The sequence below is a fragment of the Pedobacter sp. MC2016-15 genome (assembly GCF_026239695.1).
Classification (GTDB): domain Bacteria; phylum Bacteroidota; class Bacteroidia; order Sphingobacteriales; family Sphingobacteriaceae; genus Pedobacter.
This window is the reverse complement of record NZ_JAPIVS010000008.1, coordinates 57,672-173,014: the sequence shown is the minus strand read 5'-3', so window position 1 is coordinate 173,014 and position 115,343 is coordinate 57,672. Positions and strand designations below refer to the sequence as shown.

Here is a 115,343-nt window from a genome sequence, read left to right as displayed (position 1 = left end):
TTCCATCGCAAAAGCAAGAATATGGTCCTTTGCATCCTGATCGGTATACACCAACTTGGTTAAGCCGGAAAGGAGATAATAATTGTAGGGAACATATTCATCTGTCTCTACCATGAGTTCCTTCTTTTTGAAACTCTTTTTGATAAAGTGAGCATTCACAAACTCAAACTCCTCTTCGCTGAGCGGAATAATCTTTTCTATATGTTCACGCAATTGATGGCTCATAGCTGATGTAAAGATATAAATTGCGGCGAGCTCATCAGTTACTGGCTTCAGCGAATTTCAGTTCTTCCTGCTCAAAATACTCCAGGATCTCAGTCCATGAGAAAAACCGGGCATGACCTGCTTCATTCTGATTATGGTGTGCATCAAACATAATGGCCTTTCCCTTACAGAAATTCAGGTTTTTGCAGTGATCATCGATCATATAATCCGTATCAATGATACTTTTATCACCACACAGAACGATATTATGCCAGGTGATAAATGGGAAATGCTCTTTCAGCCATTCCACTTTTTCAAAAAGAGACAGCGGAAACTCTGTAGCTGCAGAAACGATATAGAGTTCATACTTATCTTTTAATATAGTGAGGGCTTCTACTGCTCCCGGTATCACCTCCAGGTTCCTGAAAAATCCCGGTGTGTAGATCATTGTTCTTGTAGCTGCATCCAGCGGGAAAGCATCTGCACCGGATAAACCTTTGATCGCTTCTTTAGTCGTTTTTACGCCATAGACTTGTTCATAATATTTGATAAGCTGAGCTTCAACATCAGCAATTACTCCATCCATATCAATGGCAATACTTTTCTTTCCTTGCGTTTTCATGCAACAAACAAACGAATTATTGCTGTAATTTGCAACATTAAAATAAATATTGCTTAATATTGCAACATGATAAGAGAGGAACGACTGGAGATAATTCTGGATTATTTATCAAAAGATAACAAGGTATTACTGACAGACCTGAGCGAGAAGTTGAATGTCTCTGAAGATACGGTACGCCGGGATATCAAAGTTCTGGCCGACCAGAAACTGCTGAAAGCTGTCAGAGGTGGTGCCGTACCGCATTCCAGCGTGCCTCATCATTACCGGGAACGGGAAAAAGAAGGGATTGCCTCAAAAAAGATCATTGCAGCAAAAGCGATTGAGTTTCTCAGTGATGGGCTCGTGGTATTTATGGATGGCGGGACGAGTACCCTGGCGGTTGCTCAAAGTCTTCCGCACGATCTGAAAATCACGGTGGTGACCAATAGTTTTCCGATTGCCAATGCGCTGGAGGACCATCCAGCAGCTGAGGTTATATTTGCCGGGGGCCGCCTGCATAAATTATCTTTCACCACGATTGGCCAGAATGCAATTGATACTTTCAAGAACATTCGTGCCGACGTATACATGCTGGGGATCTGCAGCATTCACCCTTTATTGGGTATCACAACCAAAGATTATGAAGAAGCCGAACTGAAGAAAGTGATGATCAATGTATCACAGCAGACGATTGCGCTCTCTACACTCGAAAAAATCGGGACGGCTGATCCTTATTTTATCGGACCGGTTACTGACCTGGATGTGATCATCACTGATGCTCCGCCCAATGACAACAGCCTCAGCGGATATGCTGAGGCCGGAGTTGCGGTCAGGTAAGGATTGTGATTTAAAGTCCCCAGTTATAGTTGGGCTTGCTTCCCATTACCAATGTTAACTTACCTCCTTTTAACAGTTCTGCCGCCGCGAAAGAAAAGCTGTTTAATACTTTACCGTTAAGGCTGGCGCTCTGAATATATTTGTTCATCCTCGAGGTATTTTTAGCTTCGATGGTAAATGATTTTCCCCTGCCATACTGGTTCCCAAGATCAATCACGACCTTAGTAAACAGGGGGCTGCCGATTTCATACCGGGGTTGTGCACTACAGCCGCCATCAGTTTGAAAGAGCCCCAGAGAAGCCATGATAAACCAGGCACTCATCTGCCCCTGGTCTTCATCACCAAGATAGGCATTGGCAATATCGAAGCCATAATACCGATCTATAATTGCCCTGCTCCACTTTTGGGTTAGCCATGGCTTCTGTACAAAATTGAACAGGAAGGCAAAATGCATCGACTGCTGGTTGCCCTGCATAATAGGATAATCCCAATAGGCATCATTAGGGGCATTAAAGCGCCATTTATAACTCTCCTTAAATCCCCATTCCAGCCTGTCGCAAAACCTTTTCTTCCCAATACGATTGGCGAGGCCCTTCACATCCTGTGGCACAAAGAAGGTTAGCTGCCAGGCATTTCCTTCTACGTAGTGCTCATTTGCACCGGATTTAAAAGGATCGAAATCTGGCAGCCAAGTCCCGTCGGACTTTCTCATCCTGGCGAAACCCGAAACCGTATCGATTACATTTTTCCACCAGCTTCCACGGTCGGCAAATTCTGCATACTCTTTATCCTTTCCCAATGCTTTCGCAAACTGACTTACCGTCCAGTCGTCATAGGAATACTCCAGGCTATTGCTGAACCTGCCTTTATCATAGGGTACATATTTGTGTTCCAGGTAAGGTAACAGGTCTTCATTGCCAGCCCTTCCCTTTCCCACTGTTGCTGCTGGCTGGGTCTGCATTTTATAGGTGGCAGAAAATGCTTTCTGGACATCGTAATCGCGAATTCCCATTTGATAAGCGCCGACGATCAATGGGATTTCATGTTCTGCAACCATCACCGGAATGTACTCCATCCCGGAGGGGCCTTTGGCGAGATAGCCATTGGCATCGAACATCGCTAGTTGTGATTTCACCCATTTTGATGACCACTCGGGGGTGACGAGGTTCCAGAACTGGTTTAAGTTCCAGAAGGTATTCCAGAATGCATCGCAGCCCAATGCCACATCAGTAGCATTACTGAATTGTCTTTTTTGCTCAGTGGCATCAATCCATGAACCATCTACATCGCTCCAGGTATTCCGGCTGCATAGTGCCCTGTACATGTTGTTGTAAAATCGGGTTTTCTCCCTACTGTTATCAGATGAAATGGTCACTCTGTCCATCAATGTATTCCAGGCTCTTACGTGTGCAGTACGTACAGCGTCAAATTTCCAACCGAAAGGTTTTTCTATTTCTTCTCTGAGGTTCTGAGATGCACCGGCGATGCTCACCAGCGAAATCCCGGAACGCGCCTGCACTATACCGCTGCTTTGTGTATCGAACTCGGCATACATCCCCGCAGTCTCAGCATCCTTGCCGCTGATACTTGCTCCTGATACAGCTTTACCATTGATCCATCCCCCAACTTTTTTGATGTCCTGATCAAATTCTATCACGAAATGAACGGTGTAATCCTGGTCTACGCCGCCCGACCAGGCGTTGGCAGTATGTTGTTCACTATACCCTTCTATGCGGCGCTTGTTGACCTGGGTAATTTTGAAACTTTTGATTTGATAATCATACTCCGAAGGTACTTTCAGATCAATCATTACTCTTCCATCTTTAGATTTAGGGAAAGTATAACGTTGAAAGCCACATCTGGTACTGGAGGTCAGTTCTGCTTTGATATTATACTTTTTGAGTATGACTTTATAATATCCTATAGGAGTTTCCTCAGTATTTTTATCAATTTCGGATCTGTAGCCCTCATTTTTGTGGTGTTGATCTCCTATCTGATACTTGAGCTCACCGTTGACGGGCATCATGCCGAGACCTGCCATTGTCCATTCGTGAATGTGGCTAAAGGTACCAATGCTTTCTATCGTGGGATCGTAACCGGCCATCCAGCCGCTGTTCTGGTTATCGGGACTTAGTTTGACCATGCTAAAGGGCATCCAGGGACCAGGAGCTATCATCCACCTGGAATGAGCCGTACCGATCTTGGTGTCGGCATATCCGGCTGCTGTTTTTAATGGTTGATCAGCAACGCTGACGCTGCCCGCAGCAATGACTTTACCTGCTGAAAGTACTTGCCACGTCGTTTGCTTAGGTTGTTTAGACAGGGACATGGGTACCTCCAATACATAACGGCCGGTGTCAATTGCACTGGTCAAGATTTGCTTTCCGTTAATTTTTACAGTAACCTCTGGATGATTGGCGAGATGTTCTATGTCTACCAGCAGGGGCTGCACTTTCTGTCCATCTTTAACAATGGTATAATCTGCTGCCCTGACACTTCTGATGTACAGGTCCCCGGATTTTAAAGGCTGGATTTCTGCCGCACCTTCCAACCTGACATCATCAAATACCAGCCATGAACCCTCTAAAATGGTCATTTTTATCGCATTGCCACCCTGATGTAGCAATCCGGCAGGGATATCTATTTTATAGGCTTCTGCTTTGTTTTTGGAATTCCCGGTTAGTCCGGAATCCTTTGAATTTGCCGGCAAAAGGAACTTAAAATCTTTTCCATTGATGGTGACTTTAAATAAAGGTGGTTTTTTGCCGTTATATGCCAATACATCCATGATGAGCTGAAATTGCTGGCCGGCTTTTATAGGCTTCAGGTTAAACAGCACATTTAACTGATGTGAACGGATCCCCGAGGTTGGTCCGGTGCCACCCCAGCTATCATCGGGACCAGGTAAGACATAGGGCCAGTCGGTATTCGGACTTGATTTCCCAACCAGGTAGTACCGGTCTTCCCAGCCAAAATCATGAGCAAGAAACTGCTGATAGTTGCCCGGAGCCAATGCGAACTCCTCTGTTTTACCATCGCGCTCCCCTATTTTCCATACTACTTTATTCTGGGCAACGCTCACAGCCGGAAATATCAGGGCAACAATTAAGAGATATATCAATAAGGATCCAGAATGTTTCATGCCGGCTGTTCAGTTAGGTTTATATATGGTGATATGCTCATTGGATTCAGCATATTATGTACAAACATATTTATACAGGGTTAAATAACCAAATTTATTATCAGTAAATAGCATTAAGCGGCCACAAACATACAATCAGCCTTAAAAAGCTGGTGATCGATTCAACTTTCAGGATCCATCTATATTTCAGAAAAATGATTTTGTATATTAAATTAATGTATATATGTTTGTACATAATAACCAAATATAAACCTGAACGCTTTTTTATGATAGATCCAAAAACCTGTCGTCCTTTTTACAAAACAATAAGTCTTACAATCGCGATACTTGTAGCAACTGCTCTTGTAATGCCTGTTAACATTTCATTTGCGCAGGAAAAGGCCGCCAATACAAGCAAGGTTAAAACCATGGCCGAAGAGCTGATTAAAAAAGGCTTTACTGCAGGAGATGGTTATGGGGAAGTCTGGATCAGGGATTTAAACACCTTTATCGAATTGAGCTGTAAGGTGAACGACAAATCGCAGATCAGAAAACACCTGATCACATTTTTTGAATTTCAGCAACCTGACGGTTCTATTTTAGACGGCTACATTCCCGCAGATAAGGCAGGATCTGAAGGTAAGTTTTATAAATCCGACCTGGTTCCGGGTTTTCTTGGTCACAAAAATACGGTAGAAACCGATCAGGAAACCTCCCTGGTACAGGCTATCGCAAAATATATCCGCATCACAGGTGACCAAAGTATTTTAACGGAAAAAATAGCCGGACTAACAGTAAAAACTCATATCGAAAGGGCGATGGATTTCCTGATGAAGGAAAGGTTTAACACGAAATATGGTTTAATATGGGGCGCCACCACTGCCGATTGGGGGGATGTGCAACCTGAACAAGGCTGGGGTGTGGTGATCGATGAAAACACCCACAGGGCAATTGATATTTACGATAATGCGATGTTCCTTATCGCTATCAATGATTATCTTTCTTTTGGTAATTTAACTGCAGCGCAGAGCAGTAAATGGAAAGGGATTTATAAGGGTGTACGCCAGAATATCAATAAATACTTATGGGATGACAAAGCACAAAAGTATATCCCCCATCTTTATTTAAACGGTTCGCCTTTTCCTCAATCTTTCGACGAGTCAAAGGTATATTACCATGGCGGTACAACGGTGGCTATAGAAGCTGGCCTTTTCACAAAAAATCAGGTGAAGGAAGCATATCAAAAAATGCAGCAAAATGTGAAAGATGCCCATGCGGCAACGATCGGACTGACGCTGTACCCTGTCTATCCGGCGGGAACATTCAAGAACAAGGTGATGGGCCCATATTCTTACCAAAACGGGGGCGACTGGACCTGGTTTGGCGGCAGAATGGTGACTCAGCTCATCAGGTACAACTTACTGGCAGAAGCGAGGGAAGCGCTGCAACCAATGCTCGCCCGGGTAATCTCCAATAACGGTTTTTATGAGTGGTATACACCTGATAACCAACCGAAAGGTTCATCCAGTTTCAGAGGTGAGGCAGGGGTATTATGGACAGCGATTACAGAATTGGAGAAAAAGAAATAACAGCATATTTTATAGTTAGCAAATGATGCGGAGATTAACGCCTGTAATCTCCGCATACTAATCTTTAAACGATAGCTTCCGGCAAAAATCAGTTTAGAACTTCAGTAAATCTCAGCGCTAAAAGTCGATTTTGCGTGTCATCAAAAGTTTGAGCTCAGCAGTTGCTGCAACACGAAGTGGATTTGCTATCTGATGATAAACCTCACTTTCAGCGATTCTTTTAAATGTCTGCGCATCAGGATATTCTACCAGTACAATCTGGTCCCACTGCTCGCCCTCATCGGCGATAACGTTAGCAACTACTTGGGTTACCAGTTTGACACTAACACCTTCGATGCCCAGTTTTTCCAGCACTTGATTAAATGCGGGTATATACTGTTCAAAGTAGATCTTTTGATCCTTGAACTTCACCATGTTCAGCATGAGTACAGGCCCCTGGCCCTGCTCAAATTCGGGTAATGTGATATTTTCCATAACCCAAAGGTCGCGTCGTTGCAACTAAAAAAAGTTCAGGCAGTTGAAGAGTTTATCAGTCCTTGCCCGAGAAAAGTCGCCCGAAAAAGCTTTTCTTCTTCTCTTTACCTTTCACCTCTTTTACCGATGAAAGCGAAATCTCATTGTCGATGCTGGGCATGAGCGCTTCAATAAAAGCTTTCTTCAGAACTTCCCAAATGGCGGAGCCACTATCAATTGAAGTATCTTTAAAAGTTCCCTCAATGGGTATTTTGGTAGCCACCTGCTTCTTTTTTGGGTTCTTCAGGATATTACCCCCCAGCCGATCAGTGCCTCCTTTGCTTTCTGGAAGAAACCGTCTTTTTTATCCTCTGTCCCCAGTACTTTCAGATCCTTGATGATCGGCTTGACATAACCTTTAAACTTGCCACCTTCTGCCGCAAATTCACTGTAGAGGCCAAAGGTACCTTTACTGACATCAAACTTCCCGTAAGCTTTCAGGAAGCTGTTCATCTTAACCAGGTTCGCCCCCTTAATATCCGCAGCCAGATCAAATGTAGGCTGTTTATTTAAGGCATTCATTTTCATGTTGATATGGATGGTACCATCATAGGCTTTACCGTCTGCCACTATCGTTGAGGGCAACTTTGAAGTTTCATCGGCACTGTTGGTCAGGTTACCAGCGAGTACATGCATTTCTTTCACGGAGGTATCTACTTTGGGCGCAGAACCTGGATCCACATAGTGTATGCTTCCATCGTGAATTTCGAACCGGTTTACTTTCAGTGGCATCAAATCTTTCAAGACCTTTCTAAAATCATTGGTGCCTTCTTAACACCGGGGATTCCCAAAAGTTCTGAAAAAATGGCTATACCTTCCTGGCTTCTTGTGCAACTAACAAAATCCACCATGACCATTCATTCTCTTTTTAGTTTTGATGCGACAAATGCAGTTACCAATGCACCAAATAGGTAATATCCAACAGTCATTAACTTGATTTCTTCAGTTTTAGCAACAGGTTTTGGATTTAGTCCCATAGGTTCTGGCAGAGTAACCGCTCCGATCCCCGCTAACAAACCCATGCCCACTGCAGTGACCCAGATGTTTTTACGTTTTGAAGAGGCAATGTAACTGTAATAAATGCTATTGGACACCAGATCCCCGGCAAGAGTGGTTTTATACAGATCGTCTGAGTCTGTAATATTGCCACCGAAATACCTGACAGCTTTCTGAAGGGCTTGCTCACCTAACAAATCGATCCGGGGGGTATCACGTTTATTTTTTAGCGACTCATGAAGTATGTTGAGGGCTGCTGCTCCGGCAAGGCCGGCAAGAAGGTTAATGATCTTTCCCATGGTTTGCATTTTAAAGTATTTTGGTGTAACAAGGTGAAATCAAAAAAGTTTAGACCTCTTTATAATCTGATTTACAATCTTCAAAACCCGATGAAACTTTTTCTTTGCCGGCTTGTTGGAGTTGCTAACATCTACCTAAAAAACTACTTATGAAAGCAGCAGTATTTCACAAACCAGGAGACATCAGTTACACGACTGTAGCTGATCCCCGAATTGAACTGGCAACTGACATCATTTTAAAAGTGACATCTACCGCGATTTGTGGATCCGATCTTCACATTTTGAGTGGCGCAGTGCCTCAAAGTACCGACATGGTCATGGGACATGAGTTTATGGGTATCGTTGAAGAAGTTGGCGCGGAAGTAAAAAACCTGAAAAAAGGTGACCGTGTGATCGTGCCATTCCCCATTGCCTGCGGACATTGCTTTTTTTGCAACCACGGCGCATCACCTAGTTGCGAAAACTCTAATTACAAACACTACGGACCCAATGGCGACCTGATGGATCAGAAGGGTGCGGCGCTTTTTGGTTACACCGATCTTTATGGTGGTTACTCAGGCGGCCAGGCAGAATATGTGCGTGTGCCTTATGGGGATGTATCTCCACGTGTTATTCCTGATAATATTACCGACGAGCAGGCTTTATTTCTTACCGACATCTTCCCTACCGGTTGGTCGGGTGTAGACTGGGCACAGATGAAAGGTGGAGAAGTGGTGGCTATTTTTGGCTCAGGTCCTGTAGGATTGATGGCACAAAAAGCTGCATGGCTTCATGGTGCCAGTCGCGTGATTGCTATTGATCCCCTCGACTACCGTCTGGAAAAAGCAAAGGCAGTGAACAAGGTGGATACGCTGAACCCACATAAAGTAGATGTGGTAGAAGCTATCCGCGAAATGACGCAGGGACGTGGCGCAGATGTTTGTATCGATGCCGTGGGATTTGAACCAGAAAGATCCTTTCTGGATAAGGTTAAAGCTACTGTCAACTTTGAGAAGGGCAGCATAAAAGTTTTGGAGTTGTGTTTTGAAGCTGTTCGAAGAAGCGGAACGGTTTCTATCCTGGGTGTGTACGGCAGTCCGTATGACAATTTCCCGCTTTTCAGAATCTTTGATAAAGGATTAACGATCAAACAGGGACAAGCACCGGTATTAAATTACATCGACACATTGATTGAATTGGTAAAAGAAGAAAAGGTGGTGCTGGATGATATTATCACCCACGTGATGCCATTGAGCGAGGTATCACATGCCTACAAGATCTTTGACGAAAAAAAGGACGACTGCGTCAAAGTTGTATTGAAGCCCTAAGCAGGCTCCGGTACTGAAATTTCATCATACCTAACAACAAAAATCCTATGGAAACTAAAAACAAATATGCCTTAATTACCGGTGCAACCAGCGGTATAGGCTTTGAACTCGCTAAACTATTTGCTGTAGATGGTTACAACCTGGTGATTGTATCGCGTCATCAGGATGAGCTGGATGCGAAAGTCGCAAAACTGGAAAAAAATGGTATAAAGGTGATCCCTATCGCAAAGGATCTGTTTGATCCAGAAGAGGCTTTTGCCCTTTTTGCAGATCTTCAGTCGCAACACATACGTATTGATATACTGGTAAACAATGCAGGTCAGGGCGTATACGGAGAATTTGAGGATACCGATATTGACCGTGAACTGGATATTATCAATCTGAACATTTCTTCACTTGTGGTACTTACCAAACTATTTGTTAAAGAGATGATCGAAAGGAATTCCGGAAAGGTACTTAACCTGGCTTCTGTTGCCAGTAAGCTTCCGGGGCCCTGGCAGGCAGTGTATCATGGTACCAAAGCTTTTGTTTTGTCGTTCACAGAGGCAATTCGCGAAGAACTCAAGGATACTGACATCACCGTAACGGCGCTGATGCCGGGGGTAACCGATACTGATTTCTTTAACAAGGCAGACATGCTGGACAGTAAAGCTGTGCAGGATAAGGATGCGATGTCTGATCCGGCTGACGTAGCGAAGGATGGTTATGAAGCGCTGATGGCCGGTAAAGATAAGGTGATATCCGGTATGAAGAATAAGCTGCAGGTTGGCATGAGCAATGTTCTGCCAGACAGCACTGTTGCTCATCAAACATATGAACAACAGAAACCTGTAGACGAAGAATAAATTTGTGCTTTTAAACGGGCCTGGGGCTGATCAGCTTCAGGCCTGTTTTTGTAGGTGCGTCTTGCTACCTGATCGTTAATCTTCCTTTGGTGCCCTCACTGGAAACTCCTTTTGCATCGATAAAATCTACAAAAAATTCAAAAGACCTGCCGGATGTAATGCCAGCTGCCTTCAACATCTCCGGGCTGATCGTGACCTGAGGACCTGATATTCCGGAACTTGTGAGATCGTTACCCAGGAAATACCAATGGACCTTGGTCCCAGCGGGCACGTTCGTGACCTTAAAAGTTTGGGATTGGCTGACTGAGATCTCTGCTGCTGCAGGTGAAAGGATGGGTTTTACCGGATTGGGCGCATAAGAAGTGTTTTTAATGGCATTGGTCAGCGCATAGTACCTCACATATTCAATTTCCATACTTGCAGGCATCACGGTTCTGTTGATGTTGTGGCCTACAAAATCACCACCGACGTTCAGGCAGATATTCAGATCGAACTCATCATCAAAAGGCCATCCTTCGTATCCATTACCGTTCTTGCTGAAGGTACGCATCAGTTTTCCATTAAAATACCATTTGATATACGCGGGAGTCCAGTCGATCCTGTATTCATTGAACTGGCTGAGGGAAGGATTTGTGGGTAGCGTAACCATATTTGCTGCACCCGAGGAATGAGCAGTGTGCACATTATAGTTTACCTGACGATCATTTTGTCCTTTAACTTCAACAATATCGAACTCGCCGCATTTCGGCCAGCTTTTCAGATCATAGTCCTTGTGCCTTGCTCCAAACCCAAAGATTGCGGGCCAGAGTCCTATGCCTAAAGGCATTTTCGCGCTGATGATGTATCTGCCGTAACGTTGTTTTTTTCTGGATACAATTTTTCCGGAGGTATAATCGAAGTCATTGTACGACTCATTCCGGGCAGTGATCTTCAACCTGCCATCTTCAACTTTCACATTGCTTGCCCTGTCCGTGAAATACTGTTGTTCGTGGTTCCCCCAGCCATAGTAGCCATTGCCGGTACTGATACTCCACTTCTTCGGGTCAGGAGCGCCTGCGTAATTAAATTCGTCGCCCCAGCTTGGGGATGGACTGAATTTATACTCTTTTACCGCATCCTGCCAGGCTACGGTCTTTGAGGAGCGGTCCGCGATTGTATCAGCATCCCGGATGCTTACAATGGCTAACCTGTCAATATCTGTATCTGCTGTCATTAAATATCTTCTGCTTGTTGTTTACACGGGGAAGATACATTTTATCTGGCTTGTCTGCACCTCAACGAATGCATTTGGCTCTCCTTTGAGGAGAGTTTCCCGGATAAGTTAAAAATTGAGAGCACTAATGCCCAATTCTATTTAACTTGGCTCAGAAATCCTTATAATATTTATGAAACCTCTGCTTTCGCTGATTATTTTATCTGTCCTTTCCCTGTGTTCTTTTGCACAACAGACTTATACTCCTGCTGCTCCGTTGCCTGCCAAAAACTTATCAATGTTTGGCAGAGGAATGTATCCTGGCAATGATACGACCTATACATTGTTAAAACGCAGTGGTTTTAATACCATTCTCCTATCCAGTTTCTATATCCATGCTGATGGTGATCTTTACTCGGGCGATTCAAAGCAGCCGATCGTTCATGAAGGTAAATGGGTTGGAGATCCTGCCTATGTGAAAAGAGTAAGGGACCTGAAGAAAAACTCTTCCATCAGCCGGATCGAGATCCTGCTGGAAGGCCGCTGGTATGGACAACCACCAAACACTTTTGATTTTATCCGCGACTGGTATGATCCCGCCCTGAAAGTACCTGGTATCGTAACCGGTACCGGCAGGGAGAGCACGCTGTACAACCTGATGAAGGTATTGAAAGAGGTATTGGGTGCCGATGCCTTTTGTATTGATGATGAATCGGTTTACCACAGTCCCTCGATCATTGCTATGGGTAAAATCGCCGCGGATTTGAACATGCACATGACTTTATGCCCCTTCAGAAGAAATAATTACTGGACAGAAATCCTCGCAGCATCAGACAAAAATGTGGTGGACGCTCTGTATCTGCAGTGTTATGACGGTGGCATCCGCAACGACATCAAGAACTGGGTACAAGGACTAAAACCTGCACAGCCGATCTATCCGATATTTATGGTACGTGGCTCCTTCAGCACCTGCGATACCCATAAAGGCAGTAAATCTGTGGCGGAAATCAGCAAACAGCTGCATGGCTTTAAGAAGGACTATCCCGAAATGAGTGGTGCAGCCATCTGGCAGATGGAAGATCTGAAAAGTTTTGTAACACTTGGATGTGCAATTAAGGAGCCCTCATCAGGAACTGCAACCAGCGTAGCAGAATTTTTAAGTCAGCTGAAAAAAGCCCTGAAGAAGGAACTGTAATCTGTGACGTACTAGCCATGGCAGTTGCCCGACCCGAAAAAATTAACTTAAGTTAAAAATAATCACGTTTTTTGTACTAAGATTTGTTACCCGGAAACTCAACCTGTCACAAAGCTGAAGCCGCCTGATCTGATATCAGCTCCTTGAGGTAGGGTATTCCAGGAAATTTAATGTTTGTACTTATGCACGAATACCACGAAATGCTTCAGGAACAGCTTAAAGAGTTTGCTGCTTTGTCGGACAAAGATCTGGCGGATGCACAGATGCTCTGGAAGCCCAGAAAAATCAGTAAGGGCGACTTCTTTAATATGCAATATGTGGTATGTAACGACCTCGGGATAGTGGTGAAAGGTATTTTCAGGATCTATTACGTTGATCCCGAGACCAGCGAAGAAAAGAACTTGTACTTTTTTACGGAAAACCAATTCCTGGTGTCTTTCAGAAGTTTTATTACCCGCAACATCTGCCACTATTTTATACAGGCGCTGGAAGATGCTGAAATTGTATACATTTCGCACCGCGACCTGACGAGTCTTTATCAGACTCATCCCAACTGGGCAACTTTTGGGCGTCTGCTGGCGGAGCTTTTCTTTACCTACTCACAGACGCGGACAGAGGAACTGCTGTTTATGAGTCACGAAAAAAGATATCTCAGGTTGCTGAATGAGCATCCCAACATCATCAATCGTATACCCGCTTACCATATCTCCTCCTATCTCGGGATTACTAACCCTTCATTGAGCCGGATACGGAAAAGGATAAGTCAGTAAGGATGTAGAGTATTGCCATGAGGAACTTTAGCAGTGGTTGCTGAAATAAGTTCTGCAACCACTGCTGTAATTATGTTCTCAGCCATCGCCCCTGGCTTAAGCATTGACTAAGCTGCAACGGACTCGTTTTTGATTGTTTTACTCAATCGGACTGCAGCGAGCAGGAAGTAAAAAGCCCCGAAGGCCGAATATCCGATCAGTGAAACAATCCCTTCCTTCGCAGTGTGTGCTGTAGCAATGATGAAGCCCCCTGCTAACATGGACTGCGCTCCGCTGATGATCATTGGCCATTGACCTTCCATGAGTTTACGGCGTCGCAGACCAAGAACGAGCTGCATGAGGCCCGTCAGCGAAGCCCATACCCCAAATACCATCAGGGTTTCAGGAATTCCTGTTTGTAAGGCGATGATGACAGCAATTGTAGTGAGGATACTGATAACCGCATTGACATATTGTGGAGTCTTAACGGCTGTAGCGGCATTGGCTCTGATATCAAGGAAGGTTGCGATCACATCCCAGGCGGGGTAAAGTATGAATAATACAGCTGCCGCGGAGGTGTTGGTGCGGGCTACTGTCCCTACAAGGATGATCCAGAGAACGGAGAAAGCTACCCGTGTAAAGTATAGGCTGCGCAATGCTTTTGCTATGTTGCCAGCCTCAGTTGTAGTGTGAATCGAAGATTGATCTGTTGAGTTCATGATGTTCTGTTTTAATTTCACACCAAAGATCTGCTTAAATCATATTGACATTTTTAACTTAAGTTAATAACTGCTTTCCATATTATTGCAACTGCAACACATTGGCGCCCAAAGGCTCCTCCATTTTCCGTTCGAGCTTCTTATCATGAACGATCACGGTGATTTCAAGAGATCCTGTACTCACTGTAGCTGAAAGCAGATGACCTCCAAAGGCTTTAAAGGAGGCGTCTGTAACTACTCCATGAACATGCAGGGAAGGCTGCCCCTTCTGCCAGGCAATTGATCCGTTCATGCTCGCCAGCTCTACTTCTTTGAAATCCTTCGGTTTGTACTCCTTCGTCTTAAAATCAAAAAAACCAAACTTCGCGTTTACAAAGCCCATCCCGGTAAAGTTTGCCGAGGGGATCTTTTCGGCCGTTGCCAGCTTTTCAATTTCCTTAAAAACATCATCGCCCTGCCGGAGCACCATCAGGTATCCTGTAGCTGTCTTAATATATCGCGCAGTATCGGCCGTTTGCGCATAGCTGCTGAACCCAATTAGGGCCAGCAAGAGGATCAGGTAATATCTTTTCATCAGTGGGAATATATGGCGTTTTTCTGACATAGGGGCTTGTTTCTTACTAGAACAATCCCGCGGCTTGAAGGTTTTTGGCATGTCTTAATGTGATGCCCGTTTTAGCGGCTTATTTGCCCGCCTCCTGTCCATTTTCAGTTCAAGCCTTGAGAAATCCCGCTTCATTTGAGCCACAAAAAGGAACAAGATGGATAGCTACGATGCGATTGTAATTGGAAGTGGCTTTGGTGGTTCTATGGCTGCCAGGCCGCTGGTTGATGCGGGAATGAAAGTACTGATGCTGGAACGGGGCGACTGGGTAAACCGCAGTGCCGAAGAAAACTGGGGCCCAAATGGTTCTATCGAACTTTCCCCATTCTACGACAAATCCTCTCTTCTGCATGTCCCTGTTGGTGGGAATAAACCCACAATGGGCCTGTATTCCTGTGTAGGCGGCCCCTCGGTTTTTTACGGGGGAGTATCTTTTCGCTTTCGCGAGGCCGACTTTGAGAAGAACGAACAGATTGAAGGTAAAGACGCACAAGGCTGGCCCATCAGCTATAACGACCTGGAGAGATATTATACGAAAGCCGAGGGCATCCTGAATATTTCTGGTGAAAGGGGTGTTGATCCAACCGAGCCAAGGGATAGCGCGCCGCTGCCGCAACAGATATCGCCATTGGCTAACATATCACACCGGGTAAAATCCAGTGCACAAAAATTAGGGCTGAACCCCTTCCAGCTGCCCCTGGCGATCAACTATGAAGATACGAGTCGCCAAACCTGTCTCAGTTGCAAAACCTGCGACACCTTCGCCTGTGCGGTAGGTGCGAAGAATGATCTGGCTACCACTCTGATCCCAGGGCTGATGTCAAAGGGCATGACATTACTGCCAAATATGGTGGTTACACAATTAAACACCAGGAACGGCCGCATCATCAGTGTCGACTGCATTTCAAAAATCACCAGACAACAGCATACTTTCAAAGCCGGTAAGTTTATCCTGGCTGCAGGTTCATTGGGCAGCGCGCATATCCTCTTATCATCAGGTCTGCAGCAGTTTAATCCCGGAGGACATGTGGTGGGCCGCTATCTCATGCGCCATCTGAATGCGATCATCTTCGGGATTTTTCCGGGTATAGCAGATAAACAGGGTCGTTTTCATAAGCAACTGGCGATACTGGACTATTACTTCGGCCACCCGAAGGTACCGGAATTTAATAAACTGGGGAGCTTGCAGCAAATGCCGACGCCACCTGCCAGTGTGGTTGAAAACGAATTGAAGGGTGTGCTGGGAAAAGTGCTGAGTCCGGCAGTGAAGTTGCTGAGTGGCCTGCTGGCTATTGTTGAAGACCAACCGCAATATAACAATGCGCTTACCATCGATACAGCTTTCCCGGATGAGTTTGGCTTGCCCCGGGTAATGATCAACCACACTTACAGCGACAGAGATAAAGCGGCCATGAAGGTTTTGACCGGGGAGGCGAAGAAGATCATGAAGGGCGCCGGTGCACTGACGCACTATACGCATGGGATCCGAACTTTTTCTCATGCTGTGGGTACGGTGCGCATGGGTGCAAATGAGAAAACCTCAGCGCTCGACGAAAGCTGCCGTTTCAGAGGAATTGATAACCTGTTTGTCACCGATGGCAGTGTTATGCCCACCTCTGCAGCATTAAATCCAAGCCTCACCATTGCAGCAAATGCACTGCGTGTAGGCGAACTGATCAGCAAATTAAATTGATATGTCGACATATAAAAAGATAGAAGGCCGGATGAGGATCGTATTTCTCGGTTGCGGGGCAATCGCGGGCCAGCATGCGAAACGGCTAAGCAGATTGGCAGGAGTAGATTTATTTTTTGCCAGTCGCGATGAAAGTAAGGCTCACAGCTATTCAGTTAAATACAAAGGCAAGGGCATATTCTCTTCGTATACCGCAGCGATTCAATCGCCTAACATTGATGTGGTCTTTATCTGCACCCCGCCGGATAGCCACCTTGCCTTATCCATTGCAGCGATGACCGCAGGTAAACATGTGATCTGTGAGAAGCCAGCGTTTTTCCATGCTGCAGATTTTGATATCATTGATCAGCTCCGTCAGGAAAAGGGTGTACAGCTGTTTATAGCAGAAAACTACTTTTATAAACCTGCACTCAGAAAACTGCGCGAAGTTTTGGCTGCAAACATCATTGGAGATATCAAGTTTCTGTTCATCAATGCCACCAAAACCCAGCATGTGGATAACTGGCGTTTGGACACAGAGACAGCAGGCGGAGGCGCTTTATTTGAAGGTGGCATTCACTGGATCAACTATATCTCGAACCTGGGCTTAACGCTACAATCAGTAACTGGTTTTCAGCCCTCAAAGAATAGCTCTCCCGAACGCAGTATGCAGGTTGTAGCAACTTATGCAGAAGGGGCTGTAGGCACCTTATTGTATTCCTGGGAAGTGAATACAGTGTTCAAAGGCTTGCGTATTTCCCGCATATTCGGCACCAAAGGTTCAATCCTTTTTGAATCCAACGGCCTTTACATATTTGTGCGCGGTAAGAAATGGAGGCTATTACTTCCAGGCATTGCCGATATCAGCGGTGCAAAAGGCATGCTTACCGATTTCATGCATGCCCTGAGAACTGGCGAAGATGCAGCATTTAACCTTCCAATGGCCAGGCGCGATCTGGAGTTCGTAGAGCAGGCTTACCATACAAGCGCTATCCATACAAAATAATTCATTTTTACCATGCAACACACACCCAGTAACCTGACTGATCCTGGCTTCATAAAGCCTCAAAAGTATAATCGATTGGATAAATTCTTTCTGCGCCTGATTCGCGATGAAAGGGATTTGCCTTTTATATATTTCTCATTCAATATCATTTTCTTCCTGATACCTTATGCTTTGATACTGTTCAGCAATCTGTTGACTGGCTGGTACTGGCTGGCGGCAGCAGTGATTTATATGGTTATCAATGCAGCTTTGTTCATTGGCCGCTTTGCGCTGATGTTTCATTCCACCGCTCACCGGACGTTATTTAAGAAGCAGTACAATTATCTGAACTACGTACTCCCCTATGTGGTGGCTCCCTTTTTCGGGCATATGGCCGATACTTATTATGCACATCATATCGGGATGCACCATGCCGAAAATAATCTGGAAGAAGACGAAAGTTCTACCATGTCTTACCAGCGGGATTCTCTCCGAAGCTTTCTGTTATACCTGTTCATGTTTATGATCAGGGGGATCTACGACCTGGCTGCCTACTTCAAAAGAAAGAACAGGAAAAAACTGATGTACAGCGCAGTACGTGGAGAGATACTTTTCATCATTTTCTGTATCATATTGTCTTGCTTTAACTGGCCCACGACCTTCTGCGTGTTTATTTTCACCTATTTCTTTTACCGTCTGATCGCTATGCTCGGAAACTGGGCACAACATGCTTTTATAGATCCCGGGGATCCTGGAAATGCCTATAAAAACAGCATGACTTGCATCAACAGCCGGTACAACTGGCAATGCTGGAACGATGGATACCATATCTCCCACCATCTGAAACCAACGATGCACTGGACGGAACATCCTGCTTATTTCGAAAAGACGATCGACAAATATATAAACCACAATGCCGTTGTCTTTAGCAAGATAGACATCATGATGGTTGCGGTGCTTTTGCTGGCAAAGCGTTACGATGTTCTGGCCCGGAACTTTGTAAACATCGGGAACAGATTTAGTTCAGAAGAAGAGGTCATAACATTCTTAAAAGAAAGAACCGCTAAGATCAGGATGAACTTTCAAGCCAGCGTAGAAAATCAGATGCATTTGCCTTACTGATCACTACTGTATCCGGTGTTTTCACAGAAAGTTTAGCAATAAGCTTTCGTGAGAAAAACCGTTCTATATTGGTGATCGCATGTCTATTGATCATGAACTGACGGTTGGCACGATAGAATATATCCGGATCAAGAATCCGCTCCAGCTCGTCCATTGATGAAGTCATAAAATACTGGTGATTTTTTGTTGTTCCTATCTGTATGACAGCATTCTCCAGGAACAGGTAGGCAATGTCATTGACGGGCAGGGGAATGATGTTTTCACGTTGTTCCACGAGAATAGTCTTCTTGTAGCTATACTTTAGTTGCTCACCGAGTTGCTGAACCGAACGTGTGGCAGCAAGGGGTTCAAAAGCAGATTTGAGTGCCTGATATTTATCCAGTGCTTTGGCTACGGATTGTTCTGTAATCGGCTTTAGTAAATAGCTGAGTGCACTGGTCTCGAACGCCTCGAGCATATATTCATCATAGGCGGTGCAGAAAATGATGGGCTTAACCAGGGGGACTTCCCTGTAAATTTCGAAACACATGCCATCCGCAAGTTGAATATCAGAAAAAATCAGGTCAGGCAAATTGTTCCCTTTCAGGAATTTGATGCTGGCCTCTACAGAATCAAGGATTGCCAATACATTTATAGAAGCATCGAGGTTAAGCAATATCTTCTCCAGCTCTTTTGCAGCATTGATTTCGTCTTCTATAATTAAAATTTTCATATCTGTATCGGCAGCTTAACGGTAAATAAGGTTGGATTTTTTTCGATTAAAATATTCTGGGAAAATAACAGCTGATAGCGGTTCATGATATTGCCCAGTCCCACTCCGGTAGAATAATGCTGAGCTTGTTTAGGGCAAAAGCTATTACATATAATGATATATGCCGGATCATTATATATCCTTATTTTTAATGGCTTGGCACTGATGGCTACATTGTGTTTAATGGCGTTTTCAAGTAAAAGTTGCAAGGTAAGCGGTGGAATTTTACTTTGCATGATGCTATCTTCGACATCAATACTGATGTCTACAGCATCTCCCATCCGGCTCTTGATGATGTACAGGTAAGACCTGATGAAGCTAAGTTCATTGTCCAGTGGAACGAGGTTCAGTTTATTATGAACCAGCATATACCTGTATACTGAAGCCAGCTCAGAAACATATTCTTTGACCCGCTGATCTTCTGTAATTGCGCTTAAGGTATTGAGGGTGTTAAACAGAAAGTGAGGACTCATCTGTTCCTTCAGGTTAGACAGGCTGGCTTCAAGCTGCGTTTGTTTGAGTTTCTCTATTTCTAAACTGCGCTTCTGGCTTTCATTGAGTAACTGCAGATAAAAAACGATGAAGAATTGTACGGCACTGACCAGTAAACACCTGAATATGATCAGATACCAGTTCAGATCTTCTTTGGGTATGGAAAACGATGGGCTCTTTACAAAAAAACTGAAAATAAAATCGACCGAAACGGAAACAAAAAAGATTGTTAAAGCCACGGCTATGATCTTGAAAAGGTATGCTACGAACCTCAATTGAGTGGCCGCTACTGCGAATTTCCTGTTCAGCCAGATATGAAGAAAAAAGGAAAGCATCCCCGCAGTGAAGGTATATCTGACGGTACGGGCAGCTACAAAAAGACCGCCCGAATTGATATCATCTCCGGTTAAACGGATGGGTACAACCGCAAGGCCTATAGCCAGGGAAATGATAACGCCAAGTATGAGATATTGCTTCGACATGTCACAAAGTTAGCAATTAGTGATCCGTTACGTTCCAAAATACGTCTGAAGCGGGCAATTTAGCCGTTAAGATGATTGAATTGAAAATTAACAGTTCTACAGGTCTTTCTCCTTCTGCCTCTGCTCTGAAGTTGCGGCCCGTTTGAGCGCTGCATTTGCCCGCCTCCCGTTCATTTTTGCATCAGGTTTTTCTTCTTGTAGGTTCTTTTGCATCAGCAATTAATTGATTCAGGACTCATCATTACAAGATATGTTAGTAGAAGAAAAAGCGGAAATAGCAGAGGATTCAATCGCGATCAGCGAACTCATTACAAAGAAAGAGACTCATACGCAAATGTTTAATAGAAAAACGATCCTCAAAGGAGCGATCTGGCTGGGCTTGCTGACAATAGCTTCTGTAGCAGCAGTTTTCTTTTATTCCCATACGGGCGATACCATCAAAGCCCTGGGCAGTATCAAGTTCAAGTATATACTGATCTGTTTTGTGATGGTCTTTATCGACCTGATCCTGGGCGGCTGGCGTAACCATATCCTGATACGAAAGCTGAAGCCGGGCTTATCACAATGGGTAAGTTTTAAGGCCAACACGGCCAATATGTTTATGGGAGCCATCACCCCTTTTCACAGTGGTGCAAGTCCTGCCCAGTTGTATGTATACAATCGTCATGGAGTGAAGGTTCTCAACGGATTTATTGTGAGTCTGATTACCATGGGTGCGACCTTGCTGTTTATGCCCCTCGCCGGCTTGCTGGCGATTTGGGCAATGAATAATCAGCTGGAAAGTGGGCTGATCCTCGTTTTGCTGAAGTACGGTTTCGGCGTATTTTTCACCTTTCTGCTGGCATTTATGCTTGCCTTCTGGAAACCTTTATGGATTGGGTCCCTTTTGATGAAAATTACCGGATTGATCAGCCGTATGTGGCCTGCCAGAAGAAATCGTATAGAGAAATGGGCCGACAGGTCTTACATGAACATTCTGAATTATCAGCGCATCTGTAAAAAGTTATTAAATGATCATCCTCTTTTGTTTCCGCTGAGTCTTTTGATCACTGTGCTGCTGTACCTGAATAAATACTGTATGCAATATGTAATCCTGCTGGGACTTGGTGTGCATGCTGATCTGCTCCAGGTGATCAGCATCCAGATTCTCATCCAGTTTATGATCTATTTTGCACCAAGTCCGGGTGGTAGCGGATTTGCTGAAGCTGGTATCGCGATGTTGTTTTCACAAATTGTTCCTACGGCCATACTCCCAGTCTTTACCTTATTGCAGCGGTCTTTTCTGATGTTGTTTCCGGCAATGATCGGTGCTTTTGTGGTACTGAAACTGCTTAAGAGTCATGCCGGGGCGGTTGGCGGGCCTGATCCTTCCCGCCCTGCTGACCGTGCTCATCGCATCGCAAAATGATGTACTAATTCAGATTCCGATATTCATTGGGTGTACAACCCACATGCTGTTTAAATGAGCGGGTGAAATGCTGTGGGTATTTATAACCTAACTGATAGGCGATCTCACTGACAGATTTGGATCTGTCAAATACCATCTCTTTTGCGGTGTCCATGATTTTCAGCTGTATGTACTCTTGTGCAGATTTGCCGGTTTCCTTTTTAATCAGGTCGCCAAAGTAATTTGCTGATAAGTTCAGCTGGTCTGCACAGTAGGCAACGGAGGGGAGACCGATTAATGCAGGTTTATCGGAGCTGAAGTAACCGTTAAGCAGTTCCTCAAACTTCTGCAGCACTCCCTTGTTGGCGTTTTCTCTGGTAATAAACTGACGGTCGTAAAAACGGATGCAGTAATTCAGCAGCAGTTCGATATTACTGACGATGAGCATTTTGCTATGCTTATCGATACCACGCTGAAGTTCATAGGCTATCTTTTCATAACAATCAAAGATGATCTTGCGCTCGACTTCTGATAAGTGCAGTGCTTCATGTACCTCATACGAAAAGAAATTGTAGCTGGCGATCTGCCGACCCAGCGAGCTGCCCTTGAGCAGATCAGGGTGGAATACGAGGGCCTTGCCTTTTGGTTGGTACATTTCACCGTTATTTTCTACACCTATCACCTGCCCGGGCCCAACGAAGACCATTGTGCCCTCCTCGTAATCGTAATAGTTGCATCCATAATGTAGGTCTCCACATTTGATCTCTTTAAGAAAAACGGCGTAAAAGCCATAGTAACTTTTGCGGTTTTCCCTGGGATCAGCTTTGGACAGATCCACCAGGTTAATTAATGGGTGTAATGTTTCATTGTTATTAAGCGCACTATACTGCCCCACGGTATCAATCATCAATACATTTTCCATATCCTCGGTATTAATCTTATTCAAAGATAAGTGATATGTAATTTGTTTTGCAGTGTGACACTCTGAACCAGTAATAATGGTAGCTGATCCAGTAATAGGTGTAAGGAGCAGGATGGAAAAAAAGGGATTAATATTCGGAAAAAGATTCGCTTTTATAGTTCGCATACGGATAATCCGTATACCCCTTTTCGCCACCGGCATAATACGTATTCTGATCGCTTTCTGCCAGGGGCAAACCATATGTAAAACGTTCTGCAAGATCAGGATTAGCAATAAATGGCGCACCAAAAGAAACCAGATCGGCCTTGCCTTCTTCCAGAATGGCATTGCCACTCAGCTGCGTAAAGCCGAAGTTGGCCATCAGGCGGCCACTATAGTTGTTACGGAAATGGCTGAAGTAATCGTCCTGCATCACCTCTACCGCGGTGCCGGTTAAATCTTCTGCCGGGGCAACAATATGCAGATAAGCCAGATTATAGTCACTGAGCTTCTTCAGGATATACTTAAAAGTTGGAATCGTCTCCTCATCGGGCTTCATGATCCCCACATGGCTGAGTGCTACCGGAGTAAACTTAATCGCTACACGAGTGCTGCCCCAAACCCCGATGACCGCATCCAGGATCTCAAATACAATACGCGCACGATTTTCAATGCTCCCCCCGTATGCGTCACTGCGCTGGTTTGTTGCGGCACTCAGAAACTGTGGGATCAGCATCCCTGCCTGTGCGTGGATCTCTACCCCATCGAAACCTGCATCCTTCGCATTTTTCGCTGCCTGCTGATAATCCTGAATCGTTTGTTTGATCTCAGCTACGCTGAACTCGCGTGGTACTAATGTATCTTTAAAGCCTTCAGGAGTAAAGGACTGCGTCTGAGGGTTAATTGCCGAAGGACCGGCAGGCAGTTCGCCATTGAGCAGATCCGGGTGGGTTGCCGAGCCGATATGCCCTAACTGGGAGAAGATCAGACCTCCCTTATTATGCACGGCTGTGGTCACCAGTTTCCATCCCTCCACCTGCTCCTGCGTGTAGATGCCCGGAACGTTGATAAAACCGATGGATTTTGAATTGACCCATGTACCTTCACTTAAGATCAGACCTGCTGAGGCACGCTGTGCATAGTATTCGGCCATAAGCAGTGTAGGTACCAGCCCCGGGTTGTCGGCACGGCCGCGGGTAAGTGAGGCCATCACCACCCTGTTTTTCAATTTTAAATCATCTATCTGGTATTCCTGCAGGAGGAGTTGTGCTGAGTTTTTCATTATTTTTTTTTAACAAAGCTCGGGTATGGCCAGCAGGGGCACAATATGGGGGAAACTTATGGCCCGGGGATAAATTTATCCCCTATGTCCAATTCGTATACAATGCCTATTTTTGTATCAGGAACAGAGCTTATGTACGAAAGAAAGATCCCCCTGACGATAGATTGCGGACTTCACCTGACGAGGGAAGTGCTGAATGGCAAATGGAAGCCAGCGCTGCTGAATGCTTTGTCTATGGACATCAAGCGCCCCAGCGAAATCTTAAGACTGATGCCCGATGCCAGCCGCCGGGTGCTCAACGTACAGCTTAAAGAACTGGAGAACCATGGGATCATCGAAAAGAAGATTTATCCTCAGTTGCCGCCAAAGGTTGAATATTCTTTAACAGAAGTGGGCTGGTCGTTGATGCCGATTATTGATGCCATGAATGTATGGGGTGATGCTAACCGTAACTTCCTGGAAGAGGTGATAAAGCAAGACCCGAAGATTGTGCAAACATCAAAGTCAGTCTGTCAGAATTTACAGCAGTTGGTGGTCGACAGAAAAATCGGCTAGGTTGTTAGCTTAAAGTCAGCATTTTATCTGCTATTTGTTCTCAATTTAGTATTTTAGGGAATCCCGGGAACGATTTTAGTCTGAATATATGCTCAATAAGCTGAAGCTGCTACTTTTATTGCTCTTTCCATTTCAATTCCTTGCGCAGGCTGCCGCAGCACCAGACTATGCGAATGTGAATGATACCACCAAAACCTATCCAAAAAGCCCGGGTATACTGTTCGCACATTTTGATAAAAACATCTACTCTACAAATGAGATGGTTTGGTGTACCGCTTATCTCAGCAATCATAACCAGGAAAAGGTCAGCACTGATTTCATCCAGGCCCTTCTGATTGATGATCAGCGTCGTATTGTACTGAAACAAAAGATTGCTATGAACGGCGGTATTGCTTCGGGAAATATGATCCTCCCGGATTCTTTGATCACAGGCAGATATAGATTCATACTTTATACAAACACCTTGTTGAATGGCGAACCTTATGCTTTATTTGCACAAACAATACTAATCAAGGGCTCTGATCCACTTCTTGCAGCGGCATCTGGTACGGCAAAGGTTATAGAGCGAAGTAACACGCAACATCCGGCGCAGCCTGATCATGAAACAAGCCTTCCGGAAGGTAAACCGGTCATCACGATCAGAAAAGCAGTCACAGAGGATACGCTTGAAGTTGCTGTAAAGAACGAACGCTTAGCTAAGTTTCATGTGATCGTGCACAATCAGGAGGAGGTATTTTTCGACCTTCCAATTGTAGTTAACCAGCAGGAAAGGAAACTGAAGATTGCCCTGACAGATTTACCAAGGGGAATCGCCGGTATTGTTCTGCTCGACAGTGCCAGGAGACCCTCATCTAATAAACTCTTCTTCGCTCACTATCAACAGCAGAACAATCTAATTATCGGCTCTGCCGACAGCATCTTCAAAAAAAGACAGAAGGTAAAACTCAGTTTGAAACTTTCTGATTGGCTGGGAGCACCTGTACAGGGTAAAGTTTCAGTTTCATGCGTGCAGTCGAACAGAGTATCTCATTTACTGGCAAAGGATATTGAAACTTTTAGTGTTTGGGGAAATGCGCTGAATAACAACGGTGTAAAACACCTTCGGAATGATAAGGATAACCTTGAAAAGCAGTTACTGGCGAGCGACTGGAAGCAAAGGGGTTTGATAATATCATTGCTGAATGAGGATCCGGAAAGCATTCCCAGCACTAGGATATTGGATATTTCCGGAAGGGTAACCCGTTCAGGCAAGAGATTAAAAAAACCAGTTACCTTAATCATGATGAAGGACAGCATGGTAACCGCGATACCGACGGATTCTGCCGGACATTTCGTGTTATCCACGGAAGATTTACTGCAGGTATCACGTAAAGATCTTCGTTTAATGGTGAGTGGAAAATTTCCGCAGGACTATGAAATCAACATCGATGATCCTTATGAGAAGATCAATACAGCTCTTGCTGCCAGCACTGACGACCAGGAACAGTGGAATAATTTAACTCCTGAGGATGTGGATCTGGTAATTTCAGCTCCGGCACGCACCAATCAGCTGAAGGAAGTGAAAATTGTGAGCAGAAGGGATATGTCTTTCTACGGTACGAGGAAAACAGAAAACGCATGCGGCGATTATGTCTGCAAATATGGATTTCTCAATTGCCCGATGCATGGGGGTGATTATGAAAACAAACTACCTGTAAAAGGGATCCAGTATAAAATATATATGGCACAGAATGCAGATGGAACTGAAACATATGGGACTATGTTTTATGCCGGTTGCCAGCCGAAAGTTTATGAAAACTCAAAGATGATTAGCGGCATATATAAACCAGTGGATTTTATCCCAAAGAATTTCGCTACAGACAGCACTTCCATTCCGGAATTATCATCTACGCTGTTATGGGTAAATAATCTTGAAATCAACTCCTCCGGAACTGCGCAGCTCACCTTTTATACCAATGATCTGAAAGGTCGGTTTAAAATTGTTGTTCAGGGCTGGGCTGGCGACAATGTGGTTACCGGGGAAAAGTTCATTACTGTTGAATAAGAAGGTATGTTCAACCGTTAGACACTGTATTCAGTAAATGCAAAAAAAAAGCTATTCACACTCCTAAATGTTCTAAACCAAACATAAGACTAGCTAAGTCGTTATTTATCAGAGGATATCTGAGGCTAACATCACACTCTTGCAGTTCCGAAGATTCCTTTTACATTCCGAAATCCCGTTTATTTAGTAGCTGTCTATGGATAATAATAAGTTTGACAAGGATAAAGCCGAAGTGATTGATCATGCAAATGGTATCAACAAAAAACCGGAACATGAGCCGGACTGCTCAGGTGAGGAAGTACTGATTTATCAGCTTCCTGTTGAAGGAGATTCTTCAAAAGAAAAGATAAAAAACACAAACCTCAGGAGTAGATTTATAACTCTTTGTAAACCGGTAAAAGAGAGGCCAAGATCTTTTCTGGCAGGGTTTATCATTTTATTTACCATTCTCCTGCTTTACTTTCTTGCGAAACAAGACTGGTAGGATGATACAGGAAGAGGTAGCGTTACAAATCCCGGGTTAGCTACCCAGGATCTGTTTTCTGATTTCTTGCCTTGAAGCTTCAGCTCCGATTTCCAGTCGCCTGGCATAGGCAGCTTTTGCATCATCCGTAGCAATATACGTGATCTGATCCTTATCATCCGTGGCAGCTTCGTAAACCACCTCGGCAATCTTTTCTGGAGGTACCCCCTGCGACATCATACCTTCAGTCATCGCAAACAGTTTATCTTCCAGTTCTTTATATTCAGGGTGCAAGCTTTTCTCCAGTGAGCGGCCCAAAAAATCTGTTTGAACGGCTCCGGGTGCAACAGTCTTGATCCTGATGTTGTGCAGGCCAAGTTCATATGACATGCCCTCCGACCAGCCCTGGACACCAAACTTGGCGGCATGATAAATGGAATGCAAAGGAAAGGCAAGCAGTCCGCCCATAGAGGTCGTACTGATAAAAACACCGCTTTTTCTTTCGCGGAAATGCGGAATGAAAGCATGGGTAACCCTGATCACTCCCAGCAGGTTGGTATTGAGTTCTTTCAGTATTTGCTCATCACTTAAGGATTCGAGGGCACCCATCAGCCCATATCCTGCATTGTTAAAGACAACATCAACAGGATGCAATTCAATCGCCTTAGCCACGGCAGATTCAATTTGCTTCAGGTCAGTCACATCCAGCGGCAGAAGGGTGACATTTTCGAGCTTCGTCAGCTCTGTTTCCTTATCTGGATTTCTCATGGTGGCAATTACATTCCAGCCTTTTTTCTGAAAAAATTTAGCTGTTGCTTTACCCATGCCTGTAGAGGCGCCGGTAATAAATATAGTTTTGTTCATGATTCTCAGTTTTTACTCATTATTAAGCGAATTTAAATATTTTTCAAAGTCCTTCAATGTAATGCTTCCGTCGGCGAAACTGATCTCGAGCAGGGCAATTCTCTCCTTTTTCGTCAGCGGCCTGTCCTCTATTTGCTTTACCAAATCATTTTCGTGTTCAAGAGGTTCCAGAATATTTTTCTTTTTAGAAAATGCTTCGAAATACCGCACACCGAACTTGCGTTGCGAGACAGCATCAAAATGAAGGCCATCCTGATTGGCGGTAAGTCCGGCGGAGCTCACAAAATAAACATTTTGATTTTCGTCTGCATACTTCTCCAGCGCCTGGTTGACCTGCTGGAACTCTGTGAAATACTGTCCGTATCTGCCACTGCTTAAAAAATCTCTAAGCCCACCGGCTATAAGAGGAATATCCGGTACGTTCAGTTCAGTGTGAAGGGTCTCTATTATATGGCTCAATTTCTCGCGATAGACGTTGGACAATCCTCCAAAACTGTCATTTTCTCCCTGATGCCATAGTATTCCGGTAAGGGTACTGATTCGCTGGGCAAACCTGGCCTGCGTTACGGCATTTTCAAAAAGAGCACCACCGACAGCCCAATCATCCAAACTGGAGCCTCCTTCGGCACATGGAATCAGGCCAATCTGGCTATCTTCATTGGCTAACCTCCAGGCGCCCGCGAATGTTGCTGCAAGTCCGATACCCGAAGTGGGGCGGTCTGGATTGATAGGTTCAGTCATTGTCTGCCAGCGGGCGTTGATCAGGACTTTGATCTCTTCATCATAAATTTCAGCGACATCCTCCAGATATCCACGTCCGGCCATGTTAGACTGGCCAAGCATTAAAAAGGATTTGATCATATTTTTGTCTTTGTTTAATTGTTTTTAAGTATCTCACTGCTTAAACGATTATTTGTTATTCTTTGTGTCATTCGAATACATATATTTGATCAATCATATGAATACGGACCCAAAATCCCAGCAGACACTTTTTAACGAGGATCTCGTCATCCAGGCCCTACAATCCTCGCCAGCGCCAACAGCTTTATATACTGATGAAGATATGATCATCCGTTTTGCCAATGATGGCATGTTAGCCCTCTGGGGTAAGGATATCTCGGTGATTGGTAAACCCTTGCTGGAGGCCGTTCCTGAACTTGAAGGACAATCCTTTCTATCTATTTTGCGGCAGGTATGGCATTCAGGAAAGACCTACTCGGTGAGCGACGCCCCGGCGGAGCTGATTAGAAGTGGGGTACGCAGCACGAACTATTATGATTACGAATACAAAGCATTACTGGACCAGCATGGCAAGACATGGTGTATTTTAAATACTGCACAGGATGTGACGCCAAGAAATAAATATTTATTAAGCATACAGCAAAAAGATTTAAGGGAACAGGCACATATCGAGGCCATGGCTTCTACTCTCGAAGAGCTGAGGGCAACCAATGAAGAACTGAGTGCTTCCCTGGATCTGCTGGCAGAAAGCCGGGAGCATGTACGGACAATCATTGAGCAGGCACCCGTTGGCATTGCCATGTTGCAGGGCCCGAAACATATTATTGAAATCGCCAATCCGGCAATTCTGAAGATCTGGGGCAGGAATAAGGTAGATGTAGAAGGCTTGTCGCATGAATCCGCCCGACCGGAAATGGCGGGACAACCAGTAAACAAATGGCTGACGGATGTTTTTGAAACTGGTCTGCCGAAGGTCAACAATGAGTTTCTCGTAAAACTGAATGACAATGGCCAACTACGCGAAGCGATTGTTAACTCTATTTATCAACCTGTTTTCTCATCACATAATGAGGTTACCGGCGTACTGGTGATCCTGGAGGAGATTACGGAACAGGTATTGGAACGCCGCAGGAACGAGAAAAATCAGCATATGCTGTCGATGGCTATCGATGCCGGCGGACTTGCAACATTCTACTATGAGCCCGAGACGGGTCTTTTTTCCGGCAATAACTTATTGAAAGAATGGTTTGGCCTGAGTCATGAAGAAAATGTAGACCTCTCTATCGCTCTCGCGGCGATCATTGATGAAGACCGGGAGCGGGTAGCTGCAGCTATAGTACAATCACTTGACAGCCAATCGGATGGGAACTACTCCATTGAGTATCGCATACAAGGTCCGGGACAACACAGTACCAGGCTGGTACAGGCACGTGGCAAGGTTTTTTATGATTCTACCCGGAAGATCACCAGTCTGAACGGTACGCTGAGAGACATTACGGAGCAGAAAAAAGATGAACAAAGGAAGGATGACTTTATCGCTATGGTGAGCCATGAGCTTAAAACACCACTGACCTCCCTGACTGCCTACCTGCAACTGCTGGAGCGTAAGGCTATTGCCGCTGAGAATACGCAGCAACAAAGTACGATTGAAAAATCTATCAAGCAGGTGCTTCGCATGAATGCGCTGATCAATGGATTTTTAAACATCTCGCGGCTTGATTCTGGCAGGATGTCTTTACAGAAATCTGATTTTGACCTGCAGGTCTTATTCCATGAACTGGAGGAGGAAATGACGGCAACCATCCATACACACCGGATTATCTTTGAATCGCCAGAGCCTCTGTCTATTCATGCCGACCGGGAAAAGATCTCACAGGTGATTCAAAATCTCGTAGGCAATGCCATGAAGTATTCACCGATGGGTACGGAGATTGTGATCAATTATTCTGCTCCCGGAGGAAAAGATGTAGCTATTTTTGTGAAAGACCAGGGCATGGGTATCGCCGAGGATGACCAGCAACAAATATTTGAACGCTTTTACAGAGTGGAGAGCAGCCAGGCCGGATCTATTGCAGGCTTTGGAATTGGCCTTTATCTATGCCGGGAAATCATTGAATTACACAAGGGTGTGATTAGCCTGGAGAGCAGCCTGGGTACCGGCACTACTTTCATAGTTGAACTGCCGCTGAAGATCAGTAATCTGGCATCATTCTAAATTACTAAATCGTCCTAAATGAGACACTTACATACTATGATTTTTGAGTACTTAAGTCGTAACTTAGGAATACCTTCAAAGACATATTATGCAAGAAAACGCGAAATTCCCCGATCTTTCGGATGCGGAACGTAAAGCATTGGAAGAACTCATGCCGGATGAGATCAATGAGATCATCAGTTCCGGCATCAAACGCCGGCACTTTCTAAAACTCTTCGCGGTAACGGGCACAGCCCTGCTCGCTTCACATATGCTGGGCATAGAGCAGCTGATGGCCCGCAGCGCAGAGCTTTCTACACCGCCCCCCCTGCCGATCGAAAACGGCATTAACCTCAGTTTTAAAGTAAACGGAGCGACAAAGAAACTCATGGTAGATTCAAGGATGACCCTGCTGGATATGCTGCGGGAGCGTCTGGAACTCACGGGTTCGAAGAAAGGCTGCGACCATGGGCAATGTGGCGCCTGTACGGTGATTGTAGACGACAAACGTGTATTGTCATGCCTGACGCTTGCAGCAACCTGTGAGGATAAAAAGGTAACCACGATCGAAGGACTGGCGACAGGCAATGAGCTCCACCCTATGCAAAGCTCTTTCATTAAACACGACGGCTTTCAGTGCGGATACTGTACCCCCGGACAAATTTGCTCAGCCGTTGCCCTGATGGAGGAAGCAAAAAATGGCGAGGCGAGCTACGTCACGGCCAATGTGCGCGAAAAAAAGGCGGCGGTGAAACTCTCCGACGAGGAGATCCGCGAACGGATGTCGGGCAATATCTGCCGTTGCGGAGCTTATCCTAACATTGTGGATGCCATCCGCGAAGTGCATGGCGATAAGGCTGTTGCACAGCTATGGCAGTTTGCCGAAGGAACCAATTAAATTTCAGTAAAACGTTCGTTATGAGAGCATTTAAATATACCAATGCGCCGGATTCTGCCTCGGCAATCAGGACGGTATCTGCCAATCCTGCAGCGAAGTTCCTCGGTGGAGGAACAAATCTGGTTGACCTGATGAAAGAAGATGTGATGCATCCCACAGAGCTGATGGATGTGACACGTCTGAGCTATACAAAGATCGAGAAAAAAAATGATGGTGTATCCATCGGTGCCACGGCTACCAATTCTACTACCGCCAACCATGAGCTGATCCGTAAAAATTATCCGCTACTCTCAATGGCTATTCTGGCAGGTGCCAGCGCACAGATACGGAATATGGCCACAAATGGAGGCAACCTGAACCAGCGTACACGCTGCAGTTATTTTTATGATGTCAATATGGCCTGCAATAAACGTGAGCCGGGTTCTGGCTGCGCAGCTTTGAATGGGGTCAATAAAAACCACGCTATCCTGGGATGGTCAGAGAAATGCGTAGCTACCTATCCTTCAGACATGGCAGTAGCGCTGGCGGCACTGGACGCGGTAGTGCAGGTGGAGGGTCCGAACAACAGCAGCAGAAGCATTCCATTTGCAGAATTCCACCGGCTGCCGGCAGATCATCCCGAGAAGGATAATAACCTGAAACAGGGAGAATTGATTACGGCTATAGACCTGCCCGCAAATCAGCTGGCAGAAAAGTCCTACTACCTGAAGATCCGTGAACGTTCTTCATATGCTTTCGCCCTGGTTTCTGTGGCCGCAGCTTTGGTAACGGAAGGCGGCAGAATCAGCGAAGTCAGGATTGCCCTTGGTGGCGTGGCACATAAACCCTGGCGGGCAACTGTAGCCGAGAAATGGCTGACCGGCAAGGAAGCTACAACGGCAAACTTTAAAGCAGCAGCAGCGGCGGAAATGAAAAATGCAAAACCCCTGCAACATAACAAATATAAGGTGGGCCTCGCCCTGAATGCGATCACGCGCGCGCTTGAAGGGGCCATGCAAGGTGGCGCCTATGGAACGATGGAAGCAGAATCAACCAGCAAAAACTAAGATCATGAGCGAAACCGGTAAACCAATAAGCCGCATAGATGGCAGCATGAAGGTGAGTGGAAAGGCACTCTATTCTGCAGAATTTAACCAGCCGAACATGGCCTACGTTTTCCCTGTTAGGGCAACAATTGCGAAAGGAAAAATTGCTGCTATCGATGATACGGTGGCGAAAAAAGAACCTGGTGTACTCGCCGTGATCAGTCACCTGAACGCGCAAAAACTGAAACCCATGGATATGCAGGCACAAATGAAAGCAGGTGCAGCATTTCTCGGTGAAAATCTCCCGCCGCTACAGAGCAATGTGGTACACTACCCCGGGCAGTTTATTGCCATGGTTGTGGCCGAAACCTATGAGCAGGCACGTACTGCGGCGTATAAAGTAAAAGTGCGTTATACAAAGGAAAAAGCGGCGGTGGACCTGAAGGCAGAAATACCGAACAGCAAAAGGCCGAAGATGTTTATGGGCGAAGAGGCGCAGGTGAATGAAGGTAAAGCTGCTCCCCTGCTGGCTGCATCGGCACAAAAGGTTGACCATAAGTACAGCACGCCTGTGGAACATCATCACCCCATGGAACCACATGCTACGGTGGCAGTTTGGGATGGTAAGGATAGGCTGACGCTGTACGACGCTACTCAGGGTGTAGGATTGACGGGGGCCATTGCAGCATATTTCCTGGACCTGAAACCAGAAAATGTACGGGTGGTAGCTCCTTTTGTGGGCGGTGGTTTTGGTTCCAAGGGGCTTTGGCTGCATACGCTGATTGTGGCGATGGCTGCAAAGGCAGTCGGGCGGCCAGCGAAACTGGCGCTCACGCGGCAGATGATGCAAACCAATGTAGGACACCGTGCGGCAACTGTACAGCGTGTAGCACTGGCAACAGATACTAACGGAAAGCTTAGCGTGATGCGTCATCATACGGATACCTATAACAACCTTACCCAATTCTTTGAGCCCAGCGGCAAACAATCGCTTGTTCTCTATAAGGCTCCGCTTCGGGAAGTAACTTACAATGTGGCACAGCTGAACCGCAGTACGCCTACTTTTATGCGTGCCCCGGGAGAATCGCCAGGGACCTTCGCCCTGGAGTCTGCAATGGATGAGATGGCCTTCAAGATGAAGATCGATCCTATTGAATTCCGCATCCGGAACCATACAACGAAAGACCCTATGCAAGGGCATGATTTTTCCAGCGAGTACCTGCTCGACTGCTACCGTATTGGTGCAGAGCGTTTCGGCTGGTCGGCCCGCAGTATTGAACCCCGGCAGAAACGGCAGGGCAGATATCTGGTTGGCTATGGTATGGCAACAGCGACTTACCCCGGCGGACGTTCTGCGGCATCAGTGAAGGTGGTAATGGATGCGAAAGGCAAGGTGACAGTGTCAACGGCCTCTATAGACATCGGTACGGGAACTTACACGGTACTGGCACAGACAGTGGCAGACGCATTGGGTATTCCGGTGGATACCATCGAGGTGAGGATCGGAGATTCCAGTCTTCCGGCAGCGCCATTGGCGGGAGGTTCACAGACGACTGCGAGCATACATCCCGCAGCGGTGGAAGCATGTGTGTTGCTGCGCCGTGATTTAGCAGCACTGGCAATTGCCGATCCGGATTCGCGGCTGAGCGGGCAGCGTCTTGAAGAGATAGACTTCGCTAAAGGGAAGCTGTTTGTGAAAAGCGATGATAAAAAAAATGATAGTTATCTAAACATATTAAGCCGTTCAAAGCGAACTGAGCTGGAAGCTTGTGCCACGACATTGCCTGTTTCCGGCGCGGGACTTACGGTTCCCTCTGCACTGTGTACGCCACGAGAAACTCCGGCAGAGCAGAACAGCGATATCAAGCAGTATGCTTTTCATTCATTTGGAGCTCAATTTGCCGAAGTATGGGTGGATGAAGATTTTGGTACTATCCGCGTGAAACGCTTTACCAGTGTACAGGATGTGGGGAGGATCATGAATGAGAAAACTGCACGCTCGCAGGTGATTGGCGGAGTAATCATGGGTATCGGCGCCGCCCTGATGGAGGCGACGGACTATGATCAACGCTGGGGCAACCCGGTGACGCGCACACTGGCAGATTACCACGTTCCGGTGCATCTGGATGTGCCTCCTATAGATGTTCATTTTATTGGCAAGAATGATCCGCATATCTCCCCTATTGGTGCCCGCGGTATCGGGGAGATCGGGATTACAGGGGTATCAGCCGCGATTGCAAACGCCGTATTTAATGCTACGGGTAAACGGTTACGCGATCTGCCGCTGACACCTGAAAAGTTTTACGAGGTATAAAGCCGGAGCTCCCGGGGGTGTGGCGCGCCCCCGGGTCTGATCTCCGCATCTATCCAAAACACACTGCCATTTACCTAAGAAAGAATCTTTAATTCTGCCAAATACTGATGCACCTGGCTGATGGCCATTGAGCCTTCGCCCACTGCAGAGGCAACTCTCTTTACAGAACCTTTCCTGACATCGCCGACAGCGAAAAACCCGGGGATACTGGCCTCCAGGGCTTGTGGTTTACGTTGGTTGAATCTGGAGAATTCTGCCTGGTCTGTTTCGGGTATATCAATTCCTGTATGAATAAAGCCTTTATCATCCATAGATACGATGCCATTTAACCACTCTGTACAAGGCCTGGCACCGATAAAAGTGAATAAATTGGTTATACCAATGGTTCGTAGTTCACCATCGGTATCAAGTACCAAAGATTGCAGGTAATGCTCACCACTGAGCTGTATCACATTGCTGTTTTTATGTACAATGATATTTGGGGTCGTATTTATGCGCTGAACCAGATAATCGCTCATTTTTGATCCCAAATCATCCCCACGGATAACGACGTGAACTTCAGCAGCATGATCTGCCAGAAACAATGCCGCTTGCCCGGCGGAGTTTCCACCTCCTACTACGCCGACCAGCTCATTCTTACAAGCGGAAGCATTCATTCCTGTGGCGGAATAGAAGACACCGCTGCCTTCAAACTTCGCGACATTGTCGATAGGAATACGCCTGTAGTCGGCACCAGTTGCAGCAATGATGGATCTCGCTTTGATGTTCTTATCATTCGAGGCACACAAGGTGAAGTACTCCCCATTGTATTCCAGTTTTTCCGCTTTACGCGGAATAGAAATATTGCAGCCAAACTTCTGCGCCTGCATATAGGCTTTGTTGGCCAGGTCGTTCCCGGAAATTCCCGTAGGAAAGCCGAGGTAGTTTTCTATCTTGGAGCTTTTTCCTGCCTGCCCTCCCGGGGCGTTGCCATCAATAGTTACTACAGTAAGTCCTTCTGAAGCGGCATACACACTTGCTGCAAGTCCGGATGGTCCGGCGCCAACTACCAGCACATCATAAATCTCTTCCTGAAATTCGATGAGCACCCCGGTTAATTTGGCAAGTTCCGCGATGGATGGTTTTTTGAAGATCTGCCCGGACATGTCTAAAAGTATAGGCAGATCATCATTTGATAAGTTAAAGCCTTTCAGTAAGTCCTGCGCTTCAGTGGAAGCATCAGTATTTAGAAACGAATGCCAGATATGGTTCTTCTCCATGAAGTCGCGCAGTTCATATGTCTCCCTGGATTTTTCAGAGCCTATCACTTTGATACCGCCGCTGAGTTCTTTCAGCATGAAGTCCTGCCGGTGAAGAAATGCACTCAGCAGGACATCACTGATACCACTGTGTTTTGAAATGATATCTTTGAGAATATCAGCTTTAATCTGAAGAACTGTAGTCCCTTTGGCAGCATAGGCACTAAAGGGTATGCTTCTGTCTGATAACATGCTGTTATCACCAGTAAATTCATTGATACCGTGGACTCCCAGGTTATCCTCATTGAGCGGGTCTTTAACACAGATTTCCCCGTCGAGAACAACATATAAGTCGTATGAGCTATCTCCGGCTTCAAAGACTACAGCTTCATCTTCATAAGTGATTACAGTACCAAATTCTTTAAGCGTACTGATTTGTTTTTGGGTCAATACCGGAAATCTTGGATCAGTCATTTTGTGTGATTGTTTGAGTAGAAAAACAAATGTGCACAACCCTACAAAAGAAAAAGATGACCTATGTCTGAAAAGAATGTAGACAAATGTCTATGAGATGTCCGGTATTACCGATAAATATCTAGTACAGAAGCCCTTTGAGGCCAAAGGCCGTCATTACGTTTGCAAATTCAACTTTCACCGCATCATTGGCTGCTCTCACAATATCTCCTGTGGAAGGGTCTGCTACAGTTCTCAATGGTCTCTCCCCTTTCGGCAGATTGATCAAATCAACCACAGCATCAGCTACAAGCTGCGGATCAGGTTGATTTTTTTCGAACATCTGGGCAATAGCAGCAAACATCTGCTGCGGATATTCTTCCAGAATTTTGTATCCCTCATCAACAGAAGTATCAGATCCGGCCAGGTTCTTTTGCGCCATCTCAGTAGGAAAAGCTCCGGGCTGAAGGATGACTGCATCAATTCCCAGCGGTCTTACTTCATAATGCAGCCCCTCTACTAATCCTTCAAGCGCGAACTTTGAAGCACCATAAATAGCTGAGAAAGGAAAGCTGAATGTTCCAAAGCCACTTGAAACATTAATGATCAGTCCTTCGGATTGTTTACGCATGTAGGGCAATGCCATTTTCATCAATCTCCATGGGGCGATTACATTAACATCAAACATTCGCTGCAGGTCAGCCGCCGTGGATGCCTCAGCCACACCGAACATGCTAACGCCTGCGTTATTTACCAGCACATCTATCGTACCTTCTGCAGCAATAATTGTATCTATAGCATTCTGCAGACTTGCTTCGTCAGTGAGCGACACGTCCAGAACTGTTACATTTTCTACTGCTGCCAAAGCTTTTGCCCTCTCCGCATTTTTTCCATTAGTGTCTCTTATGGTAGCGTAAACCTTATGCCCCAAAGCTGCAACACTATGAGCGGTAAGCCATCCGAATCCACTGTTTGTTCCTGTAATTAAAACAACTTTTTTCATGATCTTTATTTGTCTTTGAATTAATAATACAAAGATGGATGTCTGAACATGAAAACCATTTACCATTTGGTAAAAAGCAAGTTAGCGGATATTTTTTCGGATTCTGCTGAGTGAGGGCTGGGTGATACCGAGATATGAGGCGACTTGAGAAAGCGGTACGCGGTTGAGTACATTTGGAAATTTTTCCATGAAGGACAGGTAGCGGGTAGTGGCATCTTCAGATACCAGGGGGCTTCTTCTGTCTATGGTCTCCATCAGACATTTTTTGACAATTTTGTTTTCAATCCTATCCCAGTCGAGGATAGTATTACCGATATCGTCCCAGTCTTTTTTTGAGAACACCAGCATTTTGCAGTCGGTAACCGCCTGCACATATTCAGTAGCAATAGCATTCAGTTCAAACTTTGCATAATCTGTAGCAAAACTGTTTTCATCAATAAAGTAGTTGGTGATTTCATCTCCTTTATTGTTGTAATAGCAGAAACGTACGATTCCCTCCAGGACAAATCCTACCCGATTGGGAATTTTTCCGGCTTCAGAGAAGTACTCGTCTTTTTTAAGCTCAAGGTACTTTGCCTTGCTGAGAATGAGGTCAATCTGGTGCTGGTTCAAATCGCCGAACTGTAAAATATAATCGATGATTTCTTTCATGGATGGAAGTTAAGACTAATCATCCGTACCTCTCTTAACATATGGTAAAAAGTAAAGAGAGCTGGTTCGCAAAGTATCCATAACAGTTACTTAACATGCTACCATTAACTTTGGCAAATGTAAATACTATACTTTATGATCAAAATTAATTCATTGCTCGTACAGCTTTCGTTGTCGGTTATTTGCCTGTCCGGCTTTGCCCAATCCAGTCCCACGGAAAAACTGAACGAAGTTTTTAACCCAAAAAGTAATACTGTGCTGGTCACTGCCCATCGTGGCGACTGGCGCAACACGTCTGAAAACTCTATCCAGGCACTTAAAAACTGTGTATCTATGGGTGTAGATATCATGGAGTTGGATTTAAAGAAAACCAAAGATGGTCACTTAGTGATTATGCATGATGTGACGGTAGACCGCACCACAACAGGTAAAGGGAACGTATCAGATCTTACGCTTGCAGAAATTAGATCTTTGTATCTCAGATCTGGTACAGGACATAAATCGGCACACCGTATACCTACCTTTGACGAGATTCTCGCGGAGTCAAAAAAGAAGATCATCATTGATGTAGATAAAGGTTACGATTATTTTCCGGAGGTGATCAAGGCACTACGTGCCACAGGAACAGTTGCTGAGGTGATCGTAAATGTTGCCGGAAGTACGCCCCTCTCAGACATCGAAAAGGAACAAGGGCCAATCGCAGAAGATATCACTATTATGGTAGTGGTGAATATGAAAAGACCTGATGCCGCACAGATTATTGAAAGTTATAAAAAGCACAAAAGAACCATTATCCAGGCGAACTTCGACGACGACTCGTTGCCGGTATTGAAAAACCTGAGCAGCTACAGGGAATCTTACGGATTATGGATCAACAGCTTATGGCCAGAGCAAAGTGGTAACCATGATGATGACCGAGCTGTTGAACAAGGTATGAAAGATGAAACCTGGGGATGGCTGGTTAAACAGAGGGCCAATATGATTCAAACGGATCGCCCGAAGGAATTAATCCAGTATCTGCAGGATAAGAAATTGCACCCGTAGCACTTATTCTCTCTACGCTTTCAGAAGGACAATGTTTCACCGCATTGTCCTTTTGTGATTTAAAACATACGACGCATCTTTTCCTGGCAGCACCCTTGTGGCTGATCTAATTCTTATTTTGTAAGACATCCAGTTGTGGGTTTCTTCAGAAATTTGATCAGTAACTGATATGGCTTGAATACTGTGGCTGCCGGGGGACAATCAACTTCCCGGTTAGGCAGCGTTTCTGGTCGGGGATTGTCGGTTGCCTTTGAGCGGATTACATACTTCTTTTCGAGGCACTTAAGGGGCCGCCCCTTCAGCATATATGTTCTTTTTTCAGTGATATTATCTTTTGTTGAACCTTCGGGACCACTCTCAAAAGACCAGCTTATACTTTTTGTATGGGCAAAGAACAATGAGCTGTCCTGTATGAAATAGCGGTCTGTTGCCGAGTAATGATCATATTCATGATAGTTGTGCACGATCATCCGGAGCTGTTTGTTTTCAGTAAAGTAGCTGATTGTTCCGCCCTTTTCTCCGTCACATGAGTATTTAAATACAGCAGAGTCCAGACCTCCGTTCTGGAATTTTTTAATGATGCCTGCATAGGCTTTTTGTATTTGCGCCACAGTTGCCGGTAGCTGCGCACTTGCAACAACTTTTTTCTCCCGGGTAGATGGGGAATCTTTAAAGGCAGCAGGCTGAGATACCTCATCTTCTGATTCCGATTTTCCGGTACACCCTGCAACACCCAGAGCAATCAGGATGATCAATTGATAAATGGGCAGTAATAGATGATTTTTAATTTGCATATCAATCATGCTCAAAAACTATGCATTTCTCGGTCAGCACCTGAATATTACTAGTAAATTGTCATCAATAATTCAAATAAACCTTATTGTACCAATCGATACAATTACATCATTATGTTTGTGTACCAATTGGTACAATATATGAAAAAACTAGAAAATAAAGTAGCAGTAGTTACAGGTGCATCCAAAGGAATCGGGGCTGCAATCGCAAAAAAACTTGCCGAAGACGGCGCAGCAGTTGTTATTAACTATGCCTATTCGAAATCTGATGCAGAACGTGTCATCAGTTCTATTCATGAAAAAGGGGGACGGGCTATAGCAGTGCAGGCTGATATCGCAAAGGCCGATGATGTCAAAAACTTGTTAGCTGAGACGATCAGGGAATATGGAAAGGTAGATATCCTGGTCAATAATGCAGGGATCTATGAATGGGGTCCGTTGGAATCGGTCACCGAAGAAGCATTTCAGCGTACTATGAACTTAAACGTATTTGGCTTACTGATGGCTTCTCAAACTGCCGTAAGTTATTTTAGTGAAGATGGCGGCAGTATCATCAACATCGGTTCTGGAGTATCTTCTGCCCAACCGGCCGGAAGTGCACTCTATACCGCCAGCAAAAGTGCGGTTGACTCCATTACCAGGGTTCTTTCAAAAGAATTAGGCCCGAAGAAAATCCGTGTAAATTCTATCAATCCGGGTATGGTGAATACAGAAGGCGCACGTAAAGGAGGTTTTATCGGCAGCGAAACTGAAAAACAGTATGTTGGAATGACTCCTTTGTTACGCGTGGGCGAACCGGAAGACGTGGCATTGGTAGCTTCTTTCCTGGCATCGGAAGAATCACGCTGGCTGACTGGTGAGCTGATTTCAGCAAGCGGAGGCCTGCGTTAGAGATAGTTCAGCGCATTTTAACCTTGACTACAGAAAAAATTCAATAACTTTGTCTCAATAGACGAAGTTATTGTTAATTATGAGAACAAAAGATTTCGATGAGGAAGAAATACTGAGGAAAGCTGTCAATATCTTTTGGGAGAAAGGTTACAATGGTACCTCATTGCACGATTTAATTGACGGGCTTGGAATTGGCCGTTCGAGCATCTATCATGCCTTCAAGGATAAACATGCCTTGTTTGTGAAAGCGCTTGATCTTTATCAAACAGAAAACACTGCAAAAATCGAAGGTGTTCTCAACACCGCCCCATCCCTAAGAGCTGCTTTGGAAACCCTGCTCAATAATGTAATTTCTGACGTATTCCTTGAAAACCATCCAAAGGGCTGTTTCAAGATCAATTCTGAAGTTGAGGTAGCGGGATATGATCAGATTGTATGTGATCTGGTGAGTAATGATAATCTCCGTATTGAAGAGGCTTTAGTCAGCGCGTTTACAAAAGCGCGGGAGAGCGGAGAAATCCATTCTTCAAAAGACCCTGCAGCGCTAGCCCATTTCTTCTGCGTGACCATTTCCGGAATGCGGGTATATGCAAAATTTAGAACCGAGCGGCAATTTTTCGAAGATAACGTCAAACTTGCGATTTCCATTTTGGATTAGTTGTTACCGTTTAATCATAAAGTATGGATCCTGATTAAACCGTGCCCAATCTGCCAGAAGTTGGGCTTTTAGCGCAGTGCAGGCCGAGGCATCAAAAGCTGGGTCGGCAGCACAAGGCAAACCGGTCTTCTCCAGCCTGATTACGTGTTTTAAGAGATTATAACAAGTCGTGAACTGACCGGTAGCAATCACGGCTTCCCTCATTTGCGCTTTAACATGATGCTGGTCGAACCATAATGTGGTAGGCATTAGTCTTGCGCTTTCGGCTGTTTCGATCAATTTGACTGAGGGCTTGGGGATCTCCGCAGACTCATCATCAGACATAGAGTTAAACCCAAGTACCTTCACCACTTCAGTATCCTGCACTGCTTTCTGTTTCACTTTACTCAGATCATATATTGCATTGCTGATAAAAATCGGGGAAAGCTCCGGATCACTGTACACCATATTGTAATAATGTCTGCGGATCTGCTTCAGGTAGATATCTTCGGTGAGCAAAAAAACGGATTTCAGTCGCGCGAGCAGCATCTGTGACAATACCTTTAGCCCAATTCCCGTAAAGTATTTACCATATTTGAGACTGACAATGAGCCAGGTGCTTTTTGTGCTTTCGGCGCTTGAGCGGGCTTTAGAAATGGCGCCTTCGAGCCACAGCCAGATGAAGCCTGCTGCAAGTGTAAGAGGCACCAACAGATACATCCAGCTGCGCCACAAAGAAGTGAAGGAAGTGATCACCAGCAGTGGCAAAATCAAGCCAGCGACCAGCAAAATGTTGTTCAGCGAGCGCAGGCTGGAGCCATTTTTCTTGCTTTTTGGCGCAACCGGCAAGGTATAACCATCCATAAAATAGCTCGTCACATCTGTGGCGATAATCAGATCAAAAATAGGCAATCCCGCCCTGAATCTTCTTTTATGAGCCAGAACAACACTGTCAATAGCCTGATTGTCCGCAATTCCGCCATCCATCAAACCAAAGCCCTTACTCAACTCCTTAAATTCTTCATCTACCAGCAGGTCGTTAGGTTCGCCAGGAACGCTGAAAGGATTGGTTTTGAAAGTGATGGCATCGGAAAGTTCCTCAATGCCGAGATTTTTATGGCTGAAATCATCAGGAAACAAAAATGGCTCGAAGCCCCCGGGGAAACAGGATGAACAGGCCAGGATATCGCCAAGTTTGAGCTGATCTGCTACGGCCAGATCAGAACGGTTGAAATAGATATAGTTGTTTCCCACCCTGCCCTTCGGAAAGTTCGTATTGTCCTGACGTGTTTGAAAGCGGAAGCTGATCCCATTGCTGAATTCAGTAGCATTGACGGTAATTTCTTCCAGGTGAGTGCCGGCAATCCTCCTGCTGTAAAGTTCCATCGTCTTTCCGTCAAGGATATCGCTATCATCATAGGCGATGGAGAAAGCATTGATGAGGTTCCTGCTCTTTTGCGGGCGCTGCTTCCAGACGTTGTCATCAGCCAGAATTTTGAATACTTTTGCCATCAGTTCATCGCCTTCAAAAATCTTGAAGAGCTGCTGATAGATCTGATCGAAATTTTTGCCATCACAGATGCCGGCAGCATATGCCAGGTTGGTGATACTGCCTCCCGAGGTGGAACCAATAAACCGTACCTTGTCCAGCAAGGAACCATCTCCATGCCTGAGACCGTTGAGGTAGGAAAGTGTGCCGAGGGAAAAGGCTGCAGCGCGAAAACCACCACCAGAAAAGGCTAATGCGATATTATTCATTGTATCATTTTGTAATTATCAGCAAAGAGCTAACAATTATAAAGTTATGAATATAAACAACTTATAAAAATGATCAGATCTGGTTATTGCGGATCTAAAATCCACTATCATCCAGGGCAAACAGATTTTTTCTCTCCTTCCACTTTCCTCTGGTAAAATCCGGAAACTGCTGTGGCATATTCCCTTCTTTGAGTGATTTCGTGGAAAGGGGTGCTATGACACTCATCGTGACAGAATCATACACATCAATAGGTGTCTGTTTTTTTTGTTTCACCGCCTGGATAAAACCATTGAACACAAACCAGTCCATTCCGCCATGCCCCGCTCCTTCCGCTTCTTTCGCATATTTCTTCCAGAGGGGATGATCGTATTTATCGAACCACTCCTGAGCAGGTTCCCAGACATCATTTTTCTTTGCTTGTTTTTCAATGTATACCGACTTATTCACATCCATCCATATACCCTCTGTACCCTGAACCCTGAACCCCAGTGAATAAGGTCTCGGTAAGTGGGTATCATGTGACAATACGATGGTCTCCCCGTTAGCGCAGTTGATCATGGTGCTGGTTACATCCCCGTTTTTATAGTTGATCTTCGCATTGGGATGTCCGGGAGCAAGATCCTGAACATATGCCGAAAGTCCGCGTGCTTTGGAGCTGAAGGAAACGAGGTTGGTAAAACTGTTGCCCTTGTTGATATTCGCATATTGAATGATCGGTCCGGCACCATGTGTAGGGTATAAATCTCCATCCTGATCGATATTGAACTGCGTTCTCCATTGTGCTTCACTGATGGCCTTGGGACCAAACTCCACCCCTCCTCCATAGTAATCCTTACCGTTGTTAAACAATACTTTCCTCAGATCGTGCTGGTACCCACCTTCAAGATGGAGTAACTCGCCGAAGAGCCCTTGTCTGACCATGTTGAGCGCAGCCATGACATCCCTGCGATAGCATACATTTTCCAGGGTCATGTAAGGGATTCCCGTTTTTTCAGAGGTATTAACAATATCCCAGTGATCCTCTACTGTCAGTCCGGCGATCACTTCACAGCCTACGTATTTACCTGCCTTCATGGCATCTACCGACTGATCCTTGTGGAACTGCCATGGGGTAGCGATAATCACTGCATCAATATCCTTGCGATCCAGCAGCTTTTTGTAGGCATCGGTTCCACCGGTATATTCTTTCGCCGCAGGGCGTCCCTTTTTCTTTATGAAGTCACGGCAGATCCTCAGCGAACTCTCCTGTGTATCGCAGATGGCAACGATCTCTACATCATCCCTGAGCAGTCCTTCGGCAATGTGGCTCATGCCGCGTGCACCTACGCCAATGTAGCCGAGTTTAACTTTTCCGCTGTCTGTAGCAGCAAAGAGGCTGCCTGTTGGAAGTATGATCAGTCCTGCAGCGGTGATAGCGCCATTTTTGATAAATTCTCTGCGTTCCATAATGTTGTTTTTGATCACTATCAGATGATTATTGACAGCTTTAATAACTGAAGATAATTAATATTACATAATTGCTTTCCTCCAGTCTTCATATTTTACTGATCATGACCTACCTTGAGGGTAATTTCAACTTTCCTGAACTAAAGCCGCATAGCGTTGTTAACATTTGATACCAATTAAATACCTACCTATGAAAAAGATATTAATGGTGCTGACTTCGCACAGCGAGATGGAAAATACTGATGGTAAGACCGGCGTTTGGCTGGGTGAATTTACTGATCCATATTATGAATTTATCGATGCGGGTTATTCAGTAACTCTGGCGAGTCCTAAAGGTGGCAGGCCTCCGGTTGACCCGATGAGTGAACTCACTGAAAACATTACTGCCTCTAACCGCAGGTACCAGCAAGATGAGCCCGCAAAATCCATGTTCTCCCATACCACACCGCTGAACCAGATGAATGCTGCAGATTATGATGCCGTATTTTATCCAGGTGGGCATGGTCCTATCTGGGATCTTGCCAAAGATAATGACAGCGGAATTCTGATCCTGGATTTTCTGGATGCAGGGAAGCCTGTGGCTGCCGTATGCCATGGCCCGGCAGCATTGATCAGTGCAAACACACAAAGACCAGGGTTTTTACAGGGAAAAGTGGTTAGCGCATTTAGCGATACCGAAGAAACAATGGTAGGCCGCAGCGGTCATGTACCGTACTTACTGCAGTCTAAACTGGAAGAACTGGGTGCAGAAGTGAAGACAGCGCTGGTACCTTTCCTTTCTCATGTAGAAACTGACGGACTGCTAATCACTGGACAAAACCCTTTATCTGCCGCCCCCGCAGCAAAGGCATTGATAGAATTGCTGGAAGAAAGCACTGAAGGTCATGCTGTTTCTGAGCAAGACAACATCGCCTCAACTCAGAAAACTCAGGAAGAAGAGTGGAAGGAAGTACCAGAAGATCCTACCCGTCCATCAAACCGTGATATTGACTTTGCCAAGAATTCAGTTGATGATCCTGACTCAGGGCATAAAACTGAGGAAGAAGAGTGGCAGGAAAGGGCAGACAGATATATGGAGGAAAAACCGGATGATCTTAAGCCTTAGCATAAATAATTAATCGTATTTTCTGCCAAATTATTAAGGCAGACAATACGTTATATTATGATCAAAAAATTATCAGTTATCTTTTTAATTCTGCTCGTCAGTCACAAAGGATTTACAGCTACAGTTCACCCTTCTAAGGATACGTCATTGGTGTCAGCTACTGATCAATCAGATATCAAAGCGATCCTGGAATCACCATACTTTGAAAAACTGTACGCTAAAACATATTATAGTCTTTTAGACAGGATGCAAAGTGATGGCTTTCTGCCTGAATCCCTTACCGGTGCCTATGAAGGTATGTTCCCGAGAACTACCGGAGCACTGGTATCCCTGTTTATCGAGACTGGCCGGTACAGGGAGGCGGAACTCAACATCAGCTGTGTGCTGAATGCAATAAAGGAAAACGGCATGGAGCGGATTCCCAGAGTAATAGGAAAAGATCAAAAGAAGTATACGATTGTTGACGACCAGCATCAGATTGACGGGCAGGCACATGTAATCCTTGCCTGGGCGCGGCTCGCACTTAAAAGGGGCCATACAAAATTTGAAGATGATACCTGGCCGCAGGTGAGCGCCATTATGGCCCGTACCTGCGACCGCACTTTTTTCCAGTATGGCAGCTGGTCGATAGAACCCGGACTGGTGCGGAATATTGCTTTTGAACATTCAAAAGAAAGCAGAATGTGGGATACCTGGGACCTGCTGACACAGAGTTTCACCGGCGCTGCCCTGAAAGATATGGCGAAGGTTGCGGAAAGACGAAAATCCACGGCCCTGGCCAGCGACTGGCATAAAAAGCTGGCAATACTTTCCGCAGGCATCAACAAACACCTGGTGACGAATCACTTTGGAATACCAACATATGTCGAAATGCTGCTCCCCAACTCTAATGGCGGGATTCCGTATTATGGGTTGGGTTGGGTGACCCTCTCTCCGATTGCTGCAGGATGGGAAGGCGCAGATCATGAGGTGATGCGCAATACGGTGAAAGTTATGGAAAAAACCTTTCTGAAGAAAAGCAATGGATTAACCTGGATGCCTACAGATGGCTATCCTGACAGTACAATCTCGAATGAGATCATTGGCAAAGGCATGGCCTGGGAAATCGATTTTGCAAGATCAGAAAAAGGATATGAGAGAATTGCTGAGATTTTAGAAGTAATAAAACTGGTGAATGCCAGCAAACCTGTTTATATGGAAGGGGGCTGGCTGGAGGGAAATGGATATACGCTTTCCAACAGGATCAGTGACCAGGATCTTGCGAAGATGAAATCGGCCGTATGGAAAACCAAAGATGCGGGCAACGGCGAGCAGTCTGCCTGGTGGTGCTGGTCGATGGCAAGACTGAGGAAGGCTGCAGGACTATCTGCAGAGCCAAAGAGAATGTAAACAATAAAGCTATACAAACTGCAATCTTCCGATTGTGATTAATATCACAGTCCCCTGCGATATATATTCTTCAACTTTGTTATACAAAAAATAAGAATATCATGAAAAAGACAATAATTAATCCATGGACCTGGCAAGATCAACTGAGTTACGTACAGGCCGTAGAAGTGAAAAACACCGAAGGAACGCTATATGTTGCTGGTCAGGCGGCAGTTCATCCTGATGGTACATCCAGCAATGCTGACATGCGCACGCAACTGGCACTGGCAATTGAAAACCTGGAGACAGTGGTTAGCCAGGCAGGTTATGACTGTGGCAATATCGTGCGACTAACTGTATATTCAACATCGTCTGAAGAATTTATCAACAACTGTTTTGATGTCTTCAAAGCTTTTGTAGCAAAACATGGAATGAAACAGGCTGTTACACTTTTGGAAGTAGTGGGCCTGAATGAAACACTGAACGTGGAGCTTGAAGCAACGGTAGTAAAATAAATCCGTGACTTCATCACATATTTCCGCTGTTCCGTCACATTTATAATTTGCAAGATTGCTTTTGTGCTATGTTTAGGGAATAGCATATTTCAAATTATGAAACCTTTTTTAATCTTACTGCTCTCCTTTGCAGGCTACAGTGTATCGGGACAAACAACAATCAGCTTAAGCATAGATTCTGTGCGTTTTAGCAGTTCCGGGGTGACGCTGGCAGGTACCATCTTTAAACCTCAGCGTCCCTTTGCCGCAATAGTGCTTGTTCACGGTTCCGGCCAGGAGACGAGGATGCTGCAGCTGGCAGAGCATTTGGCAGGCAGGGGAATTGCAGTTTTGACCTACGATAAACGTGGTGTAGGGAAATCTGGCGGAGTGTATGCCGGACCTGAAGTTGGCACAAATAACATCGATGCTGCCAATCTCAGGCTGCTGGCTTCGGATGTGAATGCTGCCTGTGGCATTTTAAAGACATTTCTGAAAGAAGCCCGGCTGCCGATGGGGCTAATGGGTTTTAGTCAGGCGGGCTGGATCATCCCCCTCGCGGCTCAGAATGATTCGTCACTGCGTTTCATGGTGATTTTTAGCGGAGCAGTGGTGACAACACTGGAACAATTACGCTTTCAGTTTTATACGAAAAGTAATCCCAAATTCTGGGATACGCATACTGAGGATGAGGTTCGGGAGCATGTTCTGAATGATGCCGACCGCTACCAGTTTACCGCCACAGACCCGCAGGAGGCGCTCCTTAACATCTCAGTGCCCGGATTCTGGATTTTTGGGGGCAGGGATGTACAGGTTCCTGTAGCTTTATCGATAGCGAAGCTCAATGTACTCAAAGCTGAGGGCAAGCACTATGACCTGAAGTTCTTTCCGGAATTGGGGCACAATACGGCCTTTTCAAAATCACAGGAACCTATGGAGGCCGCGTTGCGGTGGGTAAAATCTAAAACTTCGGATCGATAAACTCCCATTCATGGATCTGCGCCTGACGGTGTTCCTTCTTTACAATACCATCAAAGCGTAAAATAAGATCGGGGTGTGCGGAAGCAATGTTCTTTTTTTCTGAAGGATCTTTCAGCAGGTCGTACAGCTCCCATGTGGCAGCGCTGTCAGTTTTCATATTAGATTTCACACCCTTCCAGTTTCCAAATCTGATCGCTACCTGACCACCTTTTTCCGGAAACTCAAAGTAAATATACTCATGCTGCTGCTGTCCGGATTTTCCTGTCAGGGTGGGCAGCAGCGATAGGCCATCATTGGCCGGAGCCTTCACTCCGATCAGATCAGCAAAGGTAGACATCATATCAAACTGCACGGAAACGAGGTCGCTGACTTTGTCCGCAGGGACTTTGCCCGGCCAGCGTACAATAAAGGGTTCCCGGATTCCCCCTTCATAGAGGTCCTGTTTCTTGCCACGAAGGCCAGCAACACTGTTAAAGAATTGCGTATCGGCACCACCTGTATCAAATGTCGCCCCGTTGTCGCTTGAGAACATCACGATGGTGTTTTCATCAAGGCCCAGATCTTTCAGCAGCTGGAAAATCTTTCCGATTTGCTGATCCATATAAGTGATCATCCCTGCGTAGGTAGCGCGGGGATATTTTGCGGCAGCGTAGCCCTTTTGGCCAAGGTAAGGAGTGTCGTTGAATTGATCCTGATAAGGTTTAACCACGGATTCGGGAGCTTGCAGTGAAAGGTGAGGAACGGTGAAAGGCAGGTACAGGAAAAAAGGCTTGTCTTTATTGCTGCGTATGAATTCCTGTGCTTTAACAGACATCCTGTCTATCGAGTAGTCTTTACCGATATAATAGTCGAAGGGGTTCTTCAGATCCGGTTTGCGGTGTACAAAGATTCCTGCATTGTCCAGCGTATCCCATTTACCATTTTCCCAGAGGTGCGTGGGAAAATGGTTATGTGCCTGCTTCTGGTCGAGATACCCGTAAAAGTAGTCGAACCCCTGCGTGTTGGGGTTGCCGGTGTTACTGCTCATGCCAAGCCCCCATTTGCCTATCGCAGCCGTAGTGTAACCTGCATTTTGCAGCAGGTGGCCAATGGTAAATGTCCCTTCGGGGAGCGGCATCTGCCCTCCCTCGGTCGCATCGCTGAAACCACCAAACTCGTAGTTGCCGCGGATATAGGAATGCCCCCCATGGCGGCCAGTGAGCAGCATACATCGCGCAGGTGCGCAAACAGGTGTACTTGTGTAATGCTGTGTAAAGCGCATCCCCTCTTTGGCCATCTGATCGAGATATGGTGTTTTGATTTTTTTCTGCCCGTAGGAGCCCAGCTCTCCATAACCGAGATCGTCGGCATAGATGTAAATGATATTAGGTCCTCGCTGGGCAAAGCTGCCCGCACCGCAAAGCATACACATGATAAAAATGAGCATTGCTCTTGCAAATACGGGTTTAGAAAAATCAGCAGGTATTTTCATATTCTAGTTTTCGGTTTTACCGGGAAATTTATCAAATAATACTTTCAGCTCTTTATGTAGTTCAGGATAATCTTCGATGACGTTACTACGCTCCGAGGGATCAAAAGCTAAATTAAAAAGCTCTGTTTTGTTACCTTGCGAAGTTGCATTGATACCGGCATTGGTATTGCTGGCTTTGATTTCGCGATACTTCCAGTCGCCCTGACGCACAGCTTCACAGATGCCATTGTTCACGTAGTAGATCTCACGGTGCTTTGGCTTCGTTTCTTTACCCAGTAGCAGAGTAGAAACTGACTGTCCGTCGAGCGTCCTTCCCTTTGGCAGCGGCACATTTGCCCACTCTGCCAGTGTAGGTAGCACATCCAGGTTGCTGACCATGCTGGTTAAAGTTGCTCCCACAGGCGTATGGTCTTTCCAGTAGACAATAAAAGGCTCTCTGACCCCGCCCTCGTAGGACAAACCCTTACTGCCCCTGAATACTCCGGCAGTACCCGCATCCCAGCGGTGCGTAATGCCGTCACCTTCCATCCTTGCCGGATATTCTATCCAGGGACCGTTGTCACTGGAGAACATAAAGATCGTATTGTCTGCAAGACCTTGTTTTTCCAGTTCTGTCCATATTTCTGCCAGACTTGCATCGAGCTGCTCTACAACATCGCCAAGGTGGCCGCCCTCAGATTTGCCCTTATACTTTTTAGAGGAGGCAATGGCCACGGGCAAGTGTGGCATATTGTGGGCCAGGTAGAGAAAGAAGGGACTTCCCTTCTTCTGGGTTTTGATATACTTTACCGCTTCGTTGGTATACAGATCTACCAGCGAAGAATCTGCCGGTTTGATTACTTCCGGTGTTCGGTTTCTGAAGATCTTGATGGTAGTATCCGTAGGCACATATGGGGGGCGATAATCATGACTGTAGAGCAGGCCGTAATACGAGTCGAAGCCCTGCGCTGTAGGATGGTGAAAATCTGTATGGTCGCCGAGGTGCCACTTGCCGATCATCGCTGTGCGATAGCCTGCACCCTTAAGCATCTCTGCAATAGTCACCTCCTGGTCGGGCATACCCAGTGGTGAGCCCGGAGAAATCGGACTTGGAAGGTTGATCCTTGAAGCATAACGGCCAGTCAGCAGCGAAGCACGTGAAGGTGTACAACTGGGGCTAGACACCACATAGTTGGTTTCTCTAATGCCCTTTGCCGCCATTTTGTCGAGAAAAGGAGTTTTGATCACCGGGTTACCATAGCAGCTCAGATCTGAATAGCCCATATCATCTGCAAGCACGAAAATGATATTAGGACGCTGCTCCTTGCTTTTCTGGCTTTTCACTTGCTGGGCATATAACTGCGGGGAAAATGATAACACAACTGCGATTGGCAGCAGACTCTGCATCGCTTTTCTGAAAATATAACTATCTGTCATTACCAGTTTGGATTTTGTTTAAGGTTGGGATTAAGATCGGTTTCTTTTTGCGGAATTGGCCACAGATAATCTCTGGATCTGTTAAATACACGATTGAAAGATACCACCTGTACCGTTGCGAGGTTGCCGCCTGCATCCCTGTAAGTGATCCCATTTACAGGGCCTGTCATTACCGTTTCTGCAGTTTTCCAGCGCCTGATATCAAAAAGATGGAGCCCTTCAAAGGCGAGCTCTACGCTGCGCTCATGGCGTACGATCTGCCTCAGTTGATCCTGTGTTAGTCCGGCAGGAATTGAGGGAAGTTTAACATCCGCCCTGCCGTTGCGCACTATATTGATGGCGTTGTATACTTCAGCATCCAGCTGGTTGAGCTCAATTTTAGCTTCAGCTTTGGTGAGCAGCACTTCGGCATAACGCAACAGGATGATATTGATACCACTGTTAGCGGGATTGGCGAAATCTTCTGCATTGATATATTTTTTGATATTGTATCCTGTAGTTGAAGCAATATACGTGCTGCCTACTGCATCAGCCGTACCACTGTTTGGGGCGGGTTTAAAGACTGTACCACTTGGCAAAACATCGCCGTCAACATATACCGAGAAGCGTAACCGGGGGTCTCTGTTGTCATACGGACGTGCGGGATCGAAGCCGCTGCCTGCTTCAGCGATAGACTTTCCGGCCGCAGTTTCATAAGAGTCAACCAGTGCTTTTGTCGGCACATAATAACTTTGGGAGTTCCGCTGACTGTAGGGAGCCAGCAGTGCAAACACCCCATGGGGATACGTATCCTTGAGGAACTGCTTGTCGAGAATAACCTCCGAATTGTTCTCAGCAACATACTGAAAGAGGTTCTGATAAGAAGTATATAAATTATAGCCTTTCACCTGGTTGGTAGCATCCAGAGCAAGCTGGTAACGACCCGCCCATAGATCGGCCCTGGCTTTGAGTGCCCAGGCTGCTCCCGAAGTGATGCGCCCTTTATCGGAAGCGCCATAACTTGCCGGCAGCAGGGCACTGGCTTCTGATAGTTCCTTATCAATAAAGTCATACACTGCCGCAAGCGGAGTACGTGTGAGCTGCTGAGCTTCAGCAATGGTTAAAGTTTTGGTAACCAGCGGTACATCACCATAGAAACCTGCGAGTTTGATATACTGATAAGCGCGAAGAACCCTGGCTTCGCCTTTGTAGCGGTTGATCAGCGCTGTGTTGGTAGTTTTTACTTTGTCAACGTTTTCCAGGAAATAATTCGTAGCACGGATACCCCTGTAGGCCAGCGCCCATTCATTGTAAACCTTGGCATTGGAGATATCATTAGTACCCAATTCGATGAACGCCTGCGTATCAAAATTCTGATTGGTATGAGCGATATCGCTGAGCGCATCCCATGTGAATACATTGGTACTGTCGAGACTGGTGTACAAAGCGTTTGTAGCCAGTAATGCATCGTTTTCGGTATTCCAGAAAATGTTTTCTGATACCCTGTCGTTGGGCAGTGGTTCCAGCAGGTCTTTGCGGCAGGAAGACGCTGCGATCAGCATCAGGACTGCAATTGTATATTTATGTATGAATGATTTCATGACGTGTGATTATTGGGGGTTTGCGTTAAAACTGTACATTGATACCTGCGGTATATAAAGCGGTTTGCGGATAGTATGTAGCCCTGCCTGATTCTACTTCGGGATCAAGTTTCCATTCGTTCAGCTTGGAGAAAGTAAGCAGGTTGGTGGCAGAAACGTATACCCTGACACGGCTGAGCTTAAGCTTTGAAAATACTTCTTTTGGCAAACTGTAGCCGAGCTGCACATTCTTGAGTCTCAGGTAGGATCCGTCGATAATCTGTCTGTCTGACGTAGCCACATTCCTCAGGTCAAACTTGAGCGGACGCGGGAACCTGGCATCAGTGTTTGTTGGTGTCCAGTAGTTGTTGGTATATACTGCTGAGGTAAAACCTTCCTGGTTGCCCATCTCGGCGAGTGCTCCGGCGAGCCTCGTATCCACATTTGCAGCACCCTGGAACAGGAAATTCAGGTCGAAGCCCTTATAGGAAAAATCAGAGCTGAAGCCAAAAGTATATTTAGGGAAAGGGTTTCCTATGGTTGTCATATCATTCGCATCAATCTTGCCATCCCCATTGAGGTCTACATACTTCACATCTCCCGGTTTGGAGTTCGCTGCATAGGTAGGATAGCTGTCTACTTCTGCCTGCGTTTGGAAAAGTCCGTCGGTTTTATACCCCCAAAGCGTATTTACTGGTCTGCCGGTGGCGATGATATATCTCGGATCGATATCTGATCCCGTGATATATGGACCGGTACCTTTGAGATCAAGCACCTTGTTGTTGTTGATTGCGAAATTACCGTTGAGATTATATTTGAAGTCGCCATTACCCCCACGGTAGCCCAGGTTAAACTCAAAACCTTTGTTCTCCACCGATCCGGCATTCTGTGGCGGCGCTGCAAGTCCTACTGTTGCCGGTATGCCCAGATTCAGGAGAATATCATTGGTAACCTTGCGGTAGTAATCTGCTGTGAAGCTCAGGCGGTTGCTGAGGAAGGTTGCATCAAGCCCCAGATCGAGCTGCGTAGTAGATTCCCAGCCCAGATCTGTGTTAGCCAGGGTAGACTGCCGGTATCCGGGTACAGAGACACCCCCGAAGGTGTAAGTAGTAAGCGTTACTGCTGAGTAATAGCTGTACAGATCTACCGACTGGTTTCCGGTTTTACCCCATGATCCCCGGATCTTGAAATCGTTTATTGTGTTGCTCAGGCCTTTCCAGAATTCTTCCTGTGAGACACGCCATCCCGCAGAGAAGGAAGGGAAGAAACCATAGCGCTTGTCGCCCGTAAACTTTGATGAGCCATCATATCTGCCATTCGCTTCGAACAGGTATTTGTTGTCATAGCTGTAGTTGAGTCTTCCGAAAAACGAGCGCAGTCCGAATTTAGCGTCGTAACCCGAATTACTCTTGGTACCATCGTTAGCGCCCTGACCGATAGAATTCACATCATTATTGTAAAAACGTTCGCGGTAAGCCGTGAGGTAGGTTACAGAATTGGATATTTCTGAATGCCCCAACAGTCCCCGGAAGCTATGTTTATCAATATTCTTATCATAGGTAATCAGGTTATTCCAGGTAAACTCACGCAGCGTATTGCGCAATTCTGTAAGGTTGTTGTTGGCGACGGTTTTCGTGATATTCGTATTTTTATCAGTATTCGAATAAGCATTCGTGAACTTCTTCTGCTCAATATTCTGAATCCTTCCACCATATTGGGTGGAGATCTTTAATCCCGGAAGTACTTCCAGCTCCGCTTTGAGGTTTGCAACCAGGTTATCATCGTACTGTGTAGTGAGACCACCTATCTCGGCAAACATGAGCGGGTTGTTTCCTTGTGTACTGAGGCCGTAGGTACCATCGGCATATTTGGGCACCGCCCAGAGGGAACCGTGGAAGAGGTTATTGAAAGGATCTACTGTAGGATTGGTGGAGTAGTTGCTACGGTAGTTAAGGTCGCCCGTGAATTTGAGGATCTTTGCGGCATTGTAATCCGTATTCAGTTTTACCTCCTTGATCTCGCTCTTGAAATTTGCCGCAATACCGTCCTGCGTCATATAGCGTGTGCTTAAACGCGCTTTGATCTTGTCATCGCCACCGGCAATGGAAAGACTGTGGTTTTGCATGGGTGCAGATTTGAGAACCCTATCAAACCAGACGTTGGGCAGCGGATACTTCTCACGGTCGGTAGCATTGATCCAGGTATTTACAGATTCTTCTGTAAACCTGGCTGGCAGTGCGGCACCGGCATTGGTATATGCGGCCTGCTGCATCCTCATGTAGGCTTCAAGCCCCATCATTTCCGGCTTATTGATGGCCGACTGTGAGGCGTAGTAATAGTTATAATTGATAGTGAGTCTGTTCTCTTTTGCACGTTTGGTAGTGATCAGAATTACACCGTTGGTGGCCCTTGAACCATAGATCGCCGTTGAAGCAGCATCCTTAAGTACAGATACATTATCAATATCATCAGGATTGATATCTGCGAGTTTCTGCTCAATACCATCAACGATCACCAGCGCATCGTTCTTACCGAGATCGTATCCACCGGTATTGCTGCTGTTGATATTGAAGGTAGTGATACCGCGGACACGGATGGTAGCGTTTGATCTGCCTGGAGACCCTCCCCTGTCGAGCACTGTCACTCCTGGTGCCAGTCCCTGAAGGGATTGCTGCACATTGGATACCGGGCGCTGCACCAGCGTGTTGCCGCTGATGCTGCTTACTGCACTGGTTAGGCTTGTTTTCTTCTGTGTGCCATAACCTACCACCACGACATCATTGAGTTGGTTTGCACTTTCCTTAAGACTGATAACCGCAGGACTTTCATTGACAACCACTGTTGTCTTTTCATAACCGATAAAGCTGACAACGAGTGTATAAGGGAATTTTTGTCCGGTAACGAAGTTGAATTTCCCCTCCCTGTCTGTAGAAACCTCGTGGGTTGTTCCCTGAATATGGACAACGGCGCCGATAAGTGTTTCTTTTGTCTTGGAATCTACCACTGTACCTGTCAGCGTAGTATTGGATGTTTGTTGAGCTCCTGCAGCGAAGGGCAGGCTGAGCAGTAATAACTGGAGCAGATGCTGTCGTAATTTTTTTGATATAGCATGTGCACGCGGGTTGGATAACCAGCCGGCATAGTAAAAAGGGGTCATATCTAGTTTGTTTTAATTCGTGAGTTGAAACAGGCGCCAACGCCAATTGTGACCTGTTTCTGTAAATTGATATCAGGGATCAACCTGGTATAAAATGATAATAGTATAAAGTCTTGAAATTCCTCCTCTCTGCGTTAATGTATAGGGCTTTTGGTTTGCCTTCGGGGTAAATATATCAATTAATAAAATATACTACAAAGTTAGTAGGAGAAATATTCCAAAGCAGTATTGACACAATGCTCCAACAATTGCTGGTTAATGTTGGTTTATATAAGAACATAACACAGAAATCAAATCATTTTTTTATGAGCGTGAATAACAAATCAATCCTTGAAAAAGCGAATGCAGCGGTAACCACAGGCGATAATGAGGGTTTTCTTGCTTACTGCACTGAAGATACCGTTTGGACTTTCGTAGGTGAACAAAGCCTCCATGGAAAAGAAGCAGTAAGGGAATATATGAAAAAAGCCTATGTGGAACCTCCAAAATTTGATATTGAGGAGATCATTGCAGAGGGCAACTTTGTGACTGCTCTTGGCAAAATCAGTATGAAAAATGAAGAAGGAGAGCTGAAACACTACTCCTATTGTGATGTCTGGAAATTACGCGACGGCAAGCTGGATGTGTTAAAAGCTTTTGTAATTGAGGCATAAGAATGTGTGACTGTAAACGGCAGAAGCTACCTCTTGTCCCTCCAGATTTCCTTTAAAAGGCCATCTGAAGGGATGGAAGGCAGAAACAATTACACACCAATATGAGAGCATCGATTTGTAAATAATTTTTATGCGGAAGCAGATTTATCTTAGAAAGGATAGCCGAAATGCGTACGGTGAACTTCCATCACATCTTCAGTGATCGCAATGTAGATCCACCACCATATCAAAAGTAGCATTGCAACTACGGCAAGCAGGGTTATTAATTTAAAGATTTTCATACTCCACAACGAACTCATTCGACCAGTTATTCCACAAAAGTATCAGCGAAAAACAAGCATTTCTTACGGGTTGCCGTAAATGTATCAGATAATCTTATTGTCTTTACAGTAAGCAATGAGCTGCTCATTACTGGATATATTTAAGGATGTTTTGATAGAATTAAGACGCTTCTCAACACTGCTCAGCCCTGAAGGTTTGATATTTTCTAGCTGCAGATATGCCGGAATATTTTTCTGCGCCGTTCCATTGCATAACAGCGTAATGATGGCAATATCGACAGTTTTGAAATCATATGAGTGTTCTGTTTTTCTTTGGTGCATCAGATCAGCAGAACGGTACTTCTTGTTGTTAAATACTGCCTCAACAGCACGTTTGAGATCAATGGCATCATATCGTGCTTTGCGCACATAGGCATCAACCTGAATATCATCGAACAACTCATCCACCAAACCAATGTTATTTTCCAGGGAAAAGACAATCACTTTCAGGTCTGGCTGGACCGCACGCGCAGCCCGGATGAGCTCTTTCCCTCCTGAGATTTTCTGCACATTGTGATCTTCATCAAAAGAAAGATCAGTAATGAGTAAGTCGTACGGCAAACCTAAACGTACACCTGCCTGTATCAATTCGAATGCATCATCACAGTAAAATCTGAAATCCTTTTGGGGAACACCTAAATCTTCAAGCGTTTTTCTTACCGAAATATTAGCGTGTTCGTGATCTTCTGCAATGAGTACTTTTTTGAACATGTTTCTGGATTTTGTTAGTTGGCAGGAAAAGAAATATTGATCTCCAGACCTTCCTCAAGTATACTTTCAAAAGTAATAGTACCGCGAATATGATTTATACGGTTTTCCGTATTCTGCAGCCCATTCCTTTTGGCAGCGTTATTCAATCCTACTCCGTTATCTGCATACAGAACGGTTATACAGTTATCATTGCGCTGAAATTTAATGACGACGCGCTGTGCCCTGCTATGTTTTTTCATATTGGTCATCAGTTCCTGCATGACAAGGAACAGCTCTGTTTTTGATATTTCAGGGATACCCTCCCAGATTTCTTCTTCGTTGCCGACAATCAGCACCTCTGTAGATGCGGAAGAATAAGACTGGAGCATTGCCGAGATCTCCGCAGCAGTTCTCCCTTCAGTTGTGGGTTCTGGACTATCGTACGAAATATCTCTTGAGATATCATACAACGCTTCGAGCTTATCTACGATAAGATTCCTGTTGATGCCTGGTGTGTTTTCAACTTCAGACATCAGATGATAAACCTTATTCGCTACTCTGTCGTGAATCTTTTTTACGTACCTCAGCTCCGTATTTTTCACCTCCAGTTCCTTTTCCTGCTGCAATAAGCGGTTACGCTTCCTGAACCATAAATAGACAGATAACAGACTCATGATCAGAGCGAAGACAATAAAATATACAATTTGCAACCTACTCCTCTTCTGATCATTTTCTCTTTGAGCTTTCAGGGCATCGGCCTTGTGTTTCTCTGTTTCATACCTAATGAGTGCAAACTGGTTTTTGTTATTCCAGCGCGCCGTTTGCAGGCTGTCGTTCAGATGATGATGTTTGATGAAATAAATTTTGGCTTGAGTTGCCGGACTGAATTTGATAAGATCCGTGAGGGCACTCAACTGATCATCCGGACTGCGGATCACAGTAGCCACCTGATAACGCCGATTAGCATAGAATAAAGCAGAATCAAGATTTTTATTGCCATAAAATTCTGCGAGATGAGTGTAACTGGCATTTTGCCCCCACAAATTTTTATTCAGCTCACGAATATGCAATGCTTTTAGATATTCCGGAATTACATGATAAGCCGGGTTCTGCAGCCATTTGGTATAAGCTCTATTATTTAAGATTCTCGCATATTCAATTTGATTGCCGCCGGTTTTATGAATGATAGAATCATAAATTTTGATAGCTGAAGGATAATCCTTCATTTCCTTGTAGACAACAGCCTTGTTATTGTGGTTAACCAGAGTGGAGATAGAATCTACGGAAAATTTGATAGAAAGGTTATAAAATTTGATTGCACGTTCAAAATCACTGATAGACTTACTACTATTTCCCAGGTTATTATAATTAGAACTGATATAGGCAAACTGTTCCTTTTTTTGCTCGTCAAAGTATTGAAGAGCACTCAGCGACATTTCCTGTGCCCCAAAATAATCACCTTTGTCAATGCCGATCATACTCATATTTACCAGACATTTTCCTGCACCGAGGCTGTCCTTTTTTTCGAGAAATAAATCTTTGGCTTTTGTAAAATACAGGTAGGCACTATCAGACATACCCTTTTCCCGGTAATCAAAAGCCATATTGTAATAAGGATTATCTTCTTTATTTTGTTTCTCGGTACCTTTTCTGCAGGAGAAGAATGTGATGGCAATCAGTAAAGTCAGGCAGAGATATTTCAAATGTCAATTTTTTACCAAAGTAGGAAATAATTTGGGTTGACGTTCAATTTGGTAACACCCATGAGTGTAATTCACAAGCAGCAGTCGCGAATTTCAGCCCTGCTGATGAAAGTAGACACTGTAATTACAAACCTATTGATCCTGTTTGAAATCTTTTCTGATATTCTGTATTTCTGCGGCACGTGATGGGCCAACACCAAACATCTTTTTGAAGGCAAAAGAAAAATGTGAAAGGTCTTCAAAACCTACCTCAGCATAAATTTTGGAGGGTAAGGCACCTTTTTCCCTGATCAGGTAATACGCTTCTTTCAAACGCTTTTCCTTTAACCACTTACCGGGGCGGACAAGAAACACCTTCTCAAAATCCCTTTTAAAAGTAGATAAGCTGCGCCCGGTCAGGTAAGCAAATCGCTCCAGAGGAACGTTGAAATGAAAATTCAGGTTCATAAACTTTTCCAGATCGATTTTACCTGGCTCAGAAAAGTCGAATAATATGTGTGCCAGATCTGGTTTTATTCTGAGCAGCAGAAGGATCAGCTCTTTAATTTTAAGCGCGCGTAAACTAAAATTTTCTTCCCTTAATAAATCATCATAGGGTTGTAGGGATTGAACATAACTGATCAGTAGTTTGTGGCCAGGCAGAGGAACTACGACTTGAGCCTCACTGAGTTTTTGAGCGGCATAACCAAACTCCTCACTTATCTCTCTAAGAGTTTTCTGATCGAAAACCACAGATATGTTTTTATATTCACCGTCTTCGCCAGGCTCTTTATAGAATTTGATCAGTTGGTTTCTGGTAGTCAGCCTGAAACTGCCGGCCGTAAAAACATCGATAGAGACATCATTTTTTAGTTCCACTGTTCCACTGATCTGAAAGCTGAAAACATGATCGGCAACAAACGTTTCTCCTGCTCTGGAGCGATCAGAATAACATGAATACGTGATCTGATTGTAATGATGATGTATTGGGCTATCCATGATTCGGCTGTAGTATTGGTTGAAGTAAAGATATCAAATTACGCCCGGCTTATGGCACCGGGCGGTTATTCTTCAGGAATTTAACACATCCGTGGATGTAGAAACATTCAGCCATATTTGCTGCTGCTCTTGTCTGATCTTATCTACATTTTCCAGATGTGCGAGTGCATCGCTGCCCAAAACCAGATGCAGGGGCGGTTCCGGGTGGTCTGCAAGGTGCAGGATTACAGATGCCACTTTGCTCAGCTCACTTCCTGCTTTAAACTCATTGTTTTTTAAGGCCGCTATACGGGTGTCTACTGTGTTTTCATAACCTTCAACTGAAGTAGCAAAGGACATCGAAGATCCTGCCCAATTGGTAGGCATGCCACCCGGCTCAACAGAGGTAACCCTGATGCCAAGCTCTGCAGTTTCATTGGCAAGGGCTTCACTGAAACCGCCGAGACCAAACTTAGCACTTTGATAGATGGAGATGCCTGCACTGGCCGCCCTCCCTCCCACTGAGCTGATGTTGAGGATTCTGCCAGACCCTGCCTTTCTCATATAAGGCAATATCGCTCTGCAGATTTCCACCGGTGTCAATAGGTTGACTTCGAACTGTTCACGTACCTCGGCTTCTGTAAATGCCTCTGCCGCACCTGCCACAGCGAAGCCGGCATTGTTGACCAGCACATCGATCCTGCCGAAACGTGCAATTACATCTTTAACTGCTTTTTGGATCTGCGCTGCTGAAGTTACATCAAGCTGAATAGCGTAAAGCTGTTCAGGATAGCGCTGAGCAAGATCATCATTATTTTTGGGGTTACGCGCTGTAGCAGCTACTATATTGCCTGCTGCTAAAGCTGCCTCTGTCAGGGTTCTTCCAAGTCCGCTGGAACTTCCTGTGATAAACCATACCTTTTTCATATTTATTACATTTTAGTATGAATCAAAGGTATACAGACTAGACAGTTGATACTTTGTTGTGAAGGTCATAATAACTTTGTTGTAACGTTCAATGCCTCGTCTGATGCCTGATCTTATCTTTTAAAAAGATCATTATAACTAAATGGCTTAATGAATTTTTATTCATATTCCGCCCGGGCTTTCCTGTTTAACTAATTAATATTTTGTTAACATACTTGCCTGCATTCTCATGATTAATCTCTATAATTTTGCTGGCACATGATGTAATTATATTCTGATGAATAGAAGAACCGTACTCAAAAGCATTGGCGGATTAGCGCTGAGCACAGCCCTGCCAACCGGCAGTTTATTTGCAGCAACAAAACCTGTACTACGCATTGCCCACCTGACGGATGTGCACCTGAAAAATGACCTTGGTGCTCCGGGGCATTACGTAAAATGCCTGCACCATGTTCAGCAGCAATCTCCCAAAGTTGACCTGATCCTGAACGGTGGTGATGTGGTTTTTGATATGAACAAGGAGAACCTGAGCACCATCAATGATCAGTGGAAACTTACACATGATATTATCAAATCAGAATGCAGCATTCCTGTAAAATATTGCCTGGGAAACCATGACATTTGGTGGAATGAGAACAGTAAAGGGCATACTTTCTATGGCAAAGAATATTCGCTGAACCAGCTTCAGCTGCAGAAACCTTATTATACTTTTCAGCAGGGTGGATGGAAATTTATCGTGCTGGACAGTGTGCACCTGGATATCGATCAAACCTGGTATATCGGTAAGCTGGGTGATGAGCAGTTTGAATGGCTGAAAAAGGAACTTGAAGCTACTGATCCAAACACTCCTGTACTGATTCTATCACACATTCCTATATTAACGGCCACGCTGATGATTGAAGATGATATCGTCAACAAATGGACAATGCTGGGTGGCGATATGCATACAGATACCTCGAAAATTATCAAACTGTTTTATCAGCATCCCAATGTAAAGCTGTGCCTGAGCGGGCATATACATATGCGTGATAAAGTGGTGTATAACAATGTCACCTACATCTGCGACGGTGCGGTAAGTGGAGCATGGTGGAAGGGCAACCGCCGGGAAACTGCACCTGGTTACGGACTGTTAGATCTTTATGCTGACGGCAGCTTTGAGGAAAGGTATATTAACTACCAGGTTTAAGAAGTACCATTAAATAAATAAACTTTGTGTTCCAGCCAGCAGATTACTGGATCACAAAGTTGATTTTATCAAGACCCGTATTGCCGGTCCTGGCATCATAAGCATAGATCGTCAGTTCATAATTTCCTTTTGTTTCCATTTTCAGATTACCTTCAAAAATATTTGCTACCGGGCTAATCTTCATTGGAACTTCTGTAATCCGCAGACCTTCTTTCTTCACAATTGCCTTAACTTCAATTCCATCCGCATCCCAGATGCCGCCTTTGGTGATCGTGCAGCCGCACATCATTGTCAGGCTGGCCTTAAATTTCAGATTCCCCTTTAGCTCCTCCAGTTTAATGAACTCATGAGTGGTAGGCGATAATACATCGAGGATAAAACCTGGAAATTCCAACAGGATCCCTTCACCGAGGATATCTTTACCCGGTATCAGCCATATCTGCGTAGTGGATTTAACAGCGGCATTTCTTCTGGTAAGCGGTGCCACAGCCTCAACATCGACAAATGTTGGCTCAGAAAGCGGAATGTTAGCTTCGAACTTAGCGGTAGTCGTATCAATAACGGGAAGTCCCCTCCTTACTTTTCCTTTCATCATGAGATCCGTATTTCCCGAAGTGCCGGCAGTGAGACCTTTAGCAAGGATTTCGCCGGTAAGGTGATCCCGGACGGTCACAAAGGCTCCTCCGATTCCTGTACCAATGAACTTTGCGTCTTTGGCCTGGGCCCTGACGATCAGTCTGGTGGTCTGTGCATGGCTGCCAATAAAAGATAGTCCTAAAATGATAGTAGCGGCAAATTTCTTCAACATTATGATTCTGATTGGGTGGGATAAATCTTATCTTCAAGCTCCTGTGCTGTAAGATAAGATTTCCTGCTCAGGTATCCAATGCCTGGATGCTAATCCGGCATAAAAAAAGCAGGCATATCTTCAATTAATGCCTGCCTTTGTAGGATAACTTTACATCGGAAGATCACCTTAACAGGCTACAAGTGTTGCTCCCGGACCACAGGTACAACTTGGAGTACAGGTTACACACTGGCTACAGGTATTCGTCCCTGTAATACAACATTTAAAAGGACCAATATTTCCTCCGGTTGGAGTACCTGGAGGAGTAACGGAACCGCCACCTCTAATTGCCCTGAGTTCTTTCCTACTTAGAATAGTCCCTAAAGTAATTTCATACGCTTCCATAATATCATATTTAAATCAATACTCTATAAAAATTGTGCACGATAGCTTATGCATAAGTAGTTAAATTCTATCCATAAAACTATGAATTATTCAGAGTGTATCAGATGTCATATTACCCATAAATTTGCCTCAGACCTTCAGAGAGAAAGTAAGGATAAAGCCTGTCGCAGGGTGAATACTTCCAGGATTCTGCCAGTGCTTTAAAAAAGCGGAACGACAAAATTTGATGACACCGATAGCAGGGTCTGCAATATAATACGTTTGTTTTTTGATTTTGAACAACACCACAAAATGTTGCTGGTCCCAATGGAGAATGGCTGGTAAAACTGTCTCAGATAGCTGTGCAGTAGTAACCTCAAAGCCTCTAGAGGAGAGCTGCAGTTTGCCGGCAGCGTTCATAAGGTCCAGCATAGAGGAACCTTCAACGCTGATCCTGGACATGTGCTTCAGCATTGCAGGATCAAAACTTTTACCGAAACAGGCAGCAATCATCCTGAGGCATGTTGGTCCGCAATCCATGGGGTAAGACTGGTAATAGAAGGGAAAATATTTCAATAGCAACAGCTTTAACTGATCAGATATTTCAGGTCTTCGACCTCATAAGGCTCTGGAAGGAGATGACCGTTTATTAAAATGGCCGGAGTAAAGTTGATTCCCGCGTTCTCGCACCATTGCTGCTGCTTCCGGAAGGTAGTTCTTATATTTTCTGTGATCAGCACAGGATACTTTTTCTGCCATTGATCATATACCTTATCACACTGATTATACCAATGATTCAAAGACTGGGCAATCAGCTTTTTATCTTTTAATAAACCCAGTGCGATCATATGTTCGGCAGTCCTGATTTGCATTGTATCGCCACTGGCGAGCATCAGAATTTTCAACTGTAGGTCGTCACGCTCCCGCATCCACTGGTCAAAGAAGTGATGGACTTCAGTACAGGGGCTGCAATAGGGGTTACTGACAAGAGTGATGACAATTTCAGCATTCGGATTTCCGAGTACAATGGGTTTAAGCTCATCGCCCGCCTCATAGTGCTGCTGGTTCATCAGTCCCAGTGTAAACAATTCGCTGTTGTACTTGAATTGTTTGAGTTGCCAGCCCGTAGTTTTTAGCATGGAATTTTCCTGAAGCAGTGGTTTGATCATTCCCCAGGTAACTACCGGGAAGAGGAAACATAAAATAGAAGGGACTAACAGGTTAAACGAACTGAGGGCACCCATCTCGAAGCGGCCGGGGATGAAATTAAATGAAACATACTCCAGTAGTAGCAATGCCTGTACACTACAACAGAGGATACACCATTTTTTTATCCTGTATTGATACACCAGTGAGTACACCATGTATGGCAGGGCAAAAACATTTATCCAGAACAGCAACGGGGCCAGGGATGGAAGAAGAAGTATGTTGAGAAAGGTTCCTGAAAAATAGAACAATCCTGCCTCTGCCCAGCTGAACCAGGGCGTAATATGTGCAGCGCGCGTTTGAAGAAGCGCATTGCAATCGTTTTTTCCGTGTTTGCCACAGACATTTTTTACCCATGAAGGACTACTGCTGAATCCCTGCGCGATGAGCAGCATGCTGATTACAGCACCGGAAAGTTTAATTATACATAAAGCCAGGATAGCCAGACTAAAAGGATGAAGCCGGAATATGACGATAAACATGGTTACGAGCAGGGTGAGAAAAGCCGGAGCAGCAATTCTATGAAGCGAGAATTGGATATAATGCTGCAGGTAACCCGGTTCTCCACTTTCTCCATTGGATTTAGCATACAGGACCAAGCCCTCCCATGAAGCAAAAAAGTCTTCCTTTCTGACGCTTGCATTTCTTATTTTTTCATCAGAAATCCTGAAAGAGCCATTCTTTAGTCCGTGGACCAGAAAAAAGGAGCCGCCTTCCTTTGAGGTATGTGAGATAAATGGAAAGGGCAGATCCAGGTGATTGTAATTCTCCCTTTCTATACGGTAAACATGATTGTCCACTTTAAAAATTTTAAGGCAGTCGCAAATAGTCAGTAAACCAGGATATTCCGGGTGCGATTCCATTTTTTTTAACAGGGTCTCCGGATTCACATTCACATTTATCTCGCGTAGTAACTGGTAGGTTACAGATAGGATATTGCTTTTCTTTTTGTTGAGAAGGTTCATTTTTAAAGATTTTAGAATTGCCATCTCCCTTTTCACGGGGGCTATGGAAAGGGAATTCTATTGAATTTACAAAATATAGAAGCTGGTTAAAGTGACAGATTACCCAATAAAAACAGGCTCCGGACTTTTGTTGCTTATGAGTTCTGATCAGCCAGCTATTGTAAGTAAATTGAAGATCGGGCAAGTATAAATCCATAGGAAAATGACGCAGAAAGATGATGATTTGAAAGAATTGTTACGTGATATAGACAAGGCGGTTGTGAGGGCGCCAAGGAGAAGAGTGATAAAAAGCTTCAAACTTAATAGCGACCCGGTGCTGTTATCAAACTTATCGGGATGGCTGGGCGCATTTACTGTGAGAGCAATGTTGCGACAATTAAAGATTGATGAACACCATATCTTCAAATGGCGGCCTGAAAATAAATTTGTGCAATATCTCTTGTTCAGTCATTATGTTCCGGGCTGCATGCCACTAACCCTGGGGCTGAGCCGAATGCTGAAACAAGACCAATGGGTGCCTAGGATCAGGAAACTCATAGGCTCAGGTTTTTTTATCAAAGCAACCCTCGGTTTTGGCTCAGGCAGGACTAAAAGCTTTGACAGGACCTCAGAAATTGAGCATATTCTGAATGAGCATGAAGAGCAATCAGCAGGCAATGAGAAATGGATCATACAGAAAAAACTAAAGCTGAAAAAGGAGTTCAGGGTACATAGCTTTGGTCAGGATGTGCTGTATGGCATGACGCTGATGATTAGCGGACAGGCAGAAAAGGGGGATTTTGATGGCACACAAGAGTTTGTTGAGCTGATGCTGGAAAAATTGCCCGCATCGCTTTTAGAAGGTACTTTGATCGGATGGGACATTGCCCTTACTCACAGAGGAAAATACTATGTCATAGAGGCCAATTTTACCGGATTTCATCCACAGTACCATGCAGGCTTTCAGACCAGCGGATACTTTGAGGAGAGCTTTTGTGGTCCCATCCTCTGTGCATTGCTGAATGCATACTTTAAAAATAAATATGACCTGGCTATCACCACTGTCGACCATAATCTGGTCACAAAGGCTCCATATATGGAAGAGCTCTCCTACTACCTTTCTATATTCAAAGAAAATCACATCCTGGCACTTCAGCAGGGAAAAGGAACTGTAGCAGCTTTATATATCTACCTGGGTGAAAAAACAGATTTTTTAATGATTAAACTGATCAGTTATATGCAGGTTGCACAATTTGCACACCTATATTATATCATTTCTCCAAAAGAACTACAGCCCGATGCGGAAAAGATGTTCAGGGGAAATCAGATCAGACACCTGACAGAACATATGTTATTTCCAGCAGACGAATACGCTCATGTGCTAAAGCTGGAGGAAAATGGGAGGAAGCAGGCTTGCCTTCAGAAAGCATCTGAGCTCATCAGAGAAGAGCCCTGTCTGATGCTCTGACTCATAGACGTTTATCAACCCCTAAACCAAGCAACTATGAGACTTATCAATGATTATACACATTATCATTTTATAGCCTGGAAAAAGAAAGGACTGGTGATGCATTATGAAATGATGTTTTTGAGTTTTGAATTTCTCGACCAGGATTTTGATTATATCATATGCCTGAAATTTGATCCGCCTCTTGATATTTTTCAGCCCGATATGGATGAACTGAGGAAATCGCTGGAGGCTATTTATGAACAACAACTACATACATTTATTCTGCTGACTCAAAGAAAGGCGGCACCACAGTATCAGGTAAGCATGGATGAATATATCTATTCATTCAGTTGTACCTTTGTCCATTTCCGTGAGCTGATCAGAAGACAGAACTCTGGTATAATTCGTAAGGGCAATCTGCTCTTTGAACTATTGGATACTCTGGGTAATACAGCAATAAACAGGGTGCTGGTACGGCAGTTGCCAACAGGGATCACTGAGGTTTCATCCTCAAACCACTGTGATGTGGTGATTCCGCACCGGGGAAACCTGGCATATCTCAAAGATTTACTGAAGTTTTTGGCTGACACAGAAAATATCAATGTATACTTGGGTGCTGATCAGCCCATGTTCAAAGAGCTAATGACGATTAAAAATCAGTATCCTTATATTTCCTATTATGCCTTTAGTCCAAATCCAGTGGGCCCATATATTATCCGAAACTGGCTGGCAGATCAGGGAGATGCTGATATCCTGTTTTTCCAGGATTCTGATGATATCTCATGTGCAGACAGGTTTGAACGACTTTCCACCTACATGAATAATCATAGTATCCCGCTTTGCGGCTCTCATGAAATCAAAATGGATTATTTTAAAAGAACTGTACAGGCTGTGCGTTATCCAAAAGATGTGGTCAGCGCTTTGAAGAACGGACCTGCACATGCCTTGTTACATCCTTCATCGGCAGTTGCACGGGGAATTTTCTATGCCTGCCAGAAACTCTCAGAGGATCGGATTTTTGCAAATGACACAAAATTCCTGTATTACTGCTACTTCAAACTGGATACTATACAAAACATCGACGAGTTCCTGTATATCAGAAGGTCACATCCCGGGTCACTAACTACATCCGCCACCACCAGCATTGGCTCGGCGGTACGCACAGCATTGATCAACAGCTGGGTAACAGATTTTACGCTCGTAAAACGTGGAGTACTTAAACTGGAAGAATCCTGTCTGAACTATTGCGGCCCTAAGAGGAAATTTAATGTGAAGAAAATATAAACAGGAAACCCAGAATTTCCTGTTATTGACTAAGCCTCAAGGGTTGCTTGAATCGTTTTTTCTGTGGCACGAATAATCGCATCTTTATAAGCAAGAAAGTTATTCTGACGGTCTTCGATAGCGTCATCTTCCCTGACAGCTTTCTTCCCTTCTTTTACTTCCTGCAATTCATTATTGTATAGCTCAATAAAGATCTCAGGCTGCTTATTCTTCAATATTCTCACCGTATGTGAATATTTCTCATGGCAATCATGAAGAATGCCCAGACTTTTTTCATTGTAAATATTGACACCTACAAGCCTGGTTAATATATTCTCAAGCTTTCCTCTTTCTTTTGCGTAACCCATAATGGGTCAAATATACAGGATAAACTGCAGACTGCAATGAATGCGTACTTCATCACCTATTATTGCCTTTCCAGCAGCGGTCTTCTCTCCCCATGTCATGCCAAACTCCGTTCTGGAGATTTTCCCACTGAGGGTAAATCCGGCAACAGTACGGTTGTGCTGATCGCTTATCTTACCCTGATGTTCTACTCTAAAACTAACCGGTTTTGTAATACCTCTGACTGTCAGATCGCCCTCCAGGTCATAACTTTTTTGATAAGGACCAATAGGAAAGGGATTTTTTATGATATTGATTTGTTCCATAGACCTTGCCTTGAAACTGATCTGAGGAAAGTTTGCGGCATCAAAAAAATCTGCAGAAAGCAGGTGTTGATCACGCTGGGGCTGATTGGTATGTATAGAATTGATTTCAGCACTGAAATCTACCAATGGATCTGCTGTAATATCATCGCCCTTTGTATGTACTTCTGCCTGATATGCTGTGAAGTATCCTGTAATCGTTGTGAGCATTAAATCTTTTGTACTGAACATCACTGAACTGTGATCAGTATCGAGTTTCCACGTAGCCATAAATCTTTGTCTTTGAATCAAAGGTGAGGTTTATGAACAGGAGGTACAACGCCCAAATATGGGGATATTACTGAATTTTCCCCTTCTTATTTACTTTTGAAAGTGATCGCTGGTAGGTTTTTGCCAGGATGCTGATGATCATTTTTTTTGGCAGAAGCTTCATGAATACATTGCCTACTCTGTTTATGGCGCCGGGTACGTAGTTGAATTTCCTGGTTTTTAGTGCATATATCCCCTCTTTTGCTGCCTGGCGTACCGGCATAAGCCAACTTTGTAAATCGTTGAACTGCTCAGTTGCCGTCATTTCGGTCACAATTCCTCCCGGAGCGAAGATGGTAAGAGATAGCACCCGGCTCTGGATCTCATGTGCAAGGGCATTGGCAAAGCCGATTAAGAATGATTTTGTACCCGAATATGCCGCCTGATAAGGCACGGGAAATATACCGGCCATACTGGAAACTATCATGATGCCCCCCTCCGATCTTGTCTGCTCAAAGTGTTTAACCAGTTCTCCGGTAAGACGAACCACACTGATCACATTGGTTTGAACAAGCAGTTCAAAAGCATGTTGGGATAGCTCAGCATGAGGACCGAAATGTGTAATTCCGGCATTCAGTACTGCAGCATAAAGCTCCTGACCATTTAAACACCCGGAGATAAGACGTTCCACATCTTCAGGAACCGAAAGGTCTGCCACAATTACTTTAACCTGAACATTGGCATCGTGTTCCAGATCAGCTTTGAGCTGATGCAGTTTATCAGCACGCCTGGCAGCGATAATCAGGTTAGCATGATGCTGATGGGCAAGCTGCTGAGCCATTTCATATCCCAGACCAGAAGATGCTCCGGTTACTAAAACCCACTTGTTATTAAAATCGAGTGCTCTCACAACTATAATTCTTTAAAATTTAGGGATTCAAAGATATCATTACCCTTTTTTGAGCACGATATGTTTGACATTCTTCCTGTCGTACGTATAAGTAATATGCACCAGTCCGTCCCTGGTCTGGATGATGGCCGGATAACTAAATTCTTCTTTAGTACCATTTTCAAGGACAACCACATCTTTCCATGTTTTACCATCTTTAGAACTGGCAACCCTCAGCTTGCCTCTACCGTTAAACCAATCTTTGCCAGGTACATCAGGATTGTAAACAATCAGCTGTGTACCATCTTTGAGTGTCACTGCATCAGTTCCTGAATTAGGGTTTAAGAGCGATGTTTTGCTAAGCTTGCCCCAGGTGTTGCCACCATCGGCGGACCAGGCCTGCACCACGCTGCCCTGTTTGCTCCTGCACAGGATCTGCAACTTATTTTTTCCGTAAAAGAGTACGCTGGGCTGTATCACATCAAATTTTGAATCTGGATCTACCGGAATAAGCTTCCAGGTCTTTCCATCGTCGGCCGACTTCTCCATATGGGCTGTCCAGCGGTTTTCGTTTACTTCAACACTGGATGGAGATAAGATAGTGCCATCGGCCAGTTGCACAGGTTTATTCTTTATCGGCCCCAGTATTCCCTCAGGAAGGCGACTGGCGGGCGACCAGCTTTGTCCGTCGTTATCAGACGTTTTAAGCATGCCCCACCATTCTCTTGGATTAGGACCAACCTTGTAAAAAAGGAAGAGCTTTCCGGTATTGCTTTTGAAGAGGACAGGGTTCCAGGCAGGGAACCTTAAAGTATCACTAACAATTCCATTGGCCACATCCTGAGGACTGCTGATACCCTGATCATCAATTGATGACAGCCAGATATCTACATCTTTCTTTCCTTCGGCCGATCCGCCAAAACAAGACAGCAAAACCTTTCCCGGAGCGATCTCCACCATCGTAGAAGCATGGCATTGCTTAAATGGTGGGTTATTGAAAACCAGCTCTTCCTTTAATTTAATCCAGGGAGACTGGGCGTAAGAAACAGAAAGCAGGCTGAGCGCGTAAATAACGGCAACTGGAAAAAACTTCTTCATATAAAAATCTTATCAGGATCAGCGATAAAAATACAACATAATTACTCATTTGCGAACAAATAGCCACTTAAGGCAAGCCCCCTGGCAACGCTTGTGAAGTTATCCCCGGAATTTACAGGAACATGGGGAAACCTGGTACGGAAAAGATTTTGTACCGAAGCAACCAACGAGGTTCCGCCGGTGAGAAACAGACTGTCAATATCTTCTGCTTTGATATGATTCTTCACCATAAATTCATCCAAATAAATACTAATCTTCCTGATATCCTTTTCAATGATCGCTTCATATTGTGCAATAGAAATCTCTTCATCAATCTCTATTTCCATATTGGAATAGGAAAACTGTGATTTTTCCTGTTCGGAAAGTTCAATTTTAGTCTTTTCGATAGACTGGAAAACAGAATAACCCAGGTTATGATCAATAAGTGTGAGCAAGTTTTTGAATTTCTTATCTTTTTTGGAATAATGATAATAGTCTTCCATATCTCTTTTAATCCGGAGGCTATTAAAAAAGTTCATCTGGTCCCATGTACAGATATTGGCAAACAGAGAAATTGGGACGGTCAGCACCTTGCCTGGTGTGGCTTCATAAAGGGTATTTTTGCCGAAATGCGGTGTTCCCCTATCCCACATAAATGCCGAATCAAAGCTATCACCGCCGATGTAGATACCACCGCTGGCAATCATATCACCTTTTCTGTCTTTGTTCCCCGCCTTTTCGGGATCCAATGTCAGATAGGTAAAGTCTGTGGTACCTCCACCAAGATCGGCTACCAGCACCTTTTCCTTTTTACTGATCGTTCTTTCATAGGCAAAAGCGGCACCGATGGGTTCAAATTGGAAACGTACTTCCGAGAAACCTGCATTTTCAGCAGCCTTGCTCAGCCGTGTTTGCGCAAGGGTATCTTTCGCCGTGCTATCATCGTCAAAAAATACTGGCCTGCCAATGATAGCTTTTTTGCAATCATATCCAATAATCTCATCTGCTTTTGCCTTTAGGTCTTTGAGAATGAGCGTAACGAGATCAGAAGCCGTATATCTTTTATTATGGATACTTGTTTCGATAAAACTGCTTCTGGAGAGGATCTGTTTGATAGATTTGATAAAACGACCTCTCATTCCCTCTTTAAGATAAGAGGTTACTGCGTGTTCACCGATCACATAACCAAGGGAGTCCGCGCCTCCTTGTTCGTACTGAAAGTAAATAAGGGAAGGAACCGTAATGGTGCTGATGATTTCTTTTTTTTCGTCGTCGTAAATTGACAGTGCAGAGTTAGTAGTGCCAAAATCAATTCCGTAAAGAAACTTATTCTCATGTTCTTTCATGGTCTCTTTTTAAAATAATAAGTTAAAACAGACATCGTTCAATTTGTTCAACTTTTTGAGTCATCAAACATTTGTCCATAAAAAGATATTGGTACAGACATTATTCATTATTAAAATCTACCGCCATGAATACGATTGATTTAAATGCCCTGGCCAACAAAATTGCGCTCATCTGTCCTGTGCTGATCGAGTCTGTCTCAGAACAAACGATAACCCTGAAAGGCAGGATTATGCCCTACAGACTGTATATGAAATTCAAAGATAATGTTCCCATTTTACAGATCGATCTTTATAACCATGATCTTAAAACAGAAATTGAAAATGAAGTCAATCATATACTTAGTGTCTTCTACCTGTATATGATTGAAAATGTTCATGTAAATTATCTGAACCTGACCTATTAAATGATTAGTTCATTTGTAGTTTCTTCTGGATATCATTTACGTACCCTTTGAATTTTTTATCAGTACCCATCAGGTCATCTACTGTCTGGCAGGCATAAATCACTGTAGAGTGATCACGTCCACCGTGATATGCCCCAATGCTTTTCAGCGATGACTTGGTCATACTTTTGGAGAGGTACATCGAGATTTGTCTCGCCTGTACCACTTCACGTTTACGCGTTGGTGAGTTCACCAGATTTACCGGCACTTCAAAGTACTCGCACACAAGCTTCTGGATGAAATCCATGGAAACTTCTTTGGAGGTATTTTTAATGAAGTTTTTTAACATCGACTTTGCCAGGGGCAGATCAATATCTTTTTTATTTAGTGTCGACTGGGCAAGCAGGGATACCATTGCCCCTTCCAGCTCACGTACATTATTGTCAATATTATGTGCTACGTACTCCACTACATCTGATGCCAGATCAATACCATCAGCAAACATTTTCTTTTTCAGGATTGCAATACGGGTTTCCAGATCAGGGATCTGAAGATCCGCAGACAAGCCCCATTTAAAACGGCTTAGTAATCTTTCTTCTAAACCTGAAAGGTCTTTTGGTGCCTTATCTGAAGTGATGATGATCTGTTTGCCCGACTGGTGCAGATGGTTGAATATATGGAAAAAGATATCCTGCGTTTTTTCTTTTCCAGCGAAATTGTGGACATCATCCATGATAATTACATCCATTGCCTGATAGAAGTTTACAAAATCATTGATGGTATTGTTTTTCAATGACTCTACAAACTGCTGGCAGAATTTCTCGCATGATACAAAAATCACAAGCTTTTCAGGATGAGTACGCTTAATTTCGTTGCCAATAGCTTGTGCCAAATGGGTTTTACCCAATCCTACAGCTCCATAGATCATCAGCGGATTGAATGATGTTGCTCCCGGTTTGGCTGCCACAGCAAATCCTGCAGAACGTGCCAGACGGTTGCAATCTCCCTCTACATAGTTTTCCAGAGTGTAATTGAAATTCAGCTGAGGGTCAACGTTCATTCTTTTTGCACCGGGAATGACAAAAGGATTTCTGATGTCTTTGCCCGCCGCTGCAGCAGTTGGTACCGCCGGAGATTGAGGATTTGGTGATGCAGTGTTACCTGCCGATGGCATCTTGGCAGTATAGGGAGAACCACTGTTGGATGATTTGTTATCAACTACAATGTTATATTCCAAACGTCCGTCTTCTCCTAACTGCTGTTTTACAGTTTTGCGCAAAAGACCAACATAGTGTTCTTCCAGCCACTCATAAAAAAATAAGCTTGGCACTTGTACAGTCAAAACATTTCCTTCCAGCTTCAAAGCAGAGATCGGTTCAAACCAGGTTCTGTAACTCTGATTCGGAATGTTCGCTTTGATAGTTTGGAGTGAGTTATTCCACACTGTAGTACAAGTATTCTGCATAATTATATTGTTGATTATCGTCTAAAAAATTCTTCCTTCCCTTTTGGGGATTGCGAAGATCTAGAAAATAGTAAACAAAAAAAGAGAAACTTATACTTAGACATAACTCACTAAAAATAAATGATATATAAATTTTTTGAGGAATTTAATGTGGATAAGTCGGGGTTATCAACACATGTTGTTAACTATTGCCCCCAGTCATTGTCAATAACGTTAATGACTGTAATGTCTTTCAAAACAACTTGCTGAACACTATGGCATTTGACTAAATTTTGTAATGAAATAAAGTAGATAGTTAGCCATAATTTTTTGGGGAAAACGCAAAATCGACCTTTTAGTTTTGCCCAGGTTGTTCACAATTTCTTACCTTTATAACTATGCTTTAAGCATCCATATTATGATCAGATTAAATAGCGAAACTCCAGGCAGTATACTAGATGATGTTAAAGAAGGCAGCATGGTTACTGATACATTTAGTAAGACAGGTTTGGTGGAAAGCATCGAAACTACTGACGACGGATTCCATAAGATATATACATTTCATTTAGTTACAGGCAGGACGATCACTGTCAAAAAGTAGTCTTGCGGCACCTCCATACGTTATCCCCTGCCATTTTTTTGAAACAGAACAGTCACTGGGCTGTTTATTTTAAAAAACGAAGATTATGGAAGAGAAAAATTCAGATAAACTGCACAATCAGGAAGACGTAAATCCGACATCACAACTGGATAAACTGGTACAGGATGGTAGTTCAGAAGATCTGCCTGATACTACTGGTACCGGCTCAAATCGCCCGGTGCCCACTTCAGGTACGTTAATTATTGAGAAAGATACTGATGAAGAGCAGGACAGCAACGATATAGAAGAGTTGGGGCATTCGTAATTTTAACTTACCTTTGCGGCATAAAATAAAATCATGATTTATTTCTTCTCCAACGAGAGCAATACTGTTTTTGCTGTACAAATAGAACGAACCCTCACCTCGTCTGATATTTCAAAATTAAGCTGGCTTTTCGGCGGTGCCCAGTTGAACAAAGAATCTGTTCTGACAGACTTTTTCACCGGCCCCCGTGCTGCAATGATTACTCCCTGGAGTACCAATGCAGTGGAGATCACTCAAAATATGGACATCCATGGCATCGTAAGGATTGAGGAGTTTACAAAAGTAGATGCAGATGATAACGATTTCGATCCGATGCTCTCGCAGAAATACACGGAGCTGAACCAGGACTTATACACGATCAGCATTCAGCCTGAGCATATTCTTGAGATTGCTGACATCGCCGCCTACAACCAGGAGGAAGGGCTTTCACTTAGTGATGTGGAAATCGATTATTTAAATGACCTTGCAGTAAAACTGGACAGAAAACTGACAGATTCTGAAGTCTTCGGCTTTTCGCAGGTCAATTCTGAGCATTGCCGCCACAAAATTTTCAATGGTACTTTCGTAATTGATGGTGAAGAACAGCCGGTATCACTGTTTAAGATGATCCGTAAAACTTCTGAAGCTAATCCTAACGGGATTGTTTCTGCCTATAAAGATAATGTAGCCTTTGTAAAAGGTCCAACGGTACAGCAGTTTGCACCGAAACGTGCTGATGTACCAGAATATTACGAGATTAAAGACTTTGAATCTGTTATTTCACTGAAAGCAGAAACACATAATTTCCCTACCACAGTAGAACCTTTCAACGGTGCTGCTACAGGATCAGGCGGGGAAATTCGCGACAGGCTTGCGGGTGGTCAGGGTTCCCTGCCATTAGCGGGGACAGCAGTATACATGACTTCATTCTCAAGGCTGGAAGAAAACCGTCCATGGGAACAAGCGATGACCGAAAGGAAATGGTTATACCAGACGCCTATGGATATCCTCATCAAAGCTTCGAATGGGGCTTCTGATTTTGGTAATAAATTTGGGCAGCCGCTGATTACAGGTTCATTGCTTACTTTCGAGCATGAAGAAGATGCCAGGAAACTGGGTTTCGACAAGGTCATCATGCAGGCCGGCGGTATAGGATATGGCAAGGCTGACCAGGCAAAAAAAGCGACACCTGCTGTGGATGACAAAATTGTTGTTCTTGGCGGAGAAAATTATAGAATCGGAATGGGCGGTGCCGCAGTTTCTTCTGCAGATACCGGGGCAATGGGTTCGGGGATCGAACTGAATGCCATTCAGCGTTCAAATCCCGAAATGCAAAAACGTGTTGCCAACGCTGTCCGCGGAATGGTGGAAAGTGATAACAACACGATCGTTTCCATCCATGATCACGGTGCAGGTGGTCACTTGAATTGTCTTTCTGAATTGGTTGAAGAAACCGGTGGCAAGATAGATCTTGATAAACTGCCTGTAGGTGACCCTACCCTTTCTGCCAAAGAGATTATCGGAAACGAATCTCAGGAGCGCATGGGTCTGGTGATTGGCAAAGAACACCTTGATACCTTACAGAAAATTGCAGACCGTGAGCGTGCCCCAATGTATACGGTTGGTGAAGTGACCGGTGATCACCGATTTACTTTTGAATCTGCCACGACCGGAGCCAAACCGATGGACCTTAAAATGGACGATATGTTTGGCAGTTCACCTAAGGTGATCATGCAGGATAAAACCATAGAAAGAAAATATGCGCCAGTGACTTATGAACTGGCAAAGATTGATGCTTACCTGGAACAGCTGCTGCAGCTGGAAGCTGTAGGAAGCAAAGACTGGTTAACGAATAAGGTTGACCGCTGTGTGGGTGGACGCGTGGCCAAACAGCAATGTGCTGGTCCGCTGCAACTACCCTTAAATAACTGTGGTGTAATGGCACTTGACTTCCAGGGAAAAGATGGTATTGCTACTTCCATTGGCCATGCTCCGCTGTCGGCATTGATTGATCCTGCAGCAGGAAGCCGTAATGCTATTGCTGAATCTTTATCTAACCTGGTTTGGGCGCCTTTGAAAGATAGTTTGGAGAGTGTATCTCTTTCTGCCAACTGGATGTGGGCCTGCAAAAATGAAGGTGAAGATGCCCGTTTATATGCGGCAGTAAAGGCCTGTTCAGAATTTGCTATCAGCCTGGGAATCAATATACCGACAGGTAAAGATTCACTGTCCATGAAACAGAAATATAAAAACGAAGAGGTAATCTCTCCGGGAACTGTTATTATTTCTGCCGCTGGTCATTGCGACGATATCACAGGTGTAATTGAGCCTGTCCTGAAAAAATCAGGCGGAGCTATCTATTATATCAACTTATCAGGCGACACTTATAAATTAGGCGGATCTTCATTTGCACAGATCCTGAATAAGATTGGTGAAGAAACCCCTGATGTTGTTAATGCTGCACAGTTCAAAACCACATTTAATACAATACAGGAACTGATTAAAGCCGGTAAAATACAAGCCGGTCATGATATTGGCAGTGGAGGTTTAATTACGACCCTGCTGGAACTTTGTTTTGCCGACCGCAACCTGGGAGCTTCAATTGACCTCAGTGCATTGGGTGATCAGGATACGATCGCAAAACTATTTGCCGAGAATATCGGAATTGTGTTCCAGGCCGATGCATCTGCTGAAGAAATTTTTGCAGCTAATCAGGTACCGTTCCACAAGATAGGGACGGTTACTGATACAGCTACTCTGGAACTGAAAGACAATGCAGGCAGCCTGAGCTTTGATATCGATCATCTGCGTGATGTATGGGCCAGGACGTCATACCTGCTGGATCAGAAACAAAGCGGAGCTGTAAAAGCGAAGGAACGTTATGATAACTATAAAAATCACATACTGGAATATACTTTCCCTCTATCTTTTGACGGAAAAAAACCAGTAATTGATCCTTCAAAACCAAGACCAAAAGCCGCGGTAATCCGCGAGAAGGGAAGTAACTCTGAAAGGGAACTTGCCAATGCGATGTATCTTGCGGGTTTTGATGTGAAAGATGTACACATGACAGATCTGATCTCAGGCAGGGAAACGCTGGAAGATATCCAGTTCATCGGTGCTGTTGGAGGATTCTCCAATTCCGATGTTTTAGGATCTGCCAAAGGTTGGGCCGGAGCCTTCCTTTACAATGAAAAGGCCAAATTGACCCTGGAGAACTTCTTTAAACGTGAAGACACCTTATCTATCGGTATCTGTAACGGTTGCCAGTTATTTGTAGAGCTAGGACTTATCAATAAGGACCATGAAGAAAAACCGAAGATGCTGCACAATGACAGCCATAAACATGAGAGTGGGTTCACTTCTGTAACTATCCAGGAAAATAATTCTGTGATGCTCTCAGAGCTTGCAGGTACTACACTGGGGGTTTGGATTTCACATGGCGAAGGAAAATTCAGTTTACCTTATGCAGAAGATCAATATCAGATTGTCGGTAAATATGGATATGAAAGTTACCCTGCAAATCCAAATGGATCAGATTACAATACTGCGATGATGTGCGATACTACCGGAAGACACCTGGTGATTATGCCACACATTGAACGATCAATCTTCCAGTGGAACTGGGCAAATTATCCTGAAGATCGCAATGACGAAGTTACACCATGGATTGCGGCATTCGTAAATGCCCGCAAATGGCTTGAAGCTTAGAATTTAGTATATAAAGCGAGCTGAACAACATTATTACTGGTATTGTTGTTCAGCCCTTTTATTGACTGGTTAAGATAGCCAGCCTCAATATCAAAGTTTTTGTTCAAACGATAACCGGCAGCAGCATATGCCCTGTTCTGATCAAATAAACTGCCGTTCAGCTCATTCTTATGCTGAACATTGAAGAAAAGTTCATTCTGTAAAGCTACAAAAAGTCCTTCCTCAAAGTTTTTAGCACCTTTCTTCAGGGGGATAATAAACCTTGCGAAATAACGGAAGCGCTGTGCAAAAAGCTGATCGCTACCTGCCCGCTCTATAAATCTCTGTTCAAGGCGGAAACGGTGCTGAGCAATAATAGTAGTTGCGGCTTTGTGTTTATAAACATATTGCTCCCAGATTCTATGTTCCGTCAGTACATTATCTGCAGCTCCATCCATATGGGTAAATGTTTGATTTAACAAATAACCCAGAGTCAATTCATTTTTTCCATTAGCATAATACGTGATCCCGGGCCTGAATAGAAAATTTCTGACATTGGCCCAGTCATCGGCAGACCTTACCTGTACATCCAGATAAGCACCCCATTTATCTGTGATTTTAGTATTATTAAGTAAGAACAGCCAGCCACTATTCTGATGTTGGGTTTGGGCATAAACAGGCGCCCCGAATAATATGATCAGAGCAAGAAAAGTGAGTGAATTACGCATCAAGTAATAATAATATATTTTGGGCAGAAGCCCAAATTAAATCTCTGAAAGCCCATTCAGACTGTTAAAACTACTTTATTGACCATTTAAAAGGTTTTAGCAATTTGTATAATAGCTACATCTGCAGGTTCAAAATACAGAGGAAGCAGATCATCAAGTATAGCGTTAGTAGCGGGAGTCTCCAGATCAGCCTTAAACACAACGGTGTTGCCAGCTGATATGGCAGTAATCGCGGGATTGAGTAACAGGATCAATGAGCTATCAGAGGTGTCTCTCAGGGACAAATCATAAAGCTCACAGGGACAATCAGCTTTCACTTCTGACGGCGCTACCCATTCCCTGAGCTGTGAGCGGGTGAACTCAATGATCGCAAGCGGAGCACTGATTTCACAGACAGCTTCTGAGGCAGGCACCTGAGAATCTTTTCTTATGGCATCACACAAAGCATTCTTGTTCTCCAGAAGCATTCGTTCAAGATGATCTAATTGTTTGATACGCCAATGGTAAGATTTCCTGATACTGCTTGTAAGGTTTACTTTTGGTTTTCCAAAAAAATCAAGGAATGGAAGCATAGCTATGTTTTGTTTTTTATGAATCTGGGTGCCACAGTGTATTTCAAATTTCCGAAATTGCTTCCGGAATAAGATGAACATTTGGTAATAAATATTGTCTATAACATACTTTTTAATATTTCTACGAGATATAGTTTCTCCTGATTCTACTCATCGATTGCGGAGTTATCCCTAGATAAGAAGCAATATACTGGTTAGAAAACATCTCCAACAAATGAGGTTCTTCTTGCAGCATCTTCTGATAACGTTCCGTAGCAGACATAGTGAGTAACGTAAACGCGCGGTCATACGCTACAATAAAAGATTGATCACTAACTTTTCTCATCGCACGTTCACATAGCAGGGAGTGTTCCAGTGTATAGTCGAGATCTGACTTACGGATTTGAATCGCCCTGATGTCAGAAAGTGTTTCATTTGTCAGAGAGGCCGGCTGACCATTCAGAAAACTCTTGTAATCGACGATCAGCAGGTTTTTAATATTACTGACCGGACGGTTGAAGTGGAAGGTCCAGGTAATTGTTTTTCCAGAAAAATTAGTATAAAAAGACCTCGCTTCGCCTTCAATCAGAAAATATGCATTACGGCTGACAGTTCCTGCCGCTGAAATGATATGGCCTTTTGGAAAAAACACTTCTCTGGTCCTTTCCTCAATCATTGAAATACTTTCGGCATCAAGATGGGCTATCGATCTTAAATAGTCTGTAAAGGGATTTTGCATAGGTTGAGTCACACTATTATTGTGTGACAATAACGTTAACATTGATCATAATGGTATAATATATTAACATTAAACATACAAATCGTGTTTATCATCGTTTCCGGGGGAGGACAACACCTGTTTTGAGGGTCAGTAAACTGACCCTCAATACTAGCGATCTCAATCAAAGAATGATTTACAAATTGATGCCACGTTTTTAACAGGGCCAGACATCATAAAAAATATTGAGTATACTGGTAATGCTGATTATTTTTATCAACAATTAAGTTAGGTATAATTATAATTGGATGAAAGGGGCATACGCGCCATTATTTCTGCATCACCATCACCCCATTCATGATAAATGTAGTTCCTCCGTCAGCTACTATATTGTATACTTTTTGCCTTCCTCCAGCACGTTCGTCCTTTTGCCATATCTGATAGGCATCATACCTGCCGGTAAGATCATTCAGACACAATACTTCCTGTCCAACCGCAAGTTCCGCCATCTTCCGGTTACCTTCCTGAGTCATCATTGGATGATTGGGCGTTGCCTGGATAACTTTTGTACTTAAATGGATAGCTGTTCCGGCAGGGCTTTGATGGTGCGTCGTAGCAATCAGTACAAGACTTGTCAATGCATAGTTTTTTGCCTCATGTGTACTAAGCCCCTTCACTTTTACTACAGATGCAGCCTTCGTCAAGGGGTCAACGGTAATCACTTCATCCCCTGCCTTAACATCTTTCAGCATCTTTTTGAATCCTCCGGCCATTGCCACTTCTTCATCCCCCGGAAAACAGATATCACTTCCATAGGTAGCCTCTTCTTCTGATGGAGCTTTACCATTGTTCAACACTTTGTATTGCTGGAAACTCAGCTCTCTGGATAAAATATAGGAGAGCTTTAGCACGAAGTTTTTTTCTTCCTTATTGATGTTATCAATATCCTGAAAGTATTTTTCCCAGACTTTTCCATCGGCGGTATAGTCAGGAACTAAAGCCTTAAAGATCTTCCCCTTTTCATTAGTATAGAAAACCATCATTCCGATTTCCTGCATCCCCTCCTTAGCAACTAATCTATAAAGATCAATCCGTTTTTTCAGTCCGTCGTCACCAGTAATAAAAAATGGTTTCCTTGCCTCGTAACGATCCAGAATGTAGGCATTATTAAACTTCACATACGTATCCTTATCAAGATCGGCAATTGTATAGTTTTTAGCTATATCATATTCTGCCATTGTCAGAGGACGGGGATTTGTCTTTTTTTCCTGTGCCCGGGCGGTACAGAATACTGTACTAACTAATAAAGTAAAAATGATTTTTTTATACATATGATTTGATGAATTATGATATCTGTTTAAACGCATCGGCAAAGAGCTGCATTTCTTCCATTGTGCCAATACTGACACGACACCAGTCTTTGTCGTTGAACTTCCAGAAGCGGACACCCACACCTCTGTTAGACATTTCTGAAGCAAAACGGGAACCCTCCATTCTGATCTGGAACATAACGAAATTAGCTGAAGAAGGGATGTAATCATATCCTTCCTTCTTGAGTACCGTATAAAGAAATTCTTTGGAAGCCAGGGTCTTCTTCAATGCATCCTGTAAAAAGGCTTTTTCCTGATAGCCCGCTATGGCGGCAGCGACTGTAGGTGCAGATATACTCATATTTCCTACGGAATATTTCATGAGGTCTTTAACCGCTTCAGGCTGTGCAATCACATATCCGCAGCGCAAGCCGGCAAAGCCATAAAGTTTGGAGAATGTTCTGGCAACAATAATATTGTGACCTGCCTTCACCAGGCTGATCATACTTGCCGCCTGTGGATCAGGCAGGTAATCGATATAGGCTTCATCTACAAATACGGGAACTTTCTTGCTGACGCGCTCGCAAAAAGCTTTTAGTTTTTCCGTGTCCAGAACTGTACCTGTAGGATTATTTGGATTGCAGATATATACAAGTCCCGTCTTAGCGGTAATTTTTGCTTCCATAGCATCCAGATCCAGTTTATAATCTGCCGTTAGAGGTACTTTTACCCATGTTGCACCCAGTGCTGCTGCATCCGAAGGCAGGCTGTTGTAGGATGGATCTGCAGTGATAATTTCTGCTCCTCCTTTTCCATAGAACATTGCTGAGGCAAGCAGTATAGGAGATGAGCCTGCATCCATTAGCAGATTTGATTCCTGGACACCTTCGTAAGCAGCAATCTTACCTGTCAGTTCTTTCATGTGCATGAATGGGTATTGATAGCTGGAATCCAGAGATTGCTGGATAGCTTTTTTTACTGTTGCTGAAGGTCCAAATGGATTTTCATTTGCCAACAATCGGGCCTTCATCACCGGGGGCGAATTCAGTACGGCAGCTTTATCTGCAAACCGGTCATTCAGAACCGATTGCTGTATCTTTTTGGGCATCGCTGCGAGCTTGGTAATTGCTCCTGAGAAAAAGGCCGTGCCTCCGGCCAGTATAGCTGTGGATTTAATCCAGCTGCGTCGGTTGATTGAGTTTGCCATGGTTGAGAGTTTAAAGTAATTTATCCTTTGGTTGATTTGGTAGGGTATGCGATTTGTGCCTCTGTTATCCGGCCATAAATACTTGCCACGACACTTCTCGCCGATTCAAATGCTCCGGCCATCCAGGCGTTCAGGTAGGTCAGATGCTCGCCCGCAAAATAAATATGACCATCAGGTTTAGATAAAGCGGGGTAAGCATTTTTACGCGTTTCACTGGTGTAAACAGCCCAGCCTCCCATATTGTATTTCGTTTTATGCCAGCTCACTGAGAATGACCGCTCAAACTCCTGATCGTACTGCGGATGAATAAGTCTTCCCTTTTGCAAAGCCAGCTTTTCACGGTCGGCATAACTGAGTTCAGCCACCTGCTGCGCCTTCTCGTTAAAATTATAATATCCTATCAGGATACCTTTCTTATCCAGATAGTCATTTGAAGGATAAAATATTTGGGTAAGCTCGTTATTGGTATGGGTGATGCCGCCATAAATATGCTCATCCTCTTCCCAGAAACGACGTTTAAACTGCAGCCCGATCTTGCCCGTCTGATTATAGGCGATATAATCAATAGCCCTGCTCACATCAGATGAGAAATTCGTATCAAGATTACTTAACACAGGTAATGGAATGGTGCAGATACAAAGGTCGGCTTGCATTTCCTGAGTACCAGCCTGATCCTTATAGGTTATTTTTACACCCTCAGTTACATTATGAATTTGGGTAACCTCCGCTCCCTTTTTGATCATGGGGGCAATCTTTTTTTCCAATGCCGTGGCGATCCTGTCCATGCCGCCAACTGCCTGAAACATGGTCATCTGCAGTTCATGAGTATACTCTGCAACATTGTAAAAATCCGGATCCATTAAGCCCGAATGCAGAATATCTGCTAGTTTATGTGGATCAGCAATCCTTCCCGGCTTATCGCCTGCTCCAGGCGATTCAATATAACCCCTGCGTGCTGATGCTTTATACAACTTATCTGCATCAAGCCCCCCTTCGGCCATCAGGTATTCTATAACCTTCTGACTATCTTCTTTGGTAAAAGGAGCATCCAGATTTCCATGATCCATACTTTTAGCCAGCATTTCTGCCATATAACCTCTGACATCATTGTGAACCTCACGGTTACGGACTTTTTTGTTGGACAAAGTCCCCTTGCCTTCTGCAAAAAAATAGGCACTCTCATTCACGTTGTTGTATACCTGGATGGGAACACCCAGTTCTTTACAATAGTGAAGAGTAAGTTCATGATTATGCGGAATGCGCGATGGTCCCGCATTAAAATAAAGTCCTTCATCAAATCTGGCAGTGACTGGAGGACGGTCGGTTTCTGTATGACTGGAATTATTTCTGATGCTCCAGCATCTACCTCCTGTTCTTTCTCTTGCTTCGAGTACTGTGCACTGATATCCTAACTTATTGAGCTCATAGGCAGCAGTCATTCCGGCTAATCCGGCACCTAAGATGATTACCTTTTTTCCGTTTGGTTTTCTTTCAAGATCAAATGCGTGAGCTGGTACTGTTTTCATTAAGCCTAAGGCCAGCATTGCAGGATAAGCACTGCCCGCGAGCATAGTGCTTTTACTGAGAAAATCGCGTCTGGTTAAAGATTTCAAAATATCTGAGAGTTATTCTTATAAATTTAGCTAAAAATAAATTTATAATATCACAATATTGATAATTTGATCTATTTAAGTGACAAAACAACGCAAATAATACAAAATTCCGTTACTTATTGATATTATAATCAAAAAATAAACAAAATTCAACAATAAAATCCTACAAACAATTCAATAACAGCAGAATTTCACTGGTCAAATGAAGAAAAACATATGTTTACGCGTTTTTATCCATATGTCACCGTTGAATAAAAATTCCGGAGTGGTTCCGTTTAAGTGGTAATTTATATTGGAAACAAATGCTATTGCTGTATATTTATAAGACAAATCGATAAATTATGAGTGATCAAAACCTATGCTCTCACCTGAGTTCAATTACTTCCGTTCAGCTTAGTAATGAGAATGTCTGTGAAGAATGTGTAAAAACAGGCTCTCTTTGGGTACACTTACGTACATGTCAGACCTGTGGAGTTACTTTATGCTGTGATCAGAGTCCTCAGACTCATATGACAAAGCATTTCAGAAAGACCCAGCATCCCGTGATTGCCTCAGCACAACCGGGAGAAAGATGGTTGTGGTGTTACATTGACGAAGAAATGGTAGAATATTAAGCATTAGCTAATGCTGTCTGATGACAACATTAGCTAATCGCTATACTTATATTATAGCAGCTTTGGCAGGATATTCGTTTTGCCGAAACGGAAGCCTACTGACACTTCATGCGAACCGTTGCTCACTCTTCCAATATTATCATTTCCAAATCCGGTCTGATAACTGTAGCCTATCCTGATATTATTGTTCAGGGTTACAGATAATATGCCGGCAATCTCATCCGTTGTTCTATAGTTTGCTCCAATCCCAAATCTGTCTTTTAAATACACCGTTGCAGAAACGTCTGCCTGGGTATCAAAGGCACGGCTGTAGGAGACCATTGTTGCCGGTTTCAGTTTAACATCCTCATGTAAAGTAAACAGATAAGCCCCACTAAAATAATAGGTATTGCTATAGTTACGGCGGTCTTCTGCTGATGCACTGCCCAGACTACGGATACTCAGGCGTGGAATGGAAGCACCAATGTAATATTTTTCAGGGCTATATAACATCAATCCCAATCCTACAGTCCCTACGGTTTCCCGGATATCATCCCTGAAACTTGGGTCATTTCCATCGACTTCAGAGTAGGTGGCCCTGTAATTTCTGAATCCCGCATTAAATGAAGCTGCAAAGAAATTACTTTCAGACAGCTGTACTGCCTTTGCAAAAAATGCAGAAACTTCCGTCAGTTTTTCAATATTAAACTTATCATAAGTAACTGACAAGCCCCCTGCACCATTGATGCTTTCAATGGGCAAACTACCATTCAACTGAAAAGTATAGGGCGCCCCCTCGATGCCTGCCCACTGTTTTCTGCTGTTCATGTTGACGGACCCGGCTTTATCCAATAGTGAATAGGTGGAGTTAAAAGGAACCTGGTTATCTGAATATTGTGTATATGAAGTGGCCTGCTGTGCCCGGCCGACCATATTGATCATGAGCATAACACCAGTAAGCAGCGCCGATTTAAATAGTTTCATTTGAATTAGTATTTAAGAATAAAATAACCTGTTTTACGTTTCACCTTGCTGTCGTCATTATATTCCACCAATGCGAAATATGTACCCTGAGGCAGCAGTGTTCCAGACTTAGACTTACCCGTAAACACGTTCTGATCATTATCATAATTCTCGATATCAAATACTTTGATACCAGTCCGGTTAATAATCGTTACCTTATTCAGGGGATAATCTTTGATACCGTCAATAGTGAGGAAATCATTCAGTCCATCTCCATTGAGGGATAATGCAGGATGAACTTTGAGCACATCCCCATCAGCATCGGTAATGACCACCTGGCGGACTACGATTTTTGCTGCCGCATACTGGTTATTCCCGGCCTGTGTTGCAGATACCTCCACGCTGCCAATGCGCATAGCTTTGATCTCTCCATTGGTTAATGTCAGACGAGAGGGTTCAGAAACAGTAAATGTTACCGGCAATCCTGAACTTGCTGTTGCTTTGAGTGTATAGGTACCATTTGTTTTCAGCGCCGGAATACTTTCAAAGGTGATAGTCTGATTTACTTTATTCACTACCAACAGCTGACTGGCAGTTGGTTTACTTGAATAGCTGATATTATCCGGAGCGGTAGCAGTAATCGTCACATTACCTGCAGCGATGACATGGATTTTATTGTCTACAATAGATGCTACTGCAGCATCGGAACTTGTAAAGACAGGTGTTTCGCCGCTGCTCAATGTTACCACAGGTACAAAATCAGGGTCTCCTACGGATTTTACCGGCAAGGCATTCATGACCAGTGTTCTTGTTGTGGAAACTATATTTAAGATACCATTTATATAGGTGAAGGAATAGTTCTCATCTGCTCCTCCAGAAAGTGTAATGGGGTAAGTACCCGCCGGAGAATCTGTCACCGCCGTAACAGTAGCCAGAGGTGCAATCTGAATTACAGATTCATTTTCTGCATTTACAAATCCGCTGTACCTAAAGGTAAAAACAGGGTTCTCCAGACCAAAAGCTCTCGACTTATTATCTGCACTAACAGTCAGCGTCGCTTTATTTACTGTCAGTACACCTGCTTCATACACCAGATTATAATTCTGTGCAGAAGCTGCAGTACCTGTAATCGGGTAGGTTCCTGCTGATGATAAAGGTGTGGCGGCAGTAGTCAGGATTGCCTGAGCAGAAAGTGCTGTAGATACGGTTTCGCCGTTGACAAAGCCCTCATATGAAGCAGTCAGTGCAGGATTAGCCTGACCATAAGTCTTCGACTTGCTGTCTGCCCTGACAATAAGCGTTCTTTTGGTGACAATTAAAGGTTTCGTCACTGTCAAGGCAACAAAATCACTTGTCCCCGGAAAAGTCGCACTGATATTGGCAGTACCGGCTGAGATAATTTTTACTCTTCCATTTTCAATGATGGCGACGTTCAGATTATCTGAACTGAATGTTGGCAGCAAACCTGTTTCTGAAGAAGCTCCAGGGGTAAAAGGTGCCTCTCCATAAGCTACAGCTGGCAGGTCATTATAGACAATAGTCTGAACTCCTTTTACAAATAACTGCCCATCGGTATAGTTGATTGCATAGTTAGGTGATGTGGCACCGGTTACTGTTATCGGATAAACTCCCTTCACCGAACTCTGTATAGCGGTTGTACTGCCTATTGGAGCTGTAGTCAGCCCGGATGCCAGATCTCCGTTTACAAAACCAGTATAAGTAAAGGTAAATACCGGATTGGGTTGGCCCTGCGCCCTTTCAAGATCATTTGCTTTAATATTCAGTGAGGCTGGCGTTACCGATAGTATACCATTGGTATAGGAAACAGCATAGTTGGTGGTATTTGCTATGCCTGTCACAGTAATTGGATATAGCTCAACCTTCGAAGCCTCCGTAGCAGTCGTTGCCAGTGCTGTCTGCAGGTTCAGGCTTGCAGGGTCATCCTGCGCGGCAAGTCCCGCATAACTTAATGTGAATTCCGGGTTTGCCTGCCCGTATAATTTAGTTTTGTCCTCAGCTTTTACCATTAAGGCCGCCGGGGTGATTGTCAATACACCAGGCAGGTAAGTAAACTGATAATTTGCGGCGGTCGCACCTGATGCAGTGATTGCATATTTCGCCACTGATGAGGCTGCTGTAGCAGTTGTAGATACATTGGGTTTATTGGTAAAGACGAAATCAGATTCCCCATTGACCAGGCCATCGTATCTTACCGTCAATTCAGGATTCTGCTGCGCATAAATTCTTGTCTGCGCATCCGGCGTAACAGTCACCATTTTCTGATCAATGGTCAGCTGTGCTACCGCCGTTTCTCCGGGACCAAAGTTTGCCGTAATCGTTGTGCTGCCTGCTTTCAGGATATGAACAATACCAGCACTTTGTATCGCGATAGTCGGGTCTGCGATGGTATAGGTAGGCGTAATTCCGGACAAACTTCTGGCACCCGGGTTAAAATCCGCATCACCATAAACCTTATGTAAATTTGCAAAAGCGACGTTACCCTCGCTGAGCTTTCCATTAACATAGGTGATGGTATAGTTAGCAGCACTGAGTCCCGAAGGAACGATCAGGAAATTGGCAACATCAGCCTGCTTGTTAAATGAAAGATTACCACTGAGGCTGGCCGGACCTTCATTATTGACAAAACCTTCATAACGCACCGTAAAAGCAGGATCCGCTTCACCTGTAAGTTTGGCTTTATCTTCTGCAATCACTGTTAGCGGAGCCCTTGCCACGCTAATATGCTGTACAGCAGACCCCGCAGCATATTCGGCATCTTCAGCCTGTGATGCTGTAATATCAGCTTCACCCGCACCTTTAATACTTACTGCCCATTCCCCAAGTGCATTCTTTTCTACGGTTGCCAAATTGGCATCACTTGTGGCAAAGGTAATCTCGTTCGGAGAATTACTACTCGCCTGAAAAGGCAAAGCCTGGGAACCATATGTTGCCGCAGGTGGAAAGTTTGTAAAGCTGATGATCTGATCGATTTTTGCTACAATAGTTAAGCTTCCCCTGACAGGATTGAAAGTATATTTCTCTGAGGTCATTCCAAAGACATCCACAGCGATGTCGTACACTCCCGGCCTTGTGCTGGCATCTGCCATAATGGTTAGCACGGGAGTTCCGGTCACAGCACTTACATCGTCATTACCTTTGAAGGGGCCGAAGACATAAGTAGCAACGGGATTTTGAGCCCCCTGTGTTTTTGTCTTGTTTTCAGCGATCACATCTAGGCTGGCTTTTGCAATGCTGAGGCTGGTTGTAACTTCTGGTGCAGGAGAATAAACAGCATTTCCAGCCTGCGTAGCCCTGATCACAACAGTACCTGCTTTTTTAAACACCACCTGATTACCTTCAGTTATCTCTGCGATTGCCGGATTATCAGAAGTATAAACAACAGCATTACCACTTGCTCCGCCGGTAGCGGACAACACTAAATTGGGATCACCATACGTTGCTGCGTAGGTAGGTAAAAGTCCACTGATCGCCTGTGGCGCTCCCTCCACGGCGATGCTTTTCGTAGCTGTTCCCGGACTGGTACTGGCATTTCCCGGTTCAGTAACCGTAATTACAGCTGTTCCTGCGCCCACAATTTTTACATTGCTGCCAGTAATTTCAAGTATTCCAGCAGGAGCAGCAGTGTATTGAAAGGCAGTTAAACCTGCTGTACTGCTTGCAGACAACGTAAAATCAGGATCCCCTACCTTAAATGTCGCAGGGAAGGTATTTGTAAAAGTTACCGTTTGCGAAGATAATACGGGTGCTAACGTTACTTTCGAACCATCAATCACGATCGCCTCCAGCCCGTCTGTACCAGAACCTAGTTTTATATTTACTGTAGAAACTGTTTGCCCCTGATGTAAACCATCAGGCCATGAACCATCTTCCGAAGTGTTGTATCCAACCACTTCTCCGGTTTCGAGGCTACGCTGTTCGATACGACGGATACCCTTTGCATCTGTATTATAGATCATAGATCCCCAGGTACGGTCGCCACCATTCACCTGATCGAAGTAAAAAGGAGCATAACCTATAGTCCCACCTTCAGCTCTGGTACTTGTAACACCGTCATCCTCAAGGAATGTCCCCGAAACCGGGCGGCCCGTACCTTCTTTATTATCATATAAAAAAACAAGATTTGTTGCTTTACCGCCAGCGACGCTCGTGCTTCTGATTGCTGTACCATATGAATTTTCAGCTAATCCATCATTTGCATCTCCCTGAATGGATGTTACAATCAGGGGCTGATCAGCAGGAGAATGGACAACAGTAGCAATTGCACCAAGGTTTGCGGTATTTTCAGGATCATTTAAATTTATCCGGAGTAATACTGCAGAACCCACTGCGCGACCAGCAACTGTTTCCTGGATAAACCAACCCTCATATGCTCCGGTAGCATCTGTTTTGAATTCTCCATAATCAGAAATCAGCGTCCCCGCCGGAGGACCATTACTGCTTGTGTTCGACGGAGGTCTATAATAATTTTTAGACGGGAAAGCCGGATCGGTCACTGCGTTCTCTGGCGGCAGGAGATAAACATAAGTAAGTGCCCTGGCTGAAGTCGTGGTAGCCACTGCAATTTTATTATTGTACCTATAGGTAAGGTTTGGTTTTAAACCTGCTATTTTTGCCCTGTAAACATAGGGAATGCCACCCCGCCCCTGAGCAGCACCACCCTCAATATATTTTGGGAAGATAATCATCTGCATTTCCATGTTCGTCTGACCGAATACTGAAATGCTGAAAAGAGTTAAGAAAAAAAGTAGAATATTTTTCATTTGAAAATTTTTTGTACGTTAATTGACTAAGGATTAAGCATAATCTATTTGCTCATCAAAATGGTCGATGCATTATTGACACCGATATAGATGAGAAATACGGAACTTGTCAATAGGTTTCCCGGACCGACCGGAAATGTCACCGAAGAAGTAGCTATCACATTCTGATTGAGGTCCTTTACCGTGATTTTTATGAGTTCCGTCGAGCCCACTATCTGACCTTTTCCTATCAGAACTTTTTGGAAGGATGAAAATGATCTGGAAACATTCAGGAATTCACCAGCCTGTATTTCCCTTGCTATGCCATTTACATAGGTGATGGTGCTCAGGACAATATTGACTTTGTCAGGTAAGGCGTAATTTAAATTGGCAAGGCTGAATTTTACTGAACCCGAATCTGGCAAACTCTCATGTTCCAATCCGTTGAACTGCCTGTCCAGAATTTTGAGCTGATCCCTATCCCCGGGTTTGAATACATAGTAGTTTGTCACCACAAATGGTTTGACATTGAGCATGGTATCCAATAGTAAAACCTCATTATTATAAAATCTGAACCGGTTTTTACCCGATACTAAGTTCACATTACTACCTGGCAGCAGAGCTTTCTGATCATCGCCGGCAATAGCATCTATTTTTTCGAAAGTGAAATGTGTTAACAATAAACCACCAAATGCTGGCTCGTCTACCGGACTTCCCTTAGAGCAGGAAAACAAAATGCAGCAGACGAGAAGACATAGTGTTAGGTATAAATTTATTCTCATAATGCACGAATAAGGAATAGCAGTCCTCAAATGAGGACAAGCTATTCCTGTATAAAATTTCTAAATTACTTTTGACTGATTAGTCATAACTTTCCTGGAAATTGAAATTCAACCATCCTGAATTCCAGTTTGATAGGTTTGAAACAATCACTGCACCTTTTGTATTATCCGTTCTGGCCAGTAAGTTCCGTACAGTATACGTTCCGCGTACTGCTGACGAATAGAACGGACTCAATGGATTAGCCGTAGTACCACCAAGGTCTATAAATGAGGTAGCATCGGCAGCTGTTGACAAACTGTTTGATGTTGGTAAAGTGGTAGCGGAAGCCACTGTGTAACCATGAAGCTTGTTATTTACAAATCCTGTTGCACTGGCGGCTGGTCCTCCGGCTTCAAATTCAGCACCTGTATTGTAACCGGCAATGATCGAGTTGCTGATTGAAAGGTCAGTATTTCTTCTCCAGCGATTTCCGGAACGAAGACTTGTAGTTTGCGCAGCATATCCAAGCAAAGTAAAGTTTGAATAGACAGGTTTTGTCCTTGGAGGGGCCGATGAACCCGTTCCGTCGTTATCAGATTCGATACCGTTAGAATCTGATACAGTACCACTTGAACTATGTGTAGATGAAGGATCTTTCAACCCAAATGCATACTGAATGCTGCCGCTGTAACCGAAATCAGTATCAAAATCATCATCATCATTTCCAACTGCAGCCAGGTAACTTGCATTTACTGTACCACCGAAGAATTCAAAGGCATCGTCAGCACCCCATGAAACCTGAACGTGATCCAATTGTGTATCTGATCCTACTCCACCCAGCGTCAGACCGTTGATTTCGTTATTCTCTGCCAGTTTATAACCAGCGTACTCGATACGTACATACCTGAATCTTCCTGAGTTATCAGCAGGGATTGAACCACCATAAGTAATATCGACACCTAAAGAAATTCCATTGGCATCATACCTTGGTAAACCTTCAATAATCTGATCCGTTGGTTTGTTTGTAGTTGACTCACCCAGGATGATTACACCACCAAAATCACCTGCTACACGTGAACCGATGTCATTTGGCGTAGTAAATACAATTGGCTGTGTAGGCGTACCCACTGCATCAATTGTCGCATCTTTTGTGATTACCAAAACTCCTGCAATTGCATTGATAACTGATGTTGCAGGATCAACTTTGTAGTTTACAGTTTCTCCACGGGTGATTACGGTGCCTGGTTTGATGGTTAGTTTTGCTCCGCCAGTTACATAAACTACGCCATTTAATTTGTAAACTTTACCAGGACTTAATGTTCTGCTTGCAGTAATGTTTCCGGTGATTACTGAGTCTGCTCCGTCAAAGGGCCCGCCAGCTCCGTTTGAACGATCAAAATTCCCGTCAGCGCCTTTCTTACATCCTGCTACTGCAAATGCGGCAATTGCTACAATCGCCAGTGCTTGTTTTGTGAATTGTTTCATTGTTTTTTAATTGGTTTATGGTTTTTGTTATATCATAAATTTAATAGAACAATATTTAATTTAATATACATTTATGTTAATTTAATATTAATTTTTATCTAACAATCAGACGTTTACCTTAAATACTTAGAATTTATAAGTAAAAGCCATACTTACGTTAGTGCCGTAGTTAATCCTGTAGCTAATATAATCTCCCTCTTCCTTTTTGTATTTATCAGACTTTCCCGGTTTTAAGGTGGTCACCCCTCCAGAACCTCCACCATCATATCCTTCCCAATTCTGATAATAGAAACTTTTAGCATTTAAAAGATTGGCGATATTGAGTTTCAACTCAGCTTTTTGCTTAAAAATCCTGGTAAACAACTGCAAATCCACCAGATTTCGTCCCATTTCGTATTCGACCTGGCTTGGTGAATTATGAACGGTATAGGTGCGGTACCCAGATCTGTTATAAACCAGATTCAATCCATACTGCTCTCTGGAATAAGTGATACCGGCGTTTACAATCCAGGGTGACTGGCCGAAAAGCGGTCTTTTAAATTTACCCTCCTGCACTATAGGCTTATCTGGAGTACCCGTGTAGACTAATGCATTAACCTTTGATCTGATGATGGTACCATTTCCAAAAATCGTTAAATATTTAAGCCAGGACAGGTCAGAAATAAAGGCCAGTGATTTTCGGACTTCCATTTCAAGACCATAGTTTGTGGCCGACTTCTGATTCTGAAATGCATAACGGTCTACAATTCCCTCCTGAAGAAAAACGAGTTCTATTGGTTTATCAAATCTTTTATAAAATCCTGAAATAGAAATGATCTCCCCAGGTGTCGGATACCATTCATATCTTATATCCGTATTTTTGATGAGCGTACTTATCACATTTGCTCCCTGAATCGTTGCGTCGAGCACAGGATCATACAAGTTAAAATTCGAAGTTTCCCTGAAATCAGGCCTAACGACGGTAGCTGCATACGAGGCCCTGAGATTCATATTTTCCGTGATGCTATAAGTTGCATTTACCGAAGGCAAATAATTCTTCCGTACATCCTTGTTAGTCCCCGCTATAGAATCCGGATTAGCATAATACAAGTTAGCCAGATTGTAGGATTCCATTCTAACCCCATATACTAGCCTGATTTTCTTAAAAAAATGTTGATCAAGCATCGCATAAGCACTATTCGATGTTGCCACACCATCGAATTGGGAACCACTGTTTCCGGGTATATAGTAAAATATTTGTCCTGGTCCTGTTCCGACTTTGTCAGGCCGCAAACTGTATTCATAGGGGCCCACAGGAATTACCGCCCTATCTGTACTGTATATTTCTGCCGTGGTATTTTTTAGCTTACGCTTTTTATTAAAGCCGCTATAACCGATTTTGAACAGGATTTTATCATTTAAAACGTCAAAGCTCCTTGATAGATTAGCCCCCCAATTGTAATCTTTTTCTTTGGTATCCATATAAAGACGGTAATCTGCATCTCCATCCATGGCGGAAGGATTATTCACAACATGACGCTGAAAGTATTGAATACCATTAATTTTTCCTGAGCCCCTCGCTTTGGATCTGCGCCGGTCATCTATTGTCTGCCTGACACTCGTATAGGAGGCATTCCAGGAAAATTTGATACCACTTTCGCCAATATTATGCTCAGCCTCCAATTTGTGTTGTAAAATGGTGGTGCTTTCCGGAGACTGTAGGTTAAACTTTATTCTGAAGTCAGGCGAAGTATTACTTAGGTTATCAGGATCTGCACTTTCATAAGTATAGTTGTCATTTTTGTAAGTATGAGAATACAGGTTCCTGAAACTTAGCTTAAATGCTTTTCCTTGCAGACCAAGATTTAGCAAACCGCTGAGCATAGAGTTGAATTTGTAGATTATTCCGTTCTGACGGTGATTTACACTATCGATATATGTGGGCTGCGCACCGGCCCTTCTACTGATATACTCATTTATTTCCTGACTATTTCGTAAAGTTGCACCACCCACAAAACCAAAATTCAGATTGTTTTTTAGCGGATAGACACGACCAAAGCTGAACCTATAATTTTGGTTGGGCTGGAAACCATATCTGTACATCCTGAATCCCTCCGGATCAAATGTTCTGCTTTGTGCAACAGTATACGCGGGAGCAATAGGGATAGTACTAAAATTCCAGCTTTTCATACCTGGCGCCAGCTTGTGTCCGCTAGCAGGAAAACCAAAAAACTCTGCCCCGCCCCTTTTGCCGGCCTGGATAAAATCTTTTCCTATGGTGTTGGTATTGTAACCTGTGCCGATTTGGAACTGCGTGAAATTCTGTACCGGTACATCTAAAGTATTCACACTAACCTGACCACCGGCAAATTCTGAAGACAGATCCGGCGTCGCTGTTTTGTTTACGACTACACTACTCACAATCTCCGCCGGAATCGCATCAAACGCAAAATTCCGCTGGTTCATCTCCGTACTCGGCTGCGTTACCCCATCAATCTGGGCCTGGTTATAGCGATCGCTCAAACCACGAACTACTACATATCGGTTATCCACCACGTTTAACCCACTGACTCTTTTTAACACCGCCCCTACGTTGTTATCAGGTGTTCGGGCAATTTGGGCCTCAGAAATACCATCGGTGATACCAGCAGCATTTTTTTGTCTTGCATACAATCCAGCTGCTGAAGCACGTTGAAAACCAGACGTAACCACTACTTCCTTCAGCGCATTAGCTGCAGGTTTCATGGAAACATCCAGTTTAGTTACCGCCCCCGGTTTGATTTGCACACCTGTTATTCGCTGGGTTTGGTACGAGACATAGCTAATTTCGAGGGTATAGGTTCCGGGAGGAAGCTCAAGCGTATACGTTCCGTCAAGGGAACTCTGCATGCCCCTGCCCAGCTCCGCAACCCGGATCCCCGCACTTGGAAAATCCTGTGCCTTTTCATCTGTGATTTTGCCGCTGAGTTTGCCCGGCTCCTGCTTTTTTACTGGAATCTTTGCAACCAGCCTTACAGAGATATTCGAATTGAGTATTGAAAAGCTAAGATTTGTTTTTTTCTCCAGATCTTCCAGCACTGCTTTGATTGGGGTGTTTTTGTAACTGATATTCTGCAGCTGCAGCCCACTCATTTGACCGGGATCAAAAAAGAAAGTATATGGAGACTGCCGGTCCAGCTCCTTTAACAACTGCTGCGCATTACAGCTCTTGTAATTTAGAGAGATGTTACCAGACTGAGCAAAACTTTTGGAAAGCTTGTTAATTGATAAAAAAACTATTAAAAAAGTTATAAGTTTTAGATTTTTATTAGGATATACTGCATATTTTTTTTTGGACAGTAAAGATATAATCATACTTTTGGAATGGTTTATTGCGCCTGTGAATCGTAATTTATCATTGTTTTTTGTCGGCTTTGCCGATAATTAAGAGGAGTACTGCCGCCAGCAGTACTCCTTCTTATTTTCAGGTTGTACCTGATCTATTGCTGCCTTATTTCATAATCCGATACCCCTCAGGGATTTTTTTAAACTTTAAATGGTGAGTAAATAGTAATGTATGCAGCACATCTTCGATGGGTTCATTGCTGAACCTGCCACTAATGGCAAAGGATGACAGCTGGTGCTGGTCAAAATGCAAATCAGTATTGTAATAGTCAGCTACCCGAATTAAGGCTTCAGAAAGCGTGGTACCATCAAATTCCAGCGTACCATCTTCCGAATGTGGCTTAACTTCAGTGGTATTCGTAAAAATAGATTTGATACCGGAAAGGCCACTTTGGATATATTGCTGACCAGGATTGAGCAGCACCGGTGCAAAATCTTTATCCCTGCTGCCTATTTGCACCCTTCCTGTAAAAAGGCGTATTTTCTCCACACCATAGTTACGGTAGTTTTCCACTGTGAAGGAAGTACCGAGAACGGTAGTAGATAATTTGGCAGAGAAGACGGTAAATGGTTTGGTTGTATCTTTAGCCACCTGGAAAAAGGCTTTCCCCTTCAAAAGAAATACCCGGCGGTGATGATCGGCGAAAGCAGCAGGATATTTGAAGACAGATCCGGAATTGAGCGTAATGACAGAATGATCCTTCAAGGTAATGATCTTCATGGAACCTACAGGAACCTGTACGACGGTATATGTTGATTGTTGTTTGATATTTTCAGCCTTGCGGTAAGACCAGTAGCCAAAACCGGCAACGAGGAGCAGTGACGCAGCGATCGCGATTCTGCTGAAAAATTTGAATACAGGTTTTTGTACCACAGGCGCAGCGACACTTCCTTCTTCATCCAGATCCGGCATTACCTCCAGGTAATCTTCGTCAAATTCCCCGTTCTCCACCAACTGGAAAAACTCATCCAGCTCTGCTGTATCTAATTCTTTATTCAAAAATCTTTGATAGAGATTCTTTTTATCACTCAACTTCATACTCCTATATACTACTGAGCATCAGGCGTAGGGGGGATCAGTTTAAAAAAAATAATTTACTGCAGCCACAACAGGTATCAGAAGATAAAGATAATCTGCGGCATCCGCGAGTCTGTTCATATCTTTTTTTGCCAGACTCATGTGCTCTTTTACCGTTTCTTTACTGATGGCAAGGACATTGGCCGCTTCGGCGTACGAGAGACCATCGATTTTACAGAGCTCAAACACCTGTTTCCTCTTCAGCGGCATATGCTGTCCAATGATTCCGCGCAATACGCTCAGATCCATAGCGGCGGTCATGACCACATCCTGGTTGGCAGCATCCTGATCAGAAAGATAGCGTCCCCGAAATTCAGATTTCATCTTCTGGTCACTAAGCATTCTCTTCAGCCAGCTGAAAGTTACATTTTTCGTAATCGTAAGCAGGTATGGTTTTACATCACGTTCAGGGTCAAACTGTGCACGTGCTTCCCAAAAGCGGAGAAACACATCGCTGACCAGTTCTTCAGCAGTTTCAGCAGAGCGCGTATGCTTAAAGCAGTACGACTTAATATCCCTGTAATACAGGTTATAGATATGGGCAAAGGCAGTTTCGTCGCCCGCAATGAAATCCAGAATCTTACTTTTAGATAACACAGTCATACACTGCAAATTTAAGTTTGAATATGAAGCAACACATCAACCAAAGATTAAATAAATGTTAACTTAAATGAATACATATTTTTAGTTTTTTGAAATCCTTATTCCGGACCTCCTATCAACTATCTCCCTTGAATCAAATATTAAAGTCCGGGAGTTTACTTCAGAACTCTTCCTTGAAGCGGATATTACTGCTCCTCCCGAGACAACCAAACATTGCCTGATCAGTGGATCACTGAGATCACCGAAAGGTTTGAAGGGCAATACTGAAAGTTCCTCTACCGGTTGATCCGGAACCAGCCCGCTGCTGTAATCACCTTTGCCTGCGGCATTGTACAACTTGAACACCATCGGATAAATCTCCCATTTGGGCACTACCTGGGGATTGCGGTAATCTTTGATCACAAAGCTGGCCATGTCTTTGCCCAAGGTTTTCCCCCCGAGCTGGATGACGTTCAAATAGGGCTTTAAAGCATTAATGGTCAGTTCGGCAGCGGATGCGGTATGGTTTCCGCTAAGGATAAATATCCTGTTAATCCCGAGCCGGTACGCGCTGAGTTGCGCAAAACTTTTCCTGATGCTCTGAGGGAGTCTTGCCAGTTCATCCGCGAAACTCCTTTTCTTTACACCTGCTTTGGAATTGCCCCGGTAATCCACAAAAACATCAGTTTCCCTGGCAGATCCTGCGATCATGGAAGCAAGCGCAGCCGCAACAGGGACACTGCCGCCAGGATTATAGCGAAGATCCAGTATCAGTTCCTGCACCTGCTGCTGCTTAAAATAGCTAAATGACTCCAGTAGCGGATTCAGCGCGGCATCTTCGAAAGAATTCAAAAAAAGGTACCCATAACTCTTCGCTCCGGAATGTAATACTTTATAGAGATAGACAGGCGGTTCGCTGTTTCTAAGTCGCCCGATAGTTAGGGGGGCCGCCCCATCTGCAATTTGCAGTACGGCAGTCCGGCTTTCAATTACCTTTGCTGTCAGTGTACTGATATTTGCCGCTGTTGGAGTAACTCCATCAATAGTTTTAATCATATCTCCCCTGTGCAGACCTTTAACATCGGCATCTGCTCCGGGAACGACAAGACTGACCATTGTGGCTACGGTTCCGTCACCATTCTGCACGCTAATCAGGTCGAAGCCCATCGTATGTACCAGTGAGGGAGGGTAACTCTCCGGAAGGTCAGGATTTACCAGTGCTGAGAAACGATCTGAGTGATCAATGATCTTCTTAAAAAAATCTGCAGGTTTTTGTTTAAATTTAATATAGTCTGGTAAAGCAGCATTCCAGTAATAATAAACCTGCATGCTGTCCAGGACCCAGGAGTTGACGCTTTCGGAAGATCCAGAAGGAAATTCAGGGCGGTGATTTGCCTTGCGGCAGCCCATGCTACCGAGCAGCGAAAGGCCTGCCATCAGCCATCTAAGCACCTGAGAACTTATCTTCATAGAAGTTAATAGTTGGTTGCCTAAAAATATACCACCTATATAAAGTTTATATTAAGATAAAAACATTTAATTTGTAGAAATAATTCATCAGCATTATTTTAATCAGAACTTATGGAAAAGACTACCCGTATCCAATCCATCGATATCCTGAGGGGCCTTGTGATGATCATCATGGCTTTAGACCACACCAGGGACTTCTTTCATATTTCGGCGGCTTCAGCAGATCCGCTTAATCCTGCAACTACACATGCAGGTTTGTACTTCACGAGGTGGATTACCCATTTCTGTGCACCAATATTTATTTTTCTTTCGGGCATCTCAGTCTTCCTCTCCTCACAACAAAAAGACTCCTCGCAGGCAAGTATCTTTATGATCAAAAGAGGCCTGTGGCTCATCTTCGCTGAGATCATCATCATGACCTTTGCACTGACCTTCAATCCTGTTTATTCTTTTATTTTTCTGCTGGTATTCTGGTCTATCGGCTGGAGTATGATCCTGCTGGGCATCTTTAGCAAAATCTCCGGGAAAGTGGTTACCGTCCTGGGTATGCTAATCGTCTTTGGGCATAATCTCCTCGACTTTGCAGATCTCCCTCAGACAGGTACCCCCGCATTTCTCATCAAAATATTTTTTACAGGTGCAGCAACTATTCTACCCCTCTCGCCAACACATCTGATCGGCTTTTTTTACGCCGTACTCCCATGGACGGGTATGATGTTTCTCGGTTATGCTGCCGGTACATGGTATCAAAAAGACTTTAGTGAGATCACAAGAAGGAAATACCTGATCAGGTCAGGCCTGGCATTATGCCTGATTTTTATCATCCTCAGGACAATAAATGTGTATGGCGATCCCGCTCCACATCAGGAATATCCGACGTTCATCCAAAATGTATTTTCCTTTATGAACCTGAGTAAATATCCTCCTTCCCTGTTATTTTTCTGTATGACCATAGGGCCTGCACTCCTGATCCTGGCAGCGCTGGAAAATGTATCCAACAAGGTTACCCGGGTCATAGCTGTTTATGGTAATGTACCCTTCTTTTATTATGTGGCACATTTCTACTACCTCCATTTACTTCTTGCAGTTGCTTTTTTCCTGAGCGGATACCAGGTAAAAGATATTATACAGTCACCCATATTTTTCAAGCCTGCAGGATTTGGTTTTCAGTTGCCGGTAGTTTATGCCATTTGGTTATTTGTTGTAGCTTCGCTGTACCTGCCTTGTTTATGGTTCAAAAGATATAAAACAAAGCATAATCAGTGGTGGTTAAAGTATATATAAAATATATTGATCATGGATACGACACAAAGAGAGAACCCATATTATTCGAGAACAGACGACACCATTCTTCATGTAGACAATTCTGAATGGAAAAAGATCCTGCCGGCAGATCTTTATGCTGTATCAAGGGAGCAGGCTACAGAACGCGCCTTTACCGGTAAATACTGGGATAGTGACGAAATCGGAGATTATTATTGCGCGGTTTGCGGAAATCACCTGTTTAAATCTGATGCAAAGTTTGCCAGCAGCTGCGGATGGCCCAGCTTTTTTGAAGCCATCAAGCCCAACAGTGTGATTTATAAAGAAGACAATACTTACGGCATGCGCCGGATTGAAGTGACCTGTGGTAGGTGCGACTCCCACCTCGGACACATTTTCAATGATGGCCCTGCACCTACCTTTAAAAGATTTTGCATGAATTCTGTATCTCTGGAATTTGAGCCCGGCTAAGAAATTGCGCCTAGTGCGCAATTTTTGCACGTAATGCCTTTAACCCTGAAACACCCTGTAAATCCTCCACCTCAAAGAGCTCCAGCCCCTCCTCCAGAATTTCTTCATCCTGCAGAATCCTCAGATAACGGATATACTCGTCCTCTTCATTGTCGCCGGCATAGACAAGTGTAATTTTACCCGGTGCAGTTATGCGTTCCGCCGTGTCTTTCACATGCGCCTTATCAATACGTTTTTTTACAATCTCAAAACGTGCATTGTAACTGCCATCCACATCAAAACGTTTCTCATCCATCCTGAAACGTATATCTATCTCCGTATTGTAAATGAGAATCAGCGTAGTTACTTCCAAAGGATAGGGTAATCTGTCCTTCAGATCATGATGCGTCTTTTCCATCTCACATAACACCCTGATCTGCCACAAACGCAGCCGGTGGAGCAGCTGAAGGTGAAAGTTCTTCCGCGGAGCGATGGTAGCGCCAAGATAAAGGTTATGCTCTACCCCATCAGTTTTAAACCTTTCATAATAATGAGGAAAGATCGCCTGTGCCTCCACCTGTCTATGGTCTATAACCGCCGCCAGTTTCTCATTGATCGTGGCAATAGTAGTTTCATATTTTCTGCGGTGATGATGAAAGCTTCCCCCTTCTTTTTCATCTTCTGAGAAATAACCATTGATCAGCGGCTTAAGTCTGATGTCTTTCAGCTGGCGAAGGTAGCGCTGAACTTTGTTGACCACATAATTATGGATCAACTGTTCCGTGTTGGCTTTCAGCGGCATGATCAAATCACTCAGGAATGCATTCAGCTGTAGTTCTTCTTCATCAAAAGATTCTTCAGGAGAAATAGTTTTGATCTCATCCAGCAGAGATAATAAACTCTTCAGCTGATGTTGAAGATCATGCTGCACACTCGAGTTGCGTACTTCTGAAGATCCCTTGATATCAACCTGACCATAGAGCGGAAAAACATCCGGGAAGACAATTTCTTCCATCACATCCGGATTCTCCTGACTCATACGGGCAAGTATATGCTCCGCTTCTTCCTGAAATTTCCAATATACACTACTGTGGATGGTCGTATATTTCTCCTGTATCAACGCTTGTACCTGGTTCTGCAAGTCCCCTATCAGCCTGTCGATAGAATCAGTCAGAAAAGGCATTACTATCTGCAGTTTATTGGCATTGATACTGTTGAGTTCTTTTTTTCTCGGAGATACCAGTTCAAGAATCCCCAGTAAGTTATTATTCTTAGTTACAGGAGCGAGAATAAAACTTTCAATATCCTGTGACAATAATTGTGCTGCAAGGCGGCTCTGCAGATTCGCAGCCAGGTAGGCTGTAGCGTCAGAAACTGCGAAAAACTCCTTTCCCCGGATCAGCTCCTGAAAAGAGTTTACACAGAGCACTTCTTCGCTGCAGCTATCTTCATCATCAGAAAGGATAAAACTCTTCATTCTATGGCCAAAGTTCGCTGCTTTAAATATTCCCTTGTAGCGGTTAAATACCGTAAAGCCCACCCTGATATCAGCAATTTTATAGATTGATCTGAAAATTGTTTCCACACTTTGCTGAAAATTGCCGGCATTGAGCACCAGCAGTTTCTCCTTAAATATGGAAACCGCATTTTCGACCGTGACGTCTACCAGCGTAATCAATGAAAACCCCCGCAGCAGCCAGCTTTCTTTGGGAAACTTAGCCCGCCACATGTCGATGTCATCATAATTATCCAGCAGCAAGTCTATCTCCTCCTGACTGATTGGCAAGGCTTTATCCGTTGGTGATATTTCCAGGTTATCGGCATTGTAGAGAATCCTGTAATGTCTGATGATCCCGTCAGCTGTTGGGATATCACAAAACAGGGGTTTAAAAAAATCCAGGTGTGTGCCGTAAAATTCGTTCAGAATGATGCAGCAGCTGAGAATGTATGATTGTGAAGGATCCAGATCCCTGATATTGAGTTCAAAATCAGGCCCTGCAGCAGCCAGGATGCTGGTAAACCTGTCAGTATGATTAAATATATCTTTTCTGTAGGGAAGACTGATTGCCTTGATTTCATTGTTGCGCAATACATCCGGAAAATAATCATGCATCAGACGCCTGATTAAATCCGCATTTTCTGTGATCTGGAGTTCGTTTTTTAGTCCCTCTCTCAGTTCTGGATGTAGGCAGACCTCCTCCAGTAAAGCCCGGGCTTCACCTGCACGCCCGCCCCGCTGATCAGCAGCTACTTTTTCCCATTCAGCTATAACATCATCAAAGGACAGCTGTACTAAAAAAGGGGTATCGAGATAATTCATAGTGGTGGGAAAATCAAATCAATTCAGCAAAGCTAAATTACGGATTATAAAGATGGGGAAAGTAATATTGTTGTAATTAACTCTTTTTCACCGCACTGCGCCCCGATGCTTCAGCATTGATTTCCAGGATAATATCATCCAGATCTACCGCACAGCGATGCAGCAGTTCGAGCAATTCTGATTTTTCCTCTTCACTATCAGAACTTTTCATCAGCTGGGCAAGCGCCAGAATAGAAGCCACCGGCTTACGGATCTCATGAGAGTTTAACCAGGATACGGCTTTCAGCTTTTCATTTTGCAAGCCGATCACGGCTTCACGTTCCTTATGTTGTTCCTTCTGATGGATGAGTTTTTTTTGCTCTTTATCCATCAGCACAAATAGCACCCAGCCTGTACACAGGACGAACAACACTCCTTTACCAACGTTCAGGTAATTCAGCAGACTGCGGGGAATGTGCTCAGACAACCACAAAGCTGCCGTATCGCTTAACACAATCCAGAGTATCCCTATCGCAACATAAATCAAGGGTATTTTATATTTGCCAGTACTCATTCCCGACTGGCAAAAATATCGCTGATCTCGATATTCATTTTAAGTATTTCCTGGATCAGGTCATATAAAACGGCTACATTATTGTCCGAAGTATCCATAAATTCAAACTCTTCCCAGCCTGTGCCGTAAAATCCTTCATCCATAGACTGCTCAGCATCAATCTCCTGGTTTATAATGAGCTTGCATAAAAAGAAGAAAGCATTGGCTGCTGTAAAAGGAAGCTCCATTACAGCAGAAGAGATGTTGTCCTCAATCAGCCCGTCTGCATAGTAGTACAGATCCGCATAGATCTGGTTTGCCAGTTCATGTATTCTTTCATCAGTATAAAGCTCCTCAAGATCAATGGCATACATGATACGAAAGGTATCAATAGCCTGATCGATCAGGGCAATACATTTATTGATTGCCCTGGAAACATCATCATCAGAAGCCAGCAGCAACTGAAAATATAGGCTCACGTCAAAGTCATCCTCTTCCATGGACAGCAATTCGGGCATATCCTTTTCCAACACAGATTTGTATCCGTACTCTGCAAATTTCACTGTAGAAAAACTCAAAATATGAATTACAATAGGGATGATATCCTCCTTCGCATACTTCGTTACAGCCATAGTGCAAAATTATATTTTTAAATATAACTATTATCAGATACAGATTTTAATGATGCCAATATTTCTTCATCAATCTTCCCAAAAAGCGAAATCCCTTTAGCACCATGTTTTAACGCATGCTGCATCCCCTGCTTCAGTTCTTCATTGGACTTAAAATCCGGAAGGTAAAGACCGGCATAAAGAGGGAATTTACCTCCAAGAAAATGTACACCTTCAGCTACGGCATCCCCGATCCATTCCACCGGTTCCTTATAAAACCCGTGATAGATCATCGGACAAACGCCACTCAGGTTCCAGTTGGTCCAGTCCTGACGAACATTTCTGCGTGCTACTTCAGGGGTAGGAAAAACGGCCGCCGTAATTTGTTTTTTATGTTTTGCAGCAACTGCAGCAAGTTTATTGACAATGGTCGTGATGGCATTGTACCGGTACTGTCTCCAGGACAGACTTGCTTCAGGAAAAGCCACACTGTCGAGTGCCTGTCCCCTGAAAGCCTTAAATTTTTCCTTACAGACATCGCAATAGCAATAATCGTACTCAGGCAGTTCTTTAGTTTGTTCAATCTTGTAATTCTCCCAGAGGTTTACGGGTAGGATTACATCGCAGTAACGCACATAATCAAGGTGGATTCCGTCTACGTAATCCTTATCCAATATCTGCTGCACTTCATTTTCAAGATACTGATGTACTTCTGGTTTCGATGGACATAACCAGCGATAATAATCTACATATGGTGGATGAGTAATACAATTCTCCCCCTTGCGGTTTACAGCGTACCATTCAGGATGTGCGGCCATCAGCGACTCAACCCTTCTGTTCATCGTCCACATCCATCGATGTGCTTCTAGCTTCTGCGCTTTTGCTGCACGGAAATGTTTTTCGCTGTCCTCTTCAAAGAAAATTCCGCGTATTCCGGCATCATAATATTTTTTGTACAACACGGCCAGATCTTCTTCCTTATCTTTCAGATCAGGATTCGTCCACACCCAGTGTTTCCACTTTTTCTTTTCTGCTGCGGACAATGCCGCTGCACTTGCTGTCAATGGGAGCACTGTAGCCGCAATTCCGGCCAACAGTCCCGATTTAACAAAATTTCTTCTTGTATTCATTATTTTAATACTTTGACCAGACCCTCCTGATTAATACTGATTACACGTTCTCCACTTGATTTTACAGACAGGTAAAACTGATGATCGGTAGCTTCCATCTCCAGGAGGTTGCTCTTCCCATCAATTGCAAACTCAGGACTAATCCCCAAATCTTTAAATGATCCTGCATATTTGCCGTTTTTTTCCAGATATTCCTGCTGACGATAGTAGGTAAGCCATAAATAGTTACGTTGCTTCTCTGCGTATGGCATCACAAAGTCATTCTGGGAAACGCCATCCGCAGCAGGACTAAAAGTCAGGTATCCCCATCGCTCCGGGTAATGCATGGCAATCAGCCCTTGGGGCGACCATACCCAGTTGTGCTCAGGGAGTCTCTTTCCTGATGCATCAGTATTTCTAACATATTTACCCTTACTCACTGTAGTACCCCACTGCACTCGTGAGAAGTTAATCCTCCAGAAATCTCCCTGTTCCGGACTTTTCTTTACATTGAGCTGTGCATAAGGAATTGCAAGTTCTACCGTCCAACCCTGATCCTTGTCCCCGGGTCTGTTCAGCGTACCCTGTACTTTCACAGCAGAACGTACGCCAGACTCCCAACTGTTCAGCCCTGACCCTCCGTTACGGTAAGCCTTTGGCAGGTACAGATCCCATATGGTATTGATTGCATTCACTTCAATCTCAAAATACTGATGTGTATTATTTACCGGATCTATGAAAATCTCAAAGTCATTATCCTGAAAAACCACTTCATCATGATTCTTCACATATGCCCAAACGTCCGGATCTTTGATCACCGCTGCCACATAGAGATAGTCTTTATCCCAGACCATTTTACACCTTGTTTTGTAATATGGCTCGGGCTGTTTGTCGCCCTCAATATCTGTAAAATCATCTGTCCATGGCACATTGGACCATACGGCATCATTGAGTTCTCCGTCAATAACCGGTGCCTTGGCAGCAAATCCTGCAGAGTAATGTTTTGGTACAGTAAAAAGCGGCTCCAGGCCTTTAAAAGAATCCTGCGCATGGGCAGAACCGCTAAATAATAATGGCAGACAGGCGAGTGATGCAAAAACTGTCGTTTTCATCATATCAGATTTCTTTCTTATCACGTTTCAAATATTTAAAAGGATTTAGCAACGCATTATTCCGGGCATATCATTCGGAATAATGTGGGAAAATTATGAATTTCATAAAATAATCCAACAATTATCTCTAAAATAATACGAGATCGTCAACCCCTTTCATCCATTTTTAAGGATTTCCTGAATGAAATCCGACTGACGTGCAATAAATTGGCAATTATTTGAAAAAAAAGAAATCTAAACATTGCCCAACCTCGTATATTTAGCCAGTGTTTATGAATTCGATTCCGCTCTCTAATAGCTCCCATTTGACATGAGAAAATGGATTGCTGTTACCTGGTTAATCTTGTTAGCAGGTATCATTTTTGCTTTTTTCTGGCATAATCAACTGAAATACAGTCTACCTACCCCAATTCCTGCTGATTATAAATCTGTGCAGAATGGAAAAAAGATCATGCTGCGCCAGAAGCTGCAGTTTAATAATGATAAACCGGTTTTTCTACATTTCTTTAATCCCGACTGCCCTTGTTCACGCTTCAATATTGACCAGTTTAAATCTCTGGTAAAAACATATCGCAGTCAGGTGAACTTTGCTGTGGTTCTGATGACTGATAAACCTTATACCTCCTCAGATATTCAAAACAAATTTGGCATCACCGTGCCGATCGTAGCTGACAGTACAATCGCAATGTCATGCGGGGTATATTCTACTCCACAGGCGGTGGTTCTAACTGCTGAAAAGAAATTATATTACAGAGGTAACTACAACAAAAGCAGGTACTGCACCGATAAAAAAACCAGCTATGCCAATATCGCACTCATGAACATTCTGCATAAAAATACCACACTCAGGCTAGATCAGTACGCACTGAAAGCTTATGGTTGTACTTTGCCTAACTGCGTAAACTAATGGCCGGCATACCTCTCAGCAACCCCTTCCATGACGTAACCGATACACTGGAAGCCTACAGGTTTGATGTTAAAAAAAGATCAGATAAGCTGATCAACTATTTCCTGATTGCGTTTTTTATCTCTGGGCTGATCCTGGCTCAATTCTACGACACCTGGAATATTGCTATTGGTGTTGGGGGCCTCACGCTTCTCGCTTATTATTCCATCAAATGGCTGATGCCCGATTCAACGCTCTACCAGTATGTACTCAGCGTTTGCCTCGGCATTTTCATGGCACAGTTTATATACCAGATGCATGGCATGTTCGAAATGCATTTTTTCGCCTACATCGGAAGTGCTATTCTGATTACCTATCAGAACTGGAAGTTACAGGTACCTATGCTCATTTTTGTAGCGATACATCATTTGGGGCTTAACTATCTCCAAAGTGTGGGATATGGCGGGGTTTACTTTACCACATTCGACTACCTGGAGTCACAGACAATCTTTATCCATATCATACTGACAGCAGTAATTTTCTTTATATGCGGTTTATGGGCGCACCACTTAAATAAATATAACGGCACCCAGTCGGCCATGCTTGCCTATATCAATGAAAAAAAGGAACATCAGGAGGCTCTTGAAAAGTTAAACAATGAGCTAAAGGTGTCAAATCAGGTGGCTGTTGATGCAAGGAAAGATGCCGAACGGGCAGCACAGGCGAAAAGTATTTTCCTGGCCACGATGAGCCATGAGATCAGGACTCCGATGAATGGAGTGATGGGCATGACATCATTGCTCACAGAAACGCCTCTGAATGATGAACAACGTGATTTTGTAAATGTCATCAGCACCAGTGGTGAAGCGCTGCTGAATGTGATCAATGATATTCTCGACTATTCCAAAATTGAGTCAGGCCACCTCGACCTCGAGGAGCAAAGTTTTGAGCTGGTAAAATGTATCGAGGATGTAATCGATCTTTTCACCAAGCGGGCAGCAGTGCAGAAACTTGACCTGCTCTATGAAATAGACCATAACCTGCCGGAAATCCTCATCGGCGATGGTTTCAGGCTCCGCCAGATCCTGATCAACCTGGTCAGTAATGCGATGAAATTTACGAAGCAGGGTGAGGTCCACCTCAGCGTGAAACAACAGGCAGCCGAGGGGGATATGGTCAGTATCCTTTTCGAAATCAGGGATACAGGTATGGGCATACCTGAAGAGAAACTTTCCAAGCTCTTCAAGCCTTTCTCACAGGTAGATTCTTCGAATACCCGGAAGTTTGGAGGTACAGGACTGGGTCTGGTCATCAGTGAGAAACTGGTGAACCTGATGCAGGGTACGATCAGCGTAAGAAGCAAAGAACATCATGGAACTGTGTTTTCCTTTACGATAAAGGCACTGGCCGGTACTGCTGAGCAGCAATTAACGGCTTTTAATGATCCTGGTCAGAATGTCGGAAAGAAAGTCCTCGTGGTAGACGATAACCATACCAATCTCAGGATATTGAAAGGTCAGCTGGAGTTATGGAGCTTTGTTCCTACCATCTGCAATACACCAATGCAGGCGCTTGAACTTCTTTCTGCCGCTTCAAATTTCGACCTTGTCATTACGGATATGCAAATGCCTGACATTGACGGCGTAGATCTGGCGCAGAGAATAAGGACCACGCATAAAGACCTTCCAATTATTCTACTGAGCTCAGTTGGGGATGAAAGTAAACATAAATATCCCGAACTGTTCTCAGCAGTGCTGAATAAACCCGCTAAAACCAAACAGCTCAGAGGGATTATTCACCAGACTTTACATGTTCAAACTTCTGCTAACCAGGCAAAAGAAAAAACCACAAACTTATTAAAAGCAGACTTTGCGATCAGCTATCCTTTACAGATCCTTCTTGCCGAAGATCATCCTATCAATCTGAAGCTCGCTATGAAAATCCTTAATAAGCTGGGATATGACCCTGACTTTGCACAAAATGGCAGGGAAGCGGTGGAAATGTATACACGCAAAAATTACGACCTGATTCTCATGGATGTGCTCATGCCGGAAATGGATGGACTTGAAGCAACGAGAGTGATCAGGCAGTCGACCGGCTTACAGCCAAAAATCATTGCCATGACCGCGAACGTGATGTCTGAAGATAAAAATGCCTGTTTTGTGGCTGGTATGGATGATTATCTTTCCAAACCATTACATATTGGTGCCCTGCTGGAACAGCTCAGCAAAACATCTGCAGAACGTATCCGCAACAAATCTTTTGATGGTTTGATCACTGAACAGGAAAACACTGTTTAACTCAGTCTCTTTCCATTCATCAGTTTATCCACAGCCTCTTTAAATGAACCGGCGGGAGTAACTTCTCCAGAGTTGATAAAGTAGATGTCATCGGCATTTTCAATAGTATTCAGCCTGTGGGCGATTACTACTAGGGTAGTTTCTTCAGGCAGATTATCAAGTATTTGCCCCAGCAGCTTCTCCGTAATGGTGTCAATATTGGCGGTGGCCTCATCGAGGATCAGCAGTTCAGGCTTGCGCAGCACCGCGCGCATAAAAGCAATCAGCTGTTTTTGCCCGATGCTTAGACTCTCCCCTCCGGACTCTACAGGACTTTCCAGTCCCTGATCAAAAGTATGGAGCAGTGCTTCCAGTTTAGCTTCTTCCAGGACCTCCATGAGCTGCTGGTTGGTAAAGTGATGATATCTTGAATTACTGTACAGAATGTTTTCCCGCACTGTTCCGCTAAACAGAAAAGGTTCCTGCAGGATAAAACCAATCTTCTCTGCCCGTTCCTGATCACTATAACTCCGGATATCTCTCCCTTTCAGCAGAACTGTTCCCTGTAGAGGGTCGTATAAACGCGCCATCACAGAAGCAGTAGTAGTTTTTCCGCCGCCGGTTGGTCCTACTAAAGCATAAGTCTTACCTTTCTGCATAGAGAAACTGATATTGTGCAAGATCTCAAATCCTCCCTGGTAACCAAAATGCACGTTTCTGAACTCCATCAAAGGAGGATTTTCCTCTTCAGCTGAATGATCAAAAACCGTCACCAGGTTATTGCTCAACGACAAAATTTGCGAAATCCTGTCCCATCCTGCAAGAGCCACCTGAAAGCTGGTCCACAACGATGCGAGTTGCCTCAAAGGGTTGTAAAAGTTGGTGGCATAAGACAGATAACTCACCAGCAGGCCAACGGAGAAATCACCCTGGGTTATCAGATAAATTCCAAATGACAGTACTGTTAATTGTGCAATCGAAGAAAACAGACCGAACACAGGCAGAAAAATATTATTTGCGAGACCTGCACCGATTGCTGTGCGATAATTTTCTTTGTTGGCAATATCAAACCTCTTTTTAAAATAATCCCGGCGGTTGAAAGCAATGATTACCTTAAAATTGTTCAGGCTTTCCTGTATCTCGGCACTCATGCTACCTGTGCTCTTTAAGTTAAGAGCATTCCTGCTTTTCACCCAGGGAGAGATCCCGCGGGTAAAGATTAAGATGATCAGGGCCGGCACTAAAGTAGCGATACCAAGTTCAATGTTGATGACCAGTAAAAAGATTCCTGCACCTATCATCGTCACAATACTGCCTATAAACTGCATCAGCGATTGCGAAAAAAACTGGCTCAGTTTATCTGTATCATTATTCACCCTGGAAATCAGGTCGCCCGCCTTATTTTCATTAAAAAATGCCACCGGCAACTGCTGAATCTTATTGAAGATGCTGTTCCGCAGTTCAAAAATAATGCGCTGCCCCACTCCTCCCATCAGATTCGTCTGGAAGTAACTGCTGACAAAAGCCACGCTGTACATGGCAAATAAGATTCCTGAAAACACCAAAACACCGTGGTACTGTTTGGTCTGAATATATTTATCGATAGTCATACCAATCAGGAAAGGTCCCAACAGGTTGAGTGTTGAGTTCAGCAAGATTGCACAGACTGCCACAACGATAGTTGTTCGTTCCTGTTCTACGAGCTTTAAGAGGCTTTTTAATCCCCCCCAGGTAGAATGTTTTACCTCATTGGCAGGCAGACTGTTTAGATTATAATTCATCATACTTACCGGTAATTTTATAATTCGTAATTACTTGTGCTCTGCTGGGAGTTAAAAATCTGCACATACTCAGGGCTACTCTCCATTAATTCCTGATGTGTACCACCAGCAAGCATTTCGCTTTGCATCAGCAGGATAATCTGCTGATAGTGCTGTACAGCCGCAATTTTCTGAGTTACTGAGATCAGTGTCAATCCCCGATAATTCCTGTTAATGTTTGCCAGAATCTTTGATTCCGTCTGGGGATCTACCCGTGCAGTAAAATCATCCAGCAGCAGGATCTTAGGATCAACAGCCAGTGCCCTTGCCAGCATGATACGCTGTTTCTGCCCCCCCGATAAACTTAATCCACGTTCCGATACTTTTGTATTTAAACCATTCGCAAGTGATGCTATGAAATCTGTCAGCTCTGCTGTAGCGATTGCCTTTTCGAGCGACTCATCAGTTACGGTGTCACTGAAGGCGATATTCTCTCGGATACTCATATTGAACATAATACTGTCCTGGAAAACAAAGCCCACCTGACTGTGAAAACTTTCCGCCTGATAGGCCACAATAGGATTCCCGTCATATAAAATCTCTCCGGAAGTTGCAGGGATAAGTCCCGTGAGCAGATACAGCAATTGGGTTTTTCCCGCAGCTGTTGGACCAATCACAGCAATTTTAGCTCCCGGTGTCACACGGAAAGAAATATCCTTCAACGCAGCTTTTTCACCATAGCTGACACTTACATTCCTGAGCTCAATCCGGCCACTTAAACTGCTGGTTAACTGCCCCGTTTCCGTGAATTCCTGAGCATCAAGCACCTGACTGATTCTCCCAAATGAAGCTGTCGCCTGGGCAATCACATTACTCATAAAGCCAATGACAAGAATAGGAAAAATCAGCAGAGCGAGATAACTGTTAAAGGCAGCGAAATCTCCAATGGTCATGCTGCCCGAGATCACATAGTGTCCACCCAGAGCCAGTATGGTTAAACCGGCCATATTTGCTGTAAAGACAATGATCGGAATGAGCCAGCCAAAGAGCCTTAAAATACTCAGGCCAATATCCTTTGCGCGGTTGCTGGCATCAAAAAACTTATCATATTCCAATTGCTGCGAATTGATAACCCTGATCAATGCAGAGCCCAGAATACTTTCATTGATCACCTTATTGAGCCAGTCGATCACTTCCCTGCTTTTTTTAAACAGCGATTTGACCTTTCTCATTACAATATAAAAAGCCCCTCCTATAATCGGGATAATTGCAATCGTCGTTAAGCCCAGTTTCCAGTTGATACCCAGCAACAGAACGCTTGCTCCGATGATAATGAAAATTGAGGAAACAATCGAAGCGATGGCCTGTGCCACAAAAAGCTTGATGGAATCCACATCAGATGTAAGGTTGGTCAGCAATTTTGAGGGATTGGCCTTTTCAATAAAGGCAAAACTTTGTTCTGAGATCTTCAGCGCAATGCGGGTCCGCAGGTCCCTTGCCACTCTTTCTGAGGTATAAGTCTGTACAATCCCCTGCAGGTAGGTAAAAAGGAAGATAATGAAAGATACAGCAGTGAATTTAATCAGCAGAGGTTTGTAAGCAAAATTGCCATGATTAAAAGCATCAATTCCTCCACCGATTAATTTAGGCAGCCACAAATTCAGTCCGTTGCTCAGCAGGGCAAAGAGAACGAGCAGTGACACCATCAGTGAGTAAGGCTTTAACAAGCTGAATACACCAGGGCTTTTCTTTTTTTGAGCGGTAACGTCAGGTTTCATTTTATAACATATGAAGTTATAATTTTTTTCTGATTTACTGCTGTCTGCAAGTATCAATTACTATTGATATGTTTCCTGCTCATCGGTGTAATAAGTTTTTCTGCCTCCTGTTTTCTTAATCAGGATGGGTACGCCGGAAGGGCTGTGTGTTTTCCCGGGATGATGTATCCGTAGAAAATCGCGCATTTCACCAGTAATTATACCCGGACTGCTGTTGCTGATCTGCTTCACTGCATTTTCCAGCACATGGCGGATAGCCTTCAGCAGTGATTTCATTTTTGCGACAGGAATTTTGTTAGCAGCAGCAAAAGGAGAAATTCCGGCTTCCCAAAGGATTTCATCTGCATAGGCATTTCCAATGCCACGTATAACATGCTGATCAAGCAGAATATTTTTAATGGCTGCCTTTTTTCCTGCAAGAAGCTTTTCCAAAAACTGCACATCAACTTCCCTTGACAGCGCATCGGGTGTATGATCGGTTTCCGGGTTTAAAGAAACCTGAGCAAGCCCTCTGAAGTCGGTCAGCGTAAGCCCCATGCCTCCTTTCAAT

The 115,343-nt window shown here is 44.1% G+C and carries 100 protein-coding genes (2 of these 100 cut by a window edge); 37 read left to right on the top strand and 63 right to left on the bottom strand.

What is annotated here, in order from left to right; all coding sequences use genetic code 11:
- Nucleotides 1–225 carry the beginning of a Crp/Fnr family transcriptional regulator gene (locus tag OQY15_RS20660; protein ID WP_265793907.1) on the bottom strand. Its footprint begins 339 nt before the window's first position, so the window shows 225 of its 564 coding nt (coding positions 1–225); it begins with the start codon at nt 223–225; the stop codon falls past the left edge of the window.
- Between the two features lie 34 nt (nt 226–259).
- The gene (locus tag OQY15_RS20655) at nt 260–826 is read right to left on the bottom strand and encodes a 5'(3')-deoxyribonucleotidase (RefSeq protein WP_265793905.1); all 567 of its coding nucleotides are present in this window, start codon (nt 824–826) and stop codon (nt 260–262) included.
- A gap of 66 nt (nt 827–892) precedes the next feature.
- Between OQY15_RS20655 and OQY15_RS20650 the strand changes: the two genes are divergently transcribed.
- Nucleotides 893–1,642, top strand: coding sequence for a DeoR/GlpR family DNA-binding transcription regulator (locus tag OQY15_RS20650; protein WP_265793903.1), 750 nt, complete (start codon nt 893–895; stop codon nt 1,640–1,642).
- A 10-nt stretch (nt 1,643–1,652) separates the two neighbouring features.
- Here OQY15_RS20650 and OQY15_RS20645 read toward each other — a convergent pair whose 3' ends face one another.
- Entirely contained in the window at nt 1,653–4,784 is a 3,132-nt protein-coding gene (locus OQY15_RS20645; protein ID WP_265793901.1) for a GH92 family glycosyl hydrolase, read from the bottom strand.
- Between the two features lie 347 nt (nt 4,785–5,131).
- Between OQY15_RS20645 and OQY15_RS20640 the strand changes: the two genes are divergently transcribed.
- Nucleotides 5,132–6,352, top strand: a complete 1,221-nt coding sequence (locus OQY15_RS20640; RefSeq protein ID WP_265793899.1) for an amylo-alpha-1,6-glucosidase — start codon at nt 5,132–5,134, stop codon at nt 6,350–6,352.
- Between the two features lie 117 nt (nt 6,353–6,469).
- On the opposite strand, the gene OQY15_RS20635 is transcribed toward OQY15_RS20640, so the two are convergent.
- The 4 genes from OQY15_RS20635 to OQY15_RS20620 all read right to left on the bottom strand — a co-directional run bounded on the left by OQY15_RS20635 (nt 6,470) and on the right by OQY15_RS20620 (nt 8,160).
- On the bottom strand, nt 6,470–6,826 hold the full coding sequence (locus OQY15_RS20635) for a DUF1330 domain-containing protein (RefSeq protein ID WP_265793898.1): 357 nt from the start codon (nt 6,824–6,826) through the stop codon (nt 6,470–6,472).
- Between the two features lie 55 nt (nt 6,827–6,881).
- A complete protein-coding gene (locus OQY15_RS20630; protein ID WP_265793897.1) occupies nt 6,882–7,088 on the bottom strand; it encodes a hypothetical protein in 207 nt (68 codons plus the stop codon).
- A gap of 20 nt (nt 7,089–7,108) precedes the next feature.
- Nucleotides 7,109–7,597 carry a DUF748 domain-containing protein gene (locus OQY15_RS20625; protein ID WP_265793895.1) on the bottom strand — a complete coding sequence of 163 codons (489 nt, stop codon included), beginning with the start codon at nt 7,595–7,597 and terminating at the stop codon, nt 7,109–7,111.
- Nucleotides 7,598–7,722: 125 nt separating this feature from the next.
- Nucleotides 7,723–8,160 (bottom strand): hypothetical protein, encoded by a 438-nt coding sequence (locus OQY15_RS20620; protein ID WP_265793894.1) that lies wholly within the window; start codon nt 8,158–8,160, stop codon nt 7,723–7,725.
- Between the two features lie 149 nt (nt 8,161–8,309).
- Here OQY15_RS20620 and OQY15_RS20615 point away from each other — a divergent pair, with 149 nt between their 5' ends.
- A complete protein-coding gene (locus OQY15_RS20615) occupies nt 8,310–9,467 on the top strand; it encodes a zinc-dependent alcohol dehydrogenase (RefSeq protein WP_265793892.1) in 1,158 nt (385 codons plus the stop codon).
- A gap of 47 nt (nt 9,468–9,514) precedes the next feature.
- Entirely contained in the window at nt 9,515–10,312 is a 798-nt protein-coding gene (locus OQY15_RS20610; RefSeq protein WP_265793891.1) for an SDR family oxidoreductase, read from the top strand.
- Nucleotides 10,313–10,376: 64 nt separating this feature from the next.
- On the opposite strand, the gene OQY15_RS20605 is transcribed toward OQY15_RS20610, so the two are convergent.
- Entirely contained in the window at nt 10,377–11,525 is a 1,149-nt protein-coding gene (locus tag OQY15_RS20605) for a glycoside hydrolase family 16 protein (protein WP_265793889.1), read from the bottom strand.
- A gap of 172 nt (nt 11,526–11,697) precedes the next feature.
- On the opposite strand from OQY15_RS20605, the gene OQY15_RS20600 reads away from it, so the two are divergent.
- Nucleotides 11,698–12,699 carry a hypothetical protein gene (locus OQY15_RS20600; RefSeq protein WP_265793888.1) on the top strand — a complete coding sequence of 334 codons (1,002 nt, stop codon included), beginning with the start codon at nt 11,698–11,700 and terminating at the stop codon, nt 12,697–12,699.
- Between the two features lie 182 nt (nt 12,700–12,881).
- A complete protein-coding gene (locus tag OQY15_RS20595) occupies nt 12,882–13,469 on the top strand; it encodes a Crp/Fnr family transcriptional regulator (protein ID WP_265793885.1) in 588 nt (195 codons plus the stop codon).
- A 107-nt stretch (nt 13,470–13,576) separates the two neighbouring features.
- Here OQY15_RS20595 and OQY15_RS20590 read toward each other — a convergent pair whose 3' ends face one another.
- The gene (locus tag OQY15_RS20590; protein WP_265793883.1) at nt 13,577–14,167 is read right to left on the bottom strand and encodes a DUF308 domain-containing protein; all 591 of its coding nucleotides are present in this window, start codon (nt 14,165–14,167) and stop codon (nt 13,577–13,579) included.
- 82 nt (nt 14,168–14,249) lie between these two features.
- Nucleotides 14,250–14,771, bottom strand: a complete 522-nt coding sequence (locus OQY15_RS20585; RefSeq protein ID WP_265793881.1) for a PPC domain-containing DNA-binding protein — start codon at nt 14,769–14,771, stop codon at nt 14,250–14,252.
- A 157-nt stretch (nt 14,772–14,928) separates the two neighbouring features.
- Between OQY15_RS20585 and OQY15_RS20580 the strand changes: the two genes are divergently transcribed.
- The 3 genes from OQY15_RS20580 to OQY15_RS20570 are packed head-to-tail and all read left to right on the top strand — an operon-like array spanning nt 14,929 to nt 18,550.
- On the top strand, nt 14,929–16,464 hold the full coding sequence (locus tag OQY15_RS20580; protein WP_265793877.1) for a GMC family oxidoreductase: 1,536 nt from the start codon (nt 14,929–14,931) through the stop codon (nt 16,462–16,464).
- Between the two features lies 1 nt (nt 16,465).
- On the top strand, nt 16,466–17,449 hold the full coding sequence (locus OQY15_RS20575; protein WP_265793875.1) for a Gfo/Idh/MocA family oxidoreductase: 984 nt from the start codon (nt 16,466–16,468) through the stop codon (nt 17,447–17,449).
- A 12-nt stretch (nt 17,450–17,461) separates the two neighbouring features.
- The gene (locus OQY15_RS20570; RefSeq protein WP_265793874.1) at nt 17,462–18,550 is read left to right on the top strand and encodes a fatty acid desaturase; all 1,089 of its coding nucleotides are present in this window, start codon (nt 17,462–17,464) and stop codon (nt 18,548–18,550) included.
- On the opposite strand, the gene OQY15_RS20565 is transcribed toward OQY15_RS20570, so the two are convergent.
- Together OQY15_RS20565 and OQY15_RS20560 are read right to left on the bottom strand one after the other, a co-directional pair.
- Nucleotides 18,498–19,262, bottom strand: a complete 765-nt coding sequence (locus OQY15_RS20565; RefSeq protein ID WP_265793873.1) for a LytTR family DNA-binding domain-containing protein — start codon at nt 19,260–19,262, stop codon at nt 18,498–18,500. The genes OQY15_RS20570 and OQY15_RS20565 overlap by 53 nt on opposite strands.
- Nucleotides 19,259–20,275: a histidine kinase gene (locus OQY15_RS20560; protein WP_265793871.1), complete on the bottom strand. Its 1,017-nt coding sequence runs from the start codon at nt 20,273–20,275 to the stop codon at nt 19,259–19,261. Before OQY15_RS20560 ends, OQY15_RS20565 begins: the two co-directional genes overlap by 4 nt.
- Before the next feature lie 250 nt (nt 20,276–20,525).
- Between OQY15_RS20560 and OQY15_RS20555 the strand changes: the two genes are divergently transcribed.
- Nucleotides 20,526–21,683 carry a flippase-like domain-containing protein gene (locus OQY15_RS20555; protein WP_265793870.1) on the top strand — a complete coding sequence of 386 codons (1,158 nt, stop codon included), beginning with the start codon at nt 20,526–20,528 and terminating at the stop codon, nt 21,681–21,683.
- A gap of 4 nt (nt 21,684–21,687) precedes the next feature.
- Here OQY15_RS20555 and OQY15_RS20550 read toward each other — a convergent pair whose 3' ends face one another.
- Complete coding sequence (locus tag OQY15_RS20550; RefSeq protein ID WP_322973399.1) at nt 21,688–22,608, bottom strand: helix-turn-helix transcriptional regulator; 921 nt, start codon at nt 22,606–22,608, stop codon at nt 21,688–21,690.
- A 103-nt stretch (nt 22,609–22,711) separates the two neighbouring features.
- A complete protein-coding gene (locus OQY15_RS20545; protein WP_265793868.1) occupies nt 22,712–23,845 on the bottom strand; it encodes an alkene reductase in 1,134 nt (377 codons plus the stop codon).
- A gap of 84 nt (nt 23,846–23,929) precedes the next feature.
- Between OQY15_RS20545 and OQY15_RS20540 the strand changes: the two genes are divergently transcribed.
- From OQY15_RS20540 to OQY15_RS20530, 3 genes are all read left to right on the top strand, one after another.
- On the top strand, nt 23,930–24,400 hold the full coding sequence (locus tag OQY15_RS20540) for a helix-turn-helix domain-containing protein (protein WP_265793866.1): 471 nt from the start codon (nt 23,930–23,932) through the stop codon (nt 24,398–24,400).
- Between the two features lie 88 nt (nt 24,401–24,488).
- Nucleotides 24,489–26,444 carry a hypothetical protein gene (locus OQY15_RS20535; RefSeq protein ID WP_265793865.1) on the top strand — a complete coding sequence of 652 codons (1,956 nt, stop codon included), beginning with the start codon at nt 24,489–24,491 and terminating at the stop codon, nt 26,442–26,444.
- Between the two features lie 196 nt (nt 26,445–26,640).
- A complete protein-coding gene (locus tag OQY15_RS20530; protein ID WP_265793864.1) occupies nt 26,641–26,928 on the top strand; it encodes a hypothetical protein in 288 nt (95 codons plus the stop codon).
- A 36-nt stretch (nt 26,929–26,964) separates the two neighbouring features.
- On the opposite strand, the gene OQY15_RS20525 is transcribed toward OQY15_RS20530, so the two are convergent.
- Nucleotides 26,965–27,771, bottom strand: coding sequence for an SDR family oxidoreductase (locus tag OQY15_RS20525; RefSeq protein WP_265793863.1), 807 nt, complete (start codon nt 27,769–27,771; stop codon nt 26,965–26,967).
- A 12-nt stretch (nt 27,772–27,783) separates the two neighbouring features.
- The gene (locus OQY15_RS20520) at nt 27,784–28,632 is read right to left on the bottom strand and encodes a sialate O-acetylesterase (protein WP_265793862.1); all 849 of its coding nucleotides are present in this window, start codon (nt 28,630–28,632) and stop codon (nt 27,784–27,786) included.
- A gap of 97 nt (nt 28,633–28,729) precedes the next feature.
- On the opposite strand from OQY15_RS20520, the gene OQY15_RS20515 reads away from it, so the two are divergent.
- The 4 genes from OQY15_RS20515 (at nt 28,730) to OQY15_RS20500 (ending at nt 34,943) form a co-directional block, all read left to right on the top strand.
- Complete coding sequence (locus OQY15_RS20515) at nt 28,730–30,727, top strand: ATP-binding protein (protein WP_265793861.1); 1,998 nt, start codon at nt 28,730–28,732, stop codon at nt 30,725–30,727.
- Nucleotides 30,728–30,815: 88 nt separating this feature from the next.
- On the top strand, nt 30,816–31,604 hold the full coding sequence (locus OQY15_RS20510) for a 2Fe-2S iron-sulfur cluster-binding protein (protein WP_322973398.1): 789 nt from the start codon (nt 30,816–30,818) through the stop codon (nt 31,602–31,604).
- 20 nt (nt 31,605–31,624) lie between these two features.
- Nucleotides 31,625–32,650 (top strand): xanthine dehydrogenase family protein subunit M, encoded by a 1,026-nt coding sequence (locus tag OQY15_RS20505; RefSeq protein WP_265793860.1) that lies wholly within the window; start codon nt 31,625–31,627, stop codon nt 32,648–32,650.
- A gap of 4 nt (nt 32,651–32,654) precedes the next feature.
- Nucleotides 32,655–34,943, top strand: coding sequence for a xanthine dehydrogenase family protein molybdopterin-binding subunit (locus OQY15_RS20500; RefSeq protein ID WP_265793859.1), 2,289 nt, complete (start codon nt 32,655–32,657; stop codon nt 34,941–34,943).
- A 74-nt stretch (nt 34,944–35,017) separates the two neighbouring features.
- Here OQY15_RS20500 and OQY15_RS20495 read toward each other — a convergent pair whose 3' ends face one another.
- The 3 genes from OQY15_RS20495 to OQY15_RS20485 form a co-directional block, all read right to left on the bottom strand.
- Complete coding sequence (locus tag OQY15_RS20495) at nt 35,018–36,655, bottom strand: FAD-dependent oxidoreductase (RefSeq protein ID WP_265793858.1); 1,638 nt, start codon at nt 36,653–36,655, stop codon at nt 35,018–35,020.
- Between the two features lie 121 nt (nt 36,656–36,776).
- Nucleotides 36,777–37,637, bottom strand: coding sequence for an SDR family oxidoreductase (locus tag OQY15_RS20490; RefSeq protein WP_265793857.1), 861 nt, complete (start codon nt 37,635–37,637; stop codon nt 36,777–36,779).
- A gap of 81 nt (nt 37,638–37,718) precedes the next feature.
- The gene (locus OQY15_RS20485) at nt 37,719–38,288 is read right to left on the bottom strand and encodes a Crp/Fnr family transcriptional regulator (RefSeq protein ID WP_265793855.1); all 570 of its coding nucleotides are present in this window, start codon (nt 38,286–38,288) and stop codon (nt 37,719–37,721) included.
- 135 nt (nt 38,289–38,423) lie between these two features.
- On the opposite strand from OQY15_RS20485, the gene OQY15_RS20480 reads away from it, so the two are divergent.
- Complete coding sequence (locus tag OQY15_RS20480; protein ID WP_265793854.1) at nt 38,424–39,332, top strand: glycerophosphodiester phosphodiesterase family protein; 909 nt, start codon at nt 38,424–38,426, stop codon at nt 39,330–39,332.
- A gap of 113 nt (nt 39,333–39,445) precedes the next feature.
- On the opposite strand, the gene OQY15_RS20475 is transcribed toward OQY15_RS20480, so the two are convergent.
- Nucleotides 39,446–40,126 carry a hypothetical protein gene (locus OQY15_RS20475; protein ID WP_265793853.1) on the bottom strand — a complete coding sequence of 227 codons (681 nt, stop codon included), beginning with the start codon at nt 40,124–40,126 and terminating at the stop codon, nt 39,446–39,448.
- Between the two features lie 141 nt (nt 40,127–40,267).
- Here OQY15_RS20475 and OQY15_RS20470 point away from each other — a divergent pair, with 141 nt between their 5' ends.
- Together OQY15_RS20470 and OQY15_RS20465 are read left to right on the top strand one after the other, a co-directional pair.
- Complete coding sequence (locus tag OQY15_RS20470; RefSeq protein WP_265793852.1) at nt 40,268–41,017, top strand: glucose 1-dehydrogenase; 750 nt, start codon at nt 40,268–40,270, stop codon at nt 41,015–41,017.
- Between the two features lie 79 nt (nt 41,018–41,096).
- On the top strand, nt 41,097–41,675 hold the full coding sequence (locus tag OQY15_RS20465; RefSeq protein WP_265793851.1) for a TetR/AcrR family transcriptional regulator: 579 nt from the start codon (nt 41,097–41,099) through the stop codon (nt 41,673–41,675).
- Nucleotides 41,676–41,678: 3 nt separating this feature from the next.
- On the opposite strand, the gene OQY15_RS20460 is transcribed toward OQY15_RS20465, so the two are convergent.
- Both OQY15_RS20460 and OQY15_RS20455 read right to left on the bottom strand, forming a co-directional pair.
- Entirely contained in the window at nt 41,679–43,412 is a 1,734-nt protein-coding gene (locus tag OQY15_RS20460) for a patatin-like phospholipase family protein (protein WP_265793850.1), read from the bottom strand.
- A 94-nt stretch (nt 43,413–43,506) separates the two neighbouring features.
- Nucleotides 43,507–44,859: a Gfo/Idh/MocA family oxidoreductase gene (locus OQY15_RS20455; RefSeq protein ID WP_265793848.1), complete on the bottom strand. Its 1,353-nt coding sequence runs from the start codon at nt 44,857–44,859 to the stop codon at nt 43,507–43,509.
- Between the two features lie 190 nt (nt 44,860–45,049).
- Here OQY15_RS20455 and OQY15_RS20450 point away from each other — a divergent pair, with 190 nt between their 5' ends.
- From OQY15_RS20450 to OQY15_RS20435, 4 genes are all read left to right on the top strand, one after another.
- Nucleotides 45,050–45,964 carry a type 1 glutamine amidotransferase domain-containing protein gene (locus tag OQY15_RS20450; RefSeq protein WP_265793847.1) on the top strand — a complete coding sequence of 305 codons (915 nt, stop codon included), beginning with the start codon at nt 45,050–45,052 and terminating at the stop codon, nt 45,962–45,964.
- 57 nt (nt 45,965–46,021) lie between these two features.
- Complete coding sequence (locus tag OQY15_RS20445) at nt 46,022–47,353, top strand: hypothetical protein (protein WP_265793845.1); 1,332 nt, start codon at nt 46,022–46,024, stop codon at nt 47,351–47,353.
- 101 nt (nt 47,354–47,454) lie between these two features.
- On the top strand, nt 47,455–47,847 hold the full coding sequence (locus OQY15_RS20440; protein ID WP_265793844.1) for a RidA family protein: 393 nt from the start codon (nt 47,455–47,457) through the stop codon (nt 47,845–47,847).
- Nucleotides 47,848–47,943: 96 nt separating this feature from the next.
- Nucleotides 47,944–48,807, top strand: a complete 864-nt coding sequence (locus OQY15_RS20435; protein ID WP_265793843.1) for an alpha/beta fold hydrolase — start codon at nt 47,944–47,946, stop codon at nt 48,805–48,807.
- Here OQY15_RS20435 and OQY15_RS20430 read toward each other — a convergent pair.
- Genes OQY15_RS20430 through OQY15_RS20415 form a run of 4 tightly spaced genes read right to left on the bottom strand, consistent with a single transcriptional unit; the run spans nt 48,788 to nt 56,410 of the window.
- Nucleotides 48,788–50,278, bottom strand: a complete 1,491-nt coding sequence (locus OQY15_RS20430) for an arylsulfatase (protein WP_265793842.1) — start codon at nt 50,276–50,278, stop codon at nt 48,788–48,790. The genes OQY15_RS20435 and OQY15_RS20430 overlap by 20 nt on opposite strands.
- A gap of 3 nt (nt 50,279–50,281) precedes the next feature.
- On the bottom strand, nt 50,282–51,694 hold the full coding sequence (locus OQY15_RS20425; protein ID WP_265793841.1) for a sulfatase: 1,413 nt from the start codon (nt 51,692–51,694) through the stop codon (nt 50,282–50,284).
- Nucleotides 51,694–53,274 (bottom strand): RagB/SusD family nutrient uptake outer membrane protein, encoded by a 1,581-nt coding sequence (locus tag OQY15_RS20420; protein WP_265793839.1) that lies wholly within the window; start codon nt 53,272–53,274, stop codon nt 51,694–51,696. Before OQY15_RS20420 ends, OQY15_RS20425 begins: the two co-directional genes overlap by 1 nt.
- A 25-nt stretch (nt 53,275–53,299) precedes the next feature.
- The gene (locus OQY15_RS20415) at nt 53,300–56,410 is read right to left on the bottom strand and encodes a TonB-dependent receptor (RefSeq protein WP_265793838.1); all 3,111 of its coding nucleotides are present in this window, start codon (nt 56,408–56,410) and stop codon (nt 53,300–53,302) included.
- 305 nt (nt 56,411–56,715) lie between these two features.
- Here OQY15_RS20415 and OQY15_RS20410 point away from each other — a divergent pair, with 305 nt between their 5' ends.
- The gene (locus tag OQY15_RS20410) at nt 56,716–57,063 is read left to right on the top strand and encodes a nuclear transport factor 2 family protein (protein ID WP_265793837.1); all 348 of its coding nucleotides are present in this window, start codon (nt 56,716–56,718) and stop codon (nt 57,061–57,063) included.
- Nucleotides 57,064–57,212: 149 nt separating this feature from the next.
- Here OQY15_RS20410 and OQY15_RS20405 read toward each other — a convergent pair whose 3' ends face one another.
- From OQY15_RS20405 to OQY15_RS20385, 5 genes are all read right to left on the bottom strand, one after another.
- Nucleotides 57,213–57,344: a hypothetical protein gene (locus tag OQY15_RS20405; RefSeq protein ID WP_265793836.1), complete on the bottom strand. Its 132-nt coding sequence runs from the start codon at nt 57,342–57,344 to the stop codon at nt 57,213–57,215.
- A gap of 84 nt (nt 57,345–57,428) precedes the next feature.
- Nucleotides 57,429–58,094: a response regulator gene (locus OQY15_RS20400; protein ID WP_265793835.1), complete on the bottom strand. Its 666-nt coding sequence runs from the start codon at nt 58,092–58,094 to the stop codon at nt 57,429–57,431.
- A gap of 14 nt (nt 58,095–58,108) precedes the next feature.
- Entirely contained in the window at nt 58,109–59,776 is a 1,668-nt protein-coding gene (locus OQY15_RS20395; RefSeq protein WP_265793834.1) for an ATP-binding protein, read from the bottom strand.
- Between the two features lie 132 nt (nt 59,777–59,908).
- Complete coding sequence (locus tag OQY15_RS20390) at nt 59,909–60,754, bottom strand: AraC family transcriptional regulator (protein WP_265793833.1); 846 nt, start codon at nt 60,752–60,754, stop codon at nt 59,909–59,911.
- 72 nt (nt 60,755–60,826) lie between these two features.
- The gene (locus tag OQY15_RS20385; RefSeq protein ID WP_265793831.1) at nt 60,827–61,660 is read right to left on the bottom strand and encodes an SDR family NAD(P)-dependent oxidoreductase; all 834 of its coding nucleotides are present in this window, start codon (nt 61,658–61,660) and stop codon (nt 60,827–60,829) included.
- A gap of 277 nt (nt 61,661–61,937) precedes the next feature.
- On the opposite strand from OQY15_RS20385, the gene OQY15_RS20380 reads away from it, so the two are divergent.
- A complete protein-coding gene (locus tag OQY15_RS20380) occupies nt 61,938–62,846 on the top strand; it encodes a metallophosphoesterase (RefSeq protein WP_265793830.1) in 909 nt (302 codons plus the stop codon).
- A gap of 43 nt (nt 62,847–62,889) precedes the next feature.
- Here the strand turns inward: OQY15_RS20380 and OQY15_RS20375 are convergent, their stop codons facing one another.
- The 4 genes from OQY15_RS20375 to OQY15_RS20360 form a co-directional block, all read right to left on the bottom strand.
- Nucleotides 62,890–63,654 (bottom strand): hypothetical protein, encoded by a 765-nt coding sequence (locus tag OQY15_RS20375; RefSeq protein WP_265793829.1) that lies wholly within the window; start codon nt 63,652–63,654, stop codon nt 62,890–62,892.
- Nucleotides 63,655–63,822: 168 nt separating this feature from the next.
- Nucleotides 63,823–64,038 carry a hypothetical protein gene (locus OQY15_RS20370; protein WP_265793827.1) on the bottom strand — a complete coding sequence of 72 codons (216 nt, stop codon included), beginning with the start codon at nt 64,036–64,038 and terminating at the stop codon, nt 63,823–63,825.
- Between the two features lie 129 nt (nt 64,039–64,167).
- Nucleotides 64,168–64,593: a cysteine peptidase family C39 domain-containing protein gene (locus tag OQY15_RS20365; RefSeq protein ID WP_265793825.1), complete on the bottom strand. Its 426-nt coding sequence runs from the start codon at nt 64,591–64,593 to the stop codon at nt 64,168–64,170.
- 11 nt (nt 64,594–64,604) lie between these two features.
- A complete protein-coding gene (locus OQY15_RS20360) occupies nt 64,605–66,188 on the bottom strand; it encodes a cysteine peptidase family C39 domain-containing protein (RefSeq protein ID WP_265793824.1) in 1,584 nt (527 codons plus the stop codon).
- A gap of 202 nt (nt 66,189–66,390) precedes the next feature.
- Between OQY15_RS20360 and OQY15_RS20355 the strand changes: the two genes are divergently transcribed.
- Nucleotides 66,391–67,635 (top strand): hypothetical protein, encoded by a 1,245-nt coding sequence (locus OQY15_RS20355; protein ID WP_265793823.1) that lies wholly within the window; start codon nt 66,391–66,393, stop codon nt 67,633–67,635.
- Between the two features lie 36 nt (nt 67,636–67,671).
- A complete protein-coding gene (locus OQY15_RS20350) occupies nt 67,672–68,901 on the top strand; it encodes a glycosyltransferase family A protein (protein ID WP_265793822.1) in 1,230 nt (409 codons plus the stop codon).
- 29 nt (nt 68,902–68,930) lie between these two features.
- Here OQY15_RS20350 and OQY15_RS20345 read toward each other — a convergent pair whose 3' ends face one another.
- The 5 genes from OQY15_RS20345 to OQY15_RS20325 form a co-directional block, all read right to left on the bottom strand.
- On the bottom strand, nt 68,931–69,248 hold the full coding sequence (locus OQY15_RS20345) for a hypothetical protein (RefSeq protein WP_265793820.1): 318 nt from the start codon (nt 69,246–69,248) through the stop codon (nt 68,931–68,933).
- A gap of 6 nt (nt 69,249–69,254) precedes the next feature.
- Nucleotides 69,255–69,818 carry a YceI family protein gene (locus OQY15_RS20340; RefSeq protein ID WP_265793818.1) on the bottom strand — a complete coding sequence of 188 codons (564 nt, stop codon included), beginning with the start codon at nt 69,816–69,818 and terminating at the stop codon, nt 69,255–69,257.
- A gap of 67 nt (nt 69,819–69,885) precedes the next feature.
- Nucleotides 69,886–70,707 carry an SDR family NAD(P)-dependent oxidoreductase gene (locus tag OQY15_RS20335; protein ID WP_265793816.1) on the bottom strand — a complete coding sequence of 274 codons (822 nt, stop codon included), beginning with the start codon at nt 70,705–70,707 and terminating at the stop codon, nt 69,886–69,888.
- 39 nt (nt 70,708–70,746) lie between these two features.
- Nucleotides 70,747–71,784: a sialidase family protein gene (locus OQY15_RS20330; protein WP_265793814.1), complete on the bottom strand. Its 1,038-nt coding sequence runs from the start codon at nt 71,782–71,784 to the stop codon at nt 70,747–70,749.
- Between the two features lie 41 nt (nt 71,785–71,825).
- On the bottom strand, nt 71,826–73,109 hold the full coding sequence (locus OQY15_RS20325; protein ID WP_265793813.1) for an Hsp70 family protein: 1,284 nt from the start codon (nt 73,107–73,109) through the stop codon (nt 71,826–71,828).
- A gap of 125 nt (nt 73,110–73,234) precedes the next feature.
- On the opposite strand from OQY15_RS20325, the gene OQY15_RS20320 reads away from it, so the two are divergent.
- Nucleotides 73,235–73,513 (top strand): hypothetical protein, encoded by a 279-nt coding sequence (locus OQY15_RS20320; protein ID WP_265793811.1) that lies wholly within the window; start codon nt 73,235–73,237, stop codon nt 73,511–73,513.
- Between the two features lie 4 nt (nt 73,514–73,517).
- Here the strand turns inward: OQY15_RS20320 and dnaA are convergent, their stop codons facing one another.
- Complete coding sequence (gene dnaA, locus OQY15_RS20315) at nt 73,518–74,957, bottom strand: chromosomal replication initiator protein DnaA (RefSeq protein ID WP_265793810.1); 1,440 nt, start codon at nt 74,955–74,957, stop codon at nt 73,518–73,520.
- A 397-nt stretch (nt 74,958–75,354) separates the two neighbouring features.
- Here dnaA and OQY15_RS20310 point away from each other — a divergent pair, with 397 nt between their 5' ends.
- The 3 genes from OQY15_RS20310 to purL all read left to right on the top strand — a co-directional run bounded on the left by OQY15_RS20310 (nt 75,355) and on the right by purL (nt 79,531).
- The gene (locus tag OQY15_RS20310; protein WP_265793809.1) at nt 75,355–75,537 is read left to right on the top strand and encodes a hypothetical protein; all 183 of its coding nucleotides are present in this window, start codon (nt 75,355–75,357) and stop codon (nt 75,535–75,537) included.
- A gap of 85 nt (nt 75,538–75,622) precedes the next feature.
- Nucleotides 75,623–75,841, top strand: coding sequence for a hypothetical protein (locus OQY15_RS20305; protein ID WP_265793807.1), 219 nt, complete (start codon nt 75,623–75,625; stop codon nt 75,839–75,841).
- Between the two features lie 33 nt (nt 75,842–75,874).
- Entirely contained in the window at nt 75,875–79,531 is a 3,657-nt protein-coding gene (gene purL, locus OQY15_RS20300) for a phosphoribosylformylglycinamidine synthase (RefSeq protein ID WP_265793806.1), read from the top strand.
- Here purL and OQY15_RS20295 read toward each other — a convergent pair.
- The 6 genes from OQY15_RS20295 to OQY15_RS20270 all read right to left on the bottom strand — a co-directional run bounded on the left by OQY15_RS20295 (nt 79,528) and on the right by OQY15_RS20270 (nt 85,637).
- The gene (locus tag OQY15_RS20295; RefSeq protein ID WP_265793804.1) at nt 79,528–80,238 is read right to left on the bottom strand and encodes a DUF2490 domain-containing protein; all 711 of its coding nucleotides are present in this window, start codon (nt 80,236–80,238) and stop codon (nt 79,528–79,530) included. The two genes, purL and OQY15_RS20295, sit on opposite strands and share 4 nt — an antisense overlap.
- Before the next feature lie 86 nt (nt 80,239–80,324).
- Complete coding sequence (locus tag OQY15_RS20290) at nt 80,325–80,810, bottom strand: hypothetical protein (RefSeq protein ID WP_265793802.1); 486 nt, start codon at nt 80,808–80,810, stop codon at nt 80,325–80,327.
- A gap of 121 nt (nt 80,811–80,931) precedes the next feature.
- On the bottom strand, nt 80,932–81,528 hold the full coding sequence (locus OQY15_RS20285; RefSeq protein WP_265793801.1) for a Crp/Fnr family transcriptional regulator: 597 nt from the start codon (nt 81,526–81,528) through the stop codon (nt 80,932–80,934).
- A 308-nt stretch (nt 81,529–81,836) separates the two neighbouring features.
- Entirely contained in the window at nt 81,837–82,745 is a 909-nt protein-coding gene (locus OQY15_RS20280) for a Hint domain-containing protein (protein ID WP_265793799.1), read from the bottom strand.
- A 106-nt stretch (nt 82,746–82,851) separates the two neighbouring features.
- Nucleotides 82,852–84,024, bottom strand: coding sequence for a histidinol-phosphate transaminase (locus OQY15_RS20275; RefSeq protein ID WP_265793797.1), 1,173 nt, complete (start codon nt 84,022–84,024; stop codon nt 82,852–82,854).
- Between the two features lie 20 nt (nt 84,025–84,044).
- The gene (locus tag OQY15_RS20270; RefSeq protein WP_265793795.1) at nt 84,045–85,637 is read right to left on the bottom strand and encodes an FAD-dependent oxidoreductase; all 1,593 of its coding nucleotides are present in this window, start codon (nt 85,635–85,637) and stop codon (nt 84,045–84,047) included.
- Between the two features lie 341 nt (nt 85,638–85,978).
- Here OQY15_RS20270 and OQY15_RS20265 point away from each other — a divergent pair, with 341 nt between their 5' ends.
- Entirely contained in the window at nt 85,979–86,251 is a 273-nt protein-coding gene (locus OQY15_RS20265; RefSeq protein ID WP_265793793.1) for a UBP-type zinc finger domain-containing protein, read from the top strand.
- A 51-nt stretch (nt 86,252–86,302) separates the two neighbouring features.
- Here the strand turns inward: OQY15_RS20265 and OQY15_RS20260 are convergent, their stop codons facing one another.
- From OQY15_RS20260 to OQY15_RS20225, 8 genes are all read right to left on the bottom strand, one after another.
- Nucleotides 86,303–87,214: a PorP/SprF family type IX secretion system membrane protein gene (locus tag OQY15_RS20260; protein ID WP_265793792.1), complete on the bottom strand. Its 912-nt coding sequence runs from the start codon at nt 87,212–87,214 to the stop codon at nt 86,303–86,305.
- A gap of 5 nt (nt 87,215–87,219) precedes the next feature.
- Nucleotides 87,220–91,974, bottom strand: a complete 4,755-nt coding sequence (locus OQY15_RS20255; RefSeq protein ID WP_265793791.1) for an MBG domain-containing protein — start codon at nt 91,972–91,974, stop codon at nt 87,220–87,222.
- Nucleotides 91,975–92,018: 44 nt separating this feature from the next.
- Entirely contained in the window at nt 92,019–92,735 is a 717-nt protein-coding gene (locus OQY15_RS20250) for a hypothetical protein (protein ID WP_265793789.1), read from the bottom strand.
- Nucleotides 92,736–92,814: 79 nt separating this feature from the next.
- Nucleotides 92,815–94,200 carry a hypothetical protein gene (locus OQY15_RS20245; protein ID WP_265793787.1) on the bottom strand — a complete coding sequence of 462 codons (1,386 nt, stop codon included), beginning with the start codon at nt 94,198–94,200 and terminating at the stop codon, nt 92,815–92,817.
- A 126-nt stretch (nt 94,201–94,326) separates the two neighbouring features.
- Nucleotides 94,327–97,368 (bottom strand): TonB-dependent receptor, encoded by a 3,042-nt coding sequence (locus OQY15_RS20240; protein WP_265793786.1) that lies wholly within the window; start codon nt 97,366–97,368, stop codon nt 94,327–94,329.
- A 301-nt stretch (nt 97,369–97,669) separates the two neighbouring features.
- On the bottom strand, nt 97,670–98,563 hold the full coding sequence (locus OQY15_RS20235; protein WP_265793785.1) for a FecR domain-containing protein: 894 nt from the start codon (nt 98,561–98,563) through the stop codon (nt 97,670–97,672).
- An 81-nt stretch (nt 98,564–98,644) separates the two neighbouring features.
- Entirely contained in the window at nt 98,645–99,244 is a 600-nt protein-coding gene (locus tag OQY15_RS20230; RefSeq protein WP_265793784.1) for a sigma-70 family RNA polymerase sigma factor, read from the bottom strand.
- A gap of 81 nt (nt 99,245–99,325) precedes the next feature.
- The gene (locus OQY15_RS20225) at nt 99,326–100,693 is read right to left on the bottom strand and encodes a S41 family peptidase (RefSeq protein WP_265793783.1); all 1,368 of its coding nucleotides are present in this window, start codon (nt 100,691–100,693) and stop codon (nt 99,326–99,328) included.
- Nucleotides 100,694–100,804: 111 nt separating this feature from the next.
- Between OQY15_RS20225 and OQY15_RS20220 the strand changes: the two genes are divergently transcribed.
- Both OQY15_RS20220 and msrB read left to right on the top strand, forming a co-directional pair.
- Entirely contained in the window at nt 100,805–101,977 is a 1,173-nt protein-coding gene (locus OQY15_RS20220; RefSeq protein WP_265793782.1) for a heparan-alpha-glucosaminide N-acetyltransferase domain-containing protein, read from the top strand.
- Nucleotides 101,978–101,989: 12 nt separating this feature from the next.
- Nucleotides 101,990–102,427: a peptide-methionine (R)-S-oxide reductase MsrB gene (gene msrB, locus OQY15_RS20215; RefSeq protein WP_265793780.1), complete on the top strand. Its 438-nt coding sequence runs from the start codon at nt 101,990–101,992 to the stop codon at nt 102,425–102,427.
- A 10-nt stretch (nt 102,428–102,437) separates the two neighbouring features.
- On the opposite strand, the gene OQY15_RS20210 is transcribed toward msrB, so the two are convergent.
- The 5 genes from OQY15_RS20210 to OQY15_RS20190 all read right to left on the bottom strand — a co-directional run bounded on the left by OQY15_RS20210 (nt 102,438) and on the right by OQY15_RS20190 (nt 108,093).
- A complete protein-coding gene (locus OQY15_RS20210; protein WP_265793778.1) occupies nt 102,438–104,726 on the bottom strand; it encodes a GAF domain-containing protein in 2,289 nt (762 codons plus the stop codon).
- A gap of 76 nt (nt 104,727–104,802) precedes the next feature.
- On the bottom strand, nt 104,803–105,279 hold the full coding sequence (locus OQY15_RS20205; RefSeq protein WP_265793777.1) for a histidine kinase dimerization/phospho-acceptor domain-containing protein: 477 nt from the start codon (nt 105,277–105,279) through the stop codon (nt 104,803–104,805).
- Nucleotides 105,276–105,890, bottom strand: coding sequence for a hypothetical protein (locus OQY15_RS20200; RefSeq protein WP_265793776.1), 615 nt, complete (start codon nt 105,888–105,890; stop codon nt 105,276–105,278). The genes OQY15_RS20205 and OQY15_RS20200 overlap by 4 nt, the downstream gene beginning before the upstream one ends.
- A 17-nt stretch (nt 105,891–105,907) precedes the next feature.
- Nucleotides 105,908–106,999: a family 10 glycosylhydrolase gene (locus tag OQY15_RS20195; protein WP_265793775.1), complete on the bottom strand. Its 1,092-nt coding sequence runs from the start codon at nt 106,997–106,999 to the stop codon at nt 105,908–105,910.
- Nucleotides 106,999–108,093 carry a carbohydrate-binding family 9-like protein gene (locus OQY15_RS20190; protein WP_265793774.1) on the bottom strand — a complete coding sequence of 365 codons (1,095 nt, stop codon included), beginning with the start codon at nt 108,091–108,093 and terminating at the stop codon, nt 106,999–107,001. Before OQY15_RS20190 ends, OQY15_RS20195 begins: the two co-directional genes overlap by 1 nt.
- Before the next feature lie 307 nt (nt 108,094–108,400).
- Here OQY15_RS20190 and OQY15_RS20185 point away from each other — a divergent pair, with 307 nt between their 5' ends.
- Nucleotides 108,401–108,997, top strand: coding sequence for a redoxin domain-containing protein (locus tag OQY15_RS20185; RefSeq protein ID WP_265793773.1), 597 nt, complete (start codon nt 108,401–108,403; stop codon nt 108,995–108,997).
- Nucleotides 108,997–111,276 carry a response regulator gene (locus tag OQY15_RS20180; RefSeq protein WP_265793772.1) on the top strand — a complete coding sequence of 760 codons (2,280 nt, stop codon included), beginning with the start codon at nt 108,997–108,999 and terminating at the stop codon, nt 111,274–111,276. Before OQY15_RS20185 ends, OQY15_RS20180 begins: the two co-directional genes overlap by 1 nt.
- Here the strand turns inward: OQY15_RS20180 and OQY15_RS20175 are convergent.
- The 3 genes in view from OQY15_RS20175 to OQY15_RS20165 are tightly spaced (at most 60 nt apart) and all read right to left on the bottom strand, a layout consistent with a single transcriptional unit that may run on beyond the window.
- Nucleotides 111,273–113,039, bottom strand: coding sequence for an ABC transporter ATP-binding protein (locus OQY15_RS20175; protein ID WP_265793770.1), 1,767 nt, complete (start codon nt 113,037–113,039; stop codon nt 111,273–111,275). The genes OQY15_RS20180 and OQY15_RS20175 overlap by 4 nt on opposite strands.
- A gap of 14 nt (nt 113,040–113,053) precedes the next feature.
- On the bottom strand, nt 113,054–114,793 hold the full coding sequence (locus OQY15_RS20170; protein WP_265793768.1) for an ABC transporter ATP-binding protein: 1,740 nt from the start codon (nt 114,791–114,793) through the stop codon (nt 113,054–113,056).
- Between the two features lie 60 nt (nt 114,794–114,853).
- Nucleotides 114,854–115,343: the 3' portion of a DNA-formamidopyrimidine glycosylase family protein gene (locus OQY15_RS20165; RefSeq protein ID WP_265793767.1), read on the bottom strand. It continues 290 nt past the right edge of the window; 490 of the gene's 780 nt are visible here — the last part of the coding sequence; its start codon lies beyond the right edge, outside the window — the gene reads right to left on this strand; its stop codon occupies nt 114,854–114,856.

What these genes read in the sequence shown, in the direction of transcription:
- OQY15_RS20285 (WP_265793801.1), bottom strand. Translation starts at nt 81,528, where the DNA reads ATGCAAAATCCCTTTACAGACTATTTAAGATCGATAGCCCATCTTGAT.
- OQY15_RS20510 (WP_322973398.1), top strand. Translation starts at nt 30,816, where the DNA reads ATGCAAGAAAACGCGAAATTCCCCGATCTTTCGGATGCGGAACGTAAA.
- OQY15_RS20555 (WP_265793870.1), top strand. Translation starts at nt 20,526, where the DNA reads ATGTTAGTAGAAGAAAAAGCGGAAATAGCAGAGGATTCAATCGCGATC.
- OQY15_RS20330 (WP_265793814.1), bottom strand. Translation starts at nt 71,784, where the DNA reads ATGAAGAAGTTTTTTCCAGTTGCCGTTATTTACGCGCTCAGCCTGCTT.
- OQY15_RS20490 (WP_265793857.1), bottom strand. Translation starts at nt 37,637, where the DNA reads ATGAAAAAAGTTGTTTTAATTACAGGAACAAACAGTGGATTCGGATGG.
- OQY15_RS20540 (WP_265793866.1), top strand. Translation starts at nt 23,930, where the DNA reads ATGTCCAATTCGTATACAATGCCTATTTTTGTATCAGGAACAGAGCTT.
- OQY15_RS20220 (WP_265793782.1), top strand. Translation starts at nt 100,805, where the DNA reads ATGGAAAAGACTACCCGTATCCAATCCATCGATATCCTGAGGGGCCTT.
- OQY15_RS20445 (WP_265793845.1), top strand. Translation starts at nt 46,022, where the DNA reads ATGATCAAAAAATTATCAGTTATCTTTTTAATTCTGCTCGTCAGTCAC.
- OQY15_RS20590 (WP_265793883.1), bottom strand. Translation starts at nt 14,167, where the DNA reads ATGAACTCAACAGATCAATCTTCGATTCACACTACAACTGAGGCTGGC.
- OQY15_RS20500 (WP_265793859.1), top strand. Translation starts at nt 32,655, where the DNA reads ATGAGCGAAACCGGTAAACCAATAAGCCGCATAGATGGCAGCATGAAG.
- OQY15_RS20470 (WP_265793852.1), top strand. Translation starts at nt 40,268, where the DNA reads ATGAAAAAACTAGAAAATAAAGTAGCAGTAGTTACAGGTGCATCCAAA.
- OQY15_RS20210 (WP_265793778.1), bottom strand. Translation starts at nt 104,726, where the DNA reads ATGAATTATCTCGATACCCCTTTTTTAGTACAGCTGTCCTTTGATGAT.
- OQY15_RS20320 (WP_265793811.1), top strand. Translation starts at nt 73,235, where the DNA reads ATGAATACGATTGATTTAAATGCCCTGGCCAACAAAATTGCGCTCATC.
- OQY15_RS20350 (WP_265793822.1), top strand. Translation starts at nt 67,672, where the DNA reads ATGAGACTTATCAATGATTATACACATTATCATTTTATAGCCTGGAAA.
- OQY15_RS20190 (WP_265793774.1), bottom strand. Translation starts at nt 108,093, where the DNA reads ATGATGAAAACGACAGTTTTTGCATCACTCGCCTGTCTGCCATTATTA.
- OQY15_RS20255 (WP_265793791.1), bottom strand. Translation starts at nt 91,974, where the DNA reads ATGAAAAATATTCTACTTTTTTTCTTAACTCTTTTCAGCATTTCAGTA.
- OQY15_RS20600 (WP_265793888.1), top strand. Translation starts at nt 11,698, where the DNA reads ATGAAACCTCTGCTTTCGCTGATTATTTTATCTGTCCTTTCCCTGTGT.
- OQY15_RS20625 (WP_265793895.1), bottom strand. Translation starts at nt 7,597, where the DNA reads ATGCCACTGAAAGTAAACCGGTTCGAAATTCACGATGGAAGCATACAC.
- OQY15_RS20295 (WP_265793804.1), bottom strand. Translation starts at nt 80,238, where the DNA reads ATGCGTAATTCACTCACTTTTCTTGCTCTGATCATATTATTCGGGGCG.
- OQY15_RS20575 (WP_265793875.1), top strand. Translation starts at nt 16,466, where the DNA reads ATGTCGACATATAAAAAGATAGAAGGCCGGATGAGGATCGTATTTCTC.
- OQY15_RS20385 (WP_265793831.1), bottom strand. Translation starts at nt 61,660, where the DNA reads ATGAAAAAGGTATGGTTTATCACAGGAAGTTCCAGCGGACTTGGAAGA.
- OQY15_RS20355 (WP_265793823.1), top strand. Translation starts at nt 66,391, where the DNA reads ATGACGCAGAAAGATGATGATTTGAAAGAATTGTTACGTGATATAGAC.
- OQY15_RS20450 (WP_265793847.1), top strand. Translation starts at nt 45,050, where the DNA reads ATGAAAAAGATATTAATGGTGCTGACTTCGCACAGCGAGATGGAAAAT.
- OQY15_RS20425 (WP_265793841.1), bottom strand. Translation starts at nt 51,694, where the DNA reads ATGACAGATAGTTATATTTTCAGAAAAGCGATGCAGAGTCTGCTGCCA.
- OQY15_RS20305 (WP_265793807.1), top strand. Translation starts at nt 75,623, where the DNA reads ATGGAAGAGAAAAATTCAGATAAACTGCACAATCAGGAAGACGTAAAT.
- OQY15_RS20605 (WP_265793889.1), bottom strand. Translation starts at nt 11,525, where the DNA reads ATGACAGCAGATACAGATATTGACAGGTTAGCCATTGTAAGCATCCGG.
- OQY15_RS20170 (WP_265793768.1), bottom strand. Translation starts at nt 114,793, where the DNA reads ATGAAACCTGACGTTACCGCTCAAAAAAAGAAAAGCCCTGGTGTATTC.
- OQY15_RS20430 (WP_265793842.1), bottom strand. Translation starts at nt 50,278, where the DNA reads ATGAAAATACCTGCTGATTTTTCTAAACCCGTATTTGCAAGAGCAATG.
- OQY15_RS20595 (WP_265793885.1), top strand. Translation starts at nt 12,882, where the DNA reads ATGCACGAATACCACGAAATGCTTCAGGAACAGCTTAAAGAGTTTGCT.
- OQY15_RS20225 (WP_265793783.1), bottom strand. Translation starts at nt 100,693, where the DNA reads ATGAAGATAAGTTCTCAGGTGCTTAGATGGCTGATGGCAGGCCTTTCG.
- OQY15_RS20475 (WP_265793853.1), bottom strand. Translation starts at nt 40,126, where the DNA reads ATGCAAATTAAAAATCATCTATTACTGCCCATTTATCAATTGATCATC.
- OQY15_RS20370 (WP_265793827.1), bottom strand. Translation starts at nt 64,038, where the DNA reads ATGGAAGCGTATGAAATTACTTTAGGGACTATTCTAAGTAGGAAAGAA.
- OQY15_RS20585 (WP_265793881.1), bottom strand. Translation starts at nt 14,771, where the DNA reads ATGTCAGAAAAACGCCATATATTCCCACTGATGAAAAGATATTACCTG.
- OQY15_RS20275 (WP_265793797.1), bottom strand. Translation starts at nt 84,024, where the DNA reads ATGGCAAACTCAATCAACCGACGCAGCTGGATTAAATCCACAGCTATA.
- OQY15_RS20455 (WP_265793848.1), bottom strand. Translation starts at nt 44,859, where the DNA reads ATGGAACGCAGAGAATTTATCAAAAATGGCGCTATCACCGCTGCAGGA.
- OQY15_RS20480 (WP_265793854.1), top strand. Translation starts at nt 38,424, where the DNA reads ATGATCAAAATTAATTCATTGCTCGTACAGCTTTCGTTGTCGGTTATT.
- OQY15_RS20180 (WP_265793772.1), top strand. Translation starts at nt 108,997, where the DNA reads ATGGCCGGCATACCTCTCAGCAACCCCTTCCATGACGTAACCGATACA.
- OQY15_RS20185 (WP_265793773.1), top strand. Translation starts at nt 108,401, where the DNA reads ATGAGAAAATGGATTGCTGTTACCTGGTTAATCTTGTTAGCAGGTATC.
- OQY15_RS20515 (WP_265793861.1), top strand. Translation starts at nt 28,730, where the DNA reads ATGAATACGGACCCAAAATCCCAGCAGACACTTTTTAACGAGGATCTC.
- OQY15_RS20245 (WP_265793787.1), bottom strand. Translation starts at nt 94,200, where the DNA reads ATGAAACAATTCACAAAACAAGCACTGGCGATTGTAGCAATTGCCGCA.
- OQY15_RS20375 (WP_265793829.1), bottom strand. Translation starts at nt 63,654, where the DNA reads ATGTTGAAGAAATTTGCCGCTACTATCATTTTAGGACTATCTTTTATT.
- OQY15_RS20200 (WP_265793776.1), bottom strand. Translation starts at nt 105,890, where the DNA reads ATGGCTGTAACGAAGTATGCGAAGGAGGATATCATCCCTATTGTAATT.
- OQY15_RS20265 (WP_265793793.1), top strand. Translation starts at nt 85,979, where the DNA reads ATGAGTGATCAAAACCTATGCTCTCACCTGAGTTCAATTACTTCCGTT.
- OQY15_RS20505 (WP_265793860.1), top strand. Translation starts at nt 31,625, where the DNA reads ATGAGAGCATTTAAATATACCAATGCGCCGGATTCTGCCTCGGCAATC.
- OQY15_RS20565 (WP_265793873.1), bottom strand. Translation starts at nt 19,262, where the DNA reads ATGAAAATTTTAATTATAGAAGACGAAATCAATGCTGCAAAAGAGCTG.
- OQY15_RS20560 (WP_265793871.1), bottom strand. Translation starts at nt 20,275, where the DNA reads ATGTCGAAGCAATATCTCATACTTGGCGTTATCATTTCCCTGGCTATA.
- OQY15_RS20280 (WP_265793799.1), bottom strand. Translation starts at nt 82,745, where the DNA reads ATGGCAGAATATGATATAGCTAAAAACTATACAATTGCCGATCTTGAT.
- OQY15_RS20655 (WP_265793905.1), bottom strand. Translation starts at nt 826, where the DNA reads ATGAAAACGCAAGGAAAGAAAAGTATTGCCATTGATATGGATGGAGTA.
- OQY15_RS20310 (WP_265793809.1), top strand. Translation starts at nt 75,355, where the DNA reads ATGATCAGATTAAATAGCGAAACTCCAGGCAGTATACTAGATGATGTT.
- OQY15_RS20460 (WP_265793850.1), bottom strand. Translation starts at nt 43,412, where the DNA reads ATGAATAATATCGCATTAGCCTTTTCTGGTGGTGGTTTTCGCGCTGCA.
- OQY15_RS20645 (WP_265793901.1), bottom strand. Translation starts at nt 4,784, where the DNA reads ATGAAACATTCTGGATCCTTATTGATATATCTCTTAATTGTTGCCCTG.
- dnaA (WP_265793810.1), bottom strand. Translation starts at nt 74,957, where the DNA reads ATGCAGAATACTTGTACTACAGTGTGGAATAACTCACTCCAAACTATC.
- OQY15_RS20205 (WP_265793777.1), bottom strand. Translation starts at nt 105,279, where the DNA reads ATGAGTACTGGCAAATATAAAATACCCTTGATTTATGTTGCGATAGGG.
- OQY15_RS20495 (WP_265793858.1), bottom strand. Translation starts at nt 36,655, where the DNA reads ATGACTGATCCAAGATTTCCGGTATTGACCCAAAAACAAATCAGTACG.
- OQY15_RS20290 (WP_265793802.1), bottom strand. Translation starts at nt 80,810, where the DNA reads ATGCTTCCATTCCTTGATTTTTTTGGAAAACCAAAAGTAAACCTTACA.
- OQY15_RS20250 (WP_265793789.1), bottom strand. Translation starts at nt 92,735, where the DNA reads ATGAGAATAAATTTATACCTAACACTATGTCTTCTCGTCTGCTGCATT.
- OQY15_RS20530 (WP_265793864.1), top strand. Translation starts at nt 26,641, where the DNA reads ATGGATAATAATAAGTTTGACAAGGATAAAGCCGAAGTGATTGATCAT.
- OQY15_RS20650 (WP_265793903.1), top strand. Translation starts at nt 893, where the DNA reads ATGATAAGAGAGGAACGACTGGAGATAATTCTGGATTATTTATCAAAA.
- OQY15_RS20360 (WP_265793824.1), bottom strand. Translation starts at nt 66,188, where the DNA reads ATGAACCTTCTCAACAAAAAGAAAAGCAATATCCTATCTGTAACCTAC.
- msrB (WP_265793780.1), top strand. Translation starts at nt 101,990, where the DNA reads ATGGATACGACACAAAGAGAGAACCCATATTATTCGAGAACAGACGAC.
- OQY15_RS20440 (WP_265793844.1), top strand. Translation starts at nt 47,455, where the DNA reads ATGAAAAAGACAATAATTAATCCATGGACCTGGCAAGATCAACTGAGT.
- OQY15_RS20435 (WP_265793843.1), top strand. Translation starts at nt 47,944, where the DNA reads ATGAAACCTTTTTTAATCTTACTGCTCTCCTTTGCAGGCTACAGTGTA.
- OQY15_RS20535 (WP_265793865.1), top strand. Translation starts at nt 24,489, where the DNA reads ATGCTCAATAAGCTGAAGCTGCTACTTTTATTGCTCTTTCCATTTCAA.
- OQY15_RS20580 (WP_265793877.1), top strand. Translation starts at nt 14,929, where the DNA reads ATGGATAGCTACGATGCGATTGTAATTGGAAGTGGCTTTGGTGGTTCT.
- OQY15_RS20400 (WP_265793835.1), bottom strand. Translation starts at nt 58,094, where the DNA reads ATGTTCAAAAAAGTACTCATTGCAGAAGATCACGAACACGCTAATATT.
- OQY15_RS20340 (WP_265793818.1), bottom strand. Translation starts at nt 69,818, where the DNA reads ATGGCTACGTGGAAACTCGATACTGATCACAGTTCAGTGATGTTCAGT.
- OQY15_RS20465 (WP_265793851.1), top strand. Translation starts at nt 41,097, where the DNA reads ATGAGAACAAAAGATTTCGATGAGGAAGAAATACTGAGGAAAGCTGTC.
- OQY15_RS20420 (WP_265793839.1), bottom strand. Translation starts at nt 53,274, where the DNA reads ATGAAATCATTCATACATAAATATACAATTGCAGTCCTGATGCTGATC.
- OQY15_RS20635 (WP_265793898.1), bottom strand. Translation starts at nt 6,826, where the DNA reads ATGGAAAATATCACATTACCCGAATTTGAGCAGGGCCAGGGGCCTGTA.
- OQY15_RS20610 (WP_265793891.1), top strand. Translation starts at nt 9,515, where the DNA reads ATGGAAACTAAAAACAAATATGCCTTAATTACCGGTGCAACCAGCGGT.
- OQY15_RS20195 (WP_265793775.1), bottom strand. Translation starts at nt 106,999, where the DNA reads ATGAATACAAGAAGAAATTTTGTTAAATCGGGACTGTTGGCCGGAATT.
- OQY15_RS20415 (WP_265793838.1), bottom strand. Translation starts at nt 56,410, where the DNA reads ATGACCCCTTTTTACTATGCCGGCTGGTTATCCAACCCGCGTGCACAT.
- OQY15_RS20405 (WP_265793836.1), bottom strand. Translation starts at nt 57,344, where the DNA reads ATGAAAATCTTTAAATTAATAACCCTGCTTGCCGTAGTTGCAATGCTA.
- OQY15_RS20640 (WP_265793899.1), top strand. Translation starts at nt 5,132, where the DNA reads ATGCCTGTTAACATTTCATTTGCGCAGGAAAAGGCCGCCAATACAAGC.
- OQY15_RS20175 (WP_265793770.1), bottom strand. Translation starts at nt 113,039, where the DNA reads ATGATGAATTATAATCTAAACAGTCTGCCTGCCAATGAGGTAAAACAT.
- OQY15_RS20520 (WP_265793862.1), bottom strand. Translation starts at nt 28,632, where the DNA reads ATGATCAAATCCTTTTTAATGCTTGGCCAGTCTAACATGGCCGGACGT.
- OQY15_RS20620 (WP_265793894.1), bottom strand. Translation starts at nt 8,160, where the DNA reads ATGGGAAAGATCATTAACCTTCTTGCCGGCCTTGCCGGAGCAGCAGCC.
- OQY15_RS20485 (WP_265793855.1), bottom strand. Translation starts at nt 38,288, where the DNA reads ATGAAAGAAATCATCGATTATATTTTACAGTTCGGCGATTTGAACCAG.
- OQY15_RS20260 (WP_265793792.1), bottom strand. Translation starts at nt 87,214, where the DNA reads ATGAAACTATTTAAATCGGCGCTGCTTACTGGTGTTATGCTCATGATC.
- OQY15_RS20380 (WP_265793830.1), top strand. Translation starts at nt 61,938, where the DNA reads ATGAATAGAAGAACCGTACTCAAAAGCATTGGCGGATTAGCGCTGAGC.
- OQY15_RS20570 (WP_265793874.1), top strand. Translation starts at nt 17,462, where the DNA reads ATGCAACACACACCCAGTAACCTGACTGATCCTGGCTTCATAAAGCCT.
- OQY15_RS20525 (WP_265793863.1), bottom strand. Translation starts at nt 27,771, where the DNA reads ATGAACAAAACTATATTTATTACCGGCGCCTCTACAGGCATGGGTAAA.
- purL (WP_265793806.1), top strand. Translation starts at nt 75,875, where the DNA reads ATGATTTATTTCTTCTCCAACGAGAGCAATACTGTTTTTGCTGTACAA.
- OQY15_RS20345 (WP_265793820.1), bottom strand. Translation starts at nt 69,248, where the DNA reads ATGGGTTACGCAAAAGAAAGAGGAAAGCTTGAGAATATATTAACCAGG.
- OQY15_RS20410 (WP_265793837.1), top strand. Translation starts at nt 56,716, where the DNA reads ATGAGCGTGAATAACAAATCAATCCTTGAAAAAGCGAATGCAGCGGTA.
- OQY15_RS20325 (WP_265793813.1), bottom strand. Translation starts at nt 73,109, where the DNA reads ATGAAAGAACATGAGAATAAGTTTCTTTACGGAATTGATTTTGGCACT.
- OQY15_RS20615 (WP_265793892.1), top strand. Translation starts at nt 8,310, where the DNA reads ATGAAAGCAGCAGTATTTCACAAACCAGGAGACATCAGTTACACGACT.
- OQY15_RS20390 (WP_265793833.1), bottom strand. Translation starts at nt 60,754, where the DNA reads ATGGATAGCCCAATACATCATCATTACAATCAGATCACGTATTCATGT.
- OQY15_RS20230 (WP_265793784.1), bottom strand. Translation starts at nt 99,244, where the DNA reads ATGACTGTGTTATCTAAAAGTAAGATTCTGGATTTCATTGCGGGCGAC.
- OQY15_RS20545 (WP_265793868.1), bottom strand. Translation starts at nt 23,845, where the DNA reads ATGAAAAACTCAGCACAACTCCTCCTGCAGGAATACCAGATAGATGAT.